Raw genomic sequence first — 115,343 nt, 5'->3', positions numbered from 1 at the left:
GAGATCACCAAGCGGCTCATCACCGAGTTCTCCCGGCTGAGCAGCTCGGCGAAGCCACCCGTCCGGGAACGGGTCGAGGGCCTCACCCACCGCGAGACCGAGGTACTGACACTCGTCGCCCAGGGGCTGTCCAACGCGGAGATCGCCGCCGAACTCGTCGTCGCCGAGCAGACCGTCAAGACCCACATGGGCAGCATCCTGCACAAGCTCCAGCTGCGGGACCGTACCCAGGCAGCCGTCTTCGCCTACGAAACGGGACTGGTCGCCCCCGGCCGCACCAACCTCTGACCTCCCGCAGCACCACGCTGACCTGCGGCGATCCCTGCGGGCCCCCTACCTGAGAGCCAGTCCTGGGAATGGCTCCGCAGCGTGAGGCCCGTGGGGGTGCCCGGTTCCTACGGTTCTTGTACGAGCTGCTCCTCGCCGCCGCGCACACGGCCCCGAGGGGTGCGCAGCTCGCCTCAAGTCCGTGAGCGGCGGGACCCCGCCGCCCCCCCGCACCGTCGCAGGAGCGCAGCCATGACCACCCACAGAAGCCCCGCCGCATCCACCAGCCGGCCGGTTCGGATCCTGCGCGGCATCTCCGCCGTCCTGGCCTCGTTCCTCGCGTTCCTGGTCCTCGCCATCGTCCTGGGCGCGTACTTTCCGGCCATACCCAAGGCGGGAGTGATCGGGCCGGTCCTCGGCGGGCAGTACCCGTTCCACATCGCCCTGATCGCCCTCGTGGCAGCCGTACTCGCCGCGCTGGCCCGGCGCGCCGGCCTGGTGCGCTGGGGCCGCACGGTCACCGTCATCACGGCACTGTGCGCCCTGGGGGCGCTGGCCATCGGCGGAATCCAGTTCCGGGCCGCACAGAACGCCGGAGCGGACGTCTCCTTCAGCGAGCCGTTCACCGAACTCGGCTACCCGGCGGTGAAGCCGGACACGACGAAGACGTACGCGAGCCCCGAGGGCAAGCCGCTGCGCGTGGACGTGTACCTGCCCAAAAAGACCCCCGACACGAAGCCCGCCGACAAGCAGCCCGTCAGCAAGCAGCCCGTCAGCAAGCAGCCCGTCGGCAACCAGGCCGTCGGCGTCAAGCAGCCCGGTGGCAAGAAGACCCCGGCCGTCGTGCTCGCCCACGCCGGAGGATTCCACACCTTCGACAAGAGCGACCTGCGCGGCACCGGCCGCTGGCTCGCGGACCACGGCGTCGCGGTCTTCGCCGTCGACTACCGCCTGGCCGGCCCCGACCGCCCCACTTGGAACAAGGCCCCCCAGGACCTCGTCGCCGCCCTGAGCTGGGTGCAGAAGAACGCCGACGAGTACGGGGTCGACAGCACGCGGATCTCCCTCGGCGGCATGTCGGCGGGCGGCACCCTCGCGATGAACGCCGCGTACCGCCTCCACAACGGCACCATCAAGACACCCGACGGCAGCACCCCGAAGCCCCCGGCCGCCGTGATCGGCTTCTACCCCGGCACCGACGTCACCCAGATGTGGAAGGACGACGTGGCCGGAACCCGCGAGGCGGCGGAGATGTTCACCGGCGGCACCCCCGACCAGTACCCGGACCGCTACCGCGAGGTGTCCCCGACCTCCGACATCCGCCCCGGCCTGCCGCGCACCCTGCTGGTGGTCGGCGACCGCGACCGCAGCGCCCGCCCGGAAACCGTCACCGGCCTCGGCGACGCACTCAGGAAGCAGGGCGTCGACACCGAGGTCAGGGAACTGCCCTTCGCCGAGCACGCCTTCGACGACGCCTACGGCAGCCTCACGTCCCAGACCAGCCGGCAGATCCTGCTCGACTTCCTCACCAAGGAAGCGCGCTGACCCCACCGCCCCACCCCGGGCCGGACCCGCCTCGTGCGGGCCCGGCCCGCCCCTACCACCTCGCGCGCAGCACACCGTCACGGTCGGGCAGCGCGGCCTGGAACAGCGGATGGCGGTCGTCGAGGCCCAGCGGAAGAGAGCACGCGCCGCGAGCACCCGCCACCAGAGCAGCGAGCCGTTGGTAGTCGTCCTCATCCACGGTGACGTGGCGAATCGTTCCGTCCGAGGCCTCCCAGACGAAGTCCACGGATTCCTCCGTGGGCAGCGCGGCGAGGACCGCGTCGATGTCGGGGAGGAGGTCCGGCCAGACGGTCAGGAGCGCGCGTGGACCGAGCGCGGCCCGGACGGCATCGAGATTCTTCTCCGTCAGGCGGTGCCATCTGGCCCCATTGCGGACATGGCTCTCCTCCAGGAGCAGGGTCCGCGGTGCGGCCAGTTCTGCGCGTACCCGTCTCCAGAACTCCTCGTCCGCGGCCTGTGTCACCTCTGGTTCCTCAAGGTTTGCGGCGTACGGCGAGACCGTGATCGCTTCCGCGAACAGGCCGAGCTCGCGCGTGCGGACGGCGGCCGCCTCGCAGGGCTGTGCGCTGGAGACGTACACGTACTGGTCCCATCCGACATGCACGGTGAACACCCCTTCCTGCTCCAGTCGGCACCAGGCGCCACGGTCACGGAGCATGGCCCGTACGAGCTCCAGAGCAACCGGCACGGAGACCGTGGCACCGTCGTAGTAGCCGGAGAGGTCGGGCGGGAACAGTCCCGCGAGGCCGTGCCCCTCGACCGGCGCCTCCAGGCCGAAGTTGGGGAAACCGGCGACCTGGGGTTCACGGATCTCCAGCCGGTCGACGCCCGACTCCTGCGCGAAGGCGCCGATCGCCCGCAAGTAGGCCGCCTCGACCGGTCCGTGGTCGCTGACCGTGTCCTCAGCGCCGTTGTAGTGTCCGTTTCCGTCGCGGTCGGCGGGGTTGTACTTGGTGATCCGGTAGGCGAAGGCCGGCGGCGGCACGCTGCTCCCTGGGCTGGTGGAAGGGGTTGCCAGCGTAGAACGAGTCCGGCCAGGGCCCAGGGGCCGTGCGACGGAGCTTTCAGGCGTCCCGAGCTCATGGAAGGCCGGCATCCAGGGTCGAAACCGCATCAGGCCGGACATAGGGTCGGTGCATGCGCCAGTTCATGAATGATGAAGCGTTGTCAGGGATCGTGCACGAGGCGCTGGGACCCGGCTCCGGCATCGTGGGAGTGGACCGGTTGCGCGGCGGCAGCAAGAAAGGGGTCTACCGGGTTCGCACGAGACGATCACACGCGGCGAGTGTGATCGTCTACAGCTGGGCCGAGGCCGAGAACTTCTGGCCGGACGTGGAAACCGTCGACCCGGCCCACCCGTTCGCTCCCGCCTCCGGGCTGGCCCCCTTCCTGACCGCTCAGCGAACACTGGACAGCCTTGGGATCCGCGTCCCGGGGGTACTTCTGGCTGACGACAGCCGACGCCGCTGCGCGGCAGATGTGGCAGTGGTCGAGGACATCGCCGACGGCACTCTGGAAACGCTCCTGAAGACGGATCCTCCACGTGCGGCGAAGGCCATGGACGAGCTGGGCGCCATGCTCGACGTGATGCACCAGCAGCACAGTCGGAGCTACGGCAGGGTGGACGTGCTCGAACGGGGCGACAGGACGCCCGGCGTTTCCTGCGAACAGCTGGTGCTTGAGCGTGCCGTCGAGGACCTCGCCGCGGCGGCCGAACGCGACCCCAGGATCCGGTCGGCCGCGGCCTCGCTGCACCATCGTTTGCAAGAACTGGCCGCGCGGGTGTCTCCGCGCACGCGGCACGGTCTGATCCACGGTGAACTCGGGCCCGACCACGTCCTGGTGGATACGTCCGGACACGGCGTCCTCATCGACATCGAGGGCTTGATGTACTTCGACGTCGAGTGGGAGCACGTTTTCCTGCAGCTTCGTTTCGGCGACCGGTACCCACTCCTGTCACGCCCCGGGCTCGATCCGGCACGGCTCGACCTCTACATGCTCGCGATGCGCCTTTCACTGGTGGCCGGCCCCCTGCGCCTGCTCGACGGCGACTTCCCGCACCGTTCGGTGATGCGGGAAATAGCCGACCACAACGCGAAGGAGGCGCTGGCACTCTTGGCTCCGTAGCGCCGTGCCCTCAGTCGTCGAACAGGGGTGTTCCTCTCTTTCGCTTTCGGCCGAGGGACGGCCGGACGTGATGACCGTGCTGTGTGGTGGGATGGCCGGACCTTGCTGCCGTGACCTGTTGGAGTTCAGCTTGATACCCATGTACTCGTCTCTGACTCACGCTCTGGCCGAGGCTTTGGTCGACGTCCTGTGGTTCGTCGAGGGCACGGACGACGAGCAGATGGATCCGGACGACGCTGTGAATGTCATGGAGGGCGTCGCCCATGTGGTCGGCAAACTATCGGGCGAGCAGCGAATCGAGTTGGCCGAGTTGCTTGGCGCCATGGCCGAGGCCGAGACCAATCCAGCACGGCGCGAGTTCCTGGAGAGCTTTCCAGAGGGCTTTGGGCTCATGGAAGCCGGGGGCTGATGAGAGGTTCACCTCTGCCGTTCACGCCTCCCACCGCTGGTAGACACCACCGCTGCGAGGCGGACGGAGCAGCCCGAACGGTGAGCCGTCGGCTGCCGTTTGGAGCCTGCCTTCCTCGGCCTCGAATACTGCCGAGTAGCAGGATCAGCGCGCCGTGACAATGCCCTGGCGACGCTGCGCAGCGTGTGTACGGGGCGCGGCGAGCGCCGTGAGCGCCTTCTGGGTGGCGTGGTCCGCGCGAGGAGCGGTGGTGTGACTCCGCAGGTCATGGCGGCATTGCCCGCACCCAACGAAGATCACCAAACGTCACGAGAGGTTACCCGCAGAGGTGCGGCGGCCATCGCAAGATCATCCCGAGGCCGTCCGGGATTATCTACAAGTTCACTTGCGGAGGTTGTACTCCCTCTCAGTCAAGTTCACCAAGAACACCAGTAACCAGCACCAGAAAGTCCAAACATGACGAATCCGTTCGAGGATCAAGAAGCTTCTTACCTGGTGCTGGTCAACCCGGAGGAGCAGTACTCGCTCTGGCCGGTCTTTGTCGACGTTCCCGAAGGCTGGGAGATCGCGTTCGGCGAGGCCTCGCGGCAGGACTGCCTCGACTATGTGGAGCGCACTTGGACCGATATGCGGCCCAAGAGCCTGGTCGATGCCATGGAAGGCAACTGAGCCCAGCGGCAATTGCGGTCCGCTGAACTCCGGTGGATTCCGGCGGACCGCACTCGGGGTGGGGCGGCTCCGGGAAGGGGCCGTTGTACGCGCTGCGCGCCCCCATTTCGAGCAGCCCCCCGAGCATGGCGACGTGCGCCGTGATGCGAGTCCCGGCCCCCGGCCGGTATGGCCCCGCGCGTGCTGCCGGGCGCCGCACTTTTCAACCGGGCCGTATGTAATCCGGCGCCGGACAGGGCGTTCCTGTTCGGCCGATTCGCCGCTTCGCCGGGCCCGTTATGTGTGTCAGCCACTTCTCCCGCTGACGGATGCCGAGTCTGCGCGGCACAGGTCTTTTTGCTGATTTCTCGCTGGATACCAAGCACACGGGACATTCACTATGTCGAACCATGCCAAAAAAGCCCTTACCGCAGCTCAAGAAGGCATCTGGTACGCCCAGGAACTGGACCCGGAGAGCCCGGCCCAGAACATGGTGGACTGTCTGGACATCGTCGGCAGCCTGCGAATCCCCCTGCTGGAGCAGGCGTTCGCCCAGGCACTGGCCGAGACGGAGCTTTTGCGTGTGCGGTTCGGGCAGGACGGTGAGGCGCCGTGGCAGGTGGTCGAGCCCCTCCTCGACTACCGGCTGTCCGTGATCGACCTGCGGCAGGAGGCTGACCCGGCGGCGGCAGCACAAGCGTGGATGCGTGCCGAGGCGGCCCGCCCCGCCGATCTCGCAGGCGGCCGAATCCACACCCTCGCCGCGCTCCTGGTGGCCGAGGACAGGACCGTGGTGTATCTGGGGGCCCATCACATCGCGCTGGACGGCATCGGATACGCGGCCTGGGTGAACCGGGTGGCGGAGATTTACACAGCCCTGGAGGACGGGCAGGACTGCCCGTTCACGCCGTTCGCGCCGCTGGAGGAGATCCTGGCCGACGACGCTGCGTACCGTGGGAGCGAGGAGTTCGCACGGGACCGGGCGTACTGGACCGCGTACATGGGGGACGCGCCCGAGCCCGTGACCCTGGCCCCGGGCACGGCGTTCGCGTCGCGCCATTCCCACCGCAGGACCGCCGTGGTCTCGGCCGGGGTCGCGCAGTCGCTCCGGCAGGTGGCCCGCGCGTCGGGCGTCGCCCTGCCGGCCCTGCTGATCGGGGCCGCCGGGCTGTACGTGAATCGGGTGTCGCAGGCACCCGAGGTCGTACTGGGCCTGACCGTCACGGCACGCAAGGGAGCGCGTGCGCGGGCGTCGTTGGCGAGCATGGCCCAGGCGCTGCCACTGCGGCTGCCCATCACACCGGACATGAGCGTGCGCGACCTGGCTCGGGCGGCGTCAGCCCGGAGCCGGGGTGTCCTGCAGCACCAGCGATACCGCTACGAACACCTGCATCGCGACCTGAAACTCGCCCGTACGAGCAGCCGCATGTTCGGCCCTGTCATCAACTTCCTGCCCGATGACCGCACGATGCCCCGGTTCGGCCGATGCGAGACCACCGCCCGCACCTACCTGGCGAACGGTGCCGTGGACGACCTGACGATCCTCGTCTACGAGCGCGACGCGGGACTGCGGGTGGACTTCCTGGCCAACCCCGCGCTCTACACCGAAGAGGAGAACGCCGCCCACCAGGAGCGGTTCCTGCACCTGCTCGCCGCCCTGTCCCGCCTGGAGCCCGATGCGCGGACAGCCGGGCTGAACGTGGCCACCCCGGTCGAACAACATCGCACTCTGGTGGAGTGGAACGCCACTGTCCGCGACACGCCCCTCCCCGAGCTTCCCGAGTTCTTCGAGGCGCAGGCCGCGCGTACGCCGGACGCGACAGCGGTCGTGTCCGGGGACACCCGGCTGACATACGCGGAGCTGAACGCCCGGTCGAACCGTCTCGCTCGACTGCTGGTCAGCAAAGGTGTGGGGCCGGAAGACCGGGTGGCCGTACTGATGGACCGCTCGGTCGACCTGGTGGTAGCCCTGCTGGCGGTGGTGAAGGCGGGAGCGGCGTACGTGCCCGTCGATCCCGGTCATCCTGCCGATCGCATCGCGTATGTGATGGCTGATGCCCGTCCCGTGCTGGTGGTGACGACGTGTGGGGTGGAGTCGTCGTTGCCCGAGGGTGTGGTGCGGGTGGTGGTGGATGCTCCGGAGGCTGTGGGGGAGTGCTCGCGTTTCGCGGGTGGGGATCTGGTGGAGGGTGAGCGTGGTGGGGCGTTGTTCCCGGCTTGTCCTGCGTACGTGATCTACACCTCGGGTTCCACGGGTCGGCCCAAGGGGGTCGTTGTTCCTCAGCAGGCTTTGAGTAATTTTGTGGCAGCGATGTGTGATCGTCTGGCGTTGGGTGCTGGGGATGCGCTTGTTGCGGTGACGACGGTGGCTTTCGACATCCATGTGCTGGAGTTGTTTGTGCCGTTGGTGTCGGGTGCCCGGGTGGTGCTGGCGGACCGGGACACGGTGCGGGATCCGCAGGCGTTGGGGAGTCTGGTCGTGCGGTCGGGTGCCACGGTGATGCAGGCGACGCCTGCGGTGTGGCAGGGCTTGGTCGCGGAGTCTCCGGCGGCGGTGCGTGGGCTGCGGGTGTTGGTTGGTGGTGAGGCGCTGTCCTTGGCGTTGGCCGAGCGGTTGACGGCGGCGGCCGAGTCCGTGACCAATCTCTACGGACCGACGGAGACCACCGTGTGGTCCACGATGGCGGCGCTGGACACGGGACATCACGGCCGAGTGCCCATCGGTGCACCCCTGTGGAACATGCGTGCTTACGTCCTGGACTCCGCGCTTCGGCCGGTTCCTCCGGGTGTCGCCGGAGAGCTGTACGTGGCCGGCGAGCAACTGGCCCGGGGGTATCTGGGCCGTACTGGGCTGACGGCGGAGCGGTTCGTGGCGAATCCGTATGGCACCTCCGGTGAGCGGATGTACCGGACCGGGGATCTGGCCCGATGGTCCGTGGACGGTCAGTTGGAGTATCTGGGGCGTACGGACGACCAGGTCAAGGTGCGTGGCTTCCGTATCGAGCTGGGCGAGGTCGAGGCCGCCCTGACGGCCCATCCGGCCGTTGCTCAGGCGGCCGTTGTCGTCCGTGAGGACCAGCCCGGTGACAGGCGCCTGGTCGGTTACGTCGTTCGCGCCGAGGGCGTTGTTCCGCAGGTGGACGGTTCCGTCCTGCGCGCCCATGTCGCCGGTCTGCTGCCGGACTACATGGTGCCTGCGGCGGTGGTGTTCCTGGACGTACTCCCGCTCACGGCGAACCGCAAGCTCGACCGCAAGGCCCTGCCCGCTCCGGAATACGGCGTGGGTGTCACCGGCCGGGGTCCGGCGAACGTATCGGAGGAGATCCTCTGCGCGGTCTTCGCCGACGTACTCGCTCTGACCTCGGTCGGCGTCGACGACAACTTCTTCGAACTCGGCGGCCACTCCCTGCTCGTGACCCGACTGGTGAGCCGGATCCGGTCGGTGTTCGGGGTGGAGATGGCCATCCGGACAGTGTTCGAGACGCCGACCCCGGCTGCTCTTGCCGGTCGGCTCTCCGCTTCCGGTGCGTCCCGGCGACCGCTCGCACCGATGGAGCGGCCGGAGGCGGTGCCGCTGTCGTACGCGCAGCAACGCCTCTGGTTCCTGGACGAGTTGGAAGGGCCTTCCGCGCTCTACAACATCCCCATCGCCGTGCGTCTCACCGGGGATCTCGACCACGATGCCCTGCGGGCCGCGCTTCATGACGTCGTCGCCCGCCACGAGGTCCTGCGCACGGTGTTCGGGCAGGTCGACGGTGTGCCCGAGCAGCGCGTTCTTGCCGCGCAGGCGGTCGACCTGAAGCTCCTCCCCGAAGCGCTGCCGGAGCACGAGGTGGCACGGGCGGTGACAGACGGAGCGTCTCGACCTCTCAGCCTTTCCGGCGAACTACCCCTCCGTGCGCGGCTGTTCGCGGTCGCACCCCAGGATCACGTCCTGGTCCTGGTGCTCCACCACATCGCCGGTGACGGCTGGTCCCTCGCGCCGCTCGCCCGCGACATCTCCACCGCCTACGCCGCCCGTACCCACGACCGGGCTCCGGACTGGGAACCGCTCCCGGTCCAGTACGCGGACTACACCCTCTGGCAGCGCGAACTCCTTGGTGGCCAGAGCGAGTCCGGCAGCGTTCTGGCTGAGCAACTTGCCTATTGGCAAGCTGAGTTGGGCGAGTCCCCGGAGGAGTTGTCGCTGCCGGTCGACCGGCCCCGCCCGGCAGTGGCATCCCGTCGGGGCGGGACCGTACCTCTGGAAATCGATGCTGCGGTGCACCGGGCGGTGGTGGAGCTGGCCCGTGCGCAGGGTGTGACGGTGTTCATGGTGATGCAGGCGGCCCTGGCTGCTCTGCTCCATCGCCTCGGTGCCGGGGAGGACATCCCCATCGGTACACCCGTCGCCGGTCGGACCGACGAGGCGCTCGACGATCTGGTCGGGTTCTTCGTCAACACGCTGGTCCTGCGATCCGACGTGTCGGGGAACCCTGACTTCGTACAGCTCCTCGGGCGTGTCCGTGAGCGTGCGTTGCATGCCTTTGCCCATCAGGACGTGCCGTTCGAGCGTCTGGTGGAGGAGCTTGCACCGGCCCGCTCGATGGCCCGTCACCCCCTCTTCCAGGTCATGCTCACGCTGCAGAACAACGCCGCACCGGACCTTGAGCTGCCCGGTGTGAGCGTCGAGGTGCTCTCGGTCGGCGACGTGCCGGCGAAGTTCGACCTGAACGTCCAGCTCGGCGAACACTTCGCCGACGACGGAACCCCCGCAGGTCTGCACGGTGCGCTCACCTACGCCGCGGACCTGTTCGATCACGACACCGCCGTAGGGATCGGTGCACGTTTCCTCCGGGTTCTGGAAGCCGTGACCGTAGATCCGTCCGTCGCCGTGAGCCGGATCGACGTTCTCGGCCCGGCCGAACGCCACCGCGTCCTGACGGAGTGGAACGACACCGCCCACGACCTCCCCCTCGCCACCCTTCCCGAACTCTTCCAGGCCCAGGCAGCCCGCACCCCCGACGCGACCGCGGTCGTGTTCGAGGACACCGAGACGACCTATGCGGACCTCAACGCCCGAGCCAACCGGCTCGCCCGCCTTCTCGTCGACCGCGGCGCAGGGCCCGAGGAGGTGGTCGCTCTGGCGCTTCCCCGGTCCGTCGACCTCGTCGTGGCCATCCTGGCGGTACTGAAGACTGGGGCCGCCTACCTTCCGCTCGATCCCGGCCATCCGGCCGAGCGGATCGCCTCGCTGCTCGCCGAGGCGCAGCCCTCCGTGCTCATCACCGGTGATACGACGTGGGAGGGGCTGCGGGGCGTCGACGTGGCTCGCATGTCACTCGACGACCCCCGGTTGCGGCAGGAGCTGTCTGGCCGTGCCGCACACGACCTGTCCGACGCGGAGCGGCGCAGCCCGCTGCTGCCCGACCACCGTGCGTACGTCATCTACACCTCCGGTTCCACCGGGCGGCCCAAGGGCGTGGTGGTCACGCACCGGTCGCTCGCCAACAACATCGCCGCCGTCGTGCCGGAGTACCGGATCGACGCGCGTTCGCGGGTGCTGGGGGCGGCGGCGTTCAGCTTCGACGTGTCGGTGCAGGACCTCTTCGTCACCCTGCTCTCCGGCGCGGTCCTCGTGCTGGCCTCGGACGAGGACCGGGTCGACCTCGACCGCTTGCAGCAACTGATGCGTGCGCAGCGCGTTTCGGTGGCGCATGTGACACCGGGAGTGGCGCGGGCGCTGGACCCGGTGCGGTTGCCGGAGCTGCGCTCGCTCGTGGTGGGAGGTGAGGCGCCGGACGCGGGCCTGGTGGACCGCTGGGTCACCGCCGGCCGCGAGTTCTTCAACAGTTACGGGCCGACGGAGACGGCCATCGGGGCCACGCTGCTGCGCTGTGCCGCGCTCTCGTCGGGCCGTGCTCCGGCGATCGGCCGCCCGCTGGCGAACACCCGGGCCTTCGTACTGGACCGGGAGCTGCGACCGGTGCCTCCGGGGGTGTCCGGGGAGCTGTACCTGGCGGGTGTGCAGTTGGCGCGGGGGTACCTGGGCCGTCCCGGGCTGACCGCGGAGCGGTTCGTCGCCAACCCTTACGGCACCCCCGCTGAGCGGATGTACCGGACCGGGGACCTGGTTCGGTGGGACGCCGAGGGGCAGCTCCACTTCCTGGGCCGTACGGACGACCAGGTGAAGGTGCGCGGGTTCCGTATCGAGCTTGGCGAAGTCGAGACCGCTCTGCGCGCCCACCCCTCCGTGGGTCGGGCGGCGGTGGTGGTGCGTGAGGACCAGCCGGGAGACAGGCGGCTGGTCGGGTATGTCGTTGCGGCGGGTGGTCGGAGTCGTCCGGGTGGTCCGGGTGGTCCGGGTGCTCCGAGCGCTCCGGGGGCGCTGGATGGCGCAAGCGGCCCGGACGGTGTGGATCTCGCGGACGTACGTGTCGCGCTGTCGGCCGTGTTGCCCGACTACATGGTGCCGACGGCGATCGTCGAGTTGGCGGCGCTCCCGCTCACGGTGAACCGCAAGCTGGACCGCAAGGCCCTGCCCGCCCCCGACTACTCCGCCACGACCCCGAGCAGGGAGCCACGGACGGTCCACGAGCACCTCCTCAGTCAGGCGTTCGCCGACGTCCTCGGCCTCTCGTACGTCGGTGTGGACGACAACTTCTTCGATCTCGGCGGCCACTCCCTGCTGGCCACCCGGCTGGTCAGCCGTATCCGTGCCGTCCTCGGCGCCGAGATCCCGATCCGGGCCCTGTTCGAAACCCCCACCGTCGCCGGGCTCGCCCTCCGACTCCCCGACACGGGCGTGGGCGGCGTACGCCCGCCGCTGACCTCCCGGCCCAGGACCGGTACGGTGCCGCTGTCGTACGCGCAGCAACGCCTGTGGTTCTTGGGTGAGTTGGAAGGTCCTTCCGCGCTCTACAACATCCCCATCGCCCTGCGTCTCACCGGGGATCTCGACCACGCTGCCCTGCGGGCCGCTCTTCATGACGTCGTCGCCCGCCACGAGGTTCTGCGTACCGTGTTCGGGCAGGTCGACGGTGTGCCCGAGCAGCGCGTTCTTGCCGCGCAGGCGGTCGACCTGAAGCTCCTCCCCGAAGCGTTGCCGGAGGACGAGGTGGCGCGGGCGGTGGCCGAAGAGGCCCTGGGCCCGTTCGGTCTTCACCATGAACTGCCGCTCCGTGCAAGGCTGTTCGCGGTCGCTCCGCAGAATCATGTCCTGGTCCTGGTGCTTCACCACATCGCCGGTGACGGCTGGTCCCTCGCGCCGCTCGCCCGCGACATCTCAGCCGCCTACGCCGCCCGTACCCACGGCCGGGTACCGGACTGGGAACCGCTCCCGGTCCAGTACGCGGACTACACCCTCTGGCAGCGCGACCTCCTGGGCGAGGACCACGAGGCCGCAAGCGTCCTCAGCCACCAGCTGGACCACTGGCGCCAGGCCCTCGCCGGCCTGCCGGAGGAACTCGCCCTGCCCACGGACCGGCCCCGGCCGGCGGTGGCTTCCCACCGTGGCGGCACCGTCGACCTGCACATCGACGGTGAACTCCACCAGCGGATCAACGCCCTTGCCCGCGCCGAGGGTGTCACCGCGTTCATGGTGCTTCAGGCCGCCCTCGCCACCCTGCTCCACCGTCTCGGCGCGGGCGTCGACATCCCCATCGGGACCTCGGTGGCGGGCCGCACCGACGAGAGCCTGGACGAACTGGTCGGGTTCTTCGTGAACACCCTGGTCCTCCGCACCGACATCTCCGGCTCCCCCTCGTTCCGGGAGCTGACGCACCGGGTACGCGAAGGGAGTCTGGACGCCTTCGCCCACCAGGACGTGCCGTTCGAGCGGCTGGTGGAGGACCTGGCGCCCGCCCGTTCCCTGGCCCGCCACCCCCTCTTCCAGGTCATGCTCGCCCTGCAGAACACCGCTCCCGCGAGCCTCGCCCTGCCCGGCGTCGAAGCCCACCTCCTCCCCACGGGCGACCGGCCCGCCAAGTTCGACCTCGACATCCAGCTCCGGGAAGCCCCCACCGGCGGCCTGACCGGCTCCCTCGTCTACGCCACCGACCTGTTCGACCACGGAACGGTGGTGTCCCTGGCCGCGCGCTTCGTCGGCATCCTCGACACCCTGACCGCCGACCCCGCACAACCCGTCGGGGACATCGACGTGCTCGGCGCGGACGAGCGTCACAAGGTACTGGCGGAGTGGAACGACACCGCGCACCAGTTGCCGGCGGCCACCCTTCCGGACCTCTTCCAGGCTCAGGCCGCCCGTACCCCGGACGCCACGGCCGTGGTCTTCGGGGACGACCGGCTGTCCTACGCCGACCTCAACGCACGCGCCAACCGGCTCGCGCGTCTTCTGGCCGGACGCGGCGCCGGGCCCGAAACCCTCGTCGCGGTCCAGCTGGAACGCTCCACCGACCTCGTCGTCGCCCTGCTCGCCGTCCTCAAGACCGGCGCCGGCTACCTCCCCGTCGACCCCGACCATCCCGCCGAGCGCGTCACCGGCCTCCTCGCCGACGCCCAACCCGTACTTCTGCTCACCACCGGAGCCCTGAGCCCGGTCGACAGCGGGCAGGTCCGCTGCCTCCGCCTCGACGACCGGGAACTGGCCCTCACCCTGGGCGAGTTGCCCGCGACCGACCTCGCGGACGGCGACCGCACCCGTGGCCTCCTCGTCGATCACCCGGCGTACGTCATCTACACCTCAGGTTCCACGGGGCGTCCGAAGGGCGTCACGCTCACGCACCGGGGCCTGGCCAACCGACTGGCCTGGATGCAGGGCGCGTACGGGCTGACGGCGGGCGACCGGGTGGTGCAGAAAACGCCCTTCGGGTTCGACGTGTCGGTGTGGGAGTTCTTCTGGCCGCTTCTCGAAGGTGCCGCCCTGGTGGTGGCCCGTCCCGGCGGTCACCGTGACCCGACCTATCTGGCGGAGCTGATCCGGCGCGAGCGGGTGACCGTCGCCCACTTCGTACCGTCGATGCTCCAGGCGTTCGTCGCCGAACCCACCGCTCGGGAGTGCCTGTCCCTGCGGGCCGTGGTGTCCAGCGGCGAGGCGCTGCCCGTCGCGCTGTGCGACCGGTTCCACGCGGTGCTGCCGGTACCGCTGCACAACCTGTACGGGCCGACCGAAGCCGCCATCGACGTCACCGCGTTCACCTGCGAGCCGGGTGCGGGTGCGGGTTCGGGCGGTGGTGTGCCGATCGGGCGGCCGGTCTGGAACACGCGGGTGTTCGTGCTGGACGGTGTCTTGCGGCCGGTTCCGGTCGGGGTGGCGGGGGAGTTGTATCTGGCGGGTGTGCAGTTGGCGCGGGGCTATCTGGGCCGTCCTGGGCTGACTGCCGAGCGGTTCGTGGCCAATCCGTACGGCGTCGCGGGTGAGCGGATGTACCGGACCGGGGACCTGGTCCGGTGGAGCGTGGACGGGCAGTTGGAGTATCTGGGGCGTACCGACGACCAGGTGAAGGTGCGTGGGTTCCGTATCGAGCTGGGTGAGATCGAAGCCGCCCTGCTCACCCATCCGTCCGTCGCGCAGGCGGCCGTGGTGGTGCGGGAGGACCGGCCGGGGGACAAGCGCCTGGCCGGGTACGTGGTGGCTGCCGGTGACACGGACGCCGCCCAGATCCGCGTCCACCTGGCCCGGATGCTGCCCGATCACATGGTCCCTGCCGTGATCGTGGTGCTCGGCGAACTGCCGCTGACCGTCAACGGCAAGCTCGACCGCAAGGCGCTGCCGGCTCCGGACCACGGCGCCGGGAACACCGCCGGGCGCGGGCCTTCGACGGTGCGGGAGGAGATCCTGTGCGCGCTGTTCGCCGAGGTGCTCGGCCTGCCGTCCGTCGGCGCCGACGACGACTTCTTCGAGCTGGGCGGACACTCCCTGCTGGCCGTGACGCTGGTGGAACGGGCCCGTGCCGCCGGTGTCGCGGTGGACGTACGCACGCTGTTCACCAGCCCCACCGTGGCCGGTCTCGCGGCGCTGCAAGGAGCCCCTCAGATGGCCGTCCCGCCGAACGGCATCCCCGCCGACGCCACGGTGATCACGCCGGAGATGGTGACGCTGGCCGACCTCACGGCGCAGGAGATCGACGTCGTCGTCGCGGACGTCCCCGGCGGCGCGGCCAACATCGCCGACATCTACCCGCTGGCCCCGCTCCAGGAAGGCATCCTCTTCCACCACCTGCTGGAGGGCGAGAACGGCACCGACCTCTACACGCTGCCCTACGTCCTCCGCCTCGACTCCCGGCCGCGGGCCGACGCCTTTCTCGCCGCCGTTCAGCAGGTGGTCGACCGGCACGACATCCTGCGGACCGCCTTCCGGTGGGAGGGACTCCGGGAGGCCGTCCAGGTCGTCCTGCGCACCGCCCCCGTCCCGGTGAGGAACCTCCGGCTGGAGGGCGCGGACCCGGTGGGCAGCCTGCTGGCGACACGCACCGGCCCGATGGACGTACGGAACGCCCCGCTGCTGCAGACCGTCGTCGCGCAGGACCCCGCCGACCAGCGGTGGTACGTCCTGCTCGAAGTGCACCACCTCGTGCAGGACCGTACGTCCCTCGCCCTGGTCTTCGACGAGATCCGCGCGATCCTCGCCTGCAACGGGGACACGCTGCCCGCGCCGCTGCCGTTCCGCGAGTTCGTCGCGCAGGCACGGCTCACCGTGCCGGCGCGGGAGCACGAGCGGTTCTTCAGCGAACTCCTGGGGGGCGTGAGCGAGCCGACCGCGCCGTACGGGCTGCTGGACGTGCACGGCGACGGCAGCGGTGTGTCCGAGGTGCGCATGCAGCTCGACGCCGATGTGGCGCGGCGGCTGCGCGAGCGGGCGCGGTGTCTGGGGGTCGGTCCGGCGACGCTGTTCCACGTCGCGTGGGCGCGGGTCGTGGCAGCCACCTCCGGGCGGGACGACGTGGTGTTCGGCACGGTGCTGTTCGGCCGGATGAACGCGGGCGCCGGAGCGGACCGGACACCCGGCCTGTTCGTCAACACCCTGCCGGCCCGCCTCGACATCGCCTCCGTGAGCGTGCGCGACGCCGTGCACCGCATGCGGCGGCAGCTCGCCGACCTGCTGGTGCACGAGCACGCACCCCTCGTACTGGCGCAGCGGGCCAGCGCCCTCCCCGCCCGGACACCCCTGTTCACCTCGCTTTTCAACTACCGGCACAGCGAGGACACCGCCGCACCTGACCCCGACGGGATCGAGTTGCTGCACGGGCACGAGCGCACCAACTACCCGCTGGAACTCTCCGTCAACGACAGCAACCCCCACTTCACCCTCACCGTCCAGTCGGTGGCCGCGGTCGATCCCCGCTCGGTGGGAGCCCTCATGCGGACCGCGGTCGCGAACCTCGTCACGGCACTGGAGGAGGACCCCGGACGGCCGTTGCGGGCGGTCCACGTGCTGGACGACATACGGCGTCGGCTGCCGGCCGTGCCGAACCACACCGCCGGTGAGGCGGCGCCCACGACGCTCACCGAGCTGTTCGAGCGGCAGGCCGCCCGGACTCCGGACGCGGTGGCGGTCGTGTGCGAGGGCGTGCGCCTCAGCTACGCGGAGCTGAACGCGCGGGCCAACCGGCTGGCCCGCCTCCTCGTGGCGCGGGGCGCGGGGCCCGAGCGGCGGGCGGCGGTCGTGCTGGACCGCTCACCGGAACTCGTCGTCACCGTGCTCGCGGTGCTCAAGAGCGGGGCGGCCTATGTGCCGATCGACCCGGAGTACCCGGCAGATCGGGTGGCGTACGTGCTCCAGGACGCGGCTCCCGCGCTGGTGGTGGCCACCAGCGCGCTGACGGACGCGCTGCCGGAGGGCATCGCGCGGGTGCTCCTGGACGATCCCGTGACCACGGCCGCACTGGCCGAACACGCGGACGGGGACCTGTCCGACGGCGAGCGGGGCGGTACGCCGCTGCCGGGTCACGCGGCGTACGTGATCTACACCTCCGGTTCGACGGGCCGGCCCAAGGGCGTGGTGAGCACCCACGCGAACGTCACCCGGCTCTTCTCCGCCACCGACGAGTGGTTCGGGTTCGGGCCGGACGACGTGTGGACGTGGTTCCACTCGATCGCGTTCGACTTCTCCGTGTGGGAGCTGTGGGGCGCGCTGCTCCACGGCGGCCGACTGGTCGTCGTGCCGTTCGCGGTGTCCCGGTCGCCGGAGGAGTTCCTGCGACTGCTCTGCCGGGAACGGGTGACGGTGCTGAACCAGACACCGTCGGCGTTCTACCAGCTCGTCCAGGCCGACGCGACCGCCCCTGACCCGGGGCAGCGGCTCCGGCTGCGGCTGGTGGTCTTCGGCGGTGAGGCACTGGACCTCGGCCGGCTGGCGCAGTGGTACGCCCGCCATGCCGACGACGCGCCGCGACTGGTCAACATGTACGGGATCACCGAGACCACCGTCCATGTCACGTACGCGCCGTTGACGGCCGATGACACGGGGCGGACGGCGAGTGTCATCGGCCGGGCCATCCCGGACCTGCGGACGTACCTGCTCGACGGCGGGCTCCAGCCGGTTCCGGAGGGCGTGGCCGGCGAGTTGTACGTGTCGGGTGCCGGTCTGGGACGCGGCTACCTGAACCGGGCCGGGCTGACCGCGGAGCGGTTCGTCGCCAGCCCGTTCGGCGGCCCCGGCGAGCGGATGTACCGCACGGGCGACCTCGCCCGGTGGAACTCCGAAGGCCGGATCGAGTACCTCGGCCGGGCCGACGACCAGATCAAGATCCGCGGCTTCCGTATCGAACCGGGCGAGATCGAAGCCGCCCTGCTCACCCACCCTTCGGTGGGCCAGGCCGCGGTGGTGGTCCGGGAGGACCAGCCGTGCGACCCGCGCCTCACCGGATACGTCGTGCCCGTCGGCGAGCTGTCCGCCGAGGACGTCCGCGCCTTCCGGTCGGCCGCCGGAGCCCTGCGGACCCATCTCGCCGCTCTGCTGCCGGAGCACATGGTCCCATCCGTGATCATGGTCCTGGACGCGCTGCCGCTGACGGTCAACGGCAAGCTGAACCGTTCCGCCCTCCCGGCACCCGAGTACGCGGGCCAAGGCGCGAGCAGAGAACCCGCGTCGCCCGAGGAGGCGGCTCTCTGCCGCATCTTCGCCCAGGTGCTGGGCGTCCCCGACATCGGAGTGGACGACAACTTCTTCGACCTCGGCGGGCACTCCCTCCTCGCGACACAGCTCGCCGGGCACGTCCGCGCCACCCTCGGGAGGGAAGTCCCGATCCGCGCGATCTTCGAATCGCCCACCCCCGCGGGCCTGGTCGAGCGGCTGGGGCCGGAGAAGCGCAGCAGGCCCGTCCTGAGCCCACGGCCGCGCTAGACCGCCGCACCGGATTCCCGGCCGCCCGGAGGCGGCCGGGCCTCAAGTCCCGCCACACCCTTCCCCGTTCAGTCCGTCACCTGTCGTAGAGAGCACCCCGATGATTCCTCTGTCCTTTGCCCAGCAGCGGTTGTGGTTCCTCGGTGAGCTGCAGGGACCCCACGGCATGTACAACATCCCGATCACTCTGCGGCTGACCGGTGACCTGAACCAGAAGGCCCTGCACACGGCACTGACCGATCTGGTCGAACGCCATGAGGCGCTGCGCACACTGATCGCCACCGAGGACGGCGTCCCCGAGCAGAGGATCCTCACCCCGGAGGACGCCGGCCCGGAGCTGCCGGTGACCACGGTGACGGAGGACGAGGTGGCGCGCGTGGTGGCGGAGGAATCCGTGCGGCCGTTCGACCTCTCCCGCGAGATCCCGCTGCGGGCACGTCTTCTCGCGGTGGCCCCGCACGACCACGTACTGATCCTGGTGACCCATCACATCGCCGGCGACGGCTGGTCCCTGGTGCCCCTGGCACGGGACGTCTCCGCCGCGTACACCGCCCGGTGCGAGGGCCGGGCCCCCGCCTGGGAGCCGCTGCCGATCCAGTACGCCGACTACGCCCTCTGGCAGCGCGAACTCCTCGCGGGCGAGGACGACCCGGCGAGCTTCCTGAACCAGGAACTGTCGTACTGGCGGAAGGCGCTGGCCGACCTGCCGGAGGAACTCGCCCTGCCGTTCGACCGACCGCGCCCCGCCGTGCCGAGCCACCGCGACGGCAGCGCGGACCTCGCCGTGCCCGCCGACCTCCATCAGCGGCTGACCGCCCTTGCCCGCGCCGAGGGCGTCACCCTGTACGCGGTGCTCCACGCGGCGCTCGCCACCCTGCTCTCCCGGCTCGGCGCCGGCACCGACATCCCCATCGGCACGCCGGTGGCCGGGCGCACCGAAGTCGCGCTCACCGACCTCGTCGGCTTCTTCGTGAACACCCTGGTGATCCGCGGCGACCTGTCGGGACGCCCCTCGTTCCGCGACGTGCTGGCCCGGGTGCACGAACGGAACCTGGACGCGCTCACCCATCAGGAACTGCCCTTCGAGCGGCTGGTGGAGGATCTGGCGCCCGCCCGGTCCATAGCCCGGCAGCCGTTGTTCCAGGTCATGCTGGTGCTTCAGGACAACGCCGAGCCGGCCCTCGCACTGCCCGGCCTCGACGTGACCGTGCTGGCCGGCACGGACACGCCGGCCAGGGCCGACCTCTCCGTGTCCGTCAGGGAGACCTTCGGCCCCGGCGGCGTCCCGGCCGGCCTCACCGGCGGGATCGGCTACGCGGCGGACCTGTTCGACCACGGCACGGTGCGGACACTGACCGAGCGGCTGGTCCGGCTGCTCGACGCGGTGACCGCCGACCCGGCACGGCCCGTCGACGACCTCGACCTGCTCGACCCGGCCGAACGCCGCCAGGTCGTCAGCGGATGGAACGACACCGCGTACGACGTCCCGGCCGCGACACTGCCCGAGCTGTTCGAGGCGCAGGCGGCCCGTACCCCCGACGCGACCGCGGTGGTGTTCGGCGACACCGAACTCTCGTACACCGACCTCAACGCCCGCGCCAACCGGCTCGCCCGCCGCCTGGCCGACCACGGTGCCGGTACGGAGTCCCTCGTCGGGGTGCACCTCGAACGCTCCACCGACCTGGTCGTCACCCTCCTGGCCGTCGTGAAGACAGGCGCCGCCTACCTTCCCCTCGACCCCGCCCACCCCACCGACCGGATCGCCCACCTCCTGTCCGACGCCCGGCCCGCCGTCGTCGTCACCACCGGCGACCTGCACCCGCACCTGCCCACCGGCGAGAAGGCGCGGCAGTTCGTCCTCGACGACCCGCAGACGGTACGCGCCCTCGGCGCTCTGCCCGCGACCGACCTCGACGACGGCGAACGCAACGGTGCACTGCTGCCCGCGCACCCGGCGTACGTCATCCACACGTCCGGCTCCACCGGCCGGCCCAAGGGCGTCGCCGTGCCGCACCAGGGGGTGGTCAACCGGCTGCGGTGGATGCAGCACACGTACCCGATCGGAGCCTCGGACCGGGTGCTGCAGAAGACCCCCTTCGGATTCGACGTGTCCGTCTGGGAGTTCTTCTGGCCCCTCCTCCAGGGCGCCGCCCTGGTCGTGGCCCGCCCCGGCGGGCACCGCGACCCCGCCTACCTGGCCGACCTCATCCGGACCCGGCACGTCACCGTCAGCCATTTCGTCCCCTCCATGCTGCGGGCCTTCCTCACCGAACCCTCCGCCTCCGAGTGCACCGGCCTGCGCGCCGTCCTGTGCAGCGGCGAAGCCCTCACGCCCGAACTCCGCGACCACTTCCTGCGCACCCTGAACGTCCCCCTGCACAACCTCTACGGCCCCACCGAAGCCTCCGTGGACGTCACCCACGCCTCACACCTCACCAGCGACGACCCGGTGGTCCCCATCGGCCGACCCGTGTGGAACACCCGGACCTACGTACTCGACACCGCCCTGCGGCCGGTACCGCCGGGCGTCCCCGGCGAGCTCTACCTCGCCGGTGTCCAGCTCGCCCGTGGCTACCTGGGGCGTCCCGGTCTGACGGCCGAGCGGTTCGTGGCGAACCCGTACGGCGGGCCGGGGGAGCGGATGTATCGCACCGGTGACCTGGTGCGGTGGTCCGTGGACGGGCAGTTGGAGTATCTGGGTCGTACGGACGACCAGGTCAAGATCCGTGGTTTTCGTATTGAACCCGGTGAGGTGGAGGCCGCGTTGGCCTCGCACTCGGCGGTGTCGCAGGCCGCTGTCGTGGTCCGTGAGGACCGGCCCGGTGACAAGCGCCTCGTCGGGTACGTCGTCGCCGCCCCGGACCTGGACGGCGCCGCCGTCCGCACCCATCTGCTCGGCGTGCTGCCCGAGCACCTGGTGCCCTCGGCCGTGGTGGTCCTGGACGCCCTCCCGCTCACGGTGAACGGCAAGCTCGACCGGGCCGCCCTGCCCGCGCCCGAGTACACCCCGGAGCACGGCGGCCGAGGGCCGCGCACCGCGCGCGAGGGAATCCTCTGCGACGCCTTCGCCGAGGTCCTCGGCCGGCCGCAGGTCGGGGTGGACGACAACTTCTTCGACCTCGGCGGGCACTCGCTGCTCGCGGTGACGCTGGTCGAGCGGCTGCGCGCGACCGGCCTGACGATCGACGTACGTTCCCTGTTCACCACGCCCACCGTGGCGGGACTCGCGGCGACCACCGGCCGACCCGAGGTGCACGTTCCCGAGAACCGGATTCCGGCCGGTTCACAGGTCATCACCCCGGACATGCTGCCCCTGGTCGACCTGACCGCAGCGCACATCGCGGACATCACCGCCCGCGTTCCCGGCGGCGCCGCGAACGTGGCGGACGTGTACCCGCTCGCGCCGCTCCAGGAAGGCATCCTCTTCCACCACCTCATGGGCGACGGGACCACGGACGCGGACGTGTACGTCCTGCCCACCGTGCTGCGCTTCGACTCCCGCGACAGACTCGACGCGTTCGTGACCGCCCTGCGGAAAGTGGTGGACCGGCACGACAACCTGCGAACGGCGGTGCTCTGGGAAGGGCTGCCCGAACCGGTGCAGGTGGTGCTCCGGCGCGCCGAACTGCCGGTGCGGGAAGTGGTGCTGCCCGACGGCACGGACGCCGCGACGCCCGACCACGAACTGGTCGCCCGGCTGCTGGCGGAATGCCCCTCCGCCATGGCCCTCGGCAGTGCCCCGCTGATCCGCCTGCACGTCGCGGCGCAGCCGGGCGGCGCACAGTGGCTCGCACTGGTGCAGGTCCACCACCTGATCCAGGACCACACCGCGCTGGACGTCATCCTGGACGAGGTACAGGCGTTCATCGAGGGACGCGACGGCGAACTGCCCGCGCCCGCGCCGTACCGCGACGTCGTCGCCCAGGCGCGAGGCCAGGTGTCCCCGCAGGAACACGAAACGTACTTCGGCCGCCTGCTGGGCGACGTCACCGAGCCGACGGCCCCCTTCGGGCTGGTGGACGTCCGGGGAGACGGCACAGGGGCCACCGAGTCCACCGCCGTCATGGATCCGGGACTCGCCGGGCGGCTCCGTACGCAGGCACGGCGCCTCGGCGTGAGCCCGGCGACGCTGTTCCACGTCGTATGGGCCCGCGTGCTGGCCGCGACCTCCGGACGCGACGACGTGGTCTTCGGGACGATCCTGTTCGGCCGGATGGGTGCGGGAGCCGAACGGGCCGTGGGTCTGTTCATCAACACCCTCCCCGTCCGGGTCGGCACCGGTGGCGCCGGAACGCGTGACGTGGTGCGCGCCGTACAGGCCCAGCTGGCCGAACTGCTGCTGCACGAACACGCACCACTCGCGCTGGCACAGCGCGCGAGCGGGCTGCGCGGGGACGCCCCGCTGTTCACCTCGCTCCTGAACTACCGGCACAGGAGGGCGGATTCAGAGACCGCGCGTGACGGGCTGCCGGGTGTGGATGTGCTGTTCATGCAGGAGCGGACGAACTACCCCGTCGGAATGATCGTCGACGACACCGGAAACGACTTCGTGCTCACGGCACAGGTCGTCGCGCCCGGGTCGCCCGACGTCCTGTGCGCCATGATGGAGACCGTCGGCGAAGGGGTCGTCGCCGCGCTGGAGTCGGCACCGGAAGCACCGCTCGGCGACATCGACGTGCTGGGCGCGGATGAGCGTCGGCGTGTGCTGGTGGAGTGGAGCGGGACGGTGCGGGAGGTGCCGCGCGCGACCCTTTCCGAGCTGTTCGAGGCGCAGGCCGCGCGTACTCCGGGTGCGACGGCGGTGGTGTTCGGCGAGGTGGAGGTTTCCTACGCCGAACTCAATAGCCGTGCGAATCGTTTTGCGCGTCTGCTGGTGGAGCGGGGGGTGGGTCCGGAGTGGTTGGTCGCTTTGGCTCTGCCTCGGTCGGTGGAGCTGGTTGTGGCGGTGCTGGCGGTGGCGAAGGCGGAGGGTGCTTCGCTGCCGGTGGACCTTGCGTACCCTGCGGAGCGGATTGCTTATCTGCTTGCCGATGGGCGGCCCGCGTTGGTCGTGACGGTGGAGGCGGAGCGGGAGAGACTGGCGGGGGCTGGTGTTGCGCAGCTGTGTGTGGATGATGCGCGGGTGCGGCGGGCCGTGTCGGTTCTGCCGGGTGGTGATCTGTCGGATGCGGAGCGGCGGGTTGGTCTGCTGGCGGCTCATCCCGCGTATGTGATCTACACCTCTGGTTCCACCGGGCGTCCCAAGGGTGTTGCGGTGACTCATGAGGGTCTGTCGAGTCTGGTGGTCGCGCAGGCGGAGAGGTTCGCGGTCACGGCCGGCAGCCGGGTGTTGCAGTTCGCCTCACCCAGCTTCGACGCCGCGATGGCCGAAATGGTGGTCACTCTGTGCACCGGCGCCACCCTCGTCACCGCCGGCCGGGACGAGCTGCTCCCCGGCCCGGCCCTGACCCGGCTCATCACCCACCAGAACGTCACCCACGCCACTCTTCCCCCCGCCGTCCTCCCCGAGCTCAACCCCGACGATCTTCCTCACCTGACCACCCTCATCACCGCCGGCGAAGCACTTCCCGCGTACCAGGTCGCCCCCTGGGCCGCCCACCGCACCCTCGTCAACGCCTACGGCCCGACCGAATCCACCGTCTGCGCCACCACCGCCCAGCTCACCCCTTCCACCGGCGTCCGTATCGGCACTCCCATCGCCAACACCCGCCTCTACGTCCTGAACACCGCCCTGCAACCGGTCGCTCCCGGAGTCCCCGGCGAGCTCTACCTCACCGGCCCCGGCCTCGCCCGTGGCTACCTGGGGCGTCCCGGTCTGACCGCCGAGCGGTTCGTGGCGAACCCGTACGGCGGGCCGGGGGAGCGGATGTACCGCACCGGTGACCTGGTCCGCTGGTTCGCCGAGGGGCAGTTGGAGTATTTGGGTCGTACGGACGACCAGGTCAAGATCCGTGGTTTCCGTATTGAACCCGGTGAGGTGGAGGCCGCGTTGGCCTCGTATCCGGCGGTGTCGCAGGCCGCTGTCGTGGTCCGTGAGGACCGGCCCGGTGACAAGCGCCTCGTCGGGTACGTCGTCGCCGCCCCGGACGTGGACGGCGCCACTGTCCGCACCCATCTGGCCGGTGTGCTGCCCGAGCACCTGGTGCCCTCGGCCGTGGTGGTCCTGGACGCCCTCCCGCTCACGGTGAACGGCAAGCTCGACCGGGCCGCCCTTCCAGCCCCCGCGTACGGGACACCCGAGGAGATCCGGGAGCCCCGAACCCCGCAGCAACAGCTCCTGTGCCAGCTGTTCGCCGACGTACTCGGCGTGCCGCAGGTCGGGGTGGACGACAACTTCTTCGACCTCGGCGGGCACTCGCTGCTGGCGACGCGCCTGGTCGGCCGTATCCGTGCCGCCCTCGGGGCCGAGATCCCGATCCGGGCCCTGTTCGAAACCCCCACCGTCGCCGGACTCGCCGACCGTCTGACCGGCGCCGGGACAGCACGCCGCAGGCTGACCGCCGGGCCGCGCCCCGAGCCGGTGCCCCTTTCCTTCGCCCAGCAACGGCTGTGGTTCCTCGGTGAACTCGAAGGATTCTCCGGGCTCTACAACATCCCCATCACCCTCCGCCTCACCGGAGACCTCGACCGCAACGCCCTGCGCGCGTCCCTCCACGACGTCATCACCCGGCACGAAGTCCTGCGCACCGTCTTCCCGAGCACCGACGGCTCGCCGCAACAGCACGTCCTCGCCCCGGACGCGATCGACCCCGGCCCCCTGCTGCCCGTGACCGACGTGCCCGAGGCCGGGATCGGCCAGGCCGTCAGGGACGAGACCGCCCGCGCCTTCGACCTGGCCCGTGAAATCCCCCTGAGGGCAAGGCTGTTGGCGGTGGCGCCGCAGGATCATGTCCTGGTGGTGGTGCTGCATCACGTCGCCGGTGACGGATGGTCCCTCGCCCCGCTGGCGCGGGACATTTCCCTCGCGTACGCCGCCCGGTGCGAGGGCCGGGTTCCCGCCTGGGAGCCGCTGCCGGTCCAGTACGCCGACTACACGCGCTGGCAGCGCGAACTCCTCGGGGACGAGAGCGCCCCCGGAAGCCCGCACAGCACGCAGTTGACGTACTGGCGCGAGGCCCTGGCCGGTCTGCCCGAAGAACTCGCCCTGCCCAGCGACCGCCCCCGGCCGCAGGTGGCGTCCCACCGGGGCGCCTCCACCGCCGTCCACGTCGACGCCGACCTGCACGCACGGCTGGCCGCGCTGGCCCGCGCCGAGGGCGTCACCCTGTTCATGGTGCTCAACGCCGCACTGGCGACCCTGCTCTCCCGGCTCGGGGCGGGCACCGACATCCCCGTCGGCACGCCCGTCGCGGGGCGCACCGACGAGAGCCTGAACGACCTCGTCGGCTGCTTCGTGAACACCCTGGTGATCCGTACCGACGTCTCGGGCGACCCCTCGTTCCGGGAGGTGCTGCGGCGCGTCCGCGAGCAGAGCCTCAACGCGCTCGCCCACCAGGACCTCCCGTTCGAACGGCTGGTGGAGGACCTGGCGCCCGCCCGCTCCATGGCCCGCCACCCCCTCTTCCAGGTCATGCTGGCCCTGCAGAACACCACCGCCCCGGCACTCGACCTGCCCGGCCTGGAGAGCCGCCTGCTGTCCAACGGGGACCTGCCCGCCAAGTTCGACCTCGACCTCCAGCTCCGCGAGGCCCACACCGAAGGCCGCCCGGCGGGCCTCAGCGGCACCCTCACCTACGCGGCCGACCTGTACGACCGCACCACCGTGGACACGCTCGTCCAACGGCTCGTCCGCGTGCTCGACGCCGTGACCACGGACCCCGCGCTTCCGGTCACCGGACTCGACCTCCTCGGCCCGGCCGAACGCCACCGGATCCTCGTCGAGTGGAACGACACCGGCAACGAAGCGGCACAGGCCACGCTGGCGGAGCTGTTCGAGAACCGGGCGGCCCTGGCTCCCGACGCCACGGCGGTCGCGTACGACGACGCCACACTCTCCTACGCCGAGCTGAACGCGCGGGCGAACCGGCTGGCGCGCCGCCTGCTCGCCCACGGCGTGCGGCCCGAGGACCGGGTGGCGGTGCTGATGGACCGCTCGGCCGATCTGGTGGTCGCGCTGCTGGCGACGGTCAAGGCGGGAGCGGCGTACGTGCCGGTCGACCCGGCCTATCCGGCCGACCGGATCGCCTTCATGCGGGCGGACGCCCGGCCGGCCCTGCTCGTCACCCAGCGGGCCCACGTCCGTACGGACATCCCCGGGGAGCGCGTGGTGGTGGACGACCCCGCCACGGCCGCCGAGCTGTCGGCCCTCGGTGCGGAGAACCTGTCGGACGCGGACCGGGGCGGCAGGCTGCTGCCCGCCCACCCCGCGTACGTGCTCTACACCTCCGGCTCCACGGGACGGCCCAAGGGTGTGGTCGTACCGCAGCAGGCCGTCGTCCGTCTCGTCCGGCAGGCGAACTACGTGGCGCTGGGCACCGACGATGTCGTCGCCCAGGCGTCGTCCGTGTCGTTCGACGCGGCCACTTTCGAGATCTGGGGTGCGCTGGTCAACGGTGCGACGCTGGTGGGCGTCGACCGGGACGTACTGCTTTCGCCCGAACGGCTCACCGCGCGGATCGAGCGCAGTGGAATCACCACGATGTTCGTCACCACCGCCCTGTTCCACCGCCTCGCCGCGGAGTCGCCACAGGTGCTCGGACGCCTGCGGCACCTGCTGTTCGGCGGCGAGGCGGTCGATCCGCTCGCGGTTCGGCGGGTCCTGGAACTCGCCGTGCCGGAACACCTGCTGCACGTGTACGGGCCGACGGAGACGACGACGTTCGCGACCCGGCACGTGGTGCGACGGGGCGGGGGCGGATCCGTGCCGATCGGCGGACCGGTCTCCGGCACCAGGCTGTACGTCCTGGACGCCACGCTGCGGCCGGTGCCGCCGGGGACGGCGGGGGAGCTGTACGTGGCCGGGGCCGGCCTGGCCCGGGGCTACTTCGACCGGCCGGGGCTGACCTGCGAACGGTTCGTGGCGAACCCGTACGGCGGGCCGGGGGAGCGGATGTACCGGACCGGGGACCTGGTCCGCTGGACCGCCGACGGGCAGCTCGCGTTCCTCGGCCGCACCGACGCCCAGGTGAAGATCCGCGGCTTCCGCATCGAACCCGCCGAGATCGAAACCGCACTGACGTCCCACCCCGCCGTCGCACGGGCCACCGTGGTCGTCCGCGAGGACACCCCCGGCGACAAGCGCCTCGTCGGCTACGTCGTCCCGGGCGGCGACGCGAACGGTGCCGCCCCCGGTGCCGCTCCCGACGGTGCCGCCCGCGACGGCGCCGTACAGGCCGGAGAGGACCCCAGTCTCACGAACGTCGGCCGAACGCCCGTGAGGGGCACCGGCCGTGAGGACACGCCGGGCGTCGACGGCCCGAACGGCGGGAATGACAGCCGGGACCGCGGGATCGACGGCCCGGCGGTCCGGGAGTACGTGGCGCGGCTGCTGCCCGCCCACCTGGTGCCCTCGGCCGTAGTCGTCCTGGACGCGCTCCCGCTCACCGTGAACGGCAAGCTGGACCGCGAGGCCCTGCCCGCCCCGGACCCGACCGCGGCGGGCCCCGGCCGCGAGCCGCGAACCCTCCAGGAACACCTGCTCCGCCAGGCGTTCGCCGATGTCCTCGGCGTGCCGCAGGTCGGGGTGGACGACAGCTTCTTCGACCTCGGCGGGCACTCGCTGCTGGCGACGCGCCTGGTCAGCCGTATCCGTACCGTGCTCGGGGCCGAGATCCCGATCCGGGCCCTGTTCGAAACCCCCACCGTCGCCGCACTCGCCCGGCGCGTCACGGACTCCGCCGCGCCACGCCAGAGGCTGACCGCCGGACCGCGCCCCGAGACCGTCCCGCTGTCCTTCGCCCAGCAACGGCTGTGGTTCCTCGGTGAACTCGAAGGACCCTCCGGGCTCTACAACATCCCCCTCGCCCTCCGCCTCACCGGCGACCTCGACCGCGACGCCCTCCGGGCCGCCCTCCACGACGTCATCACCCGCCACGAGGCTCTCCGTACCGTCTTCCCGAGCGTCGACGGCACGCCACGACAGCACGTCCTAGCCCCGGACGCGATCGACCTCCAGCTGCCCGTGGCCGAGGTGGCGGACGGCGAGTGCGAGCGGGCGGTGGCCGACGCGTCGCACCACCCCTTCGACCTGTCCCGTGAAATCCCCCTGCGGGCGAGGCTGTTCGTGGTGGCGCCGCAGGATCATGTGCTGGTGGTGGTGCTGCATCACGTCGCCGGTGACGGGTGGTCCCTCGCGCCGCTGGCTCGGGACATCTCCACCGCGTACGCCGACCGGTGCGAGGGCCGGGCCCCCTCGTGGGAGCCGCTGCCGGTCCAGTACGCCGACTACGCGCGCTGGCAGCGCGAGCTGCTGGGAGACCCCGACGACGTCGGAAGTGTCCACCACGCCCAACTCGCCGACTGGCGCGCGGCCCTGGCCGATCTGCCGGAGGAACTCGCGCTGCCCAGCGACCGCCCCCGGCTCCCCGTCGCCACCCACCGCGGCGCCACCGCACGCCTGCACATCGACGCCGACCTGCACCAGCGGCTCGCCGCCCTGGCCCGCACCGAAGGCGTCACCCTGTTCATGGTGCTCAACGCCGCGGTGGCGACACTGCTGTCCCGCCTCGGCTCGGGAACGGACATCCCCATCGGAACCTCCGTGGCCGGGCGCACCGACGAGAGTCTGGACGAACTCGTCGGGTTCTTCGTCAACACCCTGGTCATCCGTACCGACGTGTCGGGTGACCCGTCCTTCCGGGAGGTGCTGCGCCGTGTCCGCGAGCAGAGCCTCAACGCCTTCGCCCACCAGGACCTGCCCTTCGAACGGCTGGTGGAGGACCTGGCGCCCGCCCGGTCCATGGCCCGCCACCCCCTCTTCCAGGTCATGCTCGGCCTGCAGAACACCGCACCGCCCGTCCTCCGACTGCCGGGGCTCGAAACCGCCCCGCTGCCCGGCGGCGACCAGCCGGCCAAGTTCGACCTCGACATCCAGCTCCAGGAGACCTTCGCCCCGCACGGCGGGCCCGACGGCCTGACCGGCGTCATCGGCTACGCGACCGACCTGTTCGACCACACCACGGTCGTCACCCTCGGCGCACGGCTCGTCCGGCTCCTCGAAGCCGTGGCCACCGACACCACCCGGCCCGTCACCGGCATCGACCTGCTCGGCCCGGCCGAACGCCACCAGGTCCTCGTGGAGTGGAACGACACGGCGCACGAGGTGCCCACCGCGACCCTCCCGGAGCTGTTCCAGGCGCAGGTGGCCCGTACCCCGGACGCCATCGCCCTCGTGTGCGACGACAGCCAGGTGTCCTACGCCGACCTCGACGCACGCGCCAACCGGCTCGCCCGCCTCCTGGCCACCCACGGCAGCGGCCCCGAACGGCTCGTCGCCCTGGCGCTGCCCCGCTCCACCGACCTCATCGTCGCCGTCCTCGCCGTACTGAAGACGGGCGGTGCCTACCTCCCCCTCGACCCCGACCACCCCGCCGACCGGATCGCCCACCTGCTCGCCGACGCACGACCGGCCCTCCTGGTCACCACGGAAGCCGTCCAGCCCGCAGGAACCGTGCCCCGGCTCGTCCTCGACGACCCGCACACGACGGCCCTCCTCGACGGCCTGCCCGCCGACGACCTCGACGACACCGAGCGGCACGGCCCGCTGCTGCCCGCGCACCCGGCGTACGTCATCTACACCTCGGGCTCCACCGGACGGCCGAAGGGCGTGGCCGTCACCCACCAGGGCGTCGTCAACTACCTCGCCCGCGCCCGGCACGCCCACCCCCACCTCGGCGGCAGCACCCTGCTCCACGCGTCCATGGCGTTCGACCTCGGCGTCACCGCCCTGTACGGCGCGCTCACCAGCGGTGGCCGCCTGCACATCGTCACCTGGGACGAAACCCTCCCCACCGCCCTCGCCGACCACGACATCACCTTCCTCAAAGCCACCCCCAGCCATCTGGCGTTCCTCCAGACACTCCCCGGCAACTGGGCACCCACCGGCCGGCTCATGCTCGGCGGCGAACCCCTGCACACGGCACAACTCCAGCAGTGGCACCGCGACCACCCGGACGTGCCCGTCGTCAACCACTACGGGCCGACCGAGACCACCGTCGGCTGCACCGACCACCTCGTGGACCCCTGCGAGGACTCCGGCCGGGGGACCGTGCCCATCGGCCGCCCGATGTGGAACACCCAGATCTACGTACTCGACCGCGCCCTGCGGCCGGTGGCCCCCGGCACACCCGGCGAGCTGTACGTCGCCGGAGCCCAGCTCGCCCGCGGCTACCTGCACCGCCCCGCCCTCACCGCCGAACGCTTCGTCGCCAACCCCTTCGGCGCACCGGGCCGGCGCATGTACCGCACCGGCGACCTCGCCCGGTGGACCGCCGACGGCCGGCTCGAACACCTCGGCCGTACCGACGACCAGATCAAGATCCGCGGCTTCCGCATCGAGCCCGGCGAAATCGAAGCCGCCCTCACCTCCCACCCCGCGATCACGCAGGCCACCGTGCTCGTCCGCGAGGACAGCCCCGGGGACACGCGCCTCGTCGGCTACGTCGTCCCGGCGACCGACGTTGACGGCGCCACCGTCCGCGCCCATGCGGCCGGTCTGCTGCCCGACCACATGGTGCCGTCGGCCGTGGTCGTCCTGGACGCACTCCCGCTCACCGCCAACGGCAAGCTCGACCGCAGGGCCCTTCCCGCACCCGCGTACGGGACGGCCGTGGGGAGCCGGGAGCCGCGGACCCTCCAGGAACAACTCCTGTGCCAGGTGTTCGCCGCCATTCTCGGCCTGCCGCACGTCGGCGTGGACGACAGCTTCTTCGACCTCGGCGGCCACTCGCTGCTCGCCGTACGGCTGGTCAGCCGCATCCGCACCGTGCTCGGGGCGGAAGTCCCGATCCGTGTCCTGTTCGAGAGCCCGACGGTCGCCGGACTCGCCGTGCGGCTGGCGGACATGGACGACACACGTCCGCGGATCACGCCCCGGCCGCGGCCGGACATCCTGCCGCCGTCCTTCGCCCAGCAGCGGCTGTGGTTCGTGCGGGAACTGGAAGGCTCGAACGCCAACTACAACATCCCGGTCGCCCTGCGCCTGACGGGCGACCTGGACATCGACGCGACACACGCCGCCCTGCGCGACGTCCTCGTACGGCACGAAGCCCTGCGCACCGTGTTCCCGGCACCCGACGGCACACCGCAGCAGCTCGTCCTGGCACCGGAGTCCGTGTCCTTCGACGTGCCGCTCGTCGACATCGCCGAGGCGGACCTGCGGGAGGAGACGGGGCGGGTGTCGCGCGCCGCGTTCGAGCTGCGCACCGACATCCCGCTGCGAGCCTGCCTCTTCAGGCTGAGCCCGCTGGAACACGTGCTGGTGATCGTGGTGCACCACATCGCCGCCGACGCATGGTCGTTGGTCCCGCTGGCGCGCGACGTGTCGGCCGCCTATACGGCCAGGACCGACGGCCGGCCGCCCGTCTGGGAACCACTGCCGGTCCAGTACGCCGACTACACCCTCTGGCAGCGTGATCTCCTCGGCGATCCGGACGACCCCGCGAGCCTCCACCGAGGCCAACTGGCCTTCTGGCGGGAGAGACTGGCCGGGCTGCCCGAAGAACTCGCCCTGCCCGCCGACCGCCCCCGCCCCGGAACGCCCACCCACCGCGGCGACACCTCCGGCCTGCACATCGACGCCGGCCTGCACGCGCGGCTCACCGACCTGGCCCGAGCAGAGGGCGTCACCATGTTCATGGTGCTCAACGCCGCACTGGCGACGCTGCTCTCCCGGCTCGGTGCGGGCACCGACATCCCCATCGGCACCCCCGTCGCCGGCCGCACCGACGAAAACCTCGACCAGCTCGTCGGCTTCTTCATCAACACCCTGGTCATCCGCACCGACCTGTCCGGCGCCCCCACCTTCCGCGACCTGCTCCACCGCGTCCGCGACGAGAGCCTGAACGCCCTCGCCCACCAGGACCTGCCGTTCGAGCGGCTGGTGGAGGATCTCGCCCCGGTCCGGTCCTCGGCCAGACACCCCCTGTTCCAGATCATGCTCGTGCTGCAGAACGTCGCGGCTGCCACGCTCGAACTTCCCGGACTGGACATCGAAAGACTCGACGTCGGCGAAAACCCGGTCTTCGACCTGTCCTTCGTCCTCGGGGAGGAATTCGACGCCGAGGGCGATGCCGCCGGAGTGAACGGAATAGTCACCTTCGCCGCCGATCTGTTCGACCGCGCGACCGTCGACAGGCTCGTCCAACGGCTCGTCCAGGTGCTGGACGCGGTCACAGCCGACCCGGACCTTCCGGTGGACCGCCTCCAGGTGCTGGGCGCGGATGAGCGTCGGCGTGTGCTGGTGGAGTGGAACGGGACGGTGCGGGAGGTGCCGCGCGCGACCCTTTCCGAGCTGTTCGAGGCGCAGGCCGCGCGTACTCCGGGTGCGACGGCGCTGGTGTTCGGTGATGTGGAGGTTTCCTATGCCGAACTCAATAGCCGTGCGAATCGTTTTGCGCGTCTGCTGGCGGAGCGGGGGGTGGGTCCGGAGCGGTTGGTCGCTGTGGCTCTGCCTCGGTCGGTGGAGATGGTTGTGGCGGTGCTGGCGGTCGCGAAGGCGGGGGGTGCTTCGCTGCCGGTGGACCTTGCGTACCCTGCGGAGCGGATTGCTTATCTGCTTGCCGATGGGCGGCCTGCGCTGGTCGTGACGGTGGAGGCGGAGCGGGAGAGGCTGGCGGGGGCCGGTGTTGCGCAGCTGTGTGTGGATGATGCGCGGGTGCGGCGGGCTGTTTCGGTTCTGCCGGGTGGTGATCTGTCGGATGTGGAGCGGCGGGTTGGTCTGCTGGCGGCTCATCCCGCGTATGTGATCTACACCTCTGGTTCCACCGGGCGTCCCAAGGGTGTTGCGGTGACCCATGAGGGTCTGTCGAGTCTGGTGGTCGCGCAGGCGGAGAGGTTCGCGGTCAGGGCCGGCAGCCGGGTGTTGCAGTTCGCCTCACCCAGCTTCGACGCCGCGATGGCCGAAATGGCAGTGACGTTGTGCAGCGGCGCCTGCCTCGTCCTCGCGTCCCAGGACGACCTGATGGGCGGACCCGCACTGGGCCGCTTCATCACCGCCGGCCGGGTGACCCATGTGACGCTCCCGCCGGTCGTGCTGGCCGAGCTCGCGGCGGACAGCCTGCCCACAGTGACGACGCTGGTGACCGCCGGAGAATCACTGCGGCCGGACCTGGCCGCCCGGTGGGCGCAAGGGCGCCGTCTGGTCAACGCCTACGGTCCGACCGAGTCCACGGTCTGTACGACGATGAGTGAGCTGAGCGTCGACAGCGCGATCCCGTACATCGGACAGCCGATCGCCAATACCCGGGTGTTTGTGCTGGATGCTGTGCTGCGGCCGGTGCCGGTCGGGGTGGCGGGGGAGTTGTATGTGTCCGGGTCGGGGTTGGCTCGGGGGTATCTCGACCGGTCTGCTCTGACGGCGGAGCGGTTCGTGGCGAGTCCGTATGGCATCTCCGGTGAGCGGATGTACCGGACCGGGGATCTGGTCCGGTGGAGCGTGGACGGGCAGTTGGAGTATCTGGGGCGTACGGACGACCAGGTCAAGGTGCGCGGCTTCCGCATCGAGCTCGGCGAGGTCGAGACGTCCTTGGCCTCCCATCCGGCTGTGGCTCAGGCAGCAGTGATGGTCCGTGAGGATCAGCCCGGCGACAGGCGTCTGGTCGCGTACGTCGTCCGCGCCGGGGGCTCTGTTCCGCAGATGGACGGCTCCGCCCTGCGCGCCCATGTCGCCGGTCTGCTGCCGGACTACATGGTGCCTGCGGCGGTGGTGTTCCTGGATGCACTCCCGCTCACGGCGAACCGCAAGCTCGACCGCAAGGCCCTGCCCGCTCCCGCATACGGTGCGGGTGTCACCGGCCGGGGTCCGGCGAGCGCACGGGAGGAAGTCCTCTGCGCGCTGGCAGCCGAGGTGCTCACCCTGCCGTCGGTCGGGATCGACGACAACTTCTTCGACCTCGGCGGACACTCCCTGCTGGCCACCCGTCTGGTGAGCCGGATCCGCTCCGTGTTCGGGGTGGAGGTCGCGATCCGGACCCTGTTCGAGGCCCCCACCTTCCGTGAGCTTGCCGGTCGGTTGACGGTTTCGGGTGTGTCCCGGCCGGCGTTGGTGCGGGTGGAGCGGTCTGGGGTGGTGCCGTTGTCGTTCGCGCAGCAGCGGTTGTGGTTCTTGGGGGAGTTGGAGGGTCCTTCGGCGACGTACAACATTCCGTTGGTGCTGCGGTTGGCCGGTGCGCTGGATGTGGATGCGTTGCGTGGGGCGTTGCGTGATGTGGTGGGCCGGCACGAGGTGTTGCGGACGGTGTTCGCGTCGGTGGAGGGCCGGCCGTGTCAGCGGGTGCTGGATGCGGGTGCGGTGGGTGATCTGCTGAGCGTGGTTGATGCGGTGGGGGTGGGAGAGGCCGGGGTGTCTCGGCTGGTGGCGGAGGCGGCTCAGTACCGGTTCGATCTGGCGGGTGAAGTTCCGTTGCGGGCGTGTCTGCTGCGGACCGGTGCTGATGTGCATGTGCTGGTTGTGGTGGTGCATCACATTGCGGGGGACGGGTGGTCGTTGGCTCCGTTGGCGCGTGATGTGTCGAGGGCTTATGCGGCTCGTTCGGGCGGTGGGGTTCCGGTGTGGGACTCGCTGCCGGTGCAGTATGCCGATTACAGCCTGTGGCAACGGGAGTTGCTGGGCGACCAAGCCGACCCGGACAGTCTACTGAGCGAGCAACTCGCCTACTGGCGGAACGAGTTGCGGGCAGCCCCGGAGGAGCTGGCGTTGCCCGTCGACCGGCAGCGTCCGGCGGTCGCCTCCCACCGTGGGGGCATCGTCGGACTGCACATCGACGCCGAAACGCACCGTGCGGTGGTGGAGCTTGCGCGGGCACAGGGTGTGACGGTGTTCATGGTGCTCAACGCCGCCCTGGCGACCCTGCTCTCCCGGCTCGGCGCGGGCACCGACATTCCCATCGGAACTCCCGTTGCCGGTCGGACCGATGAGGCGCTCGACGATCTGGTCGGGTTCTTCGTGAATACGTTGGTGCTGCGGTCGGACGTGTCGGGTGATCCGACGTTCCTGGACCTGCTGGGTCAGGCGCGGGAAAGGGCTCTGGCGGCTTTTGCGCATCAGGATGTGCCGTTCGAGCGTCTGGTGGAGGAGCTTGCACCGGCCCGCTCGATGGCCCGCCACCCCTTGTTCCAGGTGATGCTCACGCTGCAGAACAACACCGCACCGGATCTTGCGCTGCCCGGTCTGACCGTCGAGGTACTGCCCGCCGGTGAGGTGCCGGCCAAGTTCGATCTGGACGTCCAGCTCGGCGAACACTTCGCCGACGACGGAAGCCCCGCAGGTCTGCACGGTGCGCTCACCTACGCCGCCGACCTCTTTGACCACGACACGGCCGCCGGTATCGCCGAACGCTTCCGCCGGGTCCTGGAGACAGTGACCGCAGACCCGGCGGTGCGGGTCGGGCGCGTGGAGATACTCGACGCCGCCGAACGCCACCGCGTCCTGACGGAATGGAACGACACCGCCCGCGACGTACCCCTCGCCACTCTTCCCGAACTGTTCCAGGCCCAGGCAGCCCGCACCCCCGACGCGACCGCGGTCGTGTACGAGGACACCGAACTGTCCTACGCCCAGCTCAACGCCCGAGCCAACCGTCTCGCGCGCCTTCTCCTCGACCGTGGCGCACAGCCCGAGGACATCGTCGCTCTGGCACTTCCACGGTCGATCGACCTCGTCGTCTCCATCCTGGCCGTACTCAAGGCAGGGGCCGCCTACCTGCCCATCGATCCGCGCTATCCCGCGGACCGGATCGCCTACATGCTCACCGACGCCCGACCGGCCGTCCTCATCACCGGCGAAGCAGAGCAGGACATCACCAGCGCCACAGCGCAGGACATCACCAGCGCCACAGCGCAGGACATCACCAGCGCCACAGCGCAGGCCGAACCGCTGCCCGCCGACGTGGTGCGACTGACGCCGGCGGAGGCGCAGCTGCGGGAGGACCTGGCGGCCCACCCCGGCCACGACGTGACCGACGCCGAACGCCACGGCCCACTGCGCGTCGACCATCCCGCCTACGTCATCTACACGTCCGGCTCAACCGGCAGTCCCAAGGGCGTTCTGGTCAGCCACCGGGGCGTGCCGAACCTCGCCGCCGACCACATCGAACGGCTCGGGATCGGCCCCGAGAGCCGGCTGCTCCAGTTCGCCTCGCCCAGTTTCGACGCCTCGGTGGCCGACATGTGGCCGGCCTGGCTGGCGGGCGCGGCCGTGGTGCTGGCTCCGGCGGACCAGATGTCTCCCGGCGCGCCATTGGCGCAACTGGTGGCCAGGCAGCGCGTCACCCATGCGACCCTGCCTCCCGCGACGCTGCCGCTGCTCGCCTCCGTGGGCGGCCTCCCGGAGGCGATGACCCTGGTGGTCGCCGGTGACGTGTGCCCGCCGGAGACCGCGGAGCTGTGGTCCCGCGGTCGGCGCATGCTGAACGTCTACGGGCCGACCGAAGCGACGGTCGCCTCGCTGGCCAGCGCCCCGTTGTCCGGGTCCGGCGTTCCGCCCATCGGCGCGCCCCTGTGGAACATGCGTGCTTACGTCCTGGACTCCGCGCTGCGGCCGGTTCCGCCGGGCGTCGCGGGGGAGTTGTATCTGGCGGGTGTGCAGCTGGCCCGGGGGTACCTGGGCCGGACGGCGCTGACGGCGGAGCGGTTCGTCGCCAACCCGTATGGCACCGCAGGAGAGCGGATGTACCGGACCGGGGATCTTGCCCGGTGGAGCACGGACGGGCAGTTGGAGTATCTGGGGCGTACGGACGACCAGGTCAAGGTGCGCGGGTTCCGTATCGAGCTGGGCGAGGTCGAGGCCGCCCTGACGGCGCACCCGGGTGTTGCCCAGGCGGCTGTCGTCGTCCGTGAGGACCAGCCCGGTGACAGGCGTCTGGTCGGTTATGTGGTTCGCGCCGGGGGTGTTGTTCCGCAGGTGGACGGTTCCGTCCTGCGTGCTCATGTCGCCGGTCTGCTGCCGGACTACATGGTGCCTGCGGCGGTGGTGTTCCTGGACGTACTCCCGCTCACGGCGAACCGCAAGCTCGACCGCAGGGCCCTGCCCGCTCCGGAATACGGCGTGGGTGTCACCGGCCGGGGTCCGGCGAACGTATCGGAGGAAGTCCTCTGCGCGGTCTTCGCCGACGTACTCGCTCTGCCCTCGGTCGGCGTCGACGACAACTTCTTCGAACTCGGCGGCCACTCCCTGCTCGCGGTGACGCTGGTGGAGCGGGCACGTGTGCGGGGGATCGACGTGGACGTCCGCTCGCTGTTCGTCAGCCCGACGGTGGCGGAACTCGCCCTGGCCGTAGAGGAGGCGACCGGCCAGGTGGCCGTCCCGCCGAACGGCATTCCCGCCGACGCCACGGTGATCACGCCGGAGATGGTGACGCTGGCCGACCTCACGGCGCAGGAGATCGACATCATCGTCGCGGAGGTCCCCGGCGGCGCGGCCAACATCGCCGACATCTACCCGCTGGCTCCGTTGCAGGAGGGCATCCTCTTCCACTCCCTGATGGACGGCTCCCAAAGAGACGGTTCCCGGGGAGACGGTTCCCAGGTGGGCGGCGCCCTGGCAGACACTTCCCAAGGGGGCGGCTCTGCCACGAGCAGCGGGAACGCCGGGGACCCCTATGTCCTGCCGATCGTGCTGGACTTCGACTCCCGGGCACGGGTGGACGCGTTCCTCGACGCCGTACAGAGGGTCGTCGACCGGCACGACATCCTGCGCACCTCCTTCGTCTGGAAGGGGCTGCGCGAACCGGTCCAGGTGGTCGCGCGCCGGGCAACGCTCGCCGTGCGGGAGGTGGACCTCCCCGCAGGGGTGGACCAGGACAGTCCGGGGGCGGCGGACCGGCTGCTCGCGGACTGCCCGCCGGGCATGGACCTCTCCCGGGGCCCGCTGCTGCGCGCCCATGTGGCCCGGCAGCCGGGCGAGGACCGCTGGATCATGGTCCTTCAGGTCCATCACCTGATCCAGGACCACACCGCGTTGGACGTGGTCATGGGCGAGGTGGCCGCAGTCCTCGACGGGCGGCAGGACACCCTGCCCGAGCCGCTGCCGTTCCGGGAGTTCGTCGGACAGGCCAGGTCGCGAGTGTCCGCCGAGGAACACGAGAGGTTCTTCGCGGAGCTGCTCAGCGAGGTGAGCGAGCCGAGCGCCCCGTACGGCCTGCTGGACGTGCTCGGCGACGGCCACGGTGTGACCGAGGCGCGGACGCCGCTGGACGCGGGCCTCGCGGAGCGGCTGCGGGAGCAGGCGCGGCGGCTGGGCGTCAGCCCGGCCACGCTGTTCCACGTCGCCTGGGCGCGCGTCGTGTCGGCCACCTCGGGCCGGGACGACGTGGTGTTCGGCACCGTGCTGTTCGGCCGGATGAACGCCGGAGCGGGCGCGGACCGGGTGCCGGGGCTGTTCATGAACACCCTTCCCGTCCGGGTGAACGCGAGCGCCGGGGGAGTGCTGGAAGCGGTACGGGGCATGCAGCGGCAGCTCGCGGAGCTGCTGGTGCACGAACACGCACCGCTGGCGGTGGCGCAGCAGGCCAGCGGAGTTTCCGCGCGGACACCGCTGTTCACCTCACTGTTCAACTACCGCCACAGCGAGGCTGCCGCCGCCGGCACCACGCTCCCCGGCGTCCGCCTGCTCCAGGCACACGAACGCACCAACTACCCGGTCACCGTCAGCGTCGACGACACGGGTGAGGGGTTCGTCGTCAAGACCCAGACGGTCTCCCCGATCGAGCCGCGCGCCCTCGCCTCGATGGTGATGACGGCGGCCGACGCCGTCGTGTCGGCGCTGGAGACGGCACCGTCGACCGCACTCAACCAGGTCGGTGTGGTCCCGGCCGCCGAGCGGGAACGGCTGCTGGTCGCGTGGAACGACACCGCCCGCGATGTTGCTCCCGCGACGCTTCCCGGTCTGTTCGAGGCGCGGGCCCTCCGGTCCCCGGACGCGGTGGCGGTGGTGTTCGAGGGCGTCGGGGTCACCTGTGCGGAGTTGAACGCGCGGGCCAATCGGCTCGCGCGGCTGCTGGTGGCCGAGGGAGCGGGCCCCGAGCGGCGGGTGGCGGTCGTCATGGACCGCTCGGCGGACCTGGTGGTGACGCTGCTGGCCGTGCTCAAGGCGGGTGCGGCGTACGTGCCGATCGACCCGGAGTATCCGGCGGAGCGGGTGGCCGAGGTGCTGCGGGACGCGCGGCCGACAGCGGTGGTGACCACGCGTGGGGCCGAGGGCGTACTGGCGGCGGACGTGGCGCGCGTGGTGCTGGACGACCCGGCGACCGTTGCCGGACTGGCCCGGGCCGCCGACGGGAATCTGTCGGACGCCGACCGGGGCGGGGCACTGCTGCCCGCCCACCCGGCGTACGTCATCTACACGTCGGGCTCCACCGGGCGGCCCAAGGGGGTGGCGGTCCCGCACGCCGGTGTGGTGAACCGGCTGGCGTGGATGGGGGAGGTCCACCGGCTCACCCCGGACGACCGGGTGGTGCAGAAGACACCGTTCGGGTTCGACGTGTCGGTGTGGGAACTGTTCTGGCCGCTGCTCGGCGGCGCCACCCTGGTGATGGCCCGCCCCGGCGGTCACCGTGACCCGGCCTATCTGGCGGAGCTGATCCGGCATGAGCGGGTGACCGTCGCCCACTTCGTACCGTCGATGCTGGAGATGTTCGTCTCGGCGGCGGAGACGGCGGCGGACGCGGTGGCGCAGACGGCAGTGGAGGCGTCGGCGGTGGCAGCTGCGGAGGCGTCGCGGTGGGCGTTGCCGTCGCTGAGGGCGGTCATGGCCAGTGGTGAGGCGCTGTCGGAGGGGCTGCGGGACCGGTTCGCGGCATCGTTCGATGTGCCGTTGCACAACCTGTACGGGCCGACCGAGGCGTCCATCGAGGTCACCGCGTTCGCCTGTGAGCCGGGTGCGGGTTCGGGTGGGGGTGTGCCGATCGGGCGGCCGGTGTGGAACACGCGGGTGTTCGTGCTGGACGGTGTGTTGCGGCCGGTTCCGGTTGGGGTGGCGGGGGAGTTGTATCTGGCGGGAGTGCAGTTGGCGCGGGGATATCTGGACCGTCCCGGGCTGACCGCCGAGCGGTTCGTGGCCAATCCGTACGGCGTCGCGGGTGAGCGGATGTACCGGACCGGGGACCTGGTCCGGTGGAACAGCGACGGGCAGTTGGAGTATCTGGGGCGCACCGACGACCAGGTGAAGGTGCGTGGGTTCCGTATCGAACTCGGTGAGGTCGAGGCCGCCCTGCTCACCCACCCGTCCGTCGCACAGGCGGCCGTGGTGGTGCGGGAGGACCAGCCTGGCGACCCGCGCCTCACCGGCTACATCGTTCCGGTGAGCGGTCCGGACGGCGATGCGGACATCGCCGAAGTCCGGGCCGGCCTGTCGGCTGTGCTGCCCGCGCACATGGTGCCGTCCGCGCTCGTCCGGCTGGAGGACGGACTGCCGCTGACGGTGAGCGGCAAGCTCGACCGCAGGGCGCTGCCCGTCCCGGACCACTCGACCGGGCACCCGAGCAGGCAGCCGGGCACCTCCCGCGAATACCTGCTCCGTGAGGTGTTCGCCGACGTACTCGGCCTTCCCGAGGTCGGGATGGACGACAACTTCTTCGAACTCGGGGGACACTCGCTGCTCGCCGTACGGCTGGTGGGTGAGATCCGCGACGCCACCGGTACGCAGCTGTCACTCGCGAGCGTGTTCCAGACCCCGACCGTGGCGGGCCTGGCGTCGCTGCTCGGCACCGGGGCCGAGGCAGATCTCGTCCAGCCGGTGGTGGCGCTGCGCGGGCACGGGGACCTGCCGCCGCTGTTCTGCCTGCCTCCCGCGAGCGGTTTCGGCCTGTCCTACCTCGGTCTGGTGCGGCACCTGGACGTCGGCCGGCCCGTGTACGGGCTGCAGGCTCCGGGCGTCACCCTCGCGCGGACGGCCCCGGCCGACCTCGACGAGCTGGTCACCTGGTACGTCGACCACATCACGGGCGTCCAGCCGAGCGGCCCCTACCACCTGCTCGGCTGGTCCATGGGCGGCAACCTCGGCCACGCCGTCGCGGTCCGGCTCCAGGAGAGGGGGCAGCAGGTCGCGCTGCTGGCCGTGATGGACGCCTACCCGCCGGACACCGACGCCCCGTACGAGGAGGCCGACGACCACACCGTCATGGTGCAGCTCCTGCACGCCCTCGGGCACCCGGTGGAAACCTCGGACCGGCCGCTCACCGTGCCCGGAACACTGAAGATCATCAAGGAGGAGATCCCGGCCCTGAAGCAGCTCACCGAGGACCACGTCCGAGGGGTGGTCCAGAACACCCGCGACAACTGGCGGATGGTCCGGCACACCACGCCGGGACACTTCACCGGCGACATCCTCCACTTCCCCGCAACCGGGACCGGGTACGCGGAGGAAGAGGTCCGCAGGCGGTGGGCCCCTCACTTCACCGGGAACCTGCACGTCCATCCCGTCGCCTCCGCGCACCACCGGATGACCCGGCCCGAGCCGCTGCGTCAGGTGGGGACGGTGCTGGCCGCCTTCCTGGCGAGGCTTCCGCAGTGATGTCGGGGCCCGCGCGCGACATCGCGTCGCGCGCGGGCCCCGGGCACCGAACGGGGGGCCGCCGCCTCAGGCCGACGTGCTCGTACCGAGGCGGGCGAGCAGATCCGCGACCAGAGGGGCCGCCTGCTCCTCCAGGTAGAAGTGCCCGCCGGGGAAGGCGCGGACGGCGAAGGCGGACCGGGTTGCCGAGGACCAGGCCAGCACCGAATCCTCGTCCAGCTTGTCGTCCGCGTCCCCGTAGTAGGCGTATACGGGAATGTCCAGCGCCGGCGGCGGGACCGACGCCGTATAGCTCTCGACGAGGCGGTAGTCGGCCCGCACCGCAGGCAGCAGCAGGTCCCGCAGCTCCTTGTTCAGGAGGGCCTGCGCGGTCGTACCGCTCATGGCGACGAGGTCCCCCACCAGCTCCTCGTCGGTCGCGGTGGCGAGCCCCCGCGACTGGTTCTTGCCCGGTCCCCCTCTGCCGGAGACGAACAACGCCTGGGGCCCGGCCGTGCCGGGCGCGTTCGCCATGCGTGCCGCGACCTCGTACGCCACGGAGGCGCCCATGCTGTGCCCGAAGAACGCCAGCGGGCCGCCGCCCAGGCTCGCGCAGGCTTCCGCGAGCGAGTCGGCCAGCTCCTCCATGTGCTCGACCGGTGGTTCGAAGATCCGGTCCTCCCGCCCCGGGTACCGCACCGCCAGCAGCTCCACGTCGTCGGGCAGCAGTTGGGCCCAGGAGCGGAAGAAGCTCGCGGACCCCCCGGCGTGCGGGAAGCAGACCAGCCGGAGGCCCGGCGTGCGTCCGCCACGTATCACCCGGAACCACTGGGAAGCCGATGTCCCCTGGGGCATCGCGTTCATCACCGCTCTTCTCTGTTGTCGCTTGTGCTGTCGCTGCCGAACCGGCCTGGTCCACCCCGAGACTTCGGGTGTCCGCCCGCACTCCGGGTGTCTGCCCGCACTCCGGGTGTCCGCCCGCGACGACTCTCGCCGAACGGCCGTCGACTGATCCGGCGCGCTGCTGTGCAGCATTCTCACAGCCCGGTACGGCAGGGTCCGCGGGCCGCCTCCCCGGCCCCATGACCTCCAGGTTCTTAAGGGGCAAAAGTTTGGAAAGGGATATGTGAACGTGATCGCCACTTAAGGGACTCTTTCGGGTCGAGCTTTCCCCGTGGCTGGTGGGCCGGAAGGGCTGATGAGCCGTCCGCGCCCCGAGCGATGAAATCGAACTCGATGGGAACGGGATGTCCGAGAAGCGAGGGGGTGTCCTTGTTGCGGACATGACCCGGCGGAAGACTCCCCGGCACCACCAGAGCCCGACAGGGGGGAATCCGCATGTTCGGCACAGTCACCTCACCCAGGCGTCGCAGAGGAGCAGTCACCCTGCTCGCCGCCCTCACGCTGTGCGCCGGCAGTCTGCTGACCGGCACCGCACAAGCCAGCCCGGCCGAACCGACCTGCAGGCCCGACGTCTTCATCGACTTCGAGGTCACCAACGCGATAGCGGGGACCAACGCGGCGAACATCGAACTGACCGTCATGCGCTGCACGGACGCCGGCGGTGCCCTGGTGAACGGCACGACCACCAGGCTGCGCGCGGAGTCGACCACCTGGGGGAACATCCTCTACGGCGCGGACATCGAGACCGAGGGAACCCCGGTCGCACTCGAAGCCACGCCCAACCAGTACCGGCTGCGTCAGCGCGCCGAGTTCAAGACGTGCCTCGGCTGGATCACCCCCCTCTGCTATCACAACACCATCACCTTCAACACGACCGTCAGGCGCGCCCCCGCGGACCTCGCGTGGGAAGTGAGCAACACCGACGAGACGACCGACTGGGACGTGAAGTCCGTCCGCTACCGGTACCCGTGAGCAACGGCGGGCCCCGGCCCCGCTGGCGGCCCGCCTCACGACCGCCCCCACAGGGCTCTCCGAAGCGAACAAGGCACGCGCCCCTGTAAGGAACGAGTCCAACTCGCCTCCCCTGTATGCCGGTTCGGCAAGTGACGCGCAGTAGGCTGCCGTAGCAGCGCAGATCACCTTCCGCCTCGTCACGTCAGGAAAACCGCATGGCCACGACCGTGACTCGTCCCTCCTTCCTCCTCGTGCACGGCTCCTGGCACCGCCCCACCTGCTGGGCCTCTCTGCAGGACGCCCTCGCCGCTCGCGGATGGCAGTCGCGGACGGTCGACCTGCCGAGCGTCGGCCCGCAGCGCACACCGGTCGCGGGCATGCGGGACGACGCCGACGAGATCGCCGCACAGCTGCGCCGGATGGACGGCCCCGTCGTCGTCCTGGCCCACTCCTACGCCGGAATCCCGGCCACCCAGGCCGTTTCCGACCGGACGAGCGCCGTCCGCATCGTCTACCTCGCGGCCTACGTACCGGCGGAAGGAGAGTGCCTCAACAGCTTCTACGGCGAGGCACCCCGTGCTCCGGAGGACGAAGACCTCCGTGACACCACTCCCGTCCTCTCCGACGACCCGCGCGCCTCGCTCTACGGCGACCTGCCCGACGCCGAAGCCGAGCGTGCCGTCGGGGAACTCGTCGAGCAGAGCCTGCGCGCGTACCAGCAACCGGTGACCCACGCGGCCTGGCGGACGGTGCCCTCCACCTATGTGCTGTGCGAGAACGACCAGGTGCTTCCGCCCGCACTGCAGGAGCGGATGTCCACCCGTACGACACATGTCGAACGGCTCGGCACCCACCACTGCCCGTTCCTGTCCGCACCCGCCGAACTGGCCGCACTGCTCGACAGGATCGCCACGGCCGAGGACCGAGAGCCACACGAGAGCCACAGGTGAGCTGAACCCGGGTGTGCACTCCCTGAGTGCGTGCGTGCGATGGCCGGGGGTAACCGGTGTGGCATGACGAAGCCGGGAACGAAGAACGTCGCGATGGCCGTGGGGATCTGGGTGGTCGCCATGGTGGTGTTGCTGTGGGAGACCGACATGCCCTGGTGGGGCGCCGCGTTGGCGGGCGTGTTCGTGACGGGGCTGTCGCTGTGGATGGGCTGGCTGCGTGGCGTACAGCGCAAGCAGGCGGAGGAGCGGGGCCGGGAGCGGGCGCTGGACAGGAAGGTGCCGTAGCGCATGGCTCTGTGGTGGCGGGGCGCCTTCCCGGGCCGTCCCGCAAACCGGGCACGGTGCTGCGCTGTTGCCACTCGCCATGGCCGGGTCCCGCCGGATGCGATGGACCGAGGCCGACGCCCCCGGTCCGCCAAGCCGTGCAGTGCGGTGTCGGAACCGGGTCCGTGACCTGCTGCCACGGGCGGGCCGCCCGGCCGTTCTTTGCGCGGACTTCGCCGTCCGCCGCTAGGGTCGAGCCATGTCCAGCCCTGGAGACGTGCCGCCCGAGATCCTGAACCGACTGCGGCCGATCTGTCGGCAGCTTCCCGAGTCGTACGAGGAACCAGCCTGGATCGGTCTGCGCTGGCGGATCCGTTCGAGAACATTCGCCCACGTCTACACCCCGGACGTGGACCGGCACCCGCTCTACGCACCGTATGAGGTCCCCGGGCAGGAACTGGTCGTCATGACGTTCCGGGTACCCGTCGACGACCTGCTCGGCCTGACCGACGGCGGGTTTCCCTTCTTCCGTGCCGGATGGGGCCACAACGTGGTCGCCGCCGTACTCGGTGACCACACCGACTGGACCGAGATCGCCGAACTGATCACCGACAGCTATCGGGAGATGGCCCCGAGGTTCCTCGCCGCCCGAGTCGCCCTCCGGCCACCGGTCGGCTGACCGGCGGCCGGTGTGTCGTCGCTCGTCCGCCGCAGCGGATCACCGGCCTTGCAGCCGTGCTCAACGGCCGTCCCCCGTGCGGTGGTTCAGCGCACGCCCAACCGGTTGATTTCGGTCCTGGGCCGGCCCGTCGCCGGGACCGGCCGAGAAAAACCGGATGCGACCCGTAGCCGTGATGGTGTGAGATGCGGGACATGACGATCGTTCTGAACGAGCCCTGTGTCGACGGGCTGACCGGGGCTGTGGACGCACTTCGCGCATGGCAGGACGACCGAACGCCGTTGCAGCTCCATCCGGGGGACCTCGGCTGGGCCTGGGCGCTGGGCGTGGAGAAGGTGGCCGCGGCCGTCCGCACCTGGAGCGCGGACGGACGGATCGTGGCCGTCGGATACCTGGACGGCCCCGATGTACTGCGCCTGACGACCGCCCCGGACCTGCGACAGGACGAGGCCCTGGCGCGCCGCCTGCATGCCGACCTCGACGACCCGGAGCGCGGCGTCCTGCCGTCCGGCCAGGTCGGCCTGGAGATCCCCGACGGTGCCCTCCTGCGCGACGTGCTCCTGGAAGCGGGCTGGAATCCGGACGAGGCGTGGACGCCGCTGCACCGCGACCTCTCCGAGCCGGTGAAGGACTCCGGCCTGCGGATCGAGGTGGCCGGTCCGGAGACGGCGGGGGTGCGGACAGCGGTGCACCGCTCGGCGTTCGGCAGCGAGAAGTTCACCGAGGAGATCTGGCACGTCCTCGCGGCCGGGCCCGTCTACGCCGACGCCCGCTGCCTGATCGGCTACGACGGCCAGGACAACGCGGTGGCCGCGGCGACGGTCTGGTCCGCCGGTCCCGGAAAGCCCGGCCTGCTGGAACCCGTGGGCGTGCACGCCGACCATCGCGGCCACGGATACGGCACGGCCATCAGCGTCGCCGCCGCGGCGGTGCTCCGGGAGATGGGTGCGTCGAGCGCGTTCGTCTGCACCCCGAGTTCGAACGCTGCCGCCGTCGCCACCTACACGGCTGCCGGCTTCGTGCCGGCGCCCGAGAGGCTGGACGTCGCCCGAGCCGCCTGACCGTGCCCAGGCGGTCCGGGACCGGACCGCCTCGCCGCACCTGGTCCTGGGTCCATGACGGCACGGGTCCTGCGCCCGCCCTCCCGGCGGGCACGGGCCCGTGTCGTACCCGCGTGGTACTCATGTCCCATGAGCCAGTTCCGCGACTTCAACCTCAAGCTCCTCGTCATCGAGGAGCTCATGTACGGCCCCGAGCCGCTCCTCCCGGTCTACGACCTGTCCGCGCACCTGTCCGCGCGGGGGATCGGCGACCCCACGTCCTACGTCCTGGCCAACGGCCTCCACGAGGAGGTGCTGCCGGAGTCCCGGGCCCACTTCGAGGCCCTGGAGATCCCGGCCGAACTGCTCGCCCGCGTCGAGGAGCTGTGCTTCGACGCCGGGGCGGACGTCTTCCGGCACTGTGCGCCTGCCTGGGACGGCGAGGACGACCTGTTCGACGTCCGCTCGCTCGACGACCTCGCCCTGCTGCCCAACCTGCGAGAGGTCACCTTCGTGGAGGACGGTGTCCTGGCGGTGCCGGACGCCGCGGAGGTCTTTGCCGCACGCGGCATCGAAACCGACTGAACGGCGAAGCCCGCCGACCGGGGCCCCGGACGCGCCGCGCGTCCGGGGCCCCTGTCGTCCCGACGACGCCCTACTCGGCCTGAACGCGCCGACCGGCGGACTCCACCACCGAAGTCAGAAATCGGCGCACGGTCTCCAGCTCGTCCGCCTCGAAACCCTCCGCCGCCGTCACCACCTCGCCGATCACCGGCCCGAAGAAGGCCCACCCGAGTTCCGTGGCCCGGTCCTCCACCTCCAGCAGCACACGGCGCCGATCGGCCGAGTCCCTGCTGCGCCGGACCAGTCCGAGCCGCTCCAGCCGGTCCACCAGGGCAGTGGTCCCGGCCGAGTTCAGGCGCAGTTGCCCGCCGAGCCACCCGGGCGTGGCACGAGTGCCGGCCCGTGCCGCATCCAGCAGTTGGATCAGCGCGCGCACATCGGTGGGGTGCAGCCCGTGGCGCGCGGCGAACTCGGCGCCCAGCAGGTCGAACTCCACGGTCACCGCTCGCAGCAGGTGGACCAGCTCCATCACCGCACTCCGGTCGTCCATACGCACTCCTCGGACCTCCGACTAATATCTCGCTGAACGAGACTATCGCTGAGCGAGAGGAACTCCCTTGCTTCCGTCCGCCTTTGATCTCGCGTACGACGAACTCCTCTCCCGCTGGCCCGAGTCGACCGAGGAGCGTGACGTCCTCACCCCCTTCGGGCCCACCCGGGTTCACGTGTACGGCCGAGCGGACGGCAGCCCGCTCGTGCTGCTGCCCGGCGGCTCCGCGACCGGTCTGGTCTGGTTCGCCAACGCACCGGCTCTCGGCCGGCGGTACCGGGTGTACGCGGTCGATCTGCTGGGCGACGCCGGCCGCACCGAACGCCGTGGCACACCGCTGAGGAGCGCCGCCGATCTGACGGCCTGGCTGGACGCGCTGCTGGACGGACTCGGCCTTGCCCGCGCGCACCTGTGCGGTCACTCGTACGGAGCCTGGCTGGCCGCCACGTACGCGCTCCACGCACCGCGGCGGGTCGATCGCCTCGCCCTCGTCGAGCCGACCCAGGTCTTCGCCGGATTCCGCCCCGGCTACCTGCTGCGCGCACTGCCCACCCTGATCCGCCCGAGCGAGGCCCGTGCCCGCGCCTTCCTGTCCTGGGAGACCGCGGACCTGCGCCCGGACGAGACCTGGCAGCGCCTCTACGCGCTGGCCGGCACGCTCCCCGGCCGCAAGCTCATCGCAGGCCGCCGCCCCCGGACCGCCGACCTTACGGTGCCGGTACTGGTCCTGCTGGCGGAGCACAGCCGCGCCCACCACGCGGCCAAGGTCGCCGACAGCGCACGCCGAACGCTCCCGCGGGGCGAGGTGGCCCTGCTCCCCGGAGCCACCCATCACTCCCTGCCCCTCACCGTGCCGGAGCAGCTGAACGAGCGACTGATGCATTTCCTGGGCTGACGGCGCCGAACGTCACGCTGCGCGTGCCAGGACTCGTTCAGGCAGGCGTGTCATCATGCCCGCCTCAGGAGTAACGGGACGGCTGCCGTGAGGAGTGGTCCTGTGGTGGAAAGGGGCACGGTGTGGCGGCAGTTGGGGTCGGCGGGAGGTCCGGTCCAGGGGCTGTGACGACTCGGTTCAGCGACCGGGTGCGGGTGACCCGGCCCTGGCCGCTTGAGCTGCGGCCGTACGTGCACAGTTACGACGGTTACCGGGTGGCGGCGGCGACCGCGTACCGGGTGCGGCTCGTCCCCAGGGGGCGGGCCGTCGTGGTGATCAATCTCGGGGAGCCGTTCGCCCAGGTGTTCCGGCTGCGGGAGACGGGTCCCGCCGTGCGCGTGGTCGGGTCGCTGGTCGCGGGGCTGGAGGACGGGCCCAGGATGTGCGACCACCCGGGAGGACAGGAGGCGATACGACTCGAACTGACTCCGCTCGGCGCGTACCGGCTCTTCGGCGTACCCATGCGGGAGTTGACCAACACGGTGGTCGAGCTGGGGGACGTCCTCGGCCCCGGGGCGGGCGAGTTGGTGGAGCGGATGTCGGCGACGGGTGACTGGTCCCGGCGCTTCGACCTGCTGGACGCCGCGTTGCTGGCCAGGCTGGACCGGGGCCCCGAACCCTCGCCGGAGGTCGTGCACGCCTGGCGGCTGCTCATGCGGTCCGGGGGGACGATCCCCGTCGCCCGGATCGCCGCCGAAGTCGGCTGGAGCCACGGCCATTTGGTCCGCCGCTTCACTCACCAGGTCGGTTTGACGCCGAAGACGTCCGCCAGGGTGCTGCGCTTCCACCGGTCGGTGGAGCTGCTGTCCCGCCAGTGGACGGATCTCAGCGAACTGGCGGCCACCTGTGGCTTCTACGACCAGGCCCACCTCAACCGCGAGTTCCGCGCCCTGGCCGACGTCACGCCGTCGGGAATGGCGACCGCACGCCGGGTGGAGGGCGCCCACGAACTCTGAGCGGTGCGGTGCGGTGCGGTGCGAGCGGCCGGCCCCGGGCAGCGACGGCGGACCCGGCCGCGCGAGGTCAAATTTGTCCAAGCGGTGCCGCCCGTGCCGTCTCTAAGGTCCCTGGTGAGTACGCAGTTGTTCCGCACAGTCACATCAAGGGGATACGCATGTCGCTGCCGAATCCGAGGTCGGGCAACCAGCCCGCACGCCGCGGCCGGTGGGAACGGTTCAAGGTGACGCGCCCGTTCTCGCCCCAGGACCTGGCTGGTCTCTGGGGCTCGATCCTGGGCGTGGTGGCCCTCGCCGTCCTGCTCGGGTGGGCACTCGACATGAAGGGCGGTGTGGTGATCGTCGCGGCGATCCCGTTCATCTCGTCCTGGTTCGACTCGCGCCGCATCCTGTTCCAGTTCGACGCGGCAGGCGTCCGGGTCGCCGACGTGCTGCTGCCCTGGAACGACGTCACCCAGTTCGTCGTGGCGACGCCCGAGGGAAGCGAGCACGCACTGATCGGTGTACGGCTCCGCCAGGGCGCGACGGTGCCGGCCGGTACGGGGGTCCGGCCGACGCATCCTGCGATGCCGGCGCCCCTGCACGTGGCCGTCCAGCGGCACAAGTTCGACCTGGACAAGATGCTCGCCAAGGCACGCAAGTACGCCCCGTCCTACGTTCAGGTAGTGGTGGCCGAGCCGACGGGAGAACGGGTGGCGTCCTGAGACGGGGCGCGGCACGGGGGGGGGCGGGGTCGGGCCTGTTGTTGGGTCCGGCCCCTGGCCGGTGCTCCGTGCACCAGGGCCGGCGCCTCTGAGGAACTCCCTTTGTCCATGGACGTGTTCGGACCGTACAAGCATCTGAAGGGAAAGCCCCGATGAGCTACAACCAGCCCGGCCCGTACAGCGGCCTGCCGCAGCAGCCCGGTCCGTACGGTCCGGGGCAGCCGCAGCAACCGGGCCAACAGGGCCCCTACGGCCAGCCGCCGCAGGCCCCGCCGGGCGCGCCTCAGCAGGGCTACGGCCCTCCGCCGCAGGGCTGGCCGGGCGGCCCCGGCCAGCCGCATCAGTCCGGGCACCACGACGGGTGGGGTCCCCCCGGCCAGGTGCCGCCGCGTCCGCCGGGTGCGGGCGGCGGCAAGAAGGCCGCGCTCGTCGTGGGAGCTGTGGTGGCACTCGTCGTCATGGGCGGCGGGGCCTGGTACCTCACAGCGGGCGGAGGAGGAGGCGGGGGAGGGGGTGCGAAGCTCGCGGATGACGGACCGCACCGGCTGACGGCCCCGGCCGTGGTACTGGGCGGCACGTACAAGAGCGTGACGAAGCGGGACGACGAGCCACGGCCCCTCAACCAGTCCAAGGCGAAGGACCTGGCCGGGACCGGCGTCTCGGCGGACTCCGCATCGGTCGTCAACGTGTACTCGACCTCGGAGGAACTGCACGGCGCGCCGACGTCGGACGGGCTGGTGTTCCTGGGCGTCCACGGCGAGATCAAGGACCCCGGGAAGACCGTCGACGCCGTCTTCGCGGAGCTGAAGAAGCGACCGGCCACCACGTTCATCGGCGATGCCCAGGAGATGTCGCCGGACGGACTGAACGGCGCTGTGATGAAGTGCCAGAAGGCCGAGTCGCAGAAGCCGCCCATACCCGGGCACACCCGGGGTGTGGTGTGCGTCTGGGCCGACTACAGCACCCTTGGGGTGGTGACGCCCAGCAGGCCCGGCGCCGAGTACTCCATGGACGAGGCCGCCAAGACGGCTGCGGCCCTCCGCAAAGAAGTGCGTGTCGCGGGCAAGTAACGCGCTCGTGCGCTGGGCCCGACGGGTGTCCTCTCTGCGGCCGTACGGGCAGGGAACGTTTCCAGGAGCGGAATCCTCCTGGCCCGGCCGCCGGGCGGAGCAGCTCGGGTTGCACCTTCCCCAACGGCATGTGGTGCGGTGTACGCACGTACCGTCCCACGGAGGAAGGCCCCCGCCCATGTACTCGTCGTTCGTCCCGCCGCGCCAGGTCAAGATCGGCGACGCGGCGGCCTTCGTCGGCATCACGCCGCGGGCGATCCGTCACTACCACGAGATCGGTCTGCTTCCCGAGCCCGAGCGGGGCAGCGACGACCGCCGCCGCTACGGCTACGACGACATGATCCGGCTGCTGTGGATCCGCAGGATGGCCGATGCCGGGATCGCCCTGGACGACATTCGCGACGCCCTCGCCGACAAGGCCTCCCGCGAGGACTCTGGTGGCCCCGGTGGCCCCGCTGCCCCCGATACCTCCGCCGATGGCGACGGTGACATCGAGGGCGTCCTGGCCCGGCTGGAGGAGAGCCTCGTCGCCCAGGAGGCGGAACTGCGGCGGCAACGGGTTGCCGTCCAGCGCATGCGTGCCGAGGGCAGCCGGGTGGGTCTGCTCTCCGACTTCGTCACCGGCCGCCTCAAGGACCTGCCCGAGGGCTCCCTCCGGCAGGCGGACCTGGACAGCCTGCTGGTCACCGAGCGGATCTTCGGTCCGCTCGGTGCGGCCGTCCAGGCCGGCCGGTTCATCGCCCTGGCCACCCACCCGGACCTGCAGGCGGAGTCCGACCGGGTGGACGCTGCCGAGGAGGCCCTCGATGACACGGTGGCTGTCGACGACCCCCGCGTCGCCCGGGTGGCCGCCGAACGGCACGCCTTCGAAGAGGCGCTGCAAGCTGTCATCGAGGAGTCGGGCCTGGCGGAGGGTGACGACGCGCTCTTCGACTCCTGGGACGCCCTGCACCCCGCTACCGCGGAGGAAAGCGGGACCGGGGCCGGCGGAAGCGCCGACCGGGAACCGGGGTCCATGAGCGCGTTCGAAGCCATCGGCAAGATGCCCTACGACTTCTCCCCGGCCCGGCTGCGCTGCATGGAACTGGCCGCAGAGCTCGCCGCCGACGCACTGGGGCGAGAGTGACGGTGGGGCTTGCCCCGCACGATCGGTGGGGCGCGAAGTTCGATTCCCGGCGGGCGGGCGATCGTTTCCCGGCATGAACGGCCGAGGAGCACCGATCACGCGAGCGCGATGGCTACGGTTGCCGGATGGACGAGGTCAACAGCTTGAGCGGGTCGGTACTGGTCAGCGGGTCCGTACTGGTGACGCGTGGGCCGGACGTCGTCATGCGGGTCTCGGCAGGCGTTGCGGACGCCGGGACCGGGGCCGTGTGCACGTCGCAGACGCGGTTCCAGATCGCTTCGGTGAGCAAGCAGTTCACCGCGGCGGCGGCGATGCTCCTGGTCGAGGAAGGGGCCCTCGACGTGGCACGTCCGATCACGGAGTGGCTGCCCGACTGTCCGCCCCGGTGGTCGCAGGTGACGCTCCATCATCTGCTTTGCCACACCTCGGGGTTGGGGCACTGGCCGGAGCTGCCCGGGTTCGACCTCGGCATGCTGCGGGACGCCGACAAGTTCCTGGAGCGGTTCGCGAAGGTGCCGCTGCGCAGCGCGCCAGGTACGACGTGGCACTACAGCTCGCCGGGCTATCTGCTGGTCGCGCGGATCATCGAGCAGATCAGTGGCCGTCGGTACGGGGACTTCGTCACCGAGCGGATCCTGCGACCAGTGGGCCTGGACACCACGGCAGTCGGCGTCCCGGTGCCGGGGGCGGTGGCGCACGGCTACCGGGGCGGCCGCCGGGCCGACGTGGCGGAGTACGTGGCCCTGCCGGGAGCCGGGGACATCTGGTCGACCGTGGGTGACCTGGCCCGGTACACCTCGGCGTTCCACGCCGGTGGTGTGGTCGCCGCTTCCTCGCGGAAGGCGATGCTTGCCGCGCACACGCCGGTCACGGCTGCCCCGAGCGTCGACGACCTGACTGTCGCCGACAGTTACGGGTACGGCTGCTTCCTCGGCACCCTCGCGGGTCACCCGGTGTGCTTCCACCCGGGGGACAACCCCGGCTACCGGTCGTTCCTCGGCTGGTTCCCCGAGCTCGACGCGACCGTGGTGATCCTGGCCAACAGCGAGGACACCGACATCACGGCCGTGCTGAGGCAGGCCGTCACCGCGGTGACGGCCTCGGAGCCGCGTCGTCACTGAGGTGGGCGAGGGCCCGGGGAGGGCGAGGACCGGGAGCGGTTCGGTGCCCAGGGTGACGGTGCCCTCAGCTGTCGGTCCAGCTCAACGGGTTGCGCGCGATGTCGGCCGCGATCAGCGGGAGGGGCGTGCCGGTGCCGAAGGAGCGGGCCCGCATCAGGAGCAGGGCGTGGGCCGCCGTCGTACCGAGGTGTTCCGCGAGCATCCCCGCGGCGCGGTGCGCGTGCAGCCAGTGCGAGTCGACGACGTCCCGCGGCTCCCAGACGGTTTCGTCCTCCTCCTCCAGCAACACGGTCTCCAGGTCCTCCAGGAGCCGGGCCACCGCCCAGGCGGCGAACACCCCCTGCTGGATGACCTTGTGGTGCGCGGGCCACGGGCACGTCCGGTGCAGGGTGATGGCGCCCAGCACGTCGCTGCCCCGCAGGACCGGGAAGGACCACAGGGCCTGCACCTGCGGCAGGTGTTCCCCCACGACCACGCTGAAGACCGGCCACAGCGGGTGGACCCGTCGGCAGTCGCCGATCACCACGGGCTTCCCACTGGCAGCGCAGGCCGTGCCGGGGCCGTGCCCCACCTCGAACTGAACCTCTTCGAGGCGCAAGGCCACGTCGTCGGAGGCGCACAGGAGTTGGGCCTCGGTGGTGTGCGGCATCAGGGTGACCGCGGCACCCTCGGCGTGCATCCCCTCGCACAGCGCGGTCGCCAGGCGGCGGGGCAGAAGGTGCGGGTCGGCCACCCGGGCCGCTTCCGTCAGGAGGTACGCGGCAACGCGCAGGCGTTCGGGCATGGCAGGCACCCCTGGTGAAGTCGGACGTCATTGACTGCGTCAGCGGGGTCTGGGCTGAGCCGACACCGTCAAGTGTGCGTCGATTTACGGTTCAACATGCACGCTTTGGTGATTCTCCTGCCCGAACCACGGAAGTCTGCCGTGCACGTCGTGGGCGCGATCAGCTCGATCCGCGCGGGTCGCTGATGCGGATGTCGTCGTGGTGGACGACCCGCGTCCGCACACTGCCGTTTTCGAGGGACGAATCGGGCCGGTACAGGCCCCACTTGACGTACCCGTACTGGGCGGGGTTGTCCGGGTGCCAGGTCTTCGTGCGCGGGTACGCCTGCTTCAACCGGAAGGCGGACTGACCGGGGAGGAGGGTGGAGATCCGGTAGGAGCCGGTGTTGTCGTCCGCCCAGCGGACGTCGACGCGGAAGCGCATCCAGCGGCCGACGTAGGGGCGGTAGTCGGCCACCACGGGGCTCTGCAGGTCGAGACCGGGGTCGCGGAAAACGATCGCGTTGCGCTTGGCGGCCAGGAAGAAGGAGGGTGGGTTGGAGTTGGTGGGCTTGCCCTGGAAGAGGATGTCGACGGAGGCGGGGTCGCCCTCCCGGTACGCCTGCCAGTCCTTGAGCAGGACGCTGAACTCGTAGCGGCGTACGTCGCCCACCCGGAAGCGGGCCGCCGCCACCTTGTCGGTGGCGCTTTCGCTGCGGGGTGCCCCGTCGGACACGTATCCGTCGTCGCCCAGGACGACCTTGTGCATGATGCCGTAGCGGCTCCGGAAGCCTGGACGGACCGGGCCTGCGGCGTCCGGGGCGGTGGCGTTGGTCGCGGTCAGGCCCGGGATGCCGGAGTCGGGCGCGCCCTGGTCGTATCCGGCGTGGAGCAGGGCCCTGGGGGCGTGGTGGGCTGCGCCTTGCGGCCCGGTGCCCGCCGTCGTCGAGGAGGAGGCGGGCAGGTTGGGTGCGGAACCCCCGGGTGACCCGGGAGCGGTGGACGGGGTGCCGGAACCGGTCGTGGAGGCGCCGGGCCGGCCGTCGGGGACGGCCGGTCGGGAGGACCGGTCCTGCGGTGGTTGTGCCGGCGAGGACGCGGCGCCGGCCACGTCGGCGGCACACCCGGTGGCCAGGAGAGAGCCGGCCAGGCAGAGCGCGGAAGCGAGTGTGACCAGGGGCTTGCGCATGGGGGACTCCTTGCTGGGGGGGGGCGGAAACCGTCCCGGGCGTCCGTACGCGCTGTGGGGAAGCGCGGCCCGTCCGCACTGTCGGGGAGTGCGGGCGGGAAGGACGGCCGGGACGGCACCGGTCTCTTGGGAGGGGCCCGTCCGGTGCCACGGTGCGCGGTGGGACGGCGGGGCCCGAACCGTTGGTCGTGCCAGGACGTGCGGGTCAGAAACCGGGGCGGTCGGTGATCTGGACGAGGTTGCGGCCCCGCACGGTGTACAGGCGGCCGTGCTCGTCGTTGGTGAGGTGGGAGCCGCTGTACCAGCCGCCGTTGATCTCCGGTACGACGACGGAGACGGCGAAGGTCTTCGGGTGGAAGCGGAAAACGGTCGTGTCGGAGACGCCGTAGACGACGCCGCGATTGGTCACCAGGGCGGCGTAGCCGTTGCTGACCGAGGTGATGTCCGCGCGGTGCACCAGCGTGCGGGTGCGGAGGTCGATGACGAAGAAGCCGCCCTTGCGGGAGACGCCGTAGAGGTGACGGCCCCGCACGGCGAGCGCGGCGACACCGGCGGTCTGCTGCGGATCGACGCGCCACAGTTCCCTGCCCGCGACCGGGTCGAAGGCGACGACCGTGGCGTACGGGGTGGTCTTGGTGTTGTTGTCGCCGCCCAGGTAGGCCACGCCGCCCAGGGTGGCGACGCCCCTGACGCACTGGCCCGCGTCGATCGGGTTGACGAAGCACCGGGACTTTCCGGTCCTGGGGGAGTACGTCCAGAAGGAGCCGCCGCCCTCCGTGTCCGACTCCGCGCCGACCAGCACGAGGCGGTTGACGCCGTCCCAGACCACGTCGGCGGGGCGGTTCTGCGCGGAGGGGAAGGAGGCGACCTTGTGGGTGAGGGTGCCCTGGCGGGGGCTGTGGGCCCAGATGCCCTCGGAGCTGTACTGGCCGGTGTAGAGGGTGTTGTTGACGACGACGGCGTCCTTGGCCTCGCCCGGCACCCGGAGGTTGACGACGCTTTCGCGGCGGAGGCTGTGGCGGGCGATGGTGGCCGTGCCGCTGACGTAGGCGTAGCCGCCGCCCACGGCGATGCCCAGCAACGTCTGCGGGGACGCGGGCGCGCCCGCGTCCGCCAGCTCGGTGACCCGGGACTTCTTCGTCCTCGGGTCGATCTCGGCCACGAAGCCGAAGGCGGAGGTCACCAGGACCTTGCCGGCCCGGCAGTCCACTCCCCAGATCTCGCCGAGGGCAGGTCCTTCGAACTCGACGGGCGCGACGGTGCCGGCGTTGGTGTCGTAGGCGAGCAGCCCCGACTCGTTGGCGAAGTAGATCTTCTCGTCGAGGGCCGCGAACTTCTTCGCGGTCTTGCCGGTCGAGGAGGCCACCGTGTACCGCGACGGGTCCGCCAGGTCGATGACGGCGATCTTCGAGGGGTCCTTCGAACCGGCGGTGCCCGCCACCAGCTTGTCTCCCACGACCGCCAGTTCCCGCACGGCCGCGTCGTTCCGCAGCTCGGCGGGGGTGACGTCGGTGAACTCGCGGGACGCCCGGTCGTGGGCGAAGAGGACGGCCTTGCTGGTGCCGCCGCCCGCGTGCAGGGTGCTGCCGGCCCCGAAGAAGACGGTGGTCCTCGTCGCGGCGACGGCCAGTGCGGTGGTGGCGAGCGGGCTCGGGCTGCCCAGCTCGGTGAAATCGCCCCTGCCCGGGTCGTACTCCCACAGGGCGGGCGCGGCCGCGCCGCCGCTGCCCACGGCGTACACGGTGCCGTCCGGTGCCACGGTGAGGTCGCGCACGTCACGGTCCTTGATGCTGCCGAGTGCTGCGGCCGGGGTGCCCGGTGTCCTCAGGTCCCACCGGTACACGTTCGCCCTGCTCGCCGCCTTCTGGAGCACGCCGGCGTACACGTACGTGCCCGAGGGGTCGGCGGCGAGGGCCTGGACGGAGTGGCCGGTGGCCAGGGAGGTCTCGCCGACCACCTTTCCGGTGGGCACGTGGTAGGCGATGATCCGCGCTTGTTCGAGGTTGCGGGAACCCATGTAGAGGGTGTCGCGGACGAGCACGGCGCTCATGAGCGCGAACTGGACCACCGCCGGGCCCAGGTCGACGACCTTCGTGCGGGGGCTCCCGGCGGCCGGGGCCGCGCTGGACGGCCCGGCCGTGGCGAGGCCCGTCACGGCGGCGACGCCGACCGCGCCGCCCGCCCGCAGAACGTTGCGCCTGCTGATGTGCTGGTCGTTCATGGCATGGACCTCGTCTCGTGGGTGCTGCGGCTCTTCGGGACGTGCAAGGGGGCTGCGGGTCATGCCTGCACCGCCAGGGACTGCCGGGTCACGGCCGCCAGTGGCGGCAGGCCCGCGGCGTACCGCTCCAGTTCGGTCAGTGCCGCGGCGGCCAGCGTGCGGGTCTCCGAACCGAGCGACCCGGCGATGTGCGGAGTGAGGACGACGTTGGGCAGGTCGTACAGGGGACTTGTGGCCGGGAGCGGTTCGGGGTCGGTGACGTCCAGGACGGCGTGCAGTCCGGCGCGGCAGGCGTCCTCCAGCGCCGCGGTGTCGACCAGGGCGCCCCGGGCGGTGTTGATCAGGACCGCGCCGGGCGGCAGCGCGGCCAGTTCGGCCGCCCCGATCATGTGGTGGGTCTCCGGCAGGGACGGCGCGTGCAGGCTCAGCACGTCGGCCTGCGGCAGCGCCTCGTCCCACCGCGCGGGCCGGGCGCCCGCCGCGACGATGTCCGCCGGGTCGGCCACCGGGTCGACGACCAGCACGCGGGCCAGGTCCAGCTGGCGCAGGAGGGCGGTGACGCGGCGGCCGATCCGGGAGAAGCCCACCAGTACGACCGTGCGGTCGCGTCCGCTCAGCTCGCCCCGGCCCTCCCGGTAGCTCCAGTCCGTACGGAAACGGCGTGCGTCGGCGGCGAGGAAGGGCACCTTCTTGAAGGCCCACAGGATCGCGCCCAGCGTGAAGTGGGCGACGGGTTCGGCGTTGGCTCCGGCCGCTGTGGTGACCAGCAGGTCCCGGTCGAAGGCGGCCGGCGGCACGTGGTGGCGCACCGTGCCGGCGGCGTGCAGGACCGCCCGCAGCCGCGGTGCGGCCTCCAGTACCGCTGTGTCGAGCACCGGGCAGCCCCACGAGGTGATCAGAACCTCCACCTCGGCGAGCCGGGCCCGGACGGCGGCGGAGTCCAGGTCCGCCGCGGCGACGGGCTGCCCGAGGGTGGCCGCGGCACGGAGGCGTTCCCACTCCGGCGGCCCGAACTGGGTCTGCCTGGACCGGTCATTCATGAGCAGCAGGGTTTCCGGCCTGCGGACGGCGGGGGTCATTTCACGCTCCCGGCGGAGAGGCCGCTGCGCCACTGCCGCTGGAGCACGACGAAAGCCGTGATCAGCGGTACGACGGCGAGCAGGGATCCGGTGATGACGAGGGGGTTGTAGTCGGGGAACTGGAGGGCACGGGTGCTCCACTGGAAGATCCCGAGTGCCATCGGGAACAGCTGGGGGTCCGTCAGCATGACCAGCGGCAGGAAGAAGTTGTTCCAGATGGCGACGAACTGGAACAGCAGGATGGTGACGAAGCCGGGCATCATCATCGGCAGGGCGATCGTCAGGAAGATGCGCAGCTCACCGGCCCCGTCCAGGCGCGCCGCCTCCAGGACCTCGTCCGGGACCGACGCGTCGGCGAACGTCCGGGCGAGATAGACGCCGAACGGGTTGGTCAGCAGGGGCACGAACACCGCCCAGAACGTGTTCACCACGTGCAGGTGGGAGGCGAGCAGGTAGAGCGGCAGGGCGAGCGCGGTGGGCGGCACCAGGACCCCGGCGAGGGTCACCGAGAGCAGCAGCCGTCGTCCGGGGAAGTCGAGTTTGGCGATGGCGTAGCCGCAGGCGGTGCAGATCAGGGCGCCGAGGACGGCACCGAGGCCGGCGTAGAGCAGGGAGTTGCGGATCCAGTACCAGAAGACGCCGTCCTCCCGGGCGAACAGGTCCCCGAGGTTGGCGAAGAGGTGGAAGTCGGCGAACTCGAAGGCGCTGGTGGCGGAGAAGTCACCGACGGACTTGGTGGCCGAGGTGACCAGCCAAATCAGTGGCAGCACGCTGTAGAGAGTGGCGAGCACGAGGATGCCGTGCACGGCACCGCGCGACGTCCAGCGGGCGGCGCGCGAGCCGGTGTGCGGGCCGTCCGGCGCGGGTCGGGTTCCGGGAGTGCGGCGTACGGGCGGGGACTGGCGCGTGGCGGTGGGCGCGCTCATCGGGACCTCCGGGCGGACAGGCGCATCACCAGCGCCGAGAGCAGGGCCGACGCGGCGGCGAGCAGCACGGACGCGGCGGCGGCGCGCCCGTAGTCGTTGCTGGTGAAGGCCGCTTCGTAGATGTAGAGGCTGGGGGTCCAGGTGCTGGTCACGGTGCCGGTGAAGTTGCGCAGCACCATGGGCTCGGTGAACAGCTGCAGGGAGCCGATGGTGGTGAAGACGAGCGCGACGAAGACCGTCGGCCGGATCATCGGGAGCTTGATGGACAGCGCGGTGCGGATGGCTCCGGCGCCGTCGGCGCGTGCGGCTTCCAGTACCTCGCGGGGCACCGTCTGCAGCGCGGTGTAGAAGATGATCACGTTGTAGCCCATCCACTGCCAGGTGGCCATGTTCACCACGGACGGCAGGACCCCGAAGTCGCTGAGCGGGTCGAACGGCAGAGCGTCGTTGAGCGGGCCGATGCCGGGGCTGTAGAGGTAGGCCCAGATCAGTCCGGCGATCACCCCGGGTACGGCGTACGGCAGGAAGACGGCGAGCGACCAGATCTGGCGCAGGCGCACGGTGGCCGAGTTCAGCAGCAGGGCGATGAGCAGGGCACCGGCGAACATCACCGGGATGTGGATCAGTGCGTACCCGGCGACGTGGAGGACGCTGGTGCGGGCCGCGGGGTCGCCGAGGACGTCCGCGTAGTTGGCGAGGCCGGTGAAGACCTGGCGATAGCCGTCGAAGCCGAGTCCGGAGAGCCGGTCGGTGAACAGGCTGAGGTACACGGCGTAGCCGATCGGCACCAGCACGGTGCACAGCAGCAGTACGGCGAACGGGGCGGCCAGCAGGACGCCGGTGGACCGGCGCCTGCGCCCCGGACGTCGCGGGTCGGCGTACGCCGGCGCCTTCGACGGGTTGACGACTGTGGTCATGTCCGGCTCCCCTCGGTGACGGCGAGGCCGTTCTCGCGCATCGTCGTGACGGCCGAGGCCTGAAGCTGGTGCATCGCCTTCGGGATCGTGGTGCCCCCGCTGGACACCGGGGCCAGTACGTCGGCGATGGTCGAGAAGACGCTCAGCGAGTTCGGTCCCCAGGTCCACTCGGGGACGCGGGTCGCCGCCCTGTCCAGCACGTCGAAGAGCGGGTCGCCGACGAAGAAGTCGTCGGCGTAGGCCCGGCGGGCCACCTGCCGGCTGGGGAGGTAGGCGGGCGAGGGGAAGGTGACCTGCGCGCCGATCCGGGGGACGGCCGGGGCGGTGGCCAGCCACCGCAGGAACTTCACCGCGGCGTCGGGGACCTGGCTCTCCGCCGAGACGGCGAAGGCGGAACCGCCGAAGGCGCCGGTCACCGGCTCGCCGTCCCAGGTGGGCATGGCGGTGACGGCCCAGCGGCCCTTGTCCTGGGGCAGGGACCTCTTCATCATGCCCACGCCCCAGGTGGCGCCGAGCATCCCCCAGAGCCCGCCCCCGTGCATCGCGGAGACCCAGCTCTGGTTGCTGGTGGCGGTCCGGGCGACCTTCCCGGTGGCGACCAGGTCCTGCCAGTAGGAGGCCATCTCCAGGGTGCCCCTGTTGTCGATGCCGACCTGCCAGGCGTCCGAGGAGACCCGCCACCACGGGTCTCCCGTCTGCCAGGCCATCCCGGCGAAGAACGCGCCGTCGTTCAGGGGGAAGGTGGTGATCTGCGCCTTCGGGTCGGCGCGGCGGACCGCCGCGGCGGCCTGCGCGAACTCCGCCCAGGTGCGCGGTACCCGGATGCCCGCCCTGTCGAACAGGTCCTTGCGGTAGAAGTACGCCATCGGGCAGAAGTCCATCGGCACGGCCCAGGTCCGCCCGTCGGGGCGCACGCTCTTCCAGGCGGCGGGCAGGAACCCGTCGGCGAGGTCGGCCACGTCGTCGGTCAGGTCGCGCAGGCCACCGGTGGTCACGATCTGCGGCAGCGCCTGGTACTCGGTGTGCAGGATGTCGGGGGCGTTGTGCGCGCGGATCGCGTTCGTCTGCGTGGCGTAGCCGCCCTGAGTGCCGGAGGCGATCATGCTCAGTTCGACGTGGACGTCGCGCTGGGCGGCGTTGAAGGCGGCGACGTACTGGTCCATGCCGGTCAGCCAGGACCACAGCCGTACGGGGGTGGCACCCGACGCGCGTGCTGAACACCCGGTGAGCGCACCACCCGTGAGGGCCGCTGCGCCGAGTCCGGAGGCGGCCCGCAGCAGCGACCTCCGCGACGGGAGTGTCCGAGAACTGCCGACGTCGGCGCCGGTCGAGGTACCGAACACCATGGGTTTCCTTTCGCGCGGTGGAGTAGTGCGCACACTTCAGCCCCTGCGATCTCCGCAGTCAACGCTTCTGAAGCGAAGCAATCTGAAACGATCAGAATCGATAGGGAAAGAAGATTTGCTGTGGCTGGAAAGAGCGCAGGAAGACGTCTGCCAAGTGCCGGAAATGGGGCAACTGTGCACGGTGATGTGCTTCGACCACGCGGACCGATGCGAGAGAACAGGCCCCTGGGAAGAGAACCAGAACGATCGGAAACGATGGCGAGGCGCACGGCAGACCGGTGCCGTGCGCCTCGCGTCCACGGTTCACCACCATGCACGTCCCGGCCGTCAGTGCCCGGCGGTGTCCCGGGTCAGAGCGTCTCGGTGACCTTGTTCAGCCCCCGGGGACGGTCCGGATCGGCGCCCCGCGCGAGCGCCAGGTGCCGGGCCAGGGACTGGAAGGGCAGGATCTCCACCAGCGGGGACAGCTCCTCGGGCACGCCCTCCGGCAGCACGACCGCCGCGTCCGTCCGCTCCAGGGCCGATGTCCTGCCGACACCCAGGACGTCCGCGCCCGTACCCGCCAGCCGGTCGAGGACCGGCAGCATGGCGTCGCCGCCCCGCCCCTCGGCGACGACGGCCAGCACCGGGACCTGAGGGTCGATCATGGCGAGGGGACCGTGCAGAAGGTCGGCCCCGGAGAACGCCTGGGCCGCGATGTACGAGGTCTCCATCAGCTTGAGCGCGGCCTCCCGGGCGGTCGGGTACGAGTAGCCGCGCGCGGTGCACACCAGCCGGGACACGAAGCGGTAGCGCCGGGCGAGTCCGGCGACGAGCGCCTCCTGCGCGAGCACCTGCGCACCGGCCTCCGGGAGCGGCGCGGCGGACGAGCCGTCCCCACCACGCAGCCGGTCCACCAGCAGGTACAGCGCGAGGAGCTGGGCGGTGTACGACTTGGTGGCCGCCACCGCCAGCTCGGGCCCGGCCAGTACGTCGAGCTGGCACTCGGCGGCGCGGGCGAGCGGCGAGTCGGCACGGTTGGTCACGGCCAGGGTCAGCGCGCCCCGGGCCCGGCCCACCTCCAGCGTCCGTACGAGATCGGGCGACCCGCCGGACTGGCTGACCCCGATCATGAGCACACCCCGCGCCTCGGGTTCGGCGCCGTAGGCGGTGGTCGTGGACGGTGAGACCAGCCCGCAGGGAAGCCCGCACAGCACCTCGAAGAGGTACTTCGCGTACAGCGCCGCGTGGTCGGAGGTGCCTCGCGCCACGAGCAGGACGAACCGGGGCCGGTAGGCCCGGACGAGGGCGGCGGCGCGGGCCAGTTCGGAATCCGGGGCCCGGTACCGGTCGAGCATCCGCTGCCACCGGTGCGGCTGCTCGGCCACCTCCGCGGCCATGGCGCTGCCGGCCGCGGGAGGCAGCTGGACGAGATCTGACATGGGGTCACTCCTGTTCGGACGGGTCAGGTCGGGGTCGTCGCGGCACTGTCGATGGCCAGCTCGGCGGCGCCGACGAGCTGGGCGTCCTCCAGTGCGGCGCCGGTGAGGGCGGGCAGCAGGGGGATGCGGCCCTGGAGGCGTCGCTGGACTGCGGGCACCAGCAGGTCGGCCGCGGCCCGGCCGAAGCCGCCGCCGAGCACCACCAGCTCCGGGTTGAGCAGCGTGGCCGCGTTGCCGATGGTCAGGGACAGGTCGTCGACGAGTTCGGCGAGCACGGCCGTCGCCGCCTCGTCGCCGGAGCGGGCGAGCCGCAGGAAGTCCTCGGAGCCGAAGCCGGCGGGCAGGGCCTCGCGTCCCGCGCGCCTCTCGCGCATTCTCGCCAGGATCCCGGCGGTGCCCACCCGGGACTCCAGGTCGCCGAACCCCGGCCACGGGGTGGCCAGGGACTGCCTGCCGAGCAGGGTGTAGCCGATCTCGCCCGCGGCGCCCGCCCCGCCGCCGTACAGCTCGCCGCCCAGCACGAGCGACGCGCCCACCCCCGTACCCAGGGCGACGGTCAGGACGTCGCGCCTGCCGCGCGCCGCGCCGTGGCGCAGTTCGGCCAGAGCGAGCAGGTTCACGTCGTTGGCGACGCGTACGGGAAGCCCGAGGCGTTCCTCCAGCAGGGCGCCGAGCGGCAGGTCGAACCACTGGAGGGAAGGGGCGAACTCGACCTGCCCGGTGTCCCGCCGGACGACGCCCGGCACGCTCACCGCCACCGTGTGCACGGGTGCGGGACCCTGTGCGGCGTCCTTGACGAGCGCGCCCGCGAGGTCGGCGAGCGCCTCGAAGAAGTCCCCGGCGGGACGCCCGTCGGCGCCGGGCGCCAACGAGCGCTTGCGCCGCCGGACCATCCGGGCCTCCAGGTCCGTGACCGCTCCGGCGATCTTGCGGCCGCCGATGTCGAGGGCGAGCACGGACCGGGCGCGGGCGTTGAACTTCACCAGACGGGCCGGCCGCCCGCCCGTCGGCACCGTCCGCCCCGCTTCGAGGACGCGCCCGTCGGCGGTCAGCCGGTCGACGAGCCGGTTGACCGTGGCCGTGCTGAGACCGGTGTGCTGTACGAGTTCCGACAGCGACTGCGGGCCCGCCGTGCGCAGCCTGTCCAGCAGTGCCGTCGTGTTGACCTGGGCCGCCGTGCGGTTGGTGGCCGTCGGTGGCCTGTGCCGGTCCCGGCTCTCGGCTCGCTCGGGCATGCCAGGGGTCATGGTGGGCCTTTCGGAGTGGTTCGGTGCGGGTGCCTGCGCCGTGCCCGCACCGCGGTGCGCACCCATCATCCGTGCGTGCGGTCAGGGGCGGGTCGCCCAGGTCGGCGAACTCCAGGCGTACTGGTCGTTGTACTGACGCACCCTGACGTAGTACCAGTCCTCGGCGGCACCGGTTCCGGCGTCGTCGAGCGACCACTCCAGATCCGTCGCGGTACGCGGCTCGGCGCGGTCGAGGACGAAGGCGCCGCTGACGAAGCCGCCGAGGAAGCCGACCCGGGGTCCTTCGAGGAGCTCTCCCACCGAGTGGGCGACCTCGCGGCCGTTGACCCGGGCCACGAGCTTGGTCGAGGTGTCGCCCGTGACGTGCAGGGCCAACCGCTGGGTCGCGTCGGTCATGACCGTCGGGTTGCCGTCGGTGCGGGTGTGCAGCACCACCCGGTCCCGTTCCGGCCGGGACCAGCGGGAGAAGGAGAACGAGTCGGGTTCGTGCGCGCTGGGTGCGACGACGTCGTATCCGCGCAGTCGGGGCTCTACCGCGTCGATCCGGCCGCCCACGACCTCCAGTTCGACGTCCCACTCGGTGGCCGCCCCGACCTCGCCCCAGCCGAAGCCGACCGGGAGGATGCCCTCGAAGGCCTCGCCGTGCCCGCCCGAGGGGCGTTCGCGCGCGATGATCTCGCCGTTGCGCACGACCTCGACGTAGTCGAGCGCCGCCCCGCCGCGCACCGCGACGTCGAGGTGGCGGCGGCCCGGCGCGGCGACGACGGAACCCATGGGGCTTCCGTTGAGCGAGGTCGCGAGCAGGATGCGGTCGCCGGTGACGCAGTACGTGCGACGGGAGGTGAGCGCGTCCCAGATCGCCTCCCGGGTCAGCTCCTCGGCCCAGACCATGGCCCGGCCGTACCCGTAACTGCCGGGGTGGGCGCTGTGGTGGTCGGTCGACCCGATGAAGCCGAACCGGTGGCCGGCCGACAGCCCGGTGAGCGCCGTACTGCCGGCGTCCCTGGGGCCCATGGTGTGCAGGTAAGGGCGCGGGGAGCGGTCGTCCTCGCCACAGCCGTGCATCGACAACAGCTCGACCACGGGCGAGAGTTCGGCGGAGTAGGTGGACCAGTTGATGCCCCGGGAGCCGCGCCGGTAGCCGATGTGGTGCGGCAGCATGACGGAGGGCAGGCCCTGTGCGCCGAGTCCGCGCAGGGTGGCGCGCAGCTCTTCGAGGCTCCCGGCGCGTGCGGGTGCGAGCGGGCCGCGGCCCGAGCGGTAGTACACGCAGTGGTCGCCGTAGGTCATCGAGTGCCACTCGAAGGACAGGAAGGTGACGAAGCTGCCGTCCTCGTGCGCCGCCTCGGTGACGTCCTGGACGTGCTGCCAGCCGTTGCGCAGGCGCTCGAAGCCGCGCTCGTGGTAGGCCGCGATGTGCGGCGGGTCGTCGGGCATGTCGTGCCAGGAGGCGTGGCCGGTGACCGTGGCGAAGTCCAGCTGGAGCCTGGCGTTGCGGTAGGCGTCCTCGATGCTGCCGTGGCCGTAGCTGATGCCGCAGTGGTTGTGCAGGTCTCCGGCGTAGGCGGTGAGGCCCTGATAGCCGTCGAGTTCGGTGCCCTGCCTCAAGAGAGACATGTCTTCCTTCCTCCGGTGGCGCACTGGTGGTGCCGGCGGTGGCGGTTCCCGCCCCGCTCCGGGCCGTGACGCAGCCATCGAGGACGACCGCCGACCCTCTCTTTTTCTCAAGCTGAGACGAATGGCAGCATGCATCGAACCGTTCAACGGGTCAATAGGTCAGCTGTGTTGGCGTTCTTGAGGCGGCACAGTCGTGCGGCTGAAGGATTGGATCACCTGCTTCTTCTCATCCTGATATAAAGCCTCCATGGTGACTTCTCTGCGTACGCACTCGGCCGGGCCCCACTACGTCGGCGTCGATGTCGGCGGGACCAAGGTGCGCACCCTCGTGAGCGACGGAAGCGGCGTCGTGGTGGCCTCGTCCACGGAACCCACCGCGCACGACGTGACCGGCCAACTCGCACGACTGGTGGGCGCGCTGGGACCCGGCCGGGTCCGGGCGGTCGGTGTCGGCGTGCCCGGCGCGGTGGACCCGCGCACCGGTGTCGTCGGCCGCGTCCCGAACGTCCCGGGGCTGGACGGTGTGCCGCTCGCGGAGAAGCTGGCCGCCGCCCTCGGTGTGCCGGTGGCCGTGGAGAACGACCTCGCCGCCGCGGCACTCGCCGAACAGCGCCTCGGCGGACACGACGGGGACACGCTCGCCGTGATCGGCGCCGGTACCGGCATCGGGCTCGGCGTCGTGCACGACGGCCGCGTGCTCCGCGGCGCCACCGGAGCGGCGGGCGAGATAGCCGACCTGCCGATCGGCCCGGACCGCGTCCTTGAGGACGCGGTGTCGATCGCCGGTCTGCTCGGCTCCTACCGGGAGCTGGGCGGAGCGGAGAGCCACGCGGTACGGGACGTACTGGCCGCGGCCGAGGCCGGCGAACCCGCGGCGGAGGGCGCGCTGGGCGCGTACGCGTCCTGCCTGGCACAGGGCATCGCGATGGTCGCCGCGGTGCTCGACCCCACGTGGTTCGTCCTGACCGGCGGTATCGGGTCGCGCCCGCGCGTGCTGGCCGAGGTGCGCGGCCGGCTCGCACCCGCGTGGGCGGGGCGTGTGGTCCCCAGCGCCCTGGGCCCGGACTCACCCGCCCACGGCGCCGTGCTGCTGGCGCTCGGGGCGGCGGAGGCACCGCGGAACTGAGGCACCGTCCGGTCGGTCGGCGCCGCGGCCGACCGACCGGGGGCCCTCGCGTGCGTCAGCAGGAGTCCGTCACCTGGATGAGGTTGCGCCCGCGGAAGGTGTAGAGGCGCCCCTTCCGGTCCGCCGACAGGCTCGGCGCGCCGTACCACTGCGCACCCAGGCCGCCCACCACCGTGGTGACGGCGAAGGTGTCCGGGGCGATACGGAACAGCGTGCTCGCGGACGCCGCGTACACCTGGCCCCGGCTCAGGGCGAACTCCGCCTCGCCCGGCACCATGGCGGCACCGAGGTCGGCACGGTGCACCACCTCGCGCGTCCTGAGGTCGATCACGAAGAACTCGCCCTTGCTGCACAGGCAGTACAGCAGCCCCCCACGCACGATCAGGCTGGAGATGCCGCGCTTCTGCTTCAGGTCCAGCCGCCACAGCTGCCGGCCCGCGACCGGGTCCCACGCCGCGATCTCGCCGCGCGGCCCGTTGCGGTACGGGTTGTCGCCGCCGAGGTAGGCCAGGCCCCGGTGGGCGGCCACCGCACGGACCATCTGGTACTCGTCGAACGGGTTGACGTGCACCTTCACGCGGTCGGCGGCCGGATCGTAGACCGCGAAGGCCCCGCCGCCCGTCGTGTCGCACTGCACCCCGGCGAGGACGAAGCCGTTGGCCTCGTCCCAGCACACGTCCTGCGGCCGGTTCTGGTCCACGGGCAGCGCCACCGCCTGGTGGGGTGCGGAGTCCCGCTTCGGGTCGTACCTCCAGATGCCCTGCGAGCTGTACTGGCCGGTGTACAGGACGCGCCCGACGACCACCCCGTCCTTGGCCTCGCCCGGACAGTCCAGGTTGGTCACCCTGCCGTTCGCGAGACGGTGCACGGCCAGGCTGCCGTTGCCGCCGACGAACACGTGCTGGTCGCCGGCCGTCACCGACATGCCCAGCTGGGGGCCGGCGGGTGCGCCCGCCTCGACGAGGTCGGTCCTGGTCAGGCGGGCGTCGGCGAGGCCGATCTCGCCGACGAACCCGGAGCCCGACACGATGACGGCCCGGCCTCTCCAGTAGTCCAGCCCCCACAACTCGCCCAGGTCCGAGCCGCCGTGGCCGACCGGACCGAGCGACTTGCCGAGGGTGGAATACCGGTACACCCCCGCCCCCGCGACGAAGTAGACGTCGTCGCCGTGCTTGCGGAACAGCTTGGACGTCTTGGCGGCCGTGGGCAGGACGGTGTACTTGCCCGGGTCCGCGAGGTCGATCTCCGCGAAGAGCGACGTGTGCGTGCCGCCCTCGGTCCCCGCGTACAGCCGGTCGCCGATCACCTCCAGGTCGCGGATCGCCGCGGTGGGCGCCAGTTCCGGCGGCAGGATCGACCGCATCTCGTGGGTCGAACGGTCGACGGCGAAGAGGGAGGCACGGCTGGCTCCGTCGCCTCCGGACAGGTTGCTGCCCGCGCCGAAGTACACCGTGGTGCGGGACGCCGACACCGCGCGGGCCTGGGTGGCGCCCGGGTCGGGGACGCCGATGTTGGTGACGGTGCCCGTGGCCGGGTCGATCTCCCAGATGCCGGGGTCCGCCTCAAGACCGACCGCGTACAGGACGCCGTCCGGTGCCACGGCGAGCCTGCGCACGTCCAGCCCGGGGATCCTGGCGAGGGCGCGGGCGGGCACCTTCGGCGTGCTGAGGTCCCACACGAACACGTTCGGCTGGTCCTGCTCCTGGCCGTGGTCGTAGACGACACCCGCGTAGAGGTACCGGCCGTCTGGCGAGGCCGCGAGGCCCTGGACGAACTTGCCGGGCCCCAGCTCCGTGGCGGCGGTCACCTTCCGGGTCGGCAGGTGGAACGCCGCGACCCGGGTGGGGCTGAGGTTGCGGGACCCGACGTAGAGCGTGTCTCCCACCAGGAGCCCGCTCATCAGGGAGTACCCGACGATGCCGGGGCCCAGGTCGGTGACCGACGGCCCGCGGCCCGTGGTCGCCGCGCCGGCCGGACCGGCGAGGAAGGAGGTGCCCGCCAGCGCGACGGCGCCCGCGCCGCCGAGCCGCAGGACGTGGCGCCGCGAGAACTTGCCGCCGGTGGGTGTCGGTGCGTCTGTCATGGCACTCCTCAAGACTTTTCGCTTGGTGTGACAGTTAAGTAGCCCCGGAAGAGTTCCACCGGCCTTCGTGCACCGTCAATAGCTGCGACAGTGATGGGTAAACTTTGAACTTGCTATGAGTGACAAGTGAGAGATGGCTGTGCGAAGCGCCAGGACGTCGCAGGCGTCGACCGGCCGGAGGCCCGGCCCCTACGATTGCCCGAAAAGACCGTCCGACCGCCACCGAGGTGCACCGATGAGCAGCAACGCCCCTGGGGTGACGCCCGCATGACGCGGACCGACCCGCCGCGCCGCAGCCAGGCGCCCTCGCGCAGACGGACCGCGACCACCAGGATGGTGTCGCAGGTCAACCGCACGATCCTGCTCGACACCCTGCGCGAGTCCGGGCCGATGTCACGCCAGCGCATCATCGACGAGACGGGGCTGAGCCCGGCCACGGTGAACCGCCTCCTCGACGCGCTGAAGGCGGAGAACCTCGTCACCGACGGCGAGCGCGAAGCGTCCCGGGGCGGCCGTCCCGCCCAACTGGTGCGGTTCAACGCCCAGGCACAGAGCATCCTGGCCCTCGCCCTGGGCAGCGGCACCCTGCACGGGGCGGTCTGCGACCTCGCGGGAAACATCCGCGAGCGGCACAGCCTGCCGCTGCGCGGCAAGGCGCAGGACGGCGAGCCCGCGACCGTCCTCGAACAGGTCATCGCCTTCGCCACCGGTCTCGCGCAGTCCGCGCACGCGCTGGGTGCCCCGCCCCGCGCGGTCGCCGTCGGCGTGCCCGGCGTGGCCACCGGGCAGGACGGATTCGTGGAATTCGCCCCCGCCCTCGGCTGGTCGAGCATGCCCCTCGGGGCGAGGCTCACCGAGGAGTTGGGCGTTCCGGCGGTCATCGAGAACGACGTCAACCTGATCGCGCTGGCCGCCCACCGCCACGCCGTCGAACCCGGCGTGCAGCACCTCGTGGCCCTGGTCGCGGACGTCGGGGTCGGCGCGGGACTCGTCCTGGGCGGCCGACTGCACCGCGGCAGGCTCGGTGCGGCGGGCGAGGTCGGCTACCTCCTGATGGAACGCCGTTCCCTGGACCGGACCTGGCCGGGCTTCGGCGACCTGGAGTCCAGCGTCGGCCTGCACGGCATCCGCAGCCGGATCGCCGAGCACGGCGGCAGCGACGAGCCCGGACACTCGGCGCTGGAGCACCTGTTCGCCGACGCGCGGCGCGGCGAACCGCGGGCGAGCGGCCTGGTGCGCCAACTGGCCGACGACTTCGCCCTCGTGGTCGCCGACATCGCCGTCCTGCTCAGCCCCGAGGTCGTCGTGCTCGGCGGGCGGACCTTCCAGCTCGGCGGGGACCTCCTGACGCCGGCCGTCGAGTCCCGCCTCCAGGGCCGCATCCCCCTGGTCCCCCGGCTGACGACCGTCGACTCCGACGAACTCCAGCTGATCGGCGCGGCGGAGTTCGCGCGCGAAGCCACGGCCGGCTCCGCGTCCCTCCTACCGTGACCGCGACCCCCCGCCGGGGACCCCGCACAGGCGCGAATTCGGTTCCCGGCGGGCCGCCCGGTCCGTAGATTGCGGGCCGTGGACACCTCGTACCAGCGTCTCGACACATCCGAAGCCGACCTCCTCGCGGACTTTCTGACCGACGGGACCTGGCCGTTCCACGGTCCCGCCGTGCCCGACCGCGACACGGTCGGGCAGCGGGTCCTCGACGGCCACTACGACGGCGACGACAGCCGCACCTTCTGGATCGTCGAGGGCGGTGAGAAGGCCGGACTGATCCGGCTGTTCGACCTGGCCGACGCAGGCGAGGGCGGCACGCCGCTGTTCGACCTCAGGATCGCCCCCGCGCACCGGGGGAGAGGCCTCGGCGGGCGGGCCCTCGCCTGGCTCACGGCGTACCTGTTCACCGAGTTCCCCGACCTCCGGCGCATCGAGGGCACCACCCGCCGGGACAACCACGCGATGCGCCGCGCCTTCCGGTCCCACGGGTACGCCAAGGAGGCGCACTACCGGGACGCCTGGCCGGGCGAACAGGGGCGGGTCCACGACGCGGTCGGGTACGCGATCCTGCGCCGCGACTGGCTCTCCGGCACGATCACCCTCCCGGACTGGAACGACGAGGCACCCACCACCTGACCGCCCGGCAGCACCGCCCGGCAGCCGGCCGTCGAACAGGAGCAGACCGCCGACAGCATCGGGCGGCACGGGACGGCCAAGTCCGGAATTCCACTCCACAGGACTTCGCCGTCCCGTTACCCTGATGCGCCGCCATACTTCTGATCGACCTGTGCACCAGTGAGGCCGCGGGGGGCCCGTGCCTGAGGGACTCGGTTTCGACAAGCTGCTCGACGACGACGGGCTCTTCGCCCGGCTGCTCGGCAAGACCCGCTCCGGACGTGACCGGGAGCTGCTGTTCGGCCCCGACCTGCCCGTCCTCCTCCTGGCCGGCGGTCCCGGCATGGGCAAGGGGCGGCTGCTGCGGTGCGTCCGGGAGGGCTTCGGACCGTACGTGCCCACCGCCCGCGTCGACTGCGCCCCGCCGGTGTTCCGGGAACGGGTCGGCGAGCACACCCGGTCCCGCTCGGAGGCGACCGAAGCCCTGCGGGAGATGGCCGTGCAGTTCCGGGCGTGGCGGGGAGCGGGCGGGGCGTTCCACACCCCGCGGCTCTACGCGGGGCTCGTCGCGGTGGCCGCCAGCGATCCGGTGGCCGGAGCGTCCGCGCTGGTCGACGAAGTACGCAGGCACGACGACCTGATGCCCCCCGCCTCCTTCTGGCGCGGCGTCTTCAGCCGTGCGGTCCGCACCTACCTGGCCGCCCTCGGCGCCCTGGTGACCCACCCCGTGGCGGGACCGCTCATCACCGCCCTGCTCGACGAGATGTTCGCCCGCACCTCCTCCGGCGGCACGGCGGCGCTGAAGTCCTGCTACGGCGAGTACCCCGGCGCGGGAGGCCAGCCCAAACTGGGCCTGATGTCGCTGGCCGCCGACTTCCAGCACGGCGGGGCGGAGCGGGAGAAGGCGGAGGGGTTCCTCTTCCGGGCCCTGCGCGACGACCTCGAAGCCTCCTACGTCTCCGCCTGGGGCTGGCTCTCCCGCGGCGGGCGGCCCGCCGCGCTGATCGACCACGCCGACACCCCGCTCGGCAGACGGCTGATCAGACCGCTGCTGCGGGACCGGGAGTCGGGCCACCACGACCGCATGGTCGTGGTGGCCTCCGTACGTCCGGCGGGCGGCGGCCGGTTCCTCTACCCGGACGCGTCCCACCGGCCGGCACCCGCCCGCTGGAGTCCGGCGGAGGGCGGACTGCCCTCCTGGTCCCGCCCGGTCGGCAGCGACCCCGAACTGGCGCCCCTGTGGCACGGGGTGCTGCTGCTGGCCATGCCGTTACTGACCCGCAAACAGCAGGAGGACGAGAGCGCCCGCCGCCGTACCCGCCCCTCGGCGTCGCGGCTGCGCATCGACGGCGGGATCCACCGGCTGAGCGGAGGGCGCCCGCTGTTCGTCACCCGCCTCGCCGAGGCCGGTGCCTCACTCGAACTCGCCGACGACGCCACCGACATGGCCCTGCTGGACGCTCCCGTACGCGTCGGTGACGACGTCGCCCCACGGCCAGTCGCCGACCAGCTCCTCGACGAACTGCTCACCGCCCGACTGCCCGAGGAACTGCCGCCCGCGCAGCACGCCCACTGGCTCGACACGCTGAGCAGACTGTCCGTCGCGCACGACACCGCCTGCGCCCAGACGCTGATGGACAGCTGGCAGAGGGGGAGCGACGAGCGGCTCTCCGCCTTCCGGATCGCCGCCCTGCTGGAGGACTGCGGACTCCCGCACTGTCCCCGGCACTTCATCGGCGACTTCGGCGTGCGACACCTCCTGATGCGACGGCTGTACGGCCGGGGCCCGGAACCGGCCTGGCAGGAGGCCCACCTGCTCCTGCGCGACCACTACCGGGCCCGCGCCGAGGAGGTCGACGCGCCCCGCGACGCGCTGTTCGGATCGGCGACGGCGCACGCCCTGAACCACCACCTGGCCTGCAGGCGGGACGAACAGGTCACGGACCACCTGGTGCGGCGGATGACCTCACCCACCGCCGAGGCGGGAGCGTGGTGCGACGAACTGGTCGCGATAGCCCAGGCCCCGCTGCTCGGCCCGCCCGACGAGGTACGCGCCAGGGCCCTGGGCGCGGTCCCGGTACCCGGCGACGCGGTGCGCCGCAGGGTCGACCGGCTGCTGCACGCCCTCAGGCTCTGCGAGAGCTTCAGCGGTCCCCTCGACGCGGCCGTCGCGGACACCCCGCGCAAGATGCTGGACCTGCTCGGCGGCGACTGGCCGCAGGGCGCGGCCGTACTGGACCGGCGGAGCCGGGACTGGGGTGCGCGCATCGCGGGCCACCAGCCGCTCCGGCCGGGCACCACCACCTGCACGTGCACCCGGCACCTCGGGTAGGAGAGGCGGCGCTGATGTACACATTCTTCTGGGGAAACCGGATACGCCGGGCGCTGACGGTGCTCTTCGTCGTCGCCGTGGTCACGCTCGCCGGTGTCTACGGCCCGTCCCTCGTCAATCCGCCCGACCGGTGCGCGGACGGCGTGGACCGCAGCGACGGCGAGTGCATCGGCATCGACGGCTCCGGCTACGACTTCGGCACCCCGGAGATCCAGAAGGTGGCCCGCGCCATCGCCAACGAGAACAACCGGATCGTCCAGCAGAAACAGCCGTACGTCACCGTGGCGATGATGCTGCCGCTGAACCCGGACAACGAGGGCGAGCGCAAGCAGCTCCGCAGCGAGCTGCAGGGTGCCTACCTCGCCCAGTACCGGGCCAACCGCGAGGAGAAGGCCCCACGGCTGCGGCTCGTACTGGCCAATCCCGGCAAGGACTACCGGCAGCAGGCGAAGGTCGTCGACCGGCTGGCGCGGATGGCCGACGACACCACCGACAACCTGCGGGCCGTGACCGGTTTCAACCTGAGCCTGAGCGACACCCGCGAGGCCATCAAGCGGCTGACCCTCGACCTGCGGATCCCCGTGCTGGTCAGCCGGGCCAGCGCCGACGAACTCATCCCGCAGTCACCCCAGGGCGACGCGGTCCGCTCCACCGGCCTCGCCAGGATCATCCCCGCCAACGGCGCCCAGGCCGCCGCGCTCGCCAGCTTCCACGGCGACCTCAAGGACGCGGAGACCGTACTGGTCAGGGACATCCGGCCGAAGGACATCTACGTCGAGTCGCTGGCCAGGGCGTTCAGCCGCAAGGAGCCCGGCCCGCCCGGCGCCAAGGACCAGGAGTTCCAGTCACCGGGAGTGAACGACCCCGGCGACACCGCCAACGACTTCTCCCTCATCGGCCACAACATCTGCCAGTCCCCGGCCCGGGTAGTCTACTTCGCCGGCCGCCCCGTCCACCTGCGGCTGTTCATGCTGAAACTGGCGGAAGTGCCCTGCCACGGCAAGCGGTACACAATCGTCAGCGGCTCCGGCGCCGCCACCCTCGACCGGTACATGACCCCGGACGACTGGGAGACGCTCAAGGCCGGTTCGGCGAAAGAGGCCGTCGTCACCGTGCAGTACGCGGCACCCGGCCACCCGGACGCCTGGGACCGTACCCTCGACGACTGGGCGAAGGGCTTCGAAAAGCGGACCGGCAGAAAACCCGCGGCCACCGAACAGCCCGCCCATCTGGCCGAGCCCCGGGCCGAGTTGGCGCGGCTGCGGACCCTGGCCGAGGAGCAGCGCGCCGGGGACATCGGACCGGTCGAACTGTCCGACTCCCGCACCATGCTGGTCCACGACGGGGTCCGCACCGTCGCCGAGGCGGTGTTCCTGGCGAACTCCCAGACCCCCGGCACCGTACCCACCCGGGAGCGGGTCGCCGCACAGTGGTCCCGCCTGGAGTCCGCCCACCGCGTGACCGGCACGAGCGGCTGGATCTGCCTGACCAACGGGGGCAACCCGTACGACAAACCGGTGGCCGTCGTCGAACTGCAGCCGGCCACCCGCAAACTCGCCTTCGTCGGCCTCGGCTGGCCGGAGGGCAGACCCCAGCCCAAGGACTGCGTGGTGCCCAGCGGTACCAACTGACCGCCGAAACCCACCGTGCGCCGCCCCGCCGGGGCCGCGCGCCCGGTGCAGCGCGGTCGGTCACCCGCGGGCCGTGCGCCCGTCGGGCCCCGGGGCGTCAGTGGTGCGGGGTGTCCCTGTTGTCGAGGCGGGTGTGGTGGTGGACGACGTCGTGGGCCACCTCGTGGAGGGGGCGGTTGTGGGTGAAGGCGTAGGCGCGCAGCCGGCTGAGGGCCTGGTCGGCGGGGATGCCCAGCTGGACCGTGAGGGCGCCGGTGGCCTGGTGGACGACCGCGCGGTGCAAGGAGAGGGGCTGGTCGGCCCGCATGTCGTGGATGCCTTCGGGAGTGGTGAGGAGGGTGAGGGCGCCGTCGGCGAGAGTGAGGAAGGCGGCCATGTGGGCGGGGGTGAGCGGGCCGGGAGCGGCGCGGTGACCGGTGACGGCGCCGAGGCGGCGGGCCCCCAGGTGCAGCGGCAGGGCGTGGACGGCGCGCGGAGGACGGTGGCGGGTGGCGGGCAGCAGGGCAGGCCACCGGGTGTCGGGCAGGGTGTGCAGATCGGGTACGAGAACCGGCTGGCCGGTGCGGGCGGCGTCGGGGGTGGGCCCCTCACCGAGGGTGTACTGGAGGTCCTCGAAGACGAGGGCGTCGATGGTGGCGGGGTCGTACCAGACCAGTTCGAGGCCGGATTCGATGCGCAGGCACAGGGTGAGGCTGTCGAGGCCCAGCGCCTGCGCGCACGCGGTCGGGGAGAGCCGGCTCAGCCCGCGGCCGGACCGGGTGGCGTCGGCCAGGAGGGCGGGTATGCCGGGGGCATCTTCGGGCAATGCGATCACTCCCTGGCTGAGTGCGCCGGAATCTCTGAGGTGCGGGGCGTCAGGACGCTCACAGGTCCTGCCGGTCCGGGGGCACGGCGAACTCCTCGGCGGCCAGCCTGCCTTCCAGGACGAGCCGGCACAGCTCGGTCAGCGGCATCCGACGGGTGCGCGCGTGGGCGCGCAGGCGCGCGAACGCTTCTTCGGGGTCCGTGCGGAGGTGGGCGCCGAGAGCACCCTTGGCCTGCTCGACGAGGATGCGGCTGTTGAGCGCGGTCTGCAGCTGGCCGAGCCGCTCGGCCCGGTCCTGGGAGAGCCGCTGGTGCAGGATCCCGATGGTCGCGGCGTCCGCCAGGGCCTGAGCCAGGCGCAGGGCGGCCGGGTGCAGCGCGCCGGGGCGGGCGTCGAAGAGGTTCACCGCCCCGATCGCTTCCTCGCGCAGCCGCAGCGGTACCGCCGCCGCGGTGGCGAAACCGGCCGCTCGGGCCACCGGGGTGAAGCACGGCCACCGCTGTGCGGCCGCGGCCAGGGTCAGATCGACCGGGCCGACCCGTTCGTAGTGCCGGCAGGCGTCCTTGCAGGGGCCCTCGTCGAACTCGATCTGGGCCTCCTCCAGTTCCCGGGCGCTGCCGGTGGAGGCGGTCATGTCCACCAGCCGCCCCTGGACATCGACCATCACGACGCCGATCGCGGTCACGTTCAGCAACTCCTGCATGTGCTCGGTCAGCACATGCAGGAAGTCGACCAGGAAGAAGCCGTCCTGCAAGGTGTCAGCCAGTTCCACGAACGCGCGCGCCAGCCGCTCGTCGCGCTCCCACTGGGCCATGGCACAGCCCTCCTTCCCCCACGGTCCACTGCCGGGAGGGGTGAGGCATCACGTCCTTGCCAGTGTCGCGCAAACCGCCCTCCGGCGGAATGAGTACGTCCCGAACAGTGCCAAGCCCCGAACGACGCCAAGTCCCGCACGACGCCTAGGAGAAGGGGCGTCGGCCGGGCCCAGGGCCCGACAGCGCACGCGCGCCCCTGCCGTCGTACGAGCACCGGCGCGCCCCCGACCGCTGCCGTGCCCGGATCACCTCTCGGCGGGGCCCGTGGCCGGGAGGGCGATCTCGAACCGGCAGCCCAGCGCGGTGTTGCGGACCGAAGCACGGCCGGTGTGGGCCTCCACGATGCCGCGGACGATCGCGAGCCCGAGACCCGCCCCACTGTCCCCGTGCCGCGCCCCCGGGGCGGCGGCGGGTGGCGTGGTGGTGCCGGGCCGCGGCGGGTCGGCCTCGCCGGAGTCCTGTCCGGGACGGCTGGGAGGTGTACGTGCCTGAGTGCCGCGCCAGCCCGTGTCGAAGACGCGGGGCAGGTCCTCCTCCGCGATGCCGCCACAGCTGTCCTCGACGCCGAGCACCACGTGATCGCCCTCGACGCGCGTGCTCACCGCGACGGTTCCGTCCGGCGGCGTCGCCCGGATCGCGTTGACCAGGAGGTTGCCGAGCACCCGTGTGATGGCCTGGGGGTCGACCCGTACCGGGAACGCGGCGACCCCGCCGTCCACCAGCCGGACCCCCCGTTCCTCGGCGAGCGGGCGGGCCGTGGCGAGGGCGTCGTCCACCAGGTCGTACACCGACACCCGGGACAGGGCCAACTCCAGTGACCCGGCCTGGATACGGGAGAGTTCGAAGAGGTCGTCGACCATCGCGGAGAGGCGGTCGACCTCGACGCGGATGCGCGTGTGGAAGCGGCCGGGTTCCTGGGCCACGCCGTCCTCCAGCGCCTCCGCCATCGCCCGCAGTCCCGCGAGCGGAGTGCGCAGGTCGTGGGAGATGCCCGCGATCAGGTCCCGGCGCGAGGCGTCCAGCGACCTCTCGCGCTCCTGTGCGGTCCGCAACCGGGTGCCGGCCGTCTCCAGAGCCGCGGCGAGCGCGGCGAGTTCGCTGGTGGGAGGATCTGCCGGAGCCACGAATCCGGGCTCGCCGCCGACGCCGGCCGCGGCCCGCGCCAGGTCCCGGCTCCCCGCGGCGATCCTGCGCCCGAACAGCAGCGCGGCTCCGAGCGAGAACGCCCCCGAGACCGCGACCACGATGAGCACCACCCGGAAGTCGTGCCCCGACAGGAACATCTCCACCGCCACGGCAACCGTGCCCGCCGCCATCGCGACCACCGCGAGCGCGGCCACGGCGAACATCGACAGGACGACCGAGCGACCGCGCAGCAGGGTGACGGCCGGACCCGCGAGCAGCCCGGCGACCAGGGCGCCCAGAGCGGCCAGGGCAACGATGATCAGCACGTCGGTCATCATGAGAGAGCCTCGCTGCCGTCCGTGCCCCCGGACGGCGGATCGAACCGGTATCCGGCACCCCACACCGTGGCGATGTGCCGGGGAGCGGCCGGATCGTCCTCGATCTTCTCCCGCAGCCTGCGGATGTGCACGGTCACGGTCGACATGTCGCCGAATTCCCAGCCCCACACGTGGTGCAGCAGCTCCGCACGGGAGAAGACACGGCCGGGATGGCGCAGGAGGAAGGCCAGCAGATCGAACTCGCGTCCGGTCAAGGCGAGTTCACGGCCGCCGCGCCGTGCTCGCCGCGCGCCCGGATGGGCGACGATGTCTCCGGCCCGCAGCACGCCCGGGTCGGCCGATGGCGGTGGGGCCTCCGCCCGCCGCAGTACGGAGGCCACGCGCAGCACCAGTTCCCGGGGGCTGAAGGGTTTGGTCAGATAGTCGTCCGCGCCCAGCTCCAGCCCCAGGATGCGGTCGGCCTCCTCACCGCGCGCCGTCAACATGACCACGGGCACCGGCGGTCCACCGGAAGCGCGCAACCTGCGGCACACCTCCAGCCCGTCCAGGCCGGGCAGCATCAGGTCGAGGACGACGAGCTGCGGTCTCATGGCCGCGACCGCCTCCAGGGCGGCGAGGCCGTCGGCGACGTGACGGACCTCGTAACCGGCCCGGACCAGGTAACCGGTGACGACCTCCGCGACGGTTGGGTCGTCCTCGACGACGAGGACGCGGCGCGCCACGGAGGACGGAGCGGTGGACGGATCTGTGTTCAACGTGTCAGCCCTTGACCGGAGCGAGGCCGGCGGCACCGAAGGAGACCGAGAACCGTGCGCACCAGATGACGGCGCTGCGGTACCGGGTCAGGTCGATGTCTGCCGGGATCGGATAGTTCTGGTTCCCCAGATTGCCCTTGAGCCTGCCGAGCTCGACGGCTCCGTCCGCGAGCCCCGCCTTCACGGCGCCGGGGTCACGGGTCGACAGGTAGACCCGTACGTCCGGGCCCTCCGAGGTCTTGAGGTCCTCGAACCGCAGCACCCGGCTTCCGTCCGCGAGCCGGACCGTACGGGCGCTGCCGCCGGTGTCGTGCTCGTGGCTCACGAAGCGGCCCTTCGCCAGGTCCCGCGGCCCCGCGGGCGGCATCCCGCCACCCGTGCGGGACGGGCCGCCGGCCGTGGGCCCGCTGCTCGCGGCGGGAACCGCGGCGCCGGGCAGGGACTCCTCCACCGTGGTGTCGGTGAACGCCTTCCAGGGCTGGAAGAGGAAGAGCCCGACACCGGCGAGTACCGCCAGGACGAGCAGGACGGGCAGTACGACGCGGCGCGACGAACGGGACACCAGGACCTCCGAGGGTGAGCGAGCGACCGGCCGCGGCCGGCCGGTTCCATCATGCGTCCAGCCAAGCGGACGCCGCCCCGCCGGAGGAGGCGGAGAGCCCACCCGTAAGACTTCGGTAATCCTGCTGCTTCGCTGATCGTGCGCTGCGACGCCGCGCGGGCCGTGCCGCGGCCCGCGGGCCCGGAACGGACGGTGTCGCCTCCGGCCCCGCCGACGGGACGCAGGAGAAGGACGTGGCCGGGGCCTGACTCAATCGGTGATGTACCAGGTGTTCTTCAGGTACTCCAGGGTGCCGCTGCTGAACTCGTCCTCGGTGAAGGTGACGGAGGCCCTGATGGCCGCGGTCGGGATCTCGACCTTGCCGGAAGTGACCACGGTGACGCGTCGTGGGTCGACCGTCGCGGTCCGCAGGGCCTTCTTCCGCGCGGGCGGGATCGCCCGGAACGTGACGAGGAACGTCGAGGTGCACGGGCCGAACCCCTGGTCCTCCGCCTGCTTGGCCGCGGGCCCGGCCACCTCGCAGACGGTTGTGATGTCCTCCCGGCCGACGGCGCGCAGGAACTGCTCGTACCGCTGGATCGCGCCCTCCTTCGTCCTGGGCACCGGCTGGGAGCCGGCCGGAGTGGCCGACGGCTTTCCGGCCGGTGACGACGGGGACGGGGTGGCCGACGTCTTCCCGGGCTGCGCGGCTCGGGTCGGCTGCGCGGGCTGCGCCGCTGGGGATTCGTCCCCCTCCGGCTTCTGTGGACCGCAGGCGCACGCCAGCAGCACCACGCACGTCGATACCGTCACGCTCACCAGCGTCCGGACTCGCATTCGGTCCCCCTCGGCAACAGTCGGCAACACAGGGAGGTTCACGCAGAATCGGAGGAGACGGTTCCCGGCCGGTTCTGCCCGTCCGCCCGGCCGTGGTCCGAGCTGTGATCCACAAGCCTTTGACCTGGCGCCCTTTCGACAGAGGATGGGCGGAGAACGAGGCCGCACGGGTGAACCGTGTGCCTCCGAGAACCCGGACGACAGGGAGCGTTTCCTCCGATGACCGCACAGCCCGCACGCCGTGAGCGCGGCGTTCCCGACTTGTCGGGCGCCCCGGGTCCGGACGTCCCGCCGTTCCCGGCACCTCTCGTCAGAGCGGTGTTCAGGGAGGTGACCCCGCTGCACGTCTCCCGCTCCGCCGCGTGGGCGGCGGCTTCGGTGACGCGGACCGTGCTGACGGGGATCATCGACGGGGCCAGGGAAGCAGCGGCGGAGGAGACCCGGACGAAGCTGCTCCCCAAGGACCTCGTCTCGGCGATCGGCCGGAACATCGAGCTGGAGGTGGGGGACAAGTGGTACGACCACACCCCGACGTTCAAGGGCCTGACCGGTGTGCTGTACGACGCCGAGGGAGTCGTCGAACCGCGAAAGCGCAGAGGGGCACGCAGGACGAGTGCCGTGGCCGGTGCGCACAGGTTCGAGGGCGGGGTCAGGAAACTGCTGCGGAGCCGGGGAGTGACGGCCGTCCCGGCGATGGTCCGCGACCTGGACGGGATCGCGAGCGTGTTCCTGACGGACCTGGCCCGGGACGCGGCCATGGTCGTCCGCGAGGGCGGGGTGAAACGGTTCGGTTCGGTCACCCTGGTGATACCCGGCGAGCCGGCCGTCCCGCCGCCACTGCCGGATTCTGTCCGGGCCCTGTCCGTCCGCAACGGGGACCGGCGGACCATCGGCAGGGACGACGTCCTGGCCGCCACCACGATCCAGCTGTTCGGCGGCGACCTCAGAGAGCGCGCCCTCACCGCGGCACACGAAGCGACACGGACCACCGCGGCCAACTGAACGGGCACGTCGTGCCCACCCGCAGACCACCGGACCACTTCGGCAGGATGCGGCCCTGCGGCACGACCTGAAATGGCCTGCCCCACCCCCTTCGCACCCCCGACCTGATCTGCCTCGGCACGGGCGGCCTCCCCTCTTTCGCTGCGGTGACAACTCCGCTGCCGACGACGGCTGGCAGGATCAAGGTCATGAGCGACTTGCCTTTCGACGCGGTGCTGTGCGACTTCGACGGTGTGGTCCGGCTGTGGTCGCCGGACGGAATGACCGCCCTCGACCGCGCGGCAGGACTGCCCGAAGGCAAGCTGGCTGCTGCGGCGTTCCGGCCTGACCTGTTGGACGCGGCGGTCACCGGGGCGATCAGTGACGACCAGTGGCGAGCGCAGGTGGCGGAGGACCTCAGCGAGAGCTGTGGATCTGCCGAACGAGCCCTGGACCTGGTCCGGCAGTGGAGTCGTCTGACGGGCCAGGTCGATACCGACGTCCTGAACCTCCTGACGGATATCCGCCGCCGGGTGCCCGTGGTTCTGGTGTCCAACGCCACCACACGACTGGAGAAGGATCTCTCCGCCCTGGCCCTGGCCGGGGCGTTCGACGCGGTGCTCAACACCGCCCGCCTCGGGGCCGCCAAGCCGGACCCCCGGGTCTTCGAAGCCGCGGCCCGGCTCGCGGATGCGGACCCGGGCAGGTGCCTGTTCGTCGACGACACCCTCGGGCATGTCGAGGCGGCCCGCGCGGCCGGGCTGACCGGGCATCACTACCGGCAGCCTGGCCCGCTGCGGGGCATCACCGCGCCGCTGCGGCAGTGAGCGCGGGGCGGCCACCGGGCCGGCTCGCTCTCCGCGACGGGTCTGTACTGTGCGCCAATGACAAGAAGCGAGCAGCTCGCGGAGCAGTTGGACTGGTACTGGCGCAAGAACCTGCGGCCACGGCTGGACGGCCTCACCGACGAGGAGTACTTCTGGGAGCCGGTGGGCGGCTGTTGGAGCATCCGCCCGCGTGGCACGTCGGCCGCACCGATGTCGGCCGGCTCGGGGGAGTGGACGATGGACTTCGCCACCCCCGACCCGGTGCCGGCGCCCGTGACCACGATCGCCTGGCGGCTGGCGCACATCGTCGTCTCGTGCCTGGGCTATCGGGTCGGGTGGCACTTCGGCGGCCAGGACGTCGACTTCGAGGAATTCCCCTACGCGGGGACCGCCGACGAGGCGCTGAAGCAGCTCGACGACATGTACGGGAGATGGAACGCGGGGGTCCGCGCACTCTCGGACGCCGAACTGGAAGAGCCGCCCGCGGTGGGTCCCGAGCGGTTTCCCCTGGGAGGCATCGTCCTGCACGTCAACAAGGAGCTGATCCACCACGGCGCCGAGATCTCCCTGCTGCGCGACCTCTACCGCTGGCAGGACGGAGCCGCACCGCACCGGATATGACTGCCTCGGCGACCGGGGCGCGCAGCACCGCGTGGAAGGGCCCCCGGTCGCCTCCGCACCGGCCGGGGCCAGTCCGCGTACGTCACCAGGGTCGGTTCCGCGGCCTGGGGCCCGCCTCCTCGTCGGTGGGCTACCCTCCGGCCATGGGTAAGTTTCTCGCTGTCCTGAACGGCGCGGCAGACGACACCGACAAGGCCGAACTCACCGAGCAGCAGCAGGGTGAGTTCATGCACGCGTGGGCGGTGTGGGCGCAGAAGAACGAGCACGCCCTGATCGACCCCGGGGCGCCGCTCTTCCGCAAGAAACTGGTGACGGCCCGAGGCGTCGAGGACTTCACTGACGCGAAGACCGGGTACGCGATCGTGGAGGCCGGGACGCACGAGGAGGCGGTGCGGCTCTTCAGCGACCACCCTCATATCGCTCTGGTGCCGGGGAACTCGATCGAGGTCATCGAGTGCCCGCCCGTCCCGTCCTGAGTTCTGCCCCTCGAACATCACGGCCGGGTGCGTGCCCGACGCGCGGCTCGGCGGCGGTGTTGCTGGTACGCCCCGGAGGCGTGCTGTCCTCCGGGGCGTACGGCCGTCCGTGCGCAGCACGCGGGAGGCGGCCCGGATCACGGCTATCACGCCGAGGTAGTTGGTGGCGTGCATCCGGTCCAGTGCGGCGGTGTCGGCGTCCGGGTAGTCCACCGTGCGGCCCTGCTCCACCGAGATGGCCGCGTTGTTGACGAGGATGTCCAGGCCGCCGAAGTGCCCGACCATTCGTACCGTCGCGGCTCCCAGCCCACGCGATCCCCCCCCGTGACCAGGGCGACCTCGCCCGCCAGCGGCTTGCTCATTCTTCTCACCTCGTCGATTCCGAACAGATCGCGACCAGCGCCAACACCAACCCCGTGGTGATCAGGCGAATCCTCGGCGAGCTGCGCAAGGCCGGGCTCGTGGAGTCCCGGCGGGGTCCGTGGGCCGGCTGGTCACTGGCGCGCGAGCTGGAGTCGATGACGCTGCTCGACGTGTACGAGGCCGTGGAGCCCGGCCCGCTGTTCGCGATGCACCGCGCCACTCCGGACCAGGGGTGCGTGGTGGGCCACGGCATCCAGCCCGCGATGCAGGGCATCTACGGGGGCCTCGAGGAGACCCTGCGGGGTGAGCTGGCCCGGGTCACGCTCGCCAAGGTGCTCCAGGACGTACTCGCGGCACCGCGCTAATTCTCGTTGCGCCCCGGCGCCAGGGCGTCAACTGGCGTGGCCGGGCAGCTGTCTCCGAATATTTTTACATCCGTAGCATTTTTACGTTGACGTGCGAGATGCGGGCGGGCTAATTTTACGTCCGTAGCAAGTTGTCTTGATGGATCGAACTGGGGAACCTTCTTGCAGATCACCACCAGCACCATCTCGCTCACCGTCAACGACGTCGCCGCGTCCCAGCACTTCTTCACCAGCCACCTCGGCTATGTCGAGCAGGCCGCCGCCGACGGGTTCGCCTCCCTGACCCGCGAAGACGCCGCGATGGACATCGTCCTGCTCGCCCGCGGCACCGACGTGCTGCCTCCCGACCAGCGGGACCAGCACGCCTCCGGACTGATCGTCGCCTTCACCGGCACCGGAATCGAGGCCGAGGAGAAGCGGCTGCGCGACGAGGGGGTCGAGATCACCATGCCGCTGTCCGAAGCCCCTTGGGGTGAGCGGCTGTTCCAGGTCAAGGACCCGAACGGAGTGGTTGTCCAGTTCGTCGAATGGGTCACTGGTTCCGGCCCCGCCTGACCGCTGCTCCGAGTCGACCGGGCCGCGCGAAACCGCGGGCGGCCCGGTTCCGGAGGCCCCTCGCCGAGCAAAGCCCCTTCGCCACAGACACCAGAGGACCGTACGTTGTCGCCTGATCCCACCGTCGTTCGTCCCATGCCCGCCCACGACCGCGTGGTGTTTCTGAAACCGCTGGTCACGGCACCGAACATCGTCGTGGGGGAGTACACCTACTACGACGACCCGGCAGGCGCGACCGAATTCGAGCAGCGCAACGTCCTGTACGCGTACGGCCCCGAGCGGCTGGTCATCGGCAAGTACTGCGCAATCGCCATGGGAACCAGGTTCCTGATGGCAGGTGCGGAACACCCGACCATGGGGGTCTCCACCTTTCCGTTTACCATGTTCGGTGGCCGCTGGGCCGAGGAGACCTGGGACATCGTCACGTCGATGCCCAGCCGCGGTGACACCGTGGTCGGCAACGACGTCTGGTTCGGGCACCAGGTGACCGTCATGCCCGGCGTGCGCATCGGCGACGGCGCGATCATCGCGGCCGGAGCCGTGGTCACCGCCGACGTTCCGCCCTACACGATCGTCGGCGGCAACCCGGCCAGGACGATCCGGCAGCGGTTCAGCGACTCCCAAGTCGCACAACTGCTGCGCGCCGCCTGGTGGGACTGGCCCGCAGACCTGGTCACCGAACACGCCCGCACCATCATGTCCGGGACCCCCGATGAGATCTCCCGCATCGCCGCCGAGCACGGTCGGCAGAAGCCCCTCTGACCCAGGTGTCCGTCCAGCGCCATGTGGCGGCCGACCCCACGGCCCAGTGGTCCCCAGCCCTTCCCGGGTGCCGCCCCACCTGGCAGCGCGATCCGACCAGACTTCTCCCGCACACCCCATCAGCAGGAGCCGCCCGAACGGCGGCCGGAGAGGAACATCCGTGAAATACGCACTCGTGATCTTCGAGACGGACGAGTCGCGCCGCCGGATCCAGGCCGACCGTGCCGCGTACCGCAAGGAATACGAGGGCTGGATCGGCGGCCTCGCAGCGGCCGGAAAACTGGTCGGTGGTGAGGCGTTGGAAACCGAGCAGATCACTCCCGTGACGGTGCGTACCAGGGCCGACGGGGCGGCATTGGTGAGTGACGGGCCCGCGCACGCCGGTGAGGAGACCCTCGGCGGCTGGTTCATCATCGACGTGGCCGACCGCGAGGAGGCCCTCGAGCTGGCCACGAGCCTTCCCACTCCGGAGACCATCGAGATCCGCCCGATCCTCGAATCGGCCTGAACCACGGGGAAGTTGCCTGCACCGCGGGCAAGTTGACCGAACCGGGCCCGAACGGAAGCCGCCACCGCCCGCTGCCTACCGGCTAACGGAACTCAGGGGTGGTGCCGTGCACGTCCAACGCCCCTGATATGCCGCGGCGTTGGGGTGAGTAGGGCTCCCCCGTGCGGCGGAGGCGGATCCTCACGCGGTACGACGTGCCGGGCCCGGCGGTGCGAGAGGTTCGGGTCATGACGACGACGGAGCCCGCCCCGCCCGAATCCCGCAAGCCACCGCTGGTTCCGCCGCCCCCGCGCTGGGTGGTGCGCGCCGCTCATGTCGCGGCCTGGTCGACCGTCCCTTCCGGACTGTGGCGGATCGCGCTCGCACTCGGGGTGCCGGTCGGGGTGATGGAGCAGGAGGAATTCCTCGCCGGGTTCCCCGACAACTCCCCGCTGATCGGCCTGGCTTACGTGTTGCTGCTCGGTGCGGTCGCCGAGGCAGCCTCGTACCTCACCCTCGGCCTGGTACGGCCCTGGGGGGAAGTGATGCCGCGCTGGATTCCGTTCCTCGGCGGGCGCCCGGTCGACCACAGGCTCGCCGTACTCGCCGCTTCGCTGGGCGCCCTCACGGTCACCGTTCTGTGGTGGATCCTCTTCTTCGGCGGGCTGCTGACCTCTCCCAGCCCGGATCCCGGCACTTCGGCCGGCGAAGTGGTCTTCGTCGCCGCCTACGCCCCGCTCCTGCTGTGGGGCCCGCTCCTGGCGGCGGCGACCTGGTCGTACCACCGACGGCACAAGGTCACCGTGGCCGGGTAGCCGAAGGCGTACCCGGTCTCAGGGTTCAACCGCACGCGGCGGAACACGCCGCGGCGGAGCTGACCTGGCAGCGGGGCCGACGCTACGAGGCCGGCCCCGGCCCGGACGTGGGCCGTCAGCAGCCAAGCTCCCTGCGGGCGATCACTCGGCGGTGCCGGAAGCCGCGCCTCGGTCGGTTTCGCCAGGGGCCGCGCTGCCGGTGTACTCGCCGAGGCCGGAAACCAGTGCGGCTATGTCGGGCAGAGCCTCGTACCGGCGCCGGTGGATTTCAGCGATCTTCGCGCCGACCTCCGGGTCCGGGTCGTCGGTGATGTCGAAGGACACGAACACGTCCACCAGCGGCAGTCCGATCCGGTCGGTGTGCAGATGTGCCGGATGGTTCATGTACTCCTCGTACCCCGCGAGGTCCGCCAGCACGAAGACAGCCCCGTACTCGTACTCCCCGCCGATGTCGGGGCCGACGGTGTACGACCTGACGGACGGAATGGTCCGGCCCTGGTTGCGCAGGCTTTCGAAGGCGGCATCCCTGTCCTCGGGCGAGATGCCTTTCCGCAGGGTGAAGCGGTTTCCGTGGTAGATCATCAGGGTTTCCCTTTCCGGGAGTTGCTGGTTCACGGGCCACGAGGGGAGGGCGTGGCATGCGGCCTTCCTGCGGCTGTCCCGCCCGCTGTTGTCCTCGCGAGGCCCGCTGTTGACCTCATGAGAATCGCGTGGGAGAGGGGTTGCTCGCGTCGGTGAACTTCACCTACTTCTGCGGTGATCGGCAGTCGCGGGTGATCGGCGGTCGCGTTCCCGGCCGGACTGGGCAAGACCCCCCCCGGAGCGGGCCGCAGCCACGGTGAATCGGCCCAGCCCGGCCCGCCGGCGCTGCCCCCTCGGCCCCGACGGCAGCGCCGGCGCCCCCTCGGCCCCGACGGCAGTGCTGCCACCCCCTCGGCCGCGACCAGGATTCAGCGGCGCGGCTCGATCCTCAGATCGCCCTGGTTCAGGCTGCGCCCCCTGTCGCTGGCGAGGAAGTCGTGCGGGAAGCCCAGTTCGATCGCTCCTGCCCGGTCCAGGCGGGCCAGCTGGGAGGCGGTCAGCTCGACCTCCAGAGCGCCCAGGTTGTCCTCCAGCTGTGCGGGGGTGCGGGCGCCGACGATCGGTGCGGTCACGTCCGGGTTGTGCAGGAGCCACGCCAGCCCGACCCTGCCGGGGCTCGTGCCGTGTTCCGCGGCGACCTCCTTGACGACGTCCGCGATGGCGAGGCCGCGTTCGGTGAGCGCGCCGTTGGCGATGTTGAACTCCTTGCGGGTGCCGTCGGCGCCGCCCTTCGCCGCGGTCAGGTCCTCCCGGCTGTACTTGCCGGTGAGCAGGCCGCCGGCCAGCGGTGAGAACGGCACCATCCCGAGCCCCATCTCGCGTGCCATCGGGATGAGGTCGCGCTCCCCGGTGCGTTCGATCAGGTTGTACTCAGTCTGCAGTGCGACCAGCGGAGACCAGCCGCGCAGATCGGCGATCGCCTGCATGCGCGACACCTGCCAGGCCGGGGTGTTGCAGATCCCGACGTACAGGACCTTGCCCTGGCGGACCAGGTCGTCCATGGCCCGCAGGAACTCCTCGACGGGCGTCGTGGCGTCCCACACGTGCAGGTAGAGCAGGTCGAGACGGTCCGTGTCCAGCCGGCGCAGACTGGACTCGACCGACGCGAACAGCGCCTTGCGGTGATTCCCGCCGGAATTGGGGTCCCCGGGCCGGCGCAGTGTCGAGAACTTCGTCGCCAGCACCAGGCTTTCCCGGTTGTCCCGGGTGAACTCGCCCAACAGCCGCTCGGAGCTGCCGTCCGTATAGGTGCTGGCGGTGTCGATGAAGTTGCCCCCGCGCTCGACGTAGAGGTCGAACAGCTTGCGGGACTCGGCCCGTTCCGCGCCCCAGCCCCATTCGGTGCCGAACGTCGCCGCTCCGAGCGCCAACGGGGAGACCCGCAGCCCGGAGCGGCCCAGCAGCCGGTAGGTGTCCAGAGAGAGCGGCATCGTGTCCTCCTGTGCTTGTGATCCTTTGCCGGAACCAAGACTGGGACCGATGCGATACGTGGGTAAGGGAGAGATCTTCCTGGGAAAGCCGGTCCTACCCACCCGCCTGCCCGGTGGCCCGCAGCGCGTATCCGACGGGCGGGGCGCTCCGGTGCGTCGTGGTCGTCATTGGCTGTCTCCGCGCCCGTCTCTGCCGGGTGCGGCGCTGCCGGTGTACTCGGTGAGGCCGCGGACCAGTTCGGCGACGTCCGGCACGTTCTCGAAGCGTCGCCGGTGGACCTCGGCGATCCTCGCGCCGATCTCCGGGTCCGGATCGTCGGTGATGTCGCACGACGCGAACCTGTCGACCAGCGGCAGCCCGGCCCGGTCCATGGCCAGGTGCGCCGGGTGGTTCATGTACTCCTCGTACGCCGCGATGTCCTCGACGGCGGTGACGGCCCCGTACTCGAACTCCCCGCCGAAGTCGGGGCCGACGACACGTGACGTGATGCACGGGATGGCGTGGATGTGCGCGCTCATCTGCGCGAGACCGGCTGCCCTGTCCTCCTCGGAGACACCGGGCCTGAGGGTGAACCGTATGCAGTGGTAGATCATCGGGCTGCCCTTCAGGCGTTGTTGACGGCCGGGGCGAACGCGGAGGCGTGGTCCCGGGCGAAGTCGGTGAGGTCGCGGGCGGGGCGCCCCGTGAGGTCGGGGACGGACGTGTGCACTTCGGCGGCCTCGCCCCTGCGGTAGTGGGCGTAGTCCTCGACGAGGCCTTCGAGCTGCCAGGGCGGGAGCACACCGGTCAGCGCGGCGGTGAACCGTTCGGCGGAGGTGTCGTGGAAGGTGACGGGCCGTCCGGTGGCGGTGGACAGTGCCTCGGCGATCTGCTGATGGGTCACCGCGCGCGGTCCGGTCAGTGTGTAGGTGCGGCGGCTGTGTCCCGGGGTGGTCAGTACGGCCGCGGCGGCGTCCGCGATGTCCCGGGTGTCGATGGCGCTCACGGCGGCGGTACCGACGGGTGCGGCGAGGAAGCCCTGGGCGATGGAGCCGGCGAGGCCGAGGAGCGCCTGGAGGTAGAGGTTGGGGCGCAGCACGGTGTGGTCGAGCCCGAGGCCCGCCACATGTGCTTCGACCTCGGCGTGCCAGCGCAGGAACCGTACCGGGGAGTCGGCGCGGGCCGCGTACTGGGAGAGCAGCACGAGCCGTCGCACTCCGGCGTCCCGGGCGAGGTCGGCGAACCGGATCTGGAGTTCGGCGGCGTCCGGGGCGGAGGGGCTGTTGAGGAAGGCCGCGTCGACGCCGTGCAGGGCGGCGGCGACCGAGGCGGGGTCCGTGAGGTCGGCGACGACGTTCTCGGCGCCGGGGACGGGGCGGCCGGAGTCCCGGATCATGGCGCGGACGGTGACGCCTCGGGCGAGCAGGGCGGGGACCAGGTCGGAGCCGATCGTTCCGGTCGCACCGGTCACGAGGACGGTGGGGGTGTTCATGGTGGTGTGCCTTTCCGGGGTGGGTTGGTGCACGGGGTACGTGGGTTCCGCTGGTTTCGCGGGTCGCTTTCTGGGGGCTGCGAGATTCTGGGGCCTGCGAGTTTCTGGGGTCTGCGAGTTCAGTGCGTGCCCGTGGTGGCCGTGGCCGGGTGTGGCCGGACGGCAGGGACGAGCGAGAGGGCGAGGGCGATGAGGACGAGTGCCGCCTCGCCGAGGAACGCTGCGCTGAACGAGATGTCTCCGTGGGTCCCAGAGGCGCCGATGGCGATCCCGGCGAGAGCGGCGAGCCCGACCGCGCCGCCCAACTGCTGCGCCGCGTTGATCAGCCCGCTGAGCAGGCCCGACTCGCCCTCGGCGCTGTCACGCACCCCCATCGCGGTGGCGTTGACGAGTCCGAGTCCGAGTCCGGAGCCGATCAGCAGGAACGCGCCGAGCAGGCTGAGCGAGAAGCCGCTGGCCGTCGGGTCGAGCACCAGCCACAGGAAGCCGGCGAGGAGTACGGCGAGGGAGACCGGGAGCGCACGCGTCAGCCCGATGCGCCGCGCCAGCAGCGGTGCGGCGACGCTGCCCACGATGATCGTTCCGGCGATGGGAAGCTGCGCAGTCCCGGTGGCCAGGGGACTCATCCCGAGCACGTCCTGCTGGTACTGGGGCAGGAAGAAGAACAGGCCGGTGAGCGTGGCGCCGAGCAGCAGCACCACCAGGTTCGCCGTGACCACCGGCTTCCTGCGGAAGACGCCGAGCGGCACCAGGGGGTGCGCGGACCGGCGTTCGGCGTGCACGAACGCGGCCAGGGACGTGAGGCCGACCCCGAGGCCGAGGAGCGTGCCGGGTGCGGCCCATCCGGCTTCGGAGGCGGAGACCGTACCGAGCGCCAGGGCGCAGACGCCGACGGTGATGGTGAGTGCGCCGATCACGTCGAACCTGCCGGGCTCCAGGGAACTGCCCGCACGGCCGGAGGCGGTGGGCTTGTGGACCCTGGCGGTACGGCCGGGTACCGCGGGCCCGGGGGAGAGGGCAGCCTCTCGGGTCCGGCCGGGGGCCGACGGCAGCGAACGCCACACGACCAGTGCTCCGACGATGCCGAACGGAACCGGTGCCAGGAACACCGACTGCCAGCCCAGCGTCGCGGTCAGCGTGCCCCCGAGGAAGACACCCACGAGACTGCCGAGGCCCGCCACCGCACCCCAGATGCCCATCGCACGGGTACGTTCCGCGGGCGACGGCCAGAGGGCGAGTACGAGGGAGAGCGCGGCCGGCATCACCGCCGCGGCCCCGAGCCCCTGCCCCACCCGCCCGACGATCAGCAGCGTGCCGCTGGTCGCCAGCGCGCAGAACGCCGATGCCGCGAGGTAGACGCCCATTCCGGCCAGGAACACCCGGCGGCCCCCGAGCACGTCGGCGATCCGGCCCCCGAGCAGCAGCAGACCGGCGAACGTCACCAGGTAGCTGTCCACGACGACCGTGAGTTCGGCGGCGGACAGCCCGAGACCGGTGCGGATCGCCGACCCGGCGAGGTTCACCATGGCGCTGTCCAGAATCACCAGGAACACCGCGGTGGCCACACCGGCCATCGCCACGCCGCGTGGCGGGGGCCTGCGGGTGAGTAAAGCCGTGGGGGCGTTCTCGTCGCTCATCGTCTCGTCCTTCCGAAGGGGGCTTCCAGCTGCTTCGGCCTCCGAAGGCCTGTGCAGGGGCCTGCGGGCGGTGTCCGTTGCGGTTCCGCGCGGCGCATGCCCTGACGATCCCGTGGACCGGTCCTTCTTCGCGTCGGTGAGAATCACCTACGTATGCCGTTGCGCGTCGGGCCGTTGACGGTGAACGGACGGACACCTGGACGGCAGCACCGTTAGGGTTCCGATCATGTCCACGACGCCTGCCCGCTCGCTCCTCGGCCGGCACGACGAGATCACTCGTCTCCTCGACCTGGTCGGTGCCGCGGAACAGGGCCGGGGCGGTGTGCTCGTCCTGCGCGGTGAACCCGGCATGGGCAAGACCGCGTTGCTGGATCACGTCGAGCGTGCGGCGCCCAAGGAGTTCCAGGTGATCCGCGCGTCCGGTGCGGAGTTCGAGGGTGAACTGCCCTTCGCGGCGCTGCACCAGCTGTGCGTGCCGGTACTGGCGCACCTGGAATCGCTCGCGCCCGCCTACCGCGAGTCCCTGCTCGTCGCGTTCGGGCTGTCCGACGGCACACCGGACACGTTCCGCGTCGGCCTTGCCGCGCTCCAGCTGCTGGCGACCGCCGCGGCGCAGCGGCCGGTGCTGTGCCTCGTCGACGACGCGCACTGGATGGACGCCGCGTCCGCGGCGGCGCTAACCTTCCTGGCGAGGCGCGTCGCGGCCGAACCGATCGCGATGGTGATCGCGGCCCGCGACTCCGGCACACTCCGCGGACTGGACGAACTGCCGGGGCTGACGGTCGACGGCCTGAGCGACGCGCACGCGCGCGCGTTGCTGGCCGAGGAGAAGGCCGTGACGCTCGACGAGCGGGTGCGGGATCGCCTGCTCGCCGAGGCACGCGGCAACCCGCTGGCGCTCATCGAGCTGCCGAAGGCGGGCGGCTTCGCGCTGCCGGCACCGTCCCCCGTCGCGAGCCGGATCGAGCGGAGCTTCCGGGCCAGGATGGCGGAACTGCCCCTGGACGCACGGCTGCTGATCGTACTCGCGAGCGCCGACCCCACCGGCGACCCGGGGCTGCTGTGGCCCGCCGCGCGACTGCTGGGCCTCGGCGTGCCGGCCGCGAGCGCCGCCGCCGAGGCGTCCGGGCTGGTGCGGTTCGGCACCCGTACGAGGTTCTGCCACCCACTGGCACGCTCGGCGGCCTACCGTGCGGCCGAGCCGAAGCAGCGCCGGGCGGCACACCGGGCACTGGCCGGCACCACCGATCCCGTCGCCGCCCCGGACCGGCGGGCCTGGCACCGCGCACAAGCCACCTCGGGCCCGGACGAACGGGTCGCCGCGGAGCTGGAGTCGTCGGCGACCCGGGCACAGGCACGCGGGGGCGTGTCCGCCAGTGCCGCCTTCCTCGAACGTGCGGCGGAACTCTCGCTCGACCCCGGCAAACAGACCGGACGCACGCTCGCCGCCGCGCGGGCCACCCTCGCGGCCGGGCGGGCGGACGCCGCGGGCGAGCTGCTGACCGGCATCAACGCCGAGTCGCTCGACGAGCTCCAGCACGCGTCCCTCGACCTCCTGCGCGGGCAGATCGCCTTCGCCCAGGGCGCGGACGGCGTCGTGCGCGGACCGGAACTCATCCTGCGGGCCGCGCGGCGGCTCGCGGACAGCGATCCGGCGCGCGCACGCGCGTACTTCGTGGCGGCGCTGGAGATGGGCCTCGTCGTGGGTCGGGCAGCGGGAGTGATGGACCGGGTGCTCGAAGCCGCCCGGACGGCACCGCCGGTCCCGGGCGCACCGGACCTCCTCGACGCGCTGGTGCTGCTCAGCAGCGAGGGGCACCGTGCCGGGGCACCGGCACTGCGGCGGGTACTCGTCGGCGACGCGGCCGACGGCACCGCCGGATGGGCCGGGACGCCCGCGCTGGCCACGGTCGTCGCGGGCGAGCTGTGGGACCTGGACCTGCACGCGGAGATCGTCGAATGGCTCGTGGGCACCGGACGGGACACGGGATCACCGATGATCATCCGGCTCGGTCTGTCCCAGCTCACCCTGTCCGCGGTGTTCACCGGCGACTTCGGGCGGGCGATGGCCACGATCGCCGAGGAGGAAGCGCTCGCGGACGCCGTCGGCGACCCGCCGCAGCTCTACCCGAGAGTGCACCTGGCGGCGTGGCGTGGCCGCCGCCGGGAGGTGCTCGACCTGTTCACCGAAGTGACGAACCGGCCCGGCGGGCAGCTGACCGGCAACGCCCACTGGGCGACGGCCGTGCTGCACAACGGCCTGGCCGACTACCCGGCCGCGCTGGCCGCAGCGAGACGGGCGGTGGCGGGCGGCGACCTGTTCCTCACCGGCATCGCACTGCCCGAACTGGTGGAGGCCGCGGTCCGCTGCGGCGAGAGCGCCGCCGCACGGTCGGCGCTGGAGTCCCTGGTCGAGCGTACGGAGCCCGCGGGAACCCGATTCGCCCTCGGCGTGGCCGCAGGGGCGCGGGCCCTGGTCAGCGAGGCGGAGGACGACCACCAGGAGGCACTTGAGCACCTGAGGAACACCTCACTGGTCCCGCACCTGGCGCGGGCGCACCTGCGGTACGGAGAGTGGCTGCGCCGCGCGGGCCGCCGACGCGACGCGCGCGCACACCTGCGCACCGCGCACGAGCAGCTCGCGGAAACCGGACTGGAGGCGTTCGCCCGGCGGGCCGCGGACGAACTGCGCGCGACCGGGGAAGTGGCCCGCAGCCGCTCCGGGCACACCTACGACCGTCTGACCATGCAGGAGACGCACATCGCACGCCAGGTCGCGGCGGGCGCGACGACGAAGGAGGTGGCCGGGCGCCTGTTCCTCAGCCCGCGCACGGTGGACGCCCACCTGCGGAACATCTTCCGCAAGCTCGAAATCACCTCCCGCAGACAGCTCAGGGACCTGCCCGACCTAGGGTGACGCGGCCCGCGCGTCACCCGCTCCGCGGAAACGCCGACCGGCACCGAACCTCCGGAACCAGGCACCGAACCTCGGGAACCCGGCGCCGAACCTCCGTAATTCCGCGTCGACGCGCACCTTGACGGCCCCGAAGACGCCGTGACTAAATGTGGCCACGCGCTGAAGGTATGCCCTTAATACCTTAATTGCCTCTTCTTGACGTGCACGTGCCCCCTGATCTCGCGGGCTCCGCCGTTCCCTCCGGCCACCCGCCCGGACCTTCGCCCCGGGACAGTGCAGTGCGGCTGCGTGCCTCCCCCCTCTGAACGGAAGGCTGGAAACAGTGTCGATCGACCGCAGGAATTTCATCGGCGCGGCGACCGGAGCGGCGGTCGGAACGGTGGCGCTCACCAAACTGCCGCCCGGCGAACCCAGCGAGGCCGTGCGGGAGAAGGCCGCCGCCGAGGCGGCGGCAGGAAACATCACCGACGTGAAGCACATCGTCGTGATCATGCAGGAGAACCGCAGCTTCGATCACTACTTCGGAGTGCTGAACGGCGTCCGCGGCTTCGACGACAAGGCCACGATCCTGCTCTCCGGCGGGAAGTCCGTGTTCCACCAGCCGAACGGCGCCGGCCGTCAGTACCCGTGGAAGATGAATCCGGGGACCGGCGTCGAGATCAACTCCCAGTGCGACAGCGGTCTTGCCCACTCCTGGACGTCCATGCACGCGGCGTGGAACGGCGGCCGGATGGACAACTGGGTCACCGGCGTCGGCAGCGTCCGGGCCCTCGGCTACCTGCAGCGCCACGACATCGCCCTGCACTACGCCCTCGCGGACAACTACACCGTCTGCGACGCCTACCACGCCTCGTCCCTCACGGGTACGGGACCCAACCGGCTGCATCTGTGGACCGGCAAGAACACGGAGGCGACCAAGAACGGCGGCGACTTCCGCGGCCACAAACTCACCTGGAAGACCTACGCCGAGGAGCTCCAGGCCGCCGGGATCGACTGGAAGGTCTACCAGGTCACCGACCCGCTCACGCACGACGACCCCCGCAACTACGGCGACAACGCGCTGGAGTTCTTCGCGGCCTTTCGCGACCCGGCCCACGACCCGGGGTCGGGCGCCCTGTGGGACCGGGGCGTGAAGGGGGTCGACGACACCGTCCCCGGCACCGTCGCCGACAAGATCGTGGCCGCCGTGGCGAAGGACGTCCTCGCGGGAACCCTCCCGCAGATCAGCTGGATCGTCCCCGACTACGAGCACTCCGAGCACCCCATGGCGACCCCCGGAGCCGGCGCCCACTTCCTGCACCGCGTCCTCGACGCGCTCAACAAGAACGCCGACGTGCTGAACTCCACCGTCGTCTTCCTCAACTACGACGAGAACGACGGCTACTACGACCACGTGCCGCCGCCCGTCCCGCCCGCGGAGTACACCGACGAGTACTTCGGGGGAGTGCCGCTCGGCATGGGGTTCCGGGTCCCCATGATCGTCGTCTCCCCGTGGTCCAAGGGCGGCTGGGTGGACTCGCAGGTGTACGACCACACCTCGGTCATCAAGTTCATGGAGGTCTGGTCCCGGGCCATCGGCAAGCCCGCCACCTGCACCAACATCACCCCCTGGCGGCGAAAGGTCGCCGGAGACCTCACCGGCGCCTTCGACTTCTCCACGAGGAGCAACGGCCTGCCGAGCCTGCCCGCCACCCAGCACATCGGGGTCTCGGTGTGCAGCGGCAAGCCCAATCCGTCGCCGACGACGAACGCCCAGCCCGCCCAGGAGCCCGGAACACGGCGGGCCCGCGCCCTCCCGTACCAGCCCGCAGGCCATCTCGACGGGCACACGATCGACGGCGGCACCATGAAGGTCTACGTGAAGATGCTGAACGAGGGCGCGCCCGCCTCCCGTGCGGCGCACTTCGCCGCGTACGCGAACGCGCACCGCGGCGGCGGCCCGTGGCAGTACACGATCGACGCGAACGCCTCCACACGGGACTTCTTCAACTGCGGTGCGGGGTACGGCGACGGCAAGTACGACCTCACCCTCATCGGGCCGAACCGCTTCCTGCGCCGGTTCAGGGGAGATCTCACCAAGGCGGGCCGCGACGTCGCCGTGAGCACCTCGTACCGGGTCGAGGCAGGCACCGGCAAGCTCGCCCTCTGGTTCAGGATGACCAACAACTCCCGGCAGCAGGTCACCTTCACCGTCAGGTCCACGCGCTACCGCAGCGGGACCTGGACCTACGACGTGCCCGCGGGAGGTTCCACGGAGGACTTCTTCAACCAGGTCCAGCAGTGCGACGGCTGGTACGACTTCGACCTCACCATCAGCGGCGACACGACCTGGCACCAGCGCTTCACCGGCCACCTGGAGACCGGATCGCCCAGCATCACCGGCTGACCCGGGACCTGGAGGGGAGCGGGCACCCACCGGGGAACCCGCTTCCTTTTCCGGGGTTCGGACATCCGGCTTCCCGGGGGTACGGAGATCCGGCTTCCCGGGGGCCTGGTCATCCGGCCTCTCAGCCCAGGAAACCCCGGAGCAGGGCCGCCGTGCCGGCGACGTGGTCCTCCATGACCGAGCGGGCGGTCCGCGCGTCCCCGCGCAGGATGGCCAGCAGGATGTCGTTGTGCTGCTCGTGCGAGTGCTCGATGTTGCGCTCCATCAGCGGGATGGCGTTGAGGAGGTCGTTCAGCCGCAGGCGCGTCTCCGCCACGCTCGCGTACAGCGACGGGGAACCGCTCATCTCGGCGATGGCGAGATGGAACCGGGAATCCATCAGACGGTACGTCGTGGCATCGGCGGAGCGGACGTCCTCCAGCCGCGCCTGGAGGAACTGGCGGTCCTTCGCCGCAAGGGCACGTTCGGCGGTCAGGGCCGCGGCGCCCGGCTCGATGACCCGACGGAACGCGAGCGCGTCCGACAGTTCGGCCCCCATGCTCTCCGCGATCCGCCGCACTTCGCCCTCGCTCGGCTCCGCAGGGCTGTACGTCACGAAGGTGCCGCCGTAACGACCGCGCCGGGGCTCGACGTAACCGGCTTGCTGGAGTGCCCGGATCGCCTCGCGCAACGTCACCCGGCTGATGCCCAGCTGCGCCGCGAGGTCGCGCTCCGGCGGCAGCGTCTCGCCCTGCGCGATGAACCCCAGCTTGATGGCGCACAGGAGCCGTTCGACGGTCTCCTCGAAGGTGTTCCCGCCCCGCACCGGGCGGAAGACGACACCGTGGGTCGCACGGTCGTCGGCCGTGAGCGGCTGGCTCATGACTCCTCCTTTGCCCGGGTCTGCCCGAGGTGGGGCGAACGCCCGGGGTGTGGCTGCCCCAGCCTAGCGCTTATGGGCTGGACATAGGTCCATTAGGGCCGTATTTGCGCGCCTTGCCGCTTATGGGGCCCGGTATGCGGACGGGCGCCGGCCGTACGACCGGCCCACCGTCCGCATACCGGCGGAGCAGTCCCACCGTGGTCAGAAGACCGTGTCCTCCTGGTCGGGGACGACCGTGCCGTCCGCGCCGAGGACGGGTGCCTTGGTCCCGTCGGGGCGGACGTAGCCGGCCGTCGAGCACGGGTAGGGGGTGGCGAGACGGGGTTTGGGGTCGATGAACATGGGGTTGACCAGCCACTTGCCGTCGCCGTTGTGGTACGAGCGGCACATCAGCTCGGTCTTGTTCCGGTTGAGGACCAGGCGCATTTTCGTCGCGTCGCCGACGAAGGTGACGTCCGTGTCGGAGTCACCGGCGCCGAAGACCTGGCGCCGGGCGGCGGGCTGCTGCTCGAAGGCGGCCCTGCCCTTCACGCCGAGGATGTTCTGGTTGACGAAGCAGCGCTTGCCCTCGATGTAGGGGATCACCGAACTCTTCGCCGCGTTCCCGCAGTCGGCGAGCTGCGGGGTGAGCCGTCCGCGGGCCTCCTTGCTCCGTACACCGATGACCTTCTGCGGGGCGAGTCCGACACCCTCGGCCCAGACCTCCACCACGGGCTGGGCGGAGGCGGAGACGATGCGCACGTCGAATCCGGCCCTGACGAGCGTCGCGATCAGGTTCCTCTGCTGCGGGTAGTAGCGGGCCCAGCCGGTCACCCGCTGGGTGCCCACCCGCTGCTCGGCGCCCTGTGGGGCCGCGAGGTTCTCCGCACGGGCCTGCCGCGCGAACCGCTTGGCCTCCTGATGGGTGTAGCCGGAGAGCAGTTGGGCTGCCAAGGCGTAGGACGGCTCCATACGGCGGTGGTCGAAGCCCGCGAAGGCGGTCGCGCCCGCCGTCGTCCCGCCCTTGCTGTACACCGAGAGGATTTCGTCCGCACACCGCGAGTCGGTCCCGGTGGGCAGAGGGCGCCCCGGGGCGGCGGAACGACCGCACGCCGCCTTCAGCGCCCGCGCCGCCTCCGGCGTGAGGTACTGGCTGGTGGTGGTCCAGTCGCCGCGGGCGGGCTGACGGATCTTGCCGTTGCGCAGCATCCAGAACGTCGTGGCGTCGCCCACGTCGTTCTTGATCACGGTGTTGTCCCAGTCGAACAGGGCCAGCGGCCGGTGCTTGGCACCCCTGGTGGCCCTGCAGGATCCGTTGTCGTCGATGAAGCGCTGGAGTACCGCGCGGTTGCTGCCGTACCAGCCGAGGTCCTTGGCGAGTTCGGGACAGTTCCGCGGGGGTGCGGCCGAGCTGGGGCTGACGGTGACGCAGGCGGTGGACGCGACGAGGGCGGCCGTCACGGCGATCGCACGAACTGTCTTCATGTCTCTTGCCTTCAGTCTGGTGCGGACGGAGTGAGGACAGAGACTCTCACTCTGAAGGTATGAAGGCCAGACCTACGGGTTTGCCGCCTCGACGTTCAAAAAATATTGCGATAATATTTTTCCATGACGTTACACGAAGACGCCGACACGAGACGAGGCCAGGTCGCCTCCGCGCTGATGAGCGTGGTCGCCGACAAGGGACTGGCGCGGACCACTCTTGCTGACGTGGCGCGGACGGCGGGCGTGTCCGTGGGACTCGTCCAGCGCTATTTCCGCTCGAAGGACGAACTGCTGAGGTTCGGGATCGCCTACGTCTACCGACGGAGCGAGGAGCGCATCGCGGCGATCCCCGTCGAGGCACCGGTCCGGAAGTTCGTCGTGCGGCTGATGGAGACGTCCCTGCCGCTGACCTCCGAGCGGCGTGCCGAACTGCGAGTCTGGCTGAGCTTCGTGCAGGCGTCGCTCACCGACGCCGACATGGCCGCGATCCACCGGGACGCCACCGTGCGGCTCCTACGGGGCGTCGACGAGGCACTGCGTGGTGCGCAACGGGCCGGTGAACTCGGCGCGGACATCGACACCGAGGAGGAAGCGGCGGCACTGGTCGCCTTCGTGGACGGGCTGTGCCTGCACCACGCGGCGACCGGTGACGAGTTCGGCGCGTCCCGCATCGGCGCCGCGCTGGCCACGTACGTCGACCGGCTGTTCGACCGATGAGTGCGACGCTCGTGCTCGCGCTCGCCGGGCTGGCGCTGCTGGACAGCACCAGCTTCGGCACCCTGCTGATCCCGATCTGGCTGCTGCTCACCCCCGGGCGGGTGCGGGCCGGCCGGATGGCCGTCTACCTCACCACGGTCGCGGGGCTCTACTTCTGTCTGGGCGTCCTCCTGGTGCTGGGCGCCGATGCGGTGCTGCGAAGCGTCCGGGCGGCCCTCGCGGACGTCGACCCGACGCACTTTCGCGTCGGACAGCTCGTCCTCGGCCTGATCGTCATCGCCCTGAGCTACGTGCTGGAGGCCCGCGTCCGCAGCCGGTCGGGCACACCGGGCCGGATGCGGCGCTGGCGGGCGGCGGCCATGTCGGGGGCCGTGCCGGACGGCGGGGACGAGGGCGGCCGGGAGGCGCGGGGCGGCGGAGCGCGCGGGCTGATGAGCCTCGCGCTGGTGGCCACGGCGCTGGAGGCCGTCACGATGGTGCCCTACCTGGCGGCCCTGGGTCTGCTCGCGAACGCCGGCCAGAACTGGCAGGTCACCGGAGGGGCCTTGGCCGGCTACTGCATCGTGATGATCCTTCCGGCGGTCCTCCTCGGCGCGGTCCGGATCGCCGCGCACGACCGGGCCGAGCCCGTACTGCAGCGGATCAACGACTGGTTCACCCGCAACAGTGCCAAGGCGCTCGGCTGGTCCGTCGGGGGCATCGGCATCGGAATGGCCCTCAACGCCGCGGTCGCCCTCCTCTCACCACCCGCCTGAAACCCGTCAGAGGCGCCCTGGCGGGGTGTTCGGCGGCTGCCCGGCGTGGGCAATTCGGGAGGGCGGAGGGGTGCCGGGGGACCAGTGGGGCCTGGTCCGGTGGTGGGGTTGTCAAGGGCATGTTCACTCGAAGGGGTTGCCGGCGGGTGTCAGGTTTCCCTGTTTCCGGCCCGAGCTGCGTACCGTCCTTCAACTGACCACGCAACAGTGGCAGTTCGACCGGTATGGAGAGGGTTGATTCGTGGTGGCCGGGGCTGAGGGCGGGGACTGGGGTACGCGGGCGGCGTGCCGGACCGCTGATCCGGAGGAGCTGTTCGTCGAGGGCGCGGCACAGCAGCGCGCCAAGGCCGTCTGTGAGGGCTGTCCGGTGCGCACCCAGTGCCTGGCGTACGCGCTGGATCTGCGGATCGAGCACGGGGTGTGGGGCGGGATGACGGAGCGGGAACGGCGGGCGCTGCTGCGCCGGCGTCCGACCGTGGTGTCCTGGCGCTGCCTGCTGGAGGCGGCGCGCGCCGAGCACGACCGGCAGGCGGGCGCGGCGGGCCCCCGGTGGCGGACGGCGGGCTGACCCCGCCCCGGGGCACTCCGGCGCCTTCGGACCGTGCCGGGGGAGTGCGGCGCGGCCGACGCACCAGCACGCCTCCGCTTCCGTCCAACGACCCTTGACCTGCTGGGAAATATCGCCTTCCGGACCGGCTTCCCGCAGGCGCGTGCGGAGTTCGGCGGAAGGGCTGTCTTGCGGCGGGGCCCGGTTCTACGCTGGGTGCGAGGGCGGTCGCCGGTGAGGGGGCGGACGGTCCTGTGGGAGGCGTACATGCGGTTGTGCCCGTCGGTCCGGGAGTTCCTGGACGGTCTGAGTGTGCCGGCGTCCGAGGAGGAGCGCCGCCAGGCGGCGCTGGCGTGCGCGTCCGCTCTGGGCCTGGGTGGGATGGCGGTGTCGCTGGGGCAGGAACTGGTGTGGTTCAGCGACCGTACGAGTGCCCGTCTGGAGGATATGCAGTTCGTGCTCGGACAGGGGCCCGGACTGGGGGTGCCGGAGGGGTCCCGGTTGCGGGCGGTGCCGGATCTGGCCGCTCTGCTGGAGGGGCAGTGGCCGCAGTACGCCGCGGAGGCCGAGAAGCTGGGAGTGGCGGCGCTGTTCGTGTGGCCGGTGCACATCGGGGCCGCCCAGGTCGGGACGATGACCGGCTACCGGCGCACCCCCGGCCCGCTCGACGAACGGCAGGCGGCGCAGGGCTGGCTGGTCGCCGACGCCCTCGCCCAGCACGTCCTCAACCGGTGGCCCGCCAACAACGCGCCCGGTGCGGGCTACGGGCACGCGGGGGCGGTCGCACTGCACCGGGCCGAGGTCCACCAGGCCACCGGGATCCTCAGCGAGGCGCTGGGCATATCGCTGGCCGAGGCACTGGACCGGCTGCGCGCACGGGCCTACGCCAACGGCCGCTCCGTGGTGGAGACCGCCCTGCGCGTCATCGAGGAGAGGCTGCCGCACGGCAGCCCGTGAAACAGGTTCCGCACGCCCGGCCGCTCCTGCCGGGCCCGGAGGCAGAGAGGGACGTACCCGCCCATGACCAGGGAACAGCTGATCGCCCGCACCTTCGTGGAGCTGGCCGACACCCTGGTGGAGGACTTCGACGTGGTCGACTTCCTGCACCAGCTGACCGTCCGCTGCGAGGAACTCCTCGACGTCTCCGACGCCGCCGTCTTCCTCGCCCACCCCGGCCTGGACCTCCACAGCCCCGCCCCCTGCGACGCCGGCCCGAACCTCCAACGGCTGCTGGACGCCGCGTGCGAGCAGGGCCCCGCCCTCGACGCCCACCACAGCGCGCAAACCATCACCACCGACACCGACACCGACACCGGGCCCGCCGCCCGCTGGCCGGAGTTCACCGCCCAGCTCCACCGGGCCGGCTACGCGCAGGCCACCGCACTGCCGATGCGGCTGCGCGACGACACACTCGGCAGCCTCCTCCTGCTGCGCACCGACACCCCCGCACTCAACGCCGAGGACCTCTCGCTGGCCCAGGCCCTCGCCGACGCCGCGACCATCGGCCTCATCCAGGCGCGCGCCATCCGCGAGCAGCACGTCGTCAACACCCAGCTCCACACCGCGCTGCAGAGCCGCATCCTCATCGAGCAGGCCAAGGGCATCCTGGCCGTCCGCGCCCGCACCACCCTCAACCAGGCCTTCGAGGCCATGCGCCACCACGCCCGCCGCAACCAGCTCCTCCTGAGCCACGTCGCCCGGGAAGTCATCGACAACCACACCTTCCAGCCCACCACCCCGCCCGAAACCCGACGGCGCACCTCACCCGCGGAATAGCGCCGGGCACAACCGCCGGGCCGCGTCGCGCTGTCGGTGACGAAAGAGAGGGCCGGCCGTATCCATCGAAGGATGTGGGCCGGGTGCCCCCGGGGCGAGGCTGCGGGCATGTCTCTCACGCATGTGTCACCCTCCGTCAAGGAATCCGCCGACGTCCCCCGCGGTTCCGGGTTCCCCGGCCGTCACACCGGTGCGACCGCCCTCGTTCTCGGGTCGCTGGTGTGGCTGGCCGGGCTGGTGCTGCGGTATCTGGCCATGCGGTCGGCCGGGTTCACCCCGGCGCAGCTGACCTGGTTCGGCCAACAGCCTTTTCCCGCCCCGGGGCAGCTGGCCACGTACCAGGCGAGTCCCGCGCTGACGACGGCGGGCTACGGGTGTTTCGCCGCCGGGGCCATTCTGCTCTGCTTCGCTTTCGTCACCTTCGCGCAGGTCGTCGCCGTACGCTCCCCGAAGCTTGCCCTTGCGGGCGGTCTGCTCGTGGTGGTGGGTCTCTTCTCCCGGCTCTACTGGGCGGGGGTCGACCACACCGCCTTCCAGCTGATCGAGCCACTGGGGCTCGACCGGGCCACCCAGTTGGTGCTGGACGCCTACACGGACATCTCCTACGGCCCGCTGCGGGTGCCCATCACCGCTGCCTTCGGCCTGTACTTCGGGACGCTGCTGCTGTCGATCGGCGCGTTTCGGGCGGGCACGTTCGGCATGGGACGCACGCTGCTGTTCCTCGCCTCGGGGACGCTGTGGACGGGCGCGCTCAAGGAGAGCGGGGCGCTCGACATCGTCCTGGGCGGTCTGCTGTGCGTGGTGTTCGTGCCCTTGGGAGTCCGGGTGTTCCGCGGCGGGGAGCCGGGGGCGGCTGTGTCTGAGCGCGGGCCGTTGAGGATCATGAGTTGGTGAAGGATCCGTATCGAGAGCCGGAGCGCGGCGGCGCGCGCCTACGTCTGGCGCGCGGTTGGCTGCCGCCCGTCGTCGCGTTCGCCGCCGCCTTCCTCCCCGCGTCCCTCCCGGGTTCGTACGGAGCGCGCTGGCCGTGGCCGGCCGCTGTTCCGGCTCCCGTACAAGCCGCTGTGGTGGGTCTGTTGGCAGCTGCGGCGATCACGAGGGTGCCGCGGCGGCTGTGGCCCCTGTTTCTCGTGGCGGCCGTCGACGCGGTGGTCAGGTCCCCGGGGATGCTGGTCGCGGTCGCCTCGTACGTCGCCGCGACCACGCTTCGCCCGCGTCACCTGGCGGTGCTCACGGTGGCCGCGAGCCTGCTGGTGGTGGCGCCGAGGCCCGGTGTCGAGGTGGTCTCCGCGCTCGGCGGGGTGGCGCTGTTCGTCTGGCTCCCGGTCACCGGCGGGCTGTTGCGGAGCGCCCGCGGGCAGGTGGTGGCCGGGCTGCGCGAGCGTGCCGAGCGGCTGGAGCGGGAGCAGGCCGTCCGTACCGAGCGGGCACGTGTCCAGGAACGTGCCCGCATCGCCCGGGACATGCACGACGTACTGGCCCACCGGGTCTCGCTGATGGTGCTGCGCGCCGGGGCACTGGAGATCAGCGCCCCCGACGAGCGGACCGCGGCCGAGGCGGAGCTGATCCGGACCACGGGCAAGGAAGCACTCGCCCAGCTCAGGGCCGTACTGGGGGTCCTGACCGAGGCCGACGGCGACTCCTTCCAGCCGCAGCCGGCACTCGCCGACCTCGACCGGCTGCTCGACCAGTCCAGATCGGCCGGCGTCCCCGTCGAACGCCGCGACGAGGGCACCGCGCGCGAGGTGCCCACCATGGTGGAACACACCGTCCACCGCGTCGTGCAGGAAGCACTCACCAACATCCACAAGCACGCCGGCGGCGCCACCGCCCGCGTCGTGCTGCGGTACCTGCCCTCGGCCCTGGAGGTCACGATCAGCAACACCGCACCGCGAGGACACGCCCCGGCCATGCCCGGCAGCGGGCTCGGGCTCATCGGCCTCAAGGAGCGCGTCGAACTGCTCGGCGGCCGGTTCACGGCCGCCCCGGTCCCGTCGCCGACCGGAGGATTCGCCGTCCGCGCGGAGCTGCCGACATGATCCGCGTACTGATCGTCGACGACGAGGCCCTGGTCCGCACCGGGCTGCGCATGATCCTCGAAACCGCCGACGACATCGAGGTCGTCGCCGAGGCGGAATCCGGGGCGGCGGCCGTCACCTCCGTCACCAAGCACCGGCTGCACGTCGTCCTGATGGACGTACGGATGCCCGGCCTCGACGGGGTCGCCGCGCTGAAGGAGATCAACCGGCTGCCCGGTGCGCCCGCCGTCATCATGCTCACCACCTTCGACCGTGACGAGTACGTGCACGGCGCCCTGCGGGCCGGGGCCGCGGGATTCCTGCTGAAGGACACCGCACCGCGCGACCTGATCGCCGCCGTCCGCGCGGTCGCCGACGGCGGCGCCACACTCGCGCCGACGGTCACCAGACGGGTGCTCGACGCGTACACCGAGCAGCAGTCGCCCGACGCGTACGCCGCCAGGAAACGCCTGTCGGCCCTCACCGGCCGGGAGAGCACCGTCGCCGCCGCGGTCGCACGCGGCCTTTCCAACGCGGAGATCGCGCGCGAACTGGGGATGACGGAGACCACTGTCAAGGCCTATGTGAGCCGCGCGCTCACCAAGCTCGGCCTGTCCAACCGGGTGCAGATCGCCCTCCTCGTCCGCGACGCGGGCGGACCTGGGCGCGGGCCGGTTCCCGGGACGCGGTGACCGCCGGGGGAGCGGCGGTCGCGGCAACTCCCGCGCGCGGAGCCGGTCGTGAAGCAACGGCGGGCAGCCCGGCGCACCCGCGCGCGGAGCCGATCGGCCCCGTTCCCGGGACGTACGGCACCTCCACGGGGTGCCCCGCCCGCACGACGATGCGGGCAACGAGACGGGCGCAGAGCGCAGGGACGGAATCATGGACGTTCTGGTGGGATACGCGACGGCTCACGGCTCCACCCGGGAAATCGCCTGCCGGCTCGGCGGGCGGCTGGCCAAGTACGGCCACACGGTCGACGTACGGGCGATGGAGCGCGTCGAACGCCCGGACACGTACCAGGTGTTCGTCCTCGGCAGCGCGGTCCACGGCATGGCCTGGCTGCCCGAGGCCCAGGACTTCGTCCGCCGCAACCACCGGCTCCTCGGCGTCCGGCCGGTGTGGCTCTTCAGCGTCGGCATGCCCGGAGCACTGCGAGGGCCCTGGAAGCGGCTCGCGGACAGGGAAGCGCCGGTGATCCTCAAGAACCTGCCCCAACTGCCCCCGTTCCGCGGCCACCGGCTCCTCTCCGGAGTCATCGCCAGGGATCAGCTGTCCCGCGGCGGGCGGCTGCGCTTCCGCCTCATGGGGTGCCGCTACGGCGACTTCCGGGACTGGGCGGCCATCGAGGAATGGGCCGACCGCATCGCCCTCGACCTGGCACCGTGCGACTCCCGGCCCCCGGGCGGGTGACCCGCAGGGCGGTCACGCGTGGAGGGCCGACAGGGGCAGCGAGAACCACACGGCCTTGCCCTCGCGCGCGGGCAGGGCTCCCCAGGCGGTGGCCAGTTGGTCCAGCAGGGCCAGACCGCGCCCGGACTCGTCGTCGGGCGCCGCGGACCTCGCGTGCGGCAATACGGGGCTGCCGTCGCACACTTCGATGTGGAGTTCGTCCGAGGTACGTCGCAGCCGCAGCCGCAAGGGGGCGCAGGCGTGCCGCACCGAGTTGGTCAGCAGCTCGGAGGTCAGCAGACAGGCGAGATCGGCGAGGTCCCCGCACCCCCACTCCTCCAGCGCGGCGCGCAGGAACCGGCGCCCCTCTCCCACACTGACCGGCTCCGCGGGGAGCTGCGCGGACACGGCCGTCACCGGGGCGTCCGGGATCCGGGCGAGCAGCAGGGTGACGTCGTCGGCGTAGTACCTCGCGTCGGGGAGCAGTGAGGAGAGGACCGTGTCGGCGATCCGTTCCAGGCAGTGAGTGCCGGCGGTGGCCTTCTCCAGCGCCACGGTCAGGACGTCGAGCTGTTCCTCGATGTCACTGGTCGGGGTCTCCACCAGGCCGTCGGTGTAGAGCGCCAGTACGGCACCCGGAGGCACGCCGAGCCGGGTCTCCTGGTGGGGCACCTCACCCACGCCCAGCGGCACGCTCACCGGCACGGGGAGCCTGAGGACCTGTCCGTCGGGGTGCACGATCAGTACGGGCAGATGGCCCGCGGAACACACCGTCACAACGCTGTCGTCGGGGTCGAGCATCAGATAGCAGCAGGTGACGAGCTGGTCGGGCAGTTCGCTGACCACGGCGTCCAGGGCCTGCATGAGCTGCCAGGGCGGCATGCCCGTCTTCGCGAGGGCGTGGGACGCCGAACGCAGCTGGCCCATGACCGCCGCCGCCTCCAGACCGCGGCCCATCACGTCACCGATCAGCACCCCCACTCTGCCGCCGCCCAGAGCGATCAGGTCGAACCAGTCCCCGCCCACCCCCGGGCCCTGCCGGGCGGGGAAGTACCTGCTGGAGGTGGCCATTCCGGGCAGCGGAGCGGGCGAGCCCATCAGGCTGCGCTGGAGGGTCAGCGCTACGTGGCGCTGCTGTTCGTAGAGTTCGGCGAGCTGGACCTCCGCGGCCTTGCGCTCGCTCACGTCGCGGATGGCGGCGGACACGAGGGTGCCCTCGGGGGTTTCCAGAGGGCTGAGGCTGATCTCGACCGGGAACTCCCCGCCGTCCTTGCGCAGCCCGTGCAGGTTCAGCCCCGCGCCCATGGGGCGTACGCGGCGGTTGTCGATGTAGCCGTGCCGGTGGGACGGATGGTGGTGATGGAAACGCCGGGGCACCAGGACTTCCACCTGACGTCCCAGGAGTTCGTCTCGCCGGTAGCCGAAGAGGGCCTCGGTCTGCGCGTTGACGAGTTGGATGGTGCCGGCGTCGTCCACGATGACGATGGCGTCCGGGGCCGCCTCCAGCAGTGCGCGGAAGCGGGCGTCCGCCGCCTTGCGCTCGCTGACGTCCCGTACCGCGGCGGAGATGAGGAGCCCGTCGGGGGTCTGGAGCGGGCTGAGACTGATCTCCACCGGGAACTCGGCTCCGTCCCGGCGCAGCCCGTACAGCTCGAAGCCGGCTCCCATGGGCCGGAACTGATGGTTCGCGGAGTAGCCCAGCCGGTGGCCCGGGTGCTGGGCGCGGAAGCGCTCGGGGACGAGCATTTCGACCGGGTGCCCGAGCAGTTCGCTCCGGGGGTGCCCGAACAGCAATTCCGTCTGCGCGTTGACCAGGCGGATCACTCCGCCGTCGTCCACGATCACCATCGCGTCAGGTGCCGCTTCCAGAAGAGCACGAAACGGTTCTTCGGAGACGGATGTCCTGCGGGGGTGTGCTCTGCGCTCGCCCTGTTCCATGGCACATTTCAGCATTCGACGTCCCCCGTACAGGCGGCTTGTCAGGAAGCGGCCGGTTGTGCAACTTCCTGGTCCGAATGCGGGCCGAATCACCACCGTCCGCCGTCACCGAACCCGTCCACAGGACTCGGCGTGCCCAGACCCTCCGGACGGTGGCCTCCGCCCGGGGCGTCCGTCTTCTCGCCCGCGGTGACGATGCGCAGGGACAGCGAGTGGCGTGCGGCAAGGACCTGGGCGAGTTCCAGCACGCCGTGCGTACCGGCTCCGACGGGAGCGACGCGACGGAGATCGATGACGAGCTCGGTGAGTCCGGGCCGCACGGTGGCATGGAGCAGGCGGCCGAGACGGGGCTCGGAGGCAGGGCCGATGCGATGGTGGACCTCCAGGACGGTCCGGTCCCCGTACCGGCGCACCACGGCGAGCGGCGGCGCGACGGTCCGGCGCTCCGCCGAGGGATGGCGAGGACGTCGCGGAAGGCGGAGCACTCCTTCGGAGCGGGACGGCAGGCGAATGCTCCACGACATGGCTCCCCCTTGGTGCGCTGCCCTGCACACCTGCGCCCCGCGGCGCGCGGTGGAGGGCAGCCTGCCCGCTCCGGGGAGACGCCGCGCAGGGGCTGGTCGGTCACAGGCAAGGGCCGAACAGCCCCTTCCCCGGGCCGTGACCGCGCAGGGCGATGGCGGAACCGTCCGGGTCCCGCTCCGGGCGCCCGCGCACCGGGAGGGTTCAGTCCCGTGCCGCCGGTGAGGTCCGGTCGTCCGTGGGGCGCCCGTGCCAGTCGAGGCAGATGACCATGGCGTCGTCGCTGTCGGGGCCCGGCACGTGATGGGCCGCGAGTGCTTCGAGGACGGCCTGCGGGACCTGAGGGGCGGGCAGCAGGCGGGTTTCGGACAGTACCCGGGTGAGGGGACGGGCGCTGAAGAGTTCGCCCTGCGACGAGGTGGAGGCGTAGACACCGTCGCTGACGATGAGGAGCCGGTCGCCGGGCTCGACCGTGTGGTGCTGGGGGACGTAGTGGGTGTCCTCGAACATGCCGAGCGGCAACTGCGGCTCCAGCTCGATCGGTTCGGCCGTGCCCTTGCGCAGGCGCCAGATCTTCGGGGAGCCCGCGTCGATGACCTCGAAGGCGCCGGTGGCGAGGTCGAATTCGAACAGCAGGGCGGAGACGTACTGCTCGCCCTGGTGCTCGCCGTAGAGAGCCTGGTCGGCGAGGGCGGCCTGGTCCGCGAGGGAGAGACCGGCGCGGCGGGCGTTGCGCAGGGCGTTGATGGCGAGGTTGGTGAGGAGGGCGGCCTTGATGCCGTCGCCCATGCCGTTGGTGACGGTGAGGGTGAGGGTGTCGCCGGTGGTGGCCCAGTCGAAGTTGTCGCCGTAGATGGCGTACGCCGGCTGGAGCTGGGCGCCCAGGGTGTACTCGGGGCGGGTGCAGGAGCGGCCCGGGAGCAGCTGCCACTGCATCTCGGCGGCGAGCGTGAGGCGGGTGGCCCGGCGGGCCTGGAGGTAGAGGTCGGTGTCGCGGTCGGCGACGACGAGTTCGTGCGCCAGGACGTCGGCGAGCCGCACGAGTTCGTCGAGGACCTGCGGGGTGTCGTCCCCTTCGGGAAGAGCGAGGGACAGTACGCCGAGCCGGTCGCCGCGGACACTGACCGGCAGGTGCACGGTCACTTCGGGAACGGCTTCGGGCCGCCCGGCCGGCGTTCCCGGTGGCTGGGGCAGGTGTGCACCCGTCGGGTTCGGGTATCGGCCCTTGCAGACGAAGGGTTGCTGTGCTCCCAGTGCACGGCCGGGGTCGCTGTTGCGGATCGGTACCGACTCGGCGGTGTACGGCGGAACGGTGACGGGCTGGAGCATGGTCATGGCGTAGTCCGCCATCCACAGGTCGACCGCGGTCGCCCCGTACTGGTCGGCGCACACCGCGCGGACCGTGTCGACGAGAGCGTGCGGGGCCGCGCTGTGGAGGGCCGTGGCGGCGGTGGCGAAGCGGTCCATGAACGGGAAGGGCCTTTCTCGGAGGGTCGAAAGTTCGACTTTCATCAAGTTTCACTGCCAGACTGAGTGCCCGGCCGGCAGGGACGCCGGTGGGCTGAAGCGGAGATTCACGGTGCGGAGAACGGACCCTGCTGCCGAACACCCCTCGGGCGGCGAAGCCGCGGAGGCCGCGCGTGCGGTGGTCGAGCAGTTGGAGATGCTGTGGGAACGAGGGCGGGACGCGGTGCCGACCGCCCCGGTGTCCACGTCCCAGTTGCGCGTGCTGTACGTCCTGGAGCAGCGGGGCAGCCTCAATCTCCGCGAACTCGGTGACCACCTCGGGGCGGCCCCGTCCTCGGCCAGCAGGCTGTGCGACCGCCTCCAGGCGATCGGATACCTCGACCGCTCGTTCAGCACCGCCGACCGCCGTGAGGTGAGGCTGTGCATCACCTCACTCGGCCGTTCCTACCTCGCCGATCTGCGGGCCCACCGGGAGCGCGCGCTCGCGGCGACGCTCGGGGCGATGACGCCGCAGGAGCGGGACGCGCTGGCGCGCGGGCTCACCGCGTTCCGGCGGGCCCACCAGGCGGCCTCGATGCCGTCGAGTCAGAAGGGACCCGTCGCTCTGCGGAGCGAGCCGGACGAGGGCACGGGGGAGAGACCTTCGGGCCCGCACCGCGGCGCGGCGGTGCGGGGTGTTCACGAAGCGTCCTCCCGCACCGCCTAGCGTCAGGGGCGTGGGAGCGCCGCAACGGAAGAAATGGCGCACCTTGTCCTCACTCGTCCGGAGTCCGGCACCATGCCGGCTCGCGCTGATCCACGGCTGCGTCCCCGTGGCCAGTCGCAAGAATGTTGCCAGGCTTCATTGTTGTCAAACGGCAATTAAAGCGGACGGTGTTGGCCGCTCACGACATCCCGTGCGGTCGCTCTGCCGACCTGCCCTTCGGGGCGGGCGCGGGCGGCTGTCCGGGGTCCGCGGCGTCGTCCGGCAGCGGTGTTCCGTGAGGACGTGGTGTGAGGCGCAGGGCGAGGGCGAGGGTGTCGTCGTTGTGGAGCACCACCGTGTGCATGTCGGCGGCGATGGCCGCCGGGATCGCCGCGAGGGGCAGGGCCGCGTGCGCGCGGACGGCCGCGATCAGCCGGGCCTCGCCCTCCAGGGGGTCGCGGCGGCTCTCGGTGAGCCCGTCGGTGTAGAGGATGACTAAGTCCCCCGGTGCCAGCACTTCGTGCCGGAGGCGTTCGCTGCCCGGAAGCGGGTACCCCACCCCTCGGCCGCGTACCGACAGATAACGGGTGGTGCCGTCCTGGGCGCGCAGCAGCAGTGCGGGAGGGTGGCTGCCGTTGGCGAGCGTGAGCGCACCGGTCGCCGGATCGATCCGGGCCAGCAGCACCGTGGCCTGGAGTCCCGGTGCGATGGGGGAGAGCTGGCTGTCCACCTGCGCCAGGATCGACTCCAGCGGATGACCCTCCAGCGCGAGGGTGCGCACGGCGTGCGTCACCGCCAAGGCGCTGCGCGTGCTGCCGATGCCGTGCCCCAGGGCGTCGACGACGGTGATGTGCACCGTGCCGTCGGGCATCCGGAACCAGTCGTAGAGATCGCCGCCGGTCGGTGCGTTGGGGTCGGACGGCGCGTAGTGGACGGCCAGCTCCAGCCCGGCGACCTGCACGGCGGCGGGGCGCAGCGCGTCCTCCATGGCGAGCAGGGTCTTGCGCTGGGCCCACCGCAACTGCTCCTCGCGCTGCTCCAGTTGCAGGTAGAGGGCGAGTACTCCGTTGTTGGTCTGGGACAGTTCCTGCTCCAGCTGCTGCTGCTGTCGCTCAAGCCGGTCCAGGTGTGCCAGGGCCGCGCGCAGTTCCGACTCGTAGGCATCGATGTCGGAAGCCGTGGGCGATCCCTGCCGTGGGGAGGGGAGGTGTGCCTGAGGGCCCTCCGGCAGGGCGATGTGCCACGAGGCGGAATCCGGGGACGTGTGTGTCGGGGCCAGGAGAATGTCCTCCGGGCCGGGCTCGGCGCAGGCGCTCAGCCCTGCCAGAGTGAGCACGGCCTGCCCGGTCGTCGCCGGGCCGCTGTGGGTGAGCGTGACGGGGAGACCCGCGCGGAGGGTGCCCGCCGCCAGGGTGCTCACCGTCAGGACGAGCCGCGCGGCCGTCTCGCGGGGGAGACGGTGGACCAGGGCGAGGCGCCGGGCCTCCTGCCGCAGGGCGGGCAGGGAGTTCAGTGGCGCGCCGACGCGCTGGGGCGGGCTTCCTCCGGTCACCGGGAGCCCGTACGGTGCGTGCGCCGGCGGTCGGCAGTGCGCCCTGCCACAGGGAAAGCTGATGGTGGTCCGTCGCCGATCTTCATCGCGCACCCCTCGCGTCGGGTTGGCTGAGGACGGGTCGGATCCCGCAGCCGTTGCAAGCTAAACTGTTGCCGTACGACAAATGAAACCACAGGGTGCTGTGGGTGATCGGCACGGGGCGAGGGTGGGGGAGCTTCGACGCTCCGTCCTGCTTTCGATGCGCGGCCCTTCCACACTGTGCGGCGCGCTGGACAGTGGAGGGGGCAGGGAGGGCTCCCGGCCGAGGTTGTCGAGCGACGTCAAGTACCGCAGGCCGAAAGTGACTTCGCGCCGTCGCCGTACGCCTGCGCCATTGCGGGCACATGCGATTCCGGTGAGGTGCGTCATCGAAGGGTCGACCCGGACACTTCCACAGTCGTCCCGGCGGCCCCGGGCGGTTACTGGTTCAGGAACCTCCCGCAGACACGGCCCCGTGCCTACCGGCTGCCCTCCGCGCCGACGCCCGCACCGGTTTCCGGTGCCCGTCCCGCACCGGCCCCGCCCATGATGTCCAGCAGGCGGGCCGCCGCACGGTCGGGGCCGCCGGAGCGCAGGTGACGTGCCCAGCCCGCCACGCCGCGGGCGAGACGGTACACACGGTCGAGTGCTGCCGTGACCTCCTCCGGAGCGAGGCGGTTGGGGTCGCGGACCACCCCCACGGCTGCTCGTTCCGCGTCGTGGGCGATGGCGAACTGGTCGCTGGAGAAGGGCAGTACGAGAGCCGGGACCCCGGCCCGCAGGCATTCGGTGAAGGAGTTGTTGCCGCCGTGATGGACCATCGCGTCCACATGGGGCAGCAGGGACTGCTGGGGCACCGACGGGAGTACGACGACGCGGTCGGACACCAGGTCCGCGAGCGCCTCCGACCGTGCGCCCGCCGCGGCGACGACCGCCACCCGGTCGTCGCCGGCCAGCGCCCCGCGCACGACGGTCCGTACGACGTCGTCGCGGGCCGTGAGGAACGTGCCGAGGGCGACCAGGACGATGCGGTCGGCCCGCTCGCGCAGCCGTGCCAGCCGGTCCGCCCACGCGTCGTCGAGCGGCGCGGTGGGCCCCGCCATGTGTCCCGCGTACACGTGCTCGGGGCCCGGCTGCGGCGCGGGCAGCCACGACAGCCGCGGGTAGGCGTACACGACGGCGTGCGGCGACGTCAGGGCGAAGGCGCGGTCCACACCTGCCGCCCCCGGCGCCCGCTCACGCACGAACCTGTCGAACAGAGCCGTGAACTCCCGGTCGTTGCGGCGTGCCACGGCCCGCAGCCGGGTCAGGTCCCCAAGGCCGAGCCGCAGGGCCTCCGGCCAGGCGTAGGGAACACCGAACCAGGCGTCGTCGCCGTCGAGCACGTAGGTCGGATGCCCGGGGCAGTACGTCGCGTACGGCAACCCCAGGCAGTGCAGGGCCAAGGTCGCCGCGTAGCTGAGCTGGTCCACCACGTACCAGTCGGGGCGCAGCCGCCCGTCGAGCTCCGCCAGGGCAACGAACACACCCGCGGGGTCGGCCATCATGTCCGCACGGCGATGCCGGGCCTGTGTCATCAGGGCCGGGACGGCTCCCGCCCGGGTGGCCCGCAGGAACTCGGCGAGCCGGGCGCTCTCGGAGGCCCCCTGCGGCGTGGTCTCGGCCACCCCCGTGTTCGCGTTGCGCGTGACGCCCAACGGTTCGAAGCGCGCACCGGAATCCTTCGCCAGGTCCTCGAACGCCTCCGTGCACGCGAAGAACACCTCCGCTCCCCGGTCCCGCAGGGCGGCTGCCAGGGCCGACAGGGGTCGGGCGTGGGAGAGGAACGGCGGACTGACGATCACAACGCGAGGCATGGTCCCTCTACGGCCCCGCCCCGGCATCCGGATGCGCCCACCGGCGAGGACCCGCCGGGCGCGGGCCCACCCCACCCGCCGGGGCCGGTCGCACGGTGCGGGGCCGTTGGGAACGTA

The 115,343-nt window shown here is 71.4% G+C and carries 77 protein-coding genes and 1 pseudogene (1 of these 78 only partly in view); 45 read left to right on the top strand and 33 right to left on the bottom strand.

The features are described from left to right. Both ACFYVL_RS08430 and ACFYVL_RS08425 read left to right on the top strand, forming a co-directional pair. Nucleotides 1-288 carry the end of a response regulator gene (locus tag ACFYVL_RS08430; RefSeq protein ID WP_389242089.1) on the top strand. It extends 387 nt beyond the left edge of the window, so 288 of the gene's 675 nt are visible here — the last part of the coding sequence; its start codon lies beyond the left edge, outside the window; the stop codon is at nt 286-288. A gap of 231 nt (nt 289-519) precedes the next feature. Beyond that, on the top strand, nt 520-1,812 hold the full coding sequence (locus ACFYVL_RS08425; protein ID WP_389242087.1) for an alpha/beta hydrolase: 1,293 nt from the start codon (nt 520-522) through the stop codon (nt 1,810-1,812). Nucleotides 1,813-1,864: 52 nt separating this feature from the next. On the opposite strand, the gene ACFYVL_RS08420 is transcribed toward ACFYVL_RS08425, so the two are convergent. Beyond that, nucleotides 1,865-2,818: an RNA-binding protein gene (locus tag ACFYVL_RS08420; RefSeq protein ID WP_389242085.1), complete on the bottom strand. Its 954-nt coding sequence runs from the start codon at nt 2,816-2,818 to the stop codon at nt 1,865-1,867. A 152-nt stretch (nt 2,819-2,970) separates the two neighbouring features. Between ACFYVL_RS08420 and ACFYVL_RS08415 the strand changes: the two genes are divergently transcribed. The 5 genes from ACFYVL_RS08415 to ACFYVL_RS08395 all read left to right on the top strand — a co-directional run bounded on the left by ACFYVL_RS08415 (nt 2,971) and on the right by ACFYVL_RS08395 (nt 41,964). Continuing rightward, the gene (locus ACFYVL_RS08415) at nt 2,971-3,960 is read left to right on the top strand and encodes a phosphotransferase (RefSeq protein WP_389242083.1); all 990 of its coding nucleotides are present in this window, start codon (nt 2,971-2,973) and stop codon (nt 3,958-3,960) included. 139 nt (nt 3,961-4,099) lie between these two features. Next, nucleotides 4,100-4,369 carry a hypothetical protein gene (locus tag ACFYVL_RS08410; protein WP_389242081.1) on the top strand — a complete coding sequence of 90 codons (270 nt, stop codon included), beginning with the start codon at nt 4,100-4,102 and terminating at the stop codon, nt 4,367-4,369. A 456-nt stretch (nt 4,370-4,825) separates the two neighbouring features. Further along, nucleotides 4,826-5,038: an MbtH family protein gene (locus tag ACFYVL_RS08405; RefSeq protein ID WP_389242079.1), complete on the top strand. Its 213-nt coding sequence runs from the start codon at nt 4,826-4,828 to the stop codon at nt 5,036-5,038. A 379-nt stretch (nt 5,039-5,417) separates the two neighbouring features. Beyond that, entirely contained in the window at nt 5,418-18,299 is a 12,882-nt protein-coding gene (locus ACFYVL_RS08400) for an amino acid adenylation domain-containing protein (protein WP_389242077.1), read from the top strand. Nucleotides 18,300-18,399: 100 nt separating this feature from the next. After that, complete coding sequence (locus ACFYVL_RS08395; protein WP_389242075.1) at nt 18,400-41,964, top strand: non-ribosomal peptide synthase/polyketide synthase; 23,565 nt, start codon at nt 18,400-18,402, stop codon at nt 41,962-41,964. Nucleotides 41,965-42,030: 66 nt separating this feature from the next. Here ACFYVL_RS08395 and ACFYVL_RS08390 read toward each other — a convergent pair whose 3' ends face one another. Next, entirely contained in the window at nt 42,031-42,807 is a 777-nt protein-coding gene (locus ACFYVL_RS08390) for a thioesterase II family protein (RefSeq protein ID WP_389242073.1), read from the bottom strand. Nucleotides 42,808-43,281: 474 nt separating this feature from the next. On the opposite strand from ACFYVL_RS08390, the gene ACFYVL_RS08385 reads away from it, so the two are divergent. From ACFYVL_RS08385 to ACFYVL_RS08360, 6 genes are all read left to right on the top strand, one after another. Then, the gene (locus tag ACFYVL_RS08385) at nt 43,282-43,818 is read left to right on the top strand and encodes a hypothetical protein (protein WP_389242071.1); all 537 of its coding nucleotides are present in this window, start codon (nt 43,282-43,284) and stop codon (nt 43,816-43,818) included. A 197-nt stretch (nt 43,819-44,015) separates the two neighbouring features. After that, complete coding sequence (locus ACFYVL_RS08380) at nt 44,016-44,750, top strand: alpha/beta hydrolase (RefSeq protein WP_389242069.1); 735 nt, start codon at nt 44,016-44,018, stop codon at nt 44,748-44,750. A 63-nt stretch (nt 44,751-44,813) separates the two neighbouring features. Then, entirely contained in the window at nt 44,814-45,035 is a 222-nt protein-coding gene (locus ACFYVL_RS08375; RefSeq protein WP_389242067.1) for a hypothetical protein, read from the top strand. A gap of 238 nt (nt 45,036-45,273) precedes the next feature. After that, nucleotides 45,274-45,693, top strand: coding sequence for an MmcQ/YjbR family DNA-binding protein (locus ACFYVL_RS08370; protein ID WP_389242065.1), 420 nt, complete (start codon nt 45,274-45,276; stop codon nt 45,691-45,693). A gap of 194 nt (nt 45,694-45,887) precedes the next feature. Next, nucleotides 45,888-46,754, top strand: a complete 867-nt coding sequence (locus tag ACFYVL_RS08365) for a GNAT family N-acetyltransferase (protein ID WP_389242063.1) — start codon at nt 45,888-45,890, stop codon at nt 46,752-46,754. 129 nt (nt 46,755-46,883) lie between these two features. Continuing rightward, nucleotides 46,884-47,318, top strand: coding sequence for a DUF6892 domain-containing protein (locus ACFYVL_RS08360; RefSeq protein ID WP_389242062.1), 435 nt, complete (start codon nt 46,884-46,886; stop codon nt 47,316-47,318). Between the two features lie 70 nt (nt 47,319-47,388). Here ACFYVL_RS08360 and ACFYVL_RS08355 read toward each other — a convergent pair whose 3' ends face one another. Next, a complete protein-coding gene (locus tag ACFYVL_RS08355) occupies nt 47,389-47,847 on the bottom strand; it encodes a MarR family transcriptional regulator (RefSeq protein WP_389242061.1) in 459 nt (152 codons plus the stop codon). Between the two features lie 67 nt (nt 47,848-47,914). Here ACFYVL_RS08355 and ACFYVL_RS08350 point away from each other — a divergent pair, with 67 nt between their 5' ends. The 6 genes from ACFYVL_RS08350 (at nt 47,915) to ACFYVL_RS08325 (ending at nt 53,758) form a co-directional block, all read left to right on the top strand. Then, nucleotides 47,915-48,742, top strand: coding sequence for an alpha/beta fold hydrolase (locus ACFYVL_RS08350; RefSeq protein WP_389242060.1), 828 nt, complete (start codon nt 47,915-47,917; stop codon nt 48,740-48,742). Between the two features lie 164 nt (nt 48,743-48,906). Next, nucleotides 48,907-49,737 carry a helix-turn-helix domain-containing protein gene (locus ACFYVL_RS08345; RefSeq protein ID WP_389242059.1) on the top strand — a complete coding sequence of 277 codons (831 nt, stop codon included), beginning with the start codon at nt 48,907-48,909 and terminating at the stop codon, nt 49,735-49,737. Nucleotides 49,738-49,895: 158 nt separating this feature from the next. Beyond that, nucleotides 49,896-50,441: a hypothetical protein gene (locus tag ACFYVL_RS08340; protein WP_389242058.1), complete on the top strand. Its 546-nt coding sequence runs from the start codon at nt 49,896-49,898 to the stop codon at nt 50,439-50,441. A 152-nt stretch (nt 50,442-50,593) separates the two neighbouring features. Beyond that, nucleotides 50,594-51,511 (top strand): hypothetical protein, encoded by a 918-nt coding sequence (locus tag ACFYVL_RS08335; RefSeq protein WP_389242057.1) that lies wholly within the window; start codon nt 50,594-50,596, stop codon nt 51,509-51,511. Nucleotides 51,512-51,689: 178 nt separating this feature from the next. Continuing rightward, nucleotides 51,690-52,637 carry a MerR family transcriptional regulator gene (locus ACFYVL_RS08330; protein WP_389242056.1) on the top strand — a complete coding sequence of 316 codons (948 nt, stop codon included), beginning with the start codon at nt 51,690-51,692 and terminating at the stop codon, nt 52,635-52,637. A 125-nt stretch (nt 52,638-52,762) separates the two neighbouring features. Then, entirely contained in the window at nt 52,763-53,758 is a 996-nt protein-coding gene (locus tag ACFYVL_RS08325) for a serine hydrolase domain-containing protein (RefSeq protein ID WP_389242055.1), read from the top strand. A gap of 64 nt (nt 53,759-53,822) precedes the next feature. Here the strand turns inward: ACFYVL_RS08325 and ACFYVL_RS08320 are convergent, their stop codons facing one another. The 10 genes from ACFYVL_RS08320 to ACFYVL_RS08275 form a co-directional block, all read right to left on the bottom strand. Then, nucleotides 53,823-54,542 carry a GAF domain-containing protein gene (locus ACFYVL_RS08320; protein ID WP_389242054.1) on the bottom strand — a complete coding sequence of 240 codons (720 nt, stop codon included), beginning with the start codon at nt 54,540-54,542 and terminating at the stop codon, nt 53,823-53,825. A gap of 160 nt (nt 54,543-54,702) precedes the next feature. Beyond that, nucleotides 54,703-55,710 carry a heparin lyase I family protein gene (locus ACFYVL_RS08315; RefSeq protein ID WP_389242053.1) on the bottom strand — a complete coding sequence of 336 codons (1,008 nt, stop codon included), beginning with the start codon at nt 55,708-55,710 and terminating at the stop codon, nt 54,703-54,705. 205 nt (nt 55,711-55,915) lie between these two features. Then, nucleotides 55,916-57,931, bottom strand: coding sequence for a PQQ-binding-like beta-propeller repeat protein (locus ACFYVL_RS08310; RefSeq protein ID WP_389242052.1), 2,016 nt, complete (start codon nt 57,929-57,931; stop codon nt 55,916-55,918). A 59-nt stretch (nt 57,932-57,990) separates the two neighbouring features. Then, the gene (locus ACFYVL_RS08305) at nt 57,991-59,010 is read right to left on the bottom strand and encodes a hydroxyacid dehydrogenase (RefSeq protein WP_389242051.1); all 1,020 of its coding nucleotides are present in this window, start codon (nt 59,008-59,010) and stop codon (nt 57,991-57,993) included. Continuing rightward, nucleotides 59,007-59,936: a carbohydrate ABC transporter permease gene (locus ACFYVL_RS08300; RefSeq protein WP_389242050.1), complete on the bottom strand. Its 930-nt coding sequence runs from the start codon at nt 59,934-59,936 to the stop codon at nt 59,007-59,009. The genes ACFYVL_RS08305 and ACFYVL_RS08300 overlap by 4 nt, the downstream gene beginning before the upstream one ends. Further along, complete coding sequence (locus tag ACFYVL_RS08295) at nt 59,933-60,853, bottom strand: carbohydrate ABC transporter permease (RefSeq protein ID WP_389242049.1); 921 nt, start codon at nt 60,851-60,853, stop codon at nt 59,933-59,935. Before ACFYVL_RS08295 ends, ACFYVL_RS08300 begins: the two co-directional genes overlap by 4 nt. After that, nucleotides 60,850-62,199: an extracellular solute-binding protein gene (locus tag ACFYVL_RS08290; protein WP_389242048.1), complete on the bottom strand. Its 1,350-nt coding sequence runs from the start codon at nt 62,197-62,199 to the stop codon at nt 60,850-60,852. Before ACFYVL_RS08290 ends, ACFYVL_RS08295 begins: the two co-directional genes overlap by 4 nt. Before the next feature lie 350 nt (nt 62,200-62,549). Continuing rightward, nucleotides 62,550-63,620: an SIS domain-containing protein gene (locus ACFYVL_RS08285; protein ID WP_389242047.1), complete on the bottom strand. Its 1,071-nt coding sequence runs from the start codon at nt 63,618-63,620 to the stop codon at nt 62,550-62,552. Nucleotides 63,621-63,643: 23 nt separating this feature from the next. Further along, entirely contained in the window at nt 63,644-64,855 is a 1,212-nt protein-coding gene (locus ACFYVL_RS08280; RefSeq protein WP_389242046.1) for an ROK family protein, read from the bottom strand. Between the two features lie 93 nt (nt 64,856-64,948). After that, entirely contained in the window at nt 64,949-66,484 is a 1,536-nt protein-coding gene (locus tag ACFYVL_RS08275) for a DUF3604 domain-containing protein (RefSeq protein ID WP_389242045.1), read from the bottom strand. A 247-nt stretch (nt 66,485-66,731) separates the two neighbouring features. Here ACFYVL_RS08275 and ACFYVL_RS08270 point away from each other — a divergent pair, with 247 nt between their 5' ends. Beyond that, nucleotides 66,732-67,610 carry an ROK family protein gene (locus tag ACFYVL_RS08270; protein ID WP_389242044.1) on the top strand — a complete coding sequence of 293 codons (879 nt, stop codon included), beginning with the start codon at nt 66,732-66,734 and terminating at the stop codon, nt 67,608-67,610. 55 nt (nt 67,611-67,665) lie between these two features. On the opposite strand, the gene ACFYVL_RS08265 is transcribed toward ACFYVL_RS08270, so the two are convergent. After that, nucleotides 67,666-69,693: a PQQ-binding-like beta-propeller repeat protein gene (locus ACFYVL_RS08265; RefSeq protein ID WP_389242043.1), complete on the bottom strand. Its 2,028-nt coding sequence runs from the start codon at nt 69,691-69,693 to the stop codon at nt 67,666-67,668. 267 nt (nt 69,694-69,960) lie between these two features. Between ACFYVL_RS08265 and ACFYVL_RS08260 the strand changes: the two genes are divergently transcribed. The 4 genes from ACFYVL_RS08260 to ACFYVL_RS08245 all read left to right on the top strand — a co-directional run bounded on the left by ACFYVL_RS08260 (nt 69,961) and on the right by ACFYVL_RS08245 (nt 75,762). Continuing rightward, nucleotides 69,961-71,184, top strand: a complete 1,224-nt coding sequence (locus tag ACFYVL_RS08260; protein ID WP_389242042.1) for an ROK family protein — start codon at nt 69,961-69,963, stop codon at nt 71,182-71,184. A gap of 78 nt (nt 71,185-71,262) precedes the next feature. Next, on the top strand, nt 71,263-71,820 hold the full coding sequence (locus tag ACFYVL_RS08255) for a GNAT family N-acetyltransferase (RefSeq protein ID WP_389242041.1): 558 nt from the start codon (nt 71,263-71,265) through the stop codon (nt 71,818-71,820). Between the two features lie 178 nt (nt 71,821-71,998). Then, the gene (locus ACFYVL_RS08250) at nt 71,999-74,131 is read left to right on the top strand and encodes a hypothetical protein (RefSeq protein ID WP_389242040.1); all 2,133 of its coding nucleotides are present in this window, start codon (nt 71,999-72,001) and stop codon (nt 74,129-74,131) included. A 14-nt stretch (nt 74,132-74,145) separates the two neighbouring features. Further along, a complete protein-coding gene (locus tag ACFYVL_RS08245; protein ID WP_389242039.1) occupies nt 74,146-75,762 on the top strand; it encodes an amino acid ABC transporter substrate-binding protein in 1,617 nt (538 codons plus the stop codon). A gap of 97 nt (nt 75,763-75,859) precedes the next feature. Here the strand turns inward: ACFYVL_RS08245 and ACFYVL_RS08240 are convergent, their stop codons facing one another. The 6 genes from ACFYVL_RS08240 to ACFYVL_RS08215 all read right to left on the bottom strand — a co-directional run bounded on the left by ACFYVL_RS08240 (nt 75,860) and on the right by ACFYVL_RS08215 (nt 80,954). Further along, a complete protein-coding gene (locus ACFYVL_RS08240) occupies nt 75,860-76,567 on the bottom strand; it encodes a GAF and ANTAR domain-containing protein (protein ID WP_389242038.1) in 708 nt (235 codons plus the stop codon). Nucleotides 76,568-76,625: 58 nt separating this feature from the next. Further along, nucleotides 76,626-77,381 carry an ANTAR domain-containing protein gene (locus tag ACFYVL_RS08235; protein ID WP_389242037.1) on the bottom strand — a complete coding sequence of 252 codons (756 nt, stop codon included), beginning with the start codon at nt 77,379-77,381 and terminating at the stop codon, nt 76,626-76,628. A gap of 246 nt (nt 77,382-77,627) precedes the next feature. Continuing rightward, complete coding sequence (locus ACFYVL_RS08230) at nt 77,628-78,842, bottom strand: sensor histidine kinase (protein ID WP_389242562.1); 1,215 nt, start codon at nt 78,840-78,842, stop codon at nt 77,628-77,630. Further along, the gene (locus ACFYVL_RS08225; protein WP_389242036.1) at nt 78,842-79,600 is read right to left on the bottom strand and encodes a response regulator transcription factor; all 759 of its coding nucleotides are present in this window, start codon (nt 79,598-79,600) and stop codon (nt 78,842-78,844) included. The genes ACFYVL_RS08230 and ACFYVL_RS08225 overlap by 1 nt, the downstream gene beginning before the upstream one ends. 4 nt (nt 79,601-79,604) lie before the next feature. Beyond that, on the bottom strand, nt 79,605-80,162 hold the full coding sequence (locus tag ACFYVL_RS08220; protein ID WP_389242035.1) for a DM13 domain-containing protein: 558 nt from the start codon (nt 80,160-80,162) through the stop codon (nt 79,605-79,607). 249 nt (nt 80,163-80,411) lie between these two features. After that, a complete protein-coding gene (locus tag ACFYVL_RS08215) occupies nt 80,412-80,954 on the bottom strand; it encodes a hypothetical protein (RefSeq protein WP_389242034.1) in 543 nt (180 codons plus the stop codon). A gap of 243 nt (nt 80,955-81,197) precedes the next feature. On the opposite strand from ACFYVL_RS08215, the gene ACFYVL_RS08210 reads away from it, so the two are divergent. From ACFYVL_RS08210 to ACFYVL_RS08195, 4 genes are all read left to right on the top strand, one after another. Continuing rightward, entirely contained in the window at nt 81,198-81,980 is a 783-nt protein-coding gene (locus tag ACFYVL_RS08210; RefSeq protein ID WP_389242033.1) for a hypothetical protein, read from the top strand. Between the two features lie 188 nt (nt 81,981-82,168). After that, nucleotides 82,169-82,786 carry an HAD family hydrolase gene (locus ACFYVL_RS08205; RefSeq protein ID WP_389242032.1) on the top strand — a complete coding sequence of 206 codons (618 nt, stop codon included), beginning with the start codon at nt 82,169-82,171 and terminating at the stop codon, nt 82,784-82,786. Between the two features lie 57 nt (nt 82,787-82,843). Beyond that, nucleotides 82,844-83,407 carry a DinB family protein gene (locus ACFYVL_RS08200; RefSeq protein ID WP_389242031.1) on the top strand — a complete coding sequence of 188 codons (564 nt, stop codon included), beginning with the start codon at nt 82,844-82,846 and terminating at the stop codon, nt 83,405-83,407. A 143-nt stretch (nt 83,408-83,550) separates the two neighbouring features. Further along, the gene (locus ACFYVL_RS08195) at nt 83,551-83,883 is read left to right on the top strand and encodes a hypothetical protein (protein ID WP_389242590.1); all 333 of its coding nucleotides are present in this window, start codon (nt 83,551-83,553) and stop codon (nt 83,881-83,883) included. Between the two features lie 159 nt (nt 83,884-84,042). On the opposite strand, the pseudogene ACFYVL_RS08190 reads toward ACFYVL_RS08195, so the two are convergent. Continuing rightward, nucleotides 84,043-84,168, bottom strand: a pseudogene (locus tag ACFYVL_RS08190) (oxidoreductase); the annotation flags it as partial. 29 nt (nt 84,169-84,197) lie between these two features. On the opposite strand from ACFYVL_RS08190, the gene ACFYVL_RS08185 reads away from it, so the two are divergent. The 5 genes from ACFYVL_RS08185 (at nt 84,198) to ACFYVL_RS08165 (ending at nt 87,230) form a co-directional block, all read left to right on the top strand. Continuing rightward, nucleotides 84,198-84,611 carry an Rrf2 family transcriptional regulator gene (locus ACFYVL_RS08185; RefSeq protein ID WP_389242560.1) on the top strand — a complete coding sequence of 138 codons (414 nt, stop codon included), beginning with the start codon at nt 84,198-84,200 and terminating at the stop codon, nt 84,609-84,611. Nucleotides 84,612-84,773: 162 nt separating this feature from the next. Beyond that, nucleotides 84,774-85,166 (top strand): VOC family protein, encoded by a 393-nt coding sequence (locus ACFYVL_RS08180; RefSeq protein ID WP_389242030.1) that lies wholly within the window; start codon nt 84,774-84,776, stop codon nt 85,164-85,166. 135 nt (nt 85,167-85,301) lie between these two features. Continuing rightward, nucleotides 85,302-85,928 carry a CatB-related O-acetyltransferase gene (locus ACFYVL_RS08175; RefSeq protein WP_389242029.1) on the top strand — a complete coding sequence of 209 codons (627 nt, stop codon included), beginning with the start codon at nt 85,302-85,304 and terminating at the stop codon, nt 85,926-85,928. Between the two features lie 160 nt (nt 85,929-86,088). Next, nucleotides 86,089-86,436: a YciI family protein gene (locus ACFYVL_RS08170; protein ID WP_389242028.1), complete on the top strand. Its 348-nt coding sequence runs from the start codon at nt 86,089-86,091 to the stop codon at nt 86,434-86,436. A 227-nt stretch (nt 86,437-86,663) separates the two neighbouring features. Then, complete coding sequence (locus ACFYVL_RS08165) at nt 86,664-87,230, top strand: hypothetical protein (protein WP_389242027.1); 567 nt, start codon at nt 86,664-86,666, stop codon at nt 87,228-87,230. A gap of 141 nt (nt 87,231-87,371) precedes the next feature. Here the strand turns inward: ACFYVL_RS08165 and ACFYVL_RS08160 are convergent, their stop codons facing one another. The 5 genes from ACFYVL_RS08160 to ACFYVL_RS08140 all read right to left on the bottom strand — a co-directional run bounded on the left by ACFYVL_RS08160 (nt 87,372) and on the right by ACFYVL_RS08140 (nt 92,351). After that, nucleotides 87,372-87,812 (bottom strand): Dabb family protein, encoded by a 441-nt coding sequence (locus ACFYVL_RS08160; protein WP_389242026.1) that lies wholly within the window; start codon nt 87,810-87,812, stop codon nt 87,372-87,374. Nucleotides 87,813-88,180: 368 nt separating this feature from the next. Beyond that, complete coding sequence (locus tag ACFYVL_RS08155) at nt 88,181-89,242, bottom strand: aldo/keto reductase (RefSeq protein ID WP_389242025.1); 1,062 nt, start codon at nt 89,240-89,242, stop codon at nt 88,181-88,183. A 165-nt stretch (nt 89,243-89,407) separates the two neighbouring features. Further along, the gene (locus tag ACFYVL_RS08150; protein ID WP_389242024.1) at nt 89,408-89,836 is read right to left on the bottom strand and encodes a Dabb family protein; all 429 of its coding nucleotides are present in this window, start codon (nt 89,834-89,836) and stop codon (nt 89,408-89,410) included. Nucleotides 89,837-89,847: 11 nt separating this feature from the next. Then, entirely contained in the window at nt 89,848-90,714 is an 867-nt protein-coding gene (locus ACFYVL_RS08145) for an SDR family oxidoreductase (RefSeq protein WP_389242023.1), read from the bottom strand. A gap of 119 nt (nt 90,715-90,833) precedes the next feature. Beyond that, nucleotides 90,834-92,351, bottom strand: coding sequence for an MFS transporter (locus ACFYVL_RS08140; protein WP_389242022.1), 1,518 nt, complete (start codon nt 92,349-92,351; stop codon nt 90,834-90,836). Between the two features lie 226 nt (nt 92,352-92,577). Here ACFYVL_RS08140 and ACFYVL_RS08135 point away from each other — a divergent pair, with 226 nt between their 5' ends. Both ACFYVL_RS08135 and ACFYVL_RS08130 read left to right on the top strand, forming a co-directional pair. Then, nucleotides 92,578-95,268, top strand: a complete 2,691-nt coding sequence (locus ACFYVL_RS08135; RefSeq protein WP_389242021.1) for an AAA family ATPase — start codon at nt 92,578-92,580, stop codon at nt 95,266-95,268. Between the two features lie 322 nt (nt 95,269-95,590). After that, a complete protein-coding gene (locus tag ACFYVL_RS08130; protein WP_389242020.1) occupies nt 95,591-97,654 on the top strand; it encodes a phosphocholine-specific phospholipase C in 2,064 nt (687 codons plus the stop codon). A 121-nt stretch (nt 97,655-97,775) separates the two neighbouring features. Here the strand turns inward: ACFYVL_RS08130 and ACFYVL_RS08125 are convergent, their stop codons facing one another. Both ACFYVL_RS08125 and ACFYVL_RS08120 read right to left on the bottom strand, forming a co-directional pair. Next, nucleotides 97,776-98,516, bottom strand: a complete 741-nt coding sequence (locus ACFYVL_RS08125) for a FadR/GntR family transcriptional regulator (protein ID WP_389242019.1) — start codon at nt 98,514-98,516, stop codon at nt 97,776-97,778. A gap of 201 nt (nt 98,517-98,717) precedes the next feature. Further along, entirely contained in the window at nt 98,718-99,980 is a 1,263-nt protein-coding gene (locus ACFYVL_RS08120) for a haloacid dehalogenase-like hydrolase (protein ID WP_389242018.1), read from the bottom strand. 123 nt (nt 99,981-100,103) lie between these two features. On the opposite strand from ACFYVL_RS08120, the gene ACFYVL_RS08115 reads away from it, so the two are divergent. The 9 genes from ACFYVL_RS08115 to ACFYVL_RS08075 all read left to right on the top strand — a co-directional run bounded on the left by ACFYVL_RS08115 (nt 100,104) and on the right by ACFYVL_RS08075 (nt 107,206). Then, the gene (locus tag ACFYVL_RS08115) at nt 100,104-100,697 is read left to right on the top strand and encodes a TetR/AcrR family transcriptional regulator (RefSeq protein WP_389242017.1); all 594 of its coding nucleotides are present in this window, start codon (nt 100,104-100,106) and stop codon (nt 100,695-100,697) included. Beyond that, a complete protein-coding gene (locus tag ACFYVL_RS08110) occupies nt 100,694-101,452 on the top strand; it encodes a GAP family protein (protein ID WP_389242016.1) in 759 nt (252 codons plus the stop codon). Before ACFYVL_RS08115 ends, ACFYVL_RS08110 begins: the two co-directional genes overlap by 4 nt. A 241-nt stretch (nt 101,453-101,693) precedes the next feature. Further along, nucleotides 101,694-102,020, top strand: a complete 327-nt coding sequence (locus ACFYVL_RS08105; protein WP_389242015.1) for a WhiB family transcriptional regulator — start codon at nt 101,694-101,696, stop codon at nt 102,018-102,020. 213 nt (nt 102,021-102,233) lie between these two features. Next, the gene (locus ACFYVL_RS08100; protein WP_389242014.1) at nt 102,234-102,956 is read left to right on the top strand and encodes an ANTAR domain-containing protein; all 723 of its coding nucleotides are present in this window, start codon (nt 102,234-102,236) and stop codon (nt 102,954-102,956) included. A gap of 63 nt (nt 102,957-103,019) precedes the next feature. Further along, nucleotides 103,020-103,775 carry an ANTAR domain-containing protein gene (locus ACFYVL_RS08095; RefSeq protein WP_389242013.1) on the top strand — a complete coding sequence of 252 codons (756 nt, stop codon included), beginning with the start codon at nt 103,020-103,022 and terminating at the stop codon, nt 103,773-103,775. A gap of 108 nt (nt 103,776-103,883) precedes the next feature. After that, the gene (locus ACFYVL_RS08090; protein WP_389242012.1) at nt 103,884-104,669 is read left to right on the top strand and encodes a hypothetical protein; all 786 of its coding nucleotides are present in this window, start codon (nt 103,884-103,886) and stop codon (nt 104,667-104,669) included. A 182-nt stretch (nt 104,670-104,851) separates the two neighbouring features. After that, on the top strand, nt 104,852-105,814 hold the full coding sequence (locus ACFYVL_RS08085) for a sensor histidine kinase (protein WP_389242011.1): 963 nt from the start codon (nt 104,852-104,854) through the stop codon (nt 105,812-105,814). Then, the gene (locus tag ACFYVL_RS08080) at nt 105,811-106,485 is read left to right on the top strand and encodes a response regulator (RefSeq protein ID WP_389242010.1); all 675 of its coding nucleotides are present in this window, start codon (nt 105,811-105,813) and stop codon (nt 106,483-106,485) included. Before ACFYVL_RS08085 ends, ACFYVL_RS08080 begins: the two co-directional genes overlap by 4 nt. A gap of 190 nt (nt 106,486-106,675) precedes the next feature. Continuing rightward, nucleotides 106,676-107,206, top strand: coding sequence for a flavodoxin domain-containing protein (locus ACFYVL_RS08075; protein ID WP_389242009.1), 531 nt, complete (start codon nt 106,676-106,678; stop codon nt 107,204-107,206). A 12-nt stretch (nt 107,207-107,218) separates the two neighbouring features. On the opposite strand, the gene ACFYVL_RS08070 is transcribed toward ACFYVL_RS08075, so the two are convergent. From ACFYVL_RS08070 to ACFYVL_RS08060, 3 genes are all read right to left on the bottom strand, one after another. Further along, nucleotides 107,219-109,123, bottom strand: a complete 1,905-nt coding sequence (locus tag ACFYVL_RS08070) for a PAS domain S-box protein (RefSeq protein WP_389242008.1) — start codon at nt 109,121-109,123, stop codon at nt 107,219-107,221. 89 nt (nt 109,124-109,212) lie between these two features. Beyond that, complete coding sequence (locus ACFYVL_RS08065) at nt 109,213-109,647, bottom strand: hypothetical protein (RefSeq protein WP_389242007.1); 435 nt, start codon at nt 109,645-109,647, stop codon at nt 109,213-109,215. A gap of 202 nt (nt 109,648-109,849) precedes the next feature. Beyond that, nucleotides 109,850-111,112 carry a PP2C family protein-serine/threonine phosphatase gene (locus ACFYVL_RS08060; RefSeq protein WP_389242558.1) on the bottom strand — a complete coding sequence of 421 codons (1,263 nt, stop codon included), beginning with the start codon at nt 111,110-111,112 and terminating at the stop codon, nt 109,850-109,852. 112 nt (nt 111,113-111,224) lie between these two features. Here ACFYVL_RS08060 and ACFYVL_RS08055 point away from each other — a divergent pair, with 112 nt between their 5' ends. Next, a complete protein-coding gene (locus ACFYVL_RS08055; RefSeq protein ID WP_389242006.1) occupies nt 111,225-111,818 on the top strand; it encodes a MarR family winged helix-turn-helix transcriptional regulator in 594 nt (197 codons plus the stop codon). A gap of 178 nt (nt 111,819-111,996) precedes the next feature. On the opposite strand, the gene ACFYVL_RS08050 is transcribed toward ACFYVL_RS08055, so the two are convergent. Beyond that, the gene (locus tag ACFYVL_RS08050; protein ID WP_389242005.1) at nt 111,997-113,349 is read right to left on the bottom strand and encodes a PP2C family protein-serine/threonine phosphatase; all 1,353 of its coding nucleotides are present in this window, start codon (nt 113,347-113,349) and stop codon (nt 111,997-111,999) included. A 500-nt stretch (nt 113,350-113,849) separates the two neighbouring features. Continuing rightward, nucleotides 113,850-115,226, bottom strand: a complete 1,377-nt coding sequence (locus tag ACFYVL_RS08045; RefSeq protein WP_389242004.1) for a glycosyltransferase — start codon at nt 115,224-115,226, stop codon at nt 113,850-113,852. Between the last annotated feature and the right edge of the window lie 117 nt (nt 115,227-115,343).

The sequence above is a fragment of the Streptomyces sp. NPDC004111 genome (assembly GCF_042874215.1).
Lineage (GTDB): Bacteria > Actinomycetota > Actinomycetes > Streptomycetales > Streptomycetaceae > Streptomyces.
Note: the sequence above shows the minus strand (reverse complement) of the source record. Positions and strands in the feature narration are given on the sequence as shown.

Excerpts from the sequence above, each read along its gene's own strand:
- ACFYVL_RS08305 (WP_389242051.1), bottom strand. The coding sequence starts at position 59,010 with ATGACCCCCGCCGTCCGCAGGCCGGAAACCCTGCTGCTCATGAATGAC.
- ACFYVL_RS08115 (WP_389242017.1), top strand. The coding sequence starts at position 100,104 with ATGACGTTACACGAAGACGCCGACACGAGACGAGGCCAGGTCGCCTCC.
- ACFYVL_RS08145 (WP_389242023.1), bottom strand. The coding sequence starts at position 90,714 with ATGAACACCCCCACCGTCCTCGTGACCGGTGCGACCGGAACGATCGGC.
- ACFYVL_RS08140 (WP_389242022.1), bottom strand. The coding sequence starts at position 92,351 with ATGAGCGACGAGAACGCCCCCACGGCTTTACTCACCCGCAGGCCCCCG.
- ACFYVL_RS08300 (WP_389242050.1), bottom strand. The coding sequence starts at position 59,936 with ATGAGCGCGCCCACCGCCACGCGCCAGTCCCCGCCCGTACGCCGCACT.
- ACFYVL_RS08090 (WP_389242012.1), top strand. The coding sequence starts at position 103,884 with ATGTCTCTCACGCATGTGTCACCCTCCGTCAAGGAATCCGCCGACGTC.
- ACFYVL_RS08385 (WP_389242071.1), top strand. The coding sequence starts at position 43,282 with ATGTTCGGCACAGTCACCTCACCCAGGCGTCGCAGAGGAGCAGTCACC.
- ACFYVL_RS08370 (WP_389242065.1), top strand. The coding sequence starts at position 45,274 with ATGTCCAGCCCTGGAGACGTGCCGCCCGAGATCCTGAACCGACTGCGG.
- ACFYVL_RS08270 (WP_389242044.1), top strand. The coding sequence starts at position 66,732 with ATGGTGACTTCTCTGCGTACGCACTCGGCCGGGCCCCACTACGTCGGC.
- ACFYVL_RS08355 (WP_389242061.1), bottom strand. The coding sequence starts at position 47,847 with ATGGACGACCGGAGTGCGGTGATGGAGCTGGTCCACCTGCTGCGAGCG.
- ACFYVL_RS08400 (WP_389242077.1), top strand. The coding sequence starts at position 5,418 with ATGTCGAACCATGCCAAAAAAGCCCTTACCGCAGCTCAAGAAGGCATC.
- ACFYVL_RS08235 (WP_389242037.1), bottom strand. The coding sequence starts at position 77,381 with ATGGCCCAGTGGGAGCGCGACGAGCGGCTGGCGCGCGCGTTCGTGGAA.
- ACFYVL_RS08200 (WP_389242031.1), top strand. The coding sequence starts at position 82,844 with ATGACAAGAAGCGAGCAGCTCGCGGAGCAGTTGGACTGGTACTGGCGC.
- ACFYVL_RS08290 (WP_389242048.1), bottom strand. The coding sequence starts at position 62,199 with ATGGTGTTCGGTACCTCGACCGGCGCCGACGTCGGCAGTTCTCGGACA.
- ACFYVL_RS08205 (WP_389242032.1), top strand. The coding sequence starts at position 82,169 with ATGAGCGACTTGCCTTTCGACGCGGTGCTGTGCGACTTCGACGGTGTG.
- ACFYVL_RS08045 (WP_389242004.1), bottom strand. The coding sequence starts at position 115,226 with ATGCCTCGCGTTGTGATCGTCAGTCCGCCGTTCCTCTCCCACGCCCGA.
- ACFYVL_RS08315 (WP_389242053.1), bottom strand. The coding sequence starts at position 55,710 with ATGCGCAAGCCCCTGGTCACACTCGCTTCCGCGCTCTGCCTGGCCGGC.
- ACFYVL_RS08360 (WP_389242062.1), top strand. The coding sequence starts at position 46,884 with ATGAGCCAGTTCCGCGACTTCAACCTCAAGCTCCTCGTCATCGAGGAG.
- ACFYVL_RS08110 (WP_389242016.1), top strand. The coding sequence starts at position 100,694 with ATGAGTGCGACGCTCGTGCTCGCGCTCGCCGGGCTGGCGCTGCTGGAC.
- ACFYVL_RS08325 (WP_389242055.1), top strand. The coding sequence starts at position 52,763 with ATGGACGAGGTCAACAGCTTGAGCGGGTCGGTACTGGTCAGCGGGTCC.
- ACFYVL_RS08150 (WP_389242024.1), bottom strand. The coding sequence starts at position 89,836 with ATGATCTACCACTGCATACGGTTCACCCTCAGGCCCGGTGTCTCCGAG.
- ACFYVL_RS08095 (WP_389242013.1), top strand. The coding sequence starts at position 103,020 with ATGACCAGGGAACAGCTGATCGCCCGCACCTTCGTGGAGCTGGCCGAC.
- ACFYVL_RS08415 (WP_389242083.1), top strand. The coding sequence starts at position 2,971 with ATGCGCCAGTTCATGAATGATGAAGCGTTGTCAGGGATCGTGCACGAG.
- ACFYVL_RS08075 (WP_389242009.1), top strand. The coding sequence starts at position 106,676 with ATGGACGTTCTGGTGGGATACGCGACGGCTCACGGCTCCACCCGGGAA.
- ACFYVL_RS08175 (WP_389242029.1), top strand. The coding sequence starts at position 85,302 with ATGCCCGCCCACGACCGCGTGGTGTTTCTGAAACCGCTGGTCACGGCA.
- ACFYVL_RS08210 (WP_389242033.1), top strand. The coding sequence starts at position 81,198 with ATGACCGCACAGCCCGCACGCCGTGAGCGCGGCGTTCCCGACTTGTCG.
- ACFYVL_RS08165 (WP_389242027.1), top strand. The coding sequence starts at position 86,664 with ATGACGACGACGGAGCCCGCCCCGCCCGAATCCCGCAAGCCACCGCTG.
- ACFYVL_RS08230 (WP_389242562.1), bottom strand. The coding sequence starts at position 78,842 with ATGACCGACGTGCTGATCATCGTTGCCCTGGCCGCTCTGGGCGCCCTG.
- ACFYVL_RS08405 (WP_389242079.1), top strand. The coding sequence starts at position 4,826 with ATGACGAATCCGTTCGAGGATCAAGAAGCTTCTTACCTGGTGCTGGTC.
- ACFYVL_RS08160 (WP_389242026.1), bottom strand. The coding sequence starts at position 87,812 with ATGATCTACCACGGAAACCGCTTCACCCTGCGGAAAGGCATCTCGCCC.
- ACFYVL_RS08310 (WP_389242052.1), bottom strand. The coding sequence starts at position 57,931 with ATGAACGACCAGCACATCAGCAGGCGCAACGTTCTGCGGGCGGGCGGC.
- ACFYVL_RS08330 (WP_389242056.1), top strand. The coding sequence starts at position 51,690 with ATGTACTCGTCGTTCGTCCCGCCGCGCCAGGTCAAGATCGGCGACGCG.
- ACFYVL_RS08365 (WP_389242063.1), top strand. The coding sequence starts at position 45,888 with ATGACGATCGTTCTGAACGAGCCCTGTGTCGACGGGCTGACCGGGGCT.
- ACFYVL_RS08260 (WP_389242042.1), top strand. The coding sequence starts at position 69,961 with ATGACGCGGACCGACCCGCCGCGCCGCAGCCAGGCGCCCTCGCGCAGA.
- ACFYVL_RS08120 (WP_389242018.1), bottom strand. The coding sequence starts at position 99,980 with ATGAAGACAGTTCGTGCGATCGCCGTGACGGCCGCCCTCGTCGCGTCC.
- ACFYVL_RS08380 (WP_389242069.1), top strand. The coding sequence starts at position 44,016 with ATGGCCACGACCGTGACTCGTCCCTCCTTCCTCCTCGTGCACGGCTCC.
- ACFYVL_RS08320 (WP_389242054.1), bottom strand. The coding sequence starts at position 54,542 with ATGCCCGAACGCCTGCGCGTTGCCGCGTACCTCCTGACGGAAGCGGCC.
- ACFYVL_RS08070 (WP_389242008.1), bottom strand. The coding sequence starts at position 109,123 with ATGGAACAGGGCGAGCGCAGAGCACACCCCCGCAGGACATCCGTCTCC.
- ACFYVL_RS08410 (WP_389242081.1), top strand. The coding sequence starts at position 4,100 with ATGTACTCGTCTCTGACTCACGCTCTGGCCGAGGCTTTGGTCGACGTC.
- ACFYVL_RS08080 (WP_389242010.1), top strand. The coding sequence starts at position 105,811 with ATGATCCGCGTACTGATCGTCGACGACGAGGCCCTGGTCCGCACCGGG.
- ACFYVL_RS08395 (WP_389242075.1), top strand. The coding sequence starts at position 18,400 with ATGATTCCTCTGTCCTTTGCCCAGCAGCGGTTGTGGTTCCTCGGTGAG.
- ACFYVL_RS08375 (WP_389242067.1), top strand. The coding sequence starts at position 44,814 with ATGACGAAGCCGGGAACGAAGAACGTCGCGATGGCCGTGGGGATCTGG.
- ACFYVL_RS08135 (WP_389242021.1), top strand. The coding sequence starts at position 92,578 with ATGTCCACGACGCCTGCCCGCTCGCTCCTCGGCCGGCACGACGAGATC.
- ACFYVL_RS08280 (WP_389242046.1), bottom strand. The coding sequence starts at position 64,855 with ATGCCCGAGCGAGCCGAGAGCCGGGACCGGCACAGGCCACCGACGGCC.
- ACFYVL_RS08195 (WP_389242590.1), top strand. The coding sequence starts at position 83,551 with ATGGGTAAGTTTCTCGCTGTCCTGAACGGCGCGGCAGACGACACCGAC.
- ACFYVL_RS08060 (WP_389242558.1), bottom strand. The coding sequence starts at position 111,112 with ATGGACCGCTTCGCCACCGCCGCCACGGCCCTCCACAGCGCGGCCCCG.
- ACFYVL_RS08065 (WP_389242007.1), bottom strand. The coding sequence starts at position 109,647 with ATGTCGTGGAGCATTCGCCTGCCGTCCCGCTCCGAAGGAGTGCTCCGC.
- ACFYVL_RS08425 (WP_389242087.1), top strand. The coding sequence starts at position 520 with ATGACCACCCACAGAAGCCCCGCCGCATCCACCAGCCGGCCGGTTCGG.
- ACFYVL_RS08245 (WP_389242039.1), top strand. The coding sequence starts at position 74,146 with ATGTACACATTCTTCTGGGGAAACCGGATACGCCGGGCGCTGACGGTG.
- ACFYVL_RS08285 (WP_389242047.1), bottom strand. The coding sequence starts at position 63,620 with ATGTCAGATCTCGTCCAGCTGCCTCCCGCGGCCGGCAGCGCCATGGCC.
- ACFYVL_RS08125 (WP_389242019.1), bottom strand. The coding sequence starts at position 98,516 with ATGAGCCAGCCGCTCACGGCCGACGACCGTGCGACCCACGGTGTCGTC.
- ACFYVL_RS08340 (WP_389242058.1), top strand. The coding sequence starts at position 49,896 with ATGTCGCTGCCGAATCCGAGGTCGGGCAACCAGCCCGCACGCCGCGGC.
- ACFYVL_RS08335 (WP_389242057.1), top strand. The coding sequence starts at position 50,594 with ATGAGCTACAACCAGCCCGGCCCGTACAGCGGCCTGCCGCAGCAGCCC.
- ACFYVL_RS08265 (WP_389242043.1), bottom strand. The coding sequence starts at position 69,693 with ATGACAGACGCACCGACACCCACCGGCGGCAAGTTCTCGCGGCGCCAC.
- ACFYVL_RS08155 (WP_389242025.1), bottom strand. The coding sequence starts at position 89,242 with ATGCCGCTCTCTCTGGACACCTACCGGCTGCTGGGCCGCTCCGGGCTG.
- ACFYVL_RS08275 (WP_389242045.1), bottom strand. The coding sequence starts at position 66,484 with ATGTCTCTCTTGAGGCAGGGCACCGAACTCGACGGCTATCAGGGCCTC.
- ACFYVL_RS08390 (WP_389242073.1), bottom strand. The coding sequence starts at position 42,807 with ATGAACGCGATGCCCCAGGGGACATCGGCTTCCCAGTGGTTCCGGGTG.
- ACFYVL_RS08295 (WP_389242049.1), bottom strand. The coding sequence starts at position 60,853 with ATGACCACAGTCGTCAACCCGTCGAAGGCGCCGGCGTACGCCGACCCG.